Source organism: Saccharibacillus alkalitolerans, from assembly GCF_011090185.1.
In the GTDB taxonomy this organism is placed as follows: domain Bacteria; phylum Bacillota; class Bacilli; order Paenibacillales; family Paenibacillaceae; genus Saccharibacillus; species Saccharibacillus alkalitolerans.
This window is the reverse complement of sequence record NZ_JAAFGS010000001.1, coordinates 403,701-519,043: the sequence shown is the minus strand read 5'-3', so window position 1 is coordinate 519,043 and position 115,343 is coordinate 403,701. Positions and strand designations below refer to the sequence as shown.

Annotated in this window: 84 protein-coding genes and 3 CRISPR repeat arrays (2 of these 87 cut by a window edge); of the genes, 18 read left to right on the top strand and 66 right to left on the bottom strand. The window is 54.0% G+C overall.

The window, feature by feature from the left end:
- Positions 1-1,021: the 5' portion of a Wadjet anti-phage system protein JetD domain-containing protein gene (locus GYN08_RS02140; RefSeq protein ID WP_166272053.1), read on the bottom strand. Its footprint begins 38 nt before the window's first position; only the first 1,021 of its 1,059 coding nucleotides appear in the window; the start codon lies at positions 1,019-1,021; the stop codon falls past the left edge of the window.
- Positions 1,022-1,130: 109 nt separating this feature from the next.
- Here GYN08_RS02140 and GYN08_RS02135 point away from each other — a divergent pair, with 109 nt between their 5' ends.
- A complete protein-coding gene (locus GYN08_RS02135; protein ID WP_166272051.1) occupies positions 1,131-2,141 on the top strand; it encodes a TIR domain-containing protein in 1,011 nt (336 codons plus the stop codon).
- A complete protein-coding gene (locus GYN08_RS02130) occupies positions 2,138-2,338 on the top strand; it encodes a hypothetical protein (RefSeq protein WP_166272049.1) in 201 nt (66 codons plus the stop codon). The genes GYN08_RS02135 and GYN08_RS02130 overlap by 4 nt, the downstream gene beginning before the upstream one ends.
- Before the next feature lie 82 nt (positions 2,339-2,420).
- On the opposite strand, the gene GYN08_RS02125 is transcribed toward GYN08_RS02130, so the two are convergent.
- From GYN08_RS02125 to GYN08_RS02080, 10 genes are all read right to left on the bottom strand, one after another.
- Positions 2,421-3,281, bottom strand: coding sequence for a toll/interleukin-1 receptor domain-containing protein (locus GYN08_RS02125; RefSeq protein WP_166272047.1), 861 nt, complete (start codon positions 3,279-3,281; stop codon positions 2,421-2,423).
- Between the two features lie 310 nt (positions 3,282-3,591).
- A complete protein-coding gene (locus GYN08_RS02120) occupies positions 3,592-5,043 on the bottom strand; it encodes a restriction endonuclease subunit S (protein ID WP_166272045.1) in 1,452 nt (483 codons plus the stop codon).
- Positions 5,040-6,542, bottom strand: coding sequence for a class I SAM-dependent DNA methyltransferase (locus tag GYN08_RS02115; RefSeq protein WP_166272043.1), 1,503 nt, complete (start codon positions 6,540-6,542; stop codon positions 5,040-5,042). Before GYN08_RS02115 ends, GYN08_RS02120 begins: the two co-directional genes overlap by 4 nt.
- Positions 6,543-9,788: a type I restriction-modification system endonuclease gene (gene hsdR, locus GYN08_RS02110; protein WP_166272041.1), complete on the bottom strand. Its 3,246-nt coding sequence runs from the start codon at positions 9,786-9,788 to the stop codon at positions 6,543-6,545. It abuts the gene before it with no gap.
- 141 nt (positions 9,789-9,929) lie between these two features.
- Complete coding sequence (locus tag GYN08_RS02105) at positions 9,930-10,208, bottom strand: hypothetical protein (protein WP_166272039.1); 279 nt, start codon at positions 10,206-10,208, stop codon at positions 9,930-9,932.
- A gap of 34 nt (positions 10,209-10,242) precedes the next feature.
- Positions 10,243-16,092, bottom strand: coding sequence for a DUF4011 domain-containing protein (locus GYN08_RS02100; RefSeq protein WP_166272037.1), 5,850 nt, complete (start codon positions 16,090-16,092; stop codon positions 10,243-10,245).
- 265 nt (positions 16,093-16,357) lie between these two features.
- Complete coding sequence (locus tag GYN08_RS02095; RefSeq protein WP_166272035.1) at positions 16,358-17,425, bottom strand: ABC transporter ATP-binding protein; 1,068 nt, start codon at positions 17,423-17,425, stop codon at positions 16,358-16,360.
- Positions 17,422-19,101, bottom strand: a complete 1,680-nt coding sequence (locus tag GYN08_RS02090) for an ABC transporter permease (protein ID WP_166272033.1) — start codon at positions 19,099-19,101, stop codon at positions 17,422-17,424. The genes GYN08_RS02095 and GYN08_RS02090 overlap by 4 nt, the downstream gene beginning before the upstream one ends.
- Before the next feature lie 9 nt (positions 19,102-19,110).
- Positions 19,111-20,151, bottom strand: coding sequence for an ABC transporter substrate-binding protein (locus tag GYN08_RS02085; protein ID WP_166272031.1), 1,041 nt, complete (start codon positions 20,149-20,151; stop codon positions 19,111-19,113).
- Positions 20,152-20,181: 30 nt separating this feature from the next.
- A complete protein-coding gene (locus tag GYN08_RS02080; RefSeq protein WP_166272029.1) occupies positions 20,182-20,916 on the bottom strand; it encodes an MBL fold metallo-hydrolase in 735 nt (244 codons plus the stop codon).
- 236 nt (positions 20,917-21,152) lie between these two features.
- Between GYN08_RS02080 and GYN08_RS02075 the strand changes: the two genes are divergently transcribed.
- A complete protein-coding gene (locus GYN08_RS02075) occupies positions 21,153-22,100 on the top strand; it encodes a sugar-binding transcriptional regulator (RefSeq protein WP_166272027.1) in 948 nt (315 codons plus the stop codon).
- Positions 22,101-22,184: 84 nt separating this feature from the next.
- Here the strand turns inward: GYN08_RS02075 and GYN08_RS02070 are convergent, their stop codons facing one another.
- The 13 genes from GYN08_RS02070 to GYN08_RS02010 all read right to left on the bottom strand — a co-directional run bounded on the left by GYN08_RS02070 (position 22,185) and on the right by GYN08_RS02010 (position 44,166).
- A complete protein-coding gene (locus tag GYN08_RS02070; protein WP_166272025.1) occupies positions 22,185-22,841 on the bottom strand; it encodes a hypothetical protein in 657 nt (218 codons plus the stop codon).
- Positions 22,842-22,856: 15 nt separating this feature from the next.
- Entirely contained in the window at positions 22,857-23,927 is a 1,071-nt protein-coding gene (locus GYN08_RS02065) for a Kiwa anti-phage protein KwaB-like domain-containing protein (RefSeq protein ID WP_166272023.1), read from the bottom strand.
- A gap of 21 nt (positions 23,928-23,948) precedes the next feature.
- Positions 23,949-24,356, bottom strand: coding sequence for a DUF3592 domain-containing protein (locus tag GYN08_RS02060; RefSeq protein WP_166272021.1), 408 nt, complete (start codon positions 24,354-24,356; stop codon positions 23,949-23,951).
- 155 nt (positions 24,357-24,511) lie between these two features.
- Positions 24,512-25,072, bottom strand: a complete 561-nt coding sequence (locus GYN08_RS02055) for a hypothetical protein (RefSeq protein ID WP_166272019.1) — start codon at positions 25,070-25,072, stop codon at positions 24,512-24,514.
- A gap of 169 nt (positions 25,073-25,241) precedes the next feature.
- Positions 25,242-27,983, bottom strand: coding sequence for a DEAD/DEAH box helicase (locus tag GYN08_RS02050; protein ID WP_166272017.1), 2,742 nt, complete (start codon positions 27,981-27,983; stop codon positions 25,242-25,244).
- A gap of 15 nt (positions 27,984-27,998) precedes the next feature.
- On the bottom strand, positions 27,999-29,231 hold the full coding sequence (locus GYN08_RS02045; protein WP_166272015.1) for a hypothetical protein: 1,233 nt from the start codon (positions 29,229-29,231) through the stop codon (positions 27,999-28,001).
- Complete coding sequence (locus GYN08_RS02040; RefSeq protein WP_166272013.1) at positions 29,221-29,955, bottom strand: OmpA/MotB family protein; 735 nt, start codon at positions 29,953-29,955, stop codon at positions 29,221-29,223. The genes GYN08_RS02045 and GYN08_RS02040 overlap by 11 nt, the downstream gene beginning before the upstream one ends.
- Positions 29,956-29,968: 13 nt before the next feature.
- Positions 29,969-32,194, bottom strand: coding sequence for a hypothetical protein (locus tag GYN08_RS02035; RefSeq protein ID WP_166272011.1), 2,226 nt, complete (start codon positions 32,192-32,194; stop codon positions 29,969-29,971).
- Between the two features lie 32 nt (positions 32,195-32,226).
- Positions 32,227-36,537, bottom strand: coding sequence for a sigma factor-like helix-turn-helix DNA-binding protein (locus tag GYN08_RS23560; RefSeq protein WP_166272009.1), 4,311 nt, complete (start codon positions 36,535-36,537; stop codon positions 32,227-32,229).
- 31 nt (positions 36,538-36,568) lie between these two features.
- On the bottom strand, positions 36,569-39,697 hold the full coding sequence (locus tag GYN08_RS02025) for a type I restriction endonuclease subunit R (protein ID WP_328802895.1): 3,129 nt from the start codon (positions 39,695-39,697) through the stop codon (positions 36,569-36,571).
- A 60-nt stretch (positions 39,698-39,757) separates the two neighbouring features.
- Positions 39,758-41,029: a restriction endonuclease subunit S gene (locus GYN08_RS02020; protein ID WP_166272007.1), complete on the bottom strand. Its 1,272-nt coding sequence runs from the start codon at positions 41,027-41,029 to the stop codon at positions 39,758-39,760.
- Positions 41,019-42,542: a class I SAM-dependent DNA methyltransferase gene (locus GYN08_RS02015; protein ID WP_166272005.1), complete on the bottom strand. Its 1,524-nt coding sequence runs from the start codon at positions 42,540-42,542 to the stop codon at positions 41,019-41,021. Before GYN08_RS02015 ends, GYN08_RS02020 begins: the two co-directional genes overlap by 11 nt.
- Entirely contained in the window at positions 42,529-44,166 is a 1,638-nt protein-coding gene (locus GYN08_RS02010; protein WP_235945700.1) for an N-6 DNA methylase, read from the bottom strand. The genes GYN08_RS02015 and GYN08_RS02010 overlap by 14 nt, the downstream gene beginning before the upstream one ends.
- A 113-nt stretch (positions 44,167-44,279) precedes the next feature.
- On the opposite strand from GYN08_RS02010, the gene GYN08_RS02005 reads away from it, so the two are divergent.
- From GYN08_RS02005 to GYN08_RS01990, 4 genes are read left to right on the top strand one after another with little or no spacing between them, the layout of a single operon-like run.
- A complete protein-coding gene (locus tag GYN08_RS02005) occupies positions 44,280-44,885 on the top strand; it encodes an antibiotic resistance protein VanZ (protein ID WP_166272003.1) in 606 nt (201 codons plus the stop codon).
- Positions 44,886-44,894: 9 nt separating this feature from the next.
- A complete protein-coding gene (locus GYN08_RS02000; RefSeq protein WP_166272001.1) occupies positions 44,895-45,833 on the top strand; it encodes a hypothetical protein in 939 nt (312 codons plus the stop codon).
- 18 nt (positions 45,834-45,851) lie between these two features.
- Entirely contained in the window at positions 45,852-46,016 is a 165-nt protein-coding gene (locus GYN08_RS01995; RefSeq protein ID WP_166271999.1) for a hypothetical protein, read from the top strand.
- Between the two features lie 19 nt (positions 46,017-46,035).
- Positions 46,036-46,527 carry a hypothetical protein gene (locus tag GYN08_RS01990; protein WP_166271997.1) on the top strand — a complete coding sequence of 164 codons (492 nt, stop codon included), beginning with the start codon at positions 46,036-46,038 and terminating at the stop codon, positions 46,525-46,527.
- Between the two features lie 394 nt (positions 46,528-46,921).
- Here the strand turns inward: GYN08_RS01990 and GYN08_RS01985 are convergent, their stop codons facing one another.
- From GYN08_RS01985 to GYN08_RS01975, 3 genes are read right to left on the bottom strand one after another with little or no spacing between them, the layout of a single operon-like run.
- The gene (locus GYN08_RS01985; RefSeq protein WP_166271995.1) at positions 46,922-47,149 is read right to left on the bottom strand and encodes a hypothetical protein; all 228 of its coding nucleotides are present in this window, start codon (positions 47,147-47,149) and stop codon (positions 46,922-46,924) included.
- A gap of 29 nt (positions 47,150-47,178) precedes the next feature.
- Positions 47,179-48,783: a response regulator transcription factor gene (locus GYN08_RS01980; RefSeq protein WP_166271993.1), complete on the bottom strand. Its 1,605-nt coding sequence runs from the start codon at positions 48,781-48,783 to the stop codon at positions 47,179-47,181.
- Positions 48,784-48,804: 21 nt separating this feature from the next.
- On the bottom strand, positions 48,805-50,613 hold the full coding sequence (locus GYN08_RS01975) for a cache domain-containing sensor histidine kinase (protein WP_328802568.1): 1,809 nt from the start codon (positions 50,611-50,613) through the stop codon (positions 48,805-48,807).
- A gap of 947 nt (positions 50,614-51,560) precedes the next feature.
- Between GYN08_RS01975 and GYN08_RS01970 the strand changes: the two genes are divergently transcribed.
- From GYN08_RS01970 to GYN08_RS01960, 3 genes are all read left to right on the top strand, one after another.
- Positions 51,561-52,883: an ABC transporter substrate-binding protein gene (locus tag GYN08_RS01970; protein ID WP_166271989.1), complete on the top strand. Its 1,323-nt coding sequence runs from the start codon at positions 51,561-51,563 to the stop codon at positions 52,881-52,883.
- A gap of 168 nt (positions 52,884-53,051) precedes the next feature.
- Positions 53,052-53,924 (top strand): carbohydrate ABC transporter permease, encoded by an 873-nt coding sequence (locus GYN08_RS01965; RefSeq protein ID WP_166271987.1) that lies wholly within the window; start codon positions 53,052-53,054, stop codon positions 53,922-53,924.
- Positions 53,924-54,754, top strand: a complete 831-nt coding sequence (locus GYN08_RS01960) for a carbohydrate ABC transporter permease (protein WP_166271985.1) — start codon at positions 53,924-53,926, stop codon at positions 54,752-54,754. The genes GYN08_RS01965 and GYN08_RS01960 overlap by 1 nt, the downstream gene beginning before the upstream one ends.
- 144 nt (positions 54,755-54,898) lie before the next feature.
- Here GYN08_RS01960 and GYN08_RS01955 read toward each other — a convergent pair whose 3' ends face one another.
- From GYN08_RS01955 to GYN08_RS01830, 26 genes are all read right to left on the bottom strand, one after another.
- Positions 54,899-55,951, bottom strand: coding sequence for a hypothetical protein (locus GYN08_RS01955; protein ID WP_166271983.1), 1,053 nt, complete (start codon positions 55,949-55,951; stop codon positions 54,899-54,901).
- A gap of 687 nt (positions 55,952-56,638) precedes the next feature.
- A CRISPR array of direct repeats spans positions 56,639-57,400; the repeat unit is 32 nt; unit sequence GTCGCACCCCGTGCGGGTGCGTGGATTGAAAC.
- Positions 57,401-57,511: 111 nt separating this feature from the next.
- The gene (locus tag GYN08_RS01950; RefSeq protein WP_166271981.1) at positions 57,512-59,596 is read right to left on the bottom strand and encodes a TIGR03986 family type III CRISPR-associated RAMP protein; all 2,085 of its coding nucleotides are present in this window, start codon (positions 59,594-59,596) and stop codon (positions 57,512-57,514) included.
- On the bottom strand, positions 59,580-60,245 hold the full coding sequence (gene csx19, locus GYN08_RS01945) for a type III-D CRISPR-associated protein Csx19 (protein ID WP_166271979.1): 666 nt from the start codon (positions 60,243-60,245) through the stop codon (positions 59,580-59,582). The genes GYN08_RS01950 and csx19 overlap by 17 nt, the downstream gene beginning before the upstream one ends.
- The gene (locus GYN08_RS01940; protein ID WP_166271977.1) at positions 60,242-61,702 is read right to left on the bottom strand and encodes an RAMP superfamily CRISPR-associated protein; all 1,461 of its coding nucleotides are present in this window, start codon (positions 61,700-61,702) and stop codon (positions 60,242-60,244) included. The genes csx19 and GYN08_RS01940 overlap by 4 nt, the downstream gene beginning before the upstream one ends.
- Positions 61,695-63,830, bottom strand: coding sequence for an RAMP superfamily CRISPR-associated protein (locus GYN08_RS01935; protein WP_166271975.1), 2,136 nt, complete (start codon positions 63,828-63,830; stop codon positions 61,695-61,697). Before GYN08_RS01935 ends, GYN08_RS01940 begins: the two co-directional genes overlap by 8 nt.
- Positions 63,827-65,503, bottom strand: a complete 1,677-nt coding sequence (locus GYN08_RS01930; RefSeq protein ID WP_166271973.1) for a Cas10/Cmr2 second palm domain-containing protein — start codon at positions 65,501-65,503, stop codon at positions 63,827-63,829. Before GYN08_RS01930 ends, GYN08_RS01935 begins: the two co-directional genes overlap by 4 nt.
- Positions 65,500-66,537 (bottom strand): DUF6602 domain-containing protein, encoded by a 1,038-nt coding sequence (locus tag GYN08_RS01925; protein ID WP_166271971.1) that lies wholly within the window; start codon positions 66,535-66,537, stop codon positions 65,500-65,502. The genes GYN08_RS01930 and GYN08_RS01925 overlap by 4 nt, the downstream gene beginning before the upstream one ends.
- Before the next feature lie 16 nt (positions 66,538-66,553).
- A complete protein-coding gene (cas6, locus tag GYN08_RS24020; RefSeq protein WP_166271969.1) occupies positions 66,554-67,459 on the bottom strand; it encodes a CRISPR system precrRNA processing endoribonuclease RAMP protein Cas6 in 906 nt (301 codons plus the stop codon).
- A 298-nt stretch (positions 67,460-67,757) separates the two neighbouring features.
- Positions 67,758-70,859: direct repeats of the CRISPR family, unit length 32 nt; unit sequence GTCGCACCCTGCGCGGGTGCGTGGATTGAAAC.
- Positions 70,860-71,091: 232 nt separating this feature from the next.
- A complete protein-coding gene (gene cas2, locus GYN08_RS01915; RefSeq protein ID WP_166271967.1) occupies positions 71,092-71,382 on the bottom strand; it encodes a CRISPR-associated endonuclease Cas2 in 291 nt (96 codons plus the stop codon).
- A gap of 48 nt (positions 71,383-71,430) precedes the next feature.
- The gene (locus GYN08_RS01910) at positions 71,431-71,622 is read right to left on the bottom strand and encodes a hypothetical protein (protein ID WP_166271965.1); all 192 of its coding nucleotides are present in this window, start codon (positions 71,620-71,622) and stop codon (positions 71,431-71,433) included.
- Positions 71,623-71,690: 68 nt separating this feature from the next.
- Positions 71,691-72,728 (bottom strand): type I-C CRISPR-associated endonuclease Cas1c, encoded by a 1,038-nt coding sequence (gene cas1c, locus GYN08_RS01905; RefSeq protein WP_166271963.1) that lies wholly within the window; start codon positions 72,726-72,728, stop codon positions 71,691-71,693.
- Positions 72,725-73,450: a CRISPR-associated protein Cas4 gene (cas4, locus tag GYN08_RS01900; protein WP_166271961.1), complete on the bottom strand. Its 726-nt coding sequence runs from the start codon at positions 73,448-73,450 to the stop codon at positions 72,725-72,727. Before cas4 ends, cas1c begins: the two co-directional genes overlap by 4 nt.
- Positions 73,447-74,364: a type I-C CRISPR-associated protein Cas7/Csd2 gene (cas7c, locus tag GYN08_RS01895; protein ID WP_235945691.1), complete on the bottom strand. Its 918-nt coding sequence runs from the start codon at positions 74,362-74,364 to the stop codon at positions 73,447-73,449. Before cas7c ends, cas4 begins: the two co-directional genes overlap by 4 nt.
- A gap of 60 nt (positions 74,365-74,424) precedes the next feature.
- A complete protein-coding gene (gene cas8c, locus GYN08_RS01890; protein WP_166271959.1) occupies positions 74,425-76,428 on the bottom strand; it encodes a type I-C CRISPR-associated protein Cas8c/Csd1 in 2,004 nt (667 codons plus the stop codon).
- A complete protein-coding gene (gene cas5c, locus GYN08_RS01885; RefSeq protein WP_166271957.1) occupies positions 76,425-77,096 on the bottom strand; it encodes a type I-C CRISPR-associated protein Cas5c in 672 nt (223 codons plus the stop codon). Before cas5c ends, cas8c begins: the two co-directional genes overlap by 4 nt.
- Positions 77,097-77,122: 26 nt before the next feature.
- Complete coding sequence (cas3, locus tag GYN08_RS01880; RefSeq protein WP_166271955.1) at positions 77,123-79,483, bottom strand: CRISPR-associated helicase Cas3'; 2,361 nt, start codon at positions 79,481-79,483, stop codon at positions 77,123-77,125.
- Positions 79,484-79,790: 307 nt separating this feature from the next.
- Positions 79,791-81,428: direct repeats of the CRISPR family, unit length 32 nt; unit sequence GTCGCTCCCCACGCGGGAGCGTGGATTGAAAC.
- Positions 81,429-81,670: 242 nt separating this feature from the next.
- Positions 81,671-82,753 carry a serine hydrolase domain-containing protein gene (locus GYN08_RS01875; RefSeq protein ID WP_166271953.1) on the bottom strand — a complete coding sequence of 361 codons (1,083 nt, stop codon included), beginning with the start codon at positions 82,751-82,753 and terminating at the stop codon, positions 81,671-81,673.
- 107 nt (positions 82,754-82,860) lie between these two features.
- Positions 82,861-83,082 (bottom strand): hypothetical protein, encoded by a 222-nt coding sequence (locus GYN08_RS23550; RefSeq protein WP_166271271.1) that lies wholly within the window; start codon positions 83,080-83,082, stop codon positions 82,861-82,863.
- A complete protein-coding gene (locus GYN08_RS01865; protein WP_166271951.1) occupies positions 83,069-84,058 on the bottom strand; it encodes an ATP-grasp domain-containing protein in 990 nt (329 codons plus the stop codon). The genes GYN08_RS23550 and GYN08_RS01865 overlap by 14 nt, the downstream gene beginning before the upstream one ends.
- A gap of 278 nt (positions 84,059-84,336) precedes the next feature.
- A complete protein-coding gene (locus GYN08_RS01860; protein WP_166271949.1) occupies positions 84,337-85,227 on the bottom strand; it encodes a DUF4261 domain-containing protein in 891 nt (296 codons plus the stop codon).
- A gap of 58 nt (positions 85,228-85,285) precedes the next feature.
- A complete protein-coding gene (locus tag GYN08_RS01855) occupies positions 85,286-86,038 on the bottom strand; it encodes an esterase family protein (protein WP_166271947.1) in 753 nt (250 codons plus the stop codon).
- A gap of 96 nt (positions 86,039-86,134) precedes the next feature.
- Positions 86,135-87,301, bottom strand: coding sequence for an ATP-grasp domain-containing protein (locus GYN08_RS01850; RefSeq protein ID WP_166271945.1), 1,167 nt, complete (start codon positions 87,299-87,301; stop codon positions 86,135-86,137).
- 202 nt (positions 87,302-87,503) lie between these two features.
- On the bottom strand, positions 87,504-88,364 hold the full coding sequence (locus GYN08_RS01845) for a GNAT family N-acetyltransferase (protein ID WP_206023567.1): 861 nt from the start codon (positions 88,362-88,364) through the stop codon (positions 87,504-87,506).
- Between the two features lie 212 nt (positions 88,365-88,576).
- A complete protein-coding gene (locus GYN08_RS23545; RefSeq protein WP_166271943.1) occupies positions 88,577-88,711 on the bottom strand; it encodes a nuclear transport factor 2 family protein in 135 nt (44 codons plus the stop codon).
- A 19-nt stretch (positions 88,712-88,730) separates the two neighbouring features.
- Positions 88,731-90,368, bottom strand: a complete 1,638-nt coding sequence (locus GYN08_RS01835; protein ID WP_166271941.1) for a sensor histidine kinase — start codon at positions 90,366-90,368, stop codon at positions 88,731-88,733.
- Positions 90,365-91,051 carry a response regulator transcription factor gene (locus tag GYN08_RS01830; RefSeq protein WP_408015038.1) on the bottom strand — a complete coding sequence of 229 codons (687 nt, stop codon included), beginning with the start codon at positions 91,049-91,051 and terminating at the stop codon, positions 90,365-90,367. Before GYN08_RS01830 ends, GYN08_RS01835 begins: the two co-directional genes overlap by 4 nt.
- A 204-nt stretch (positions 91,052-91,255) precedes the next feature.
- On the opposite strand from GYN08_RS01830, the gene GYN08_RS01825 reads away from it, so the two are divergent.
- The 7 genes from GYN08_RS01825 to GYN08_RS01795 all read left to right on the top strand — a co-directional run bounded on the left by GYN08_RS01825 (position 91,256) and on the right by GYN08_RS01795 (position 99,643).
- A complete protein-coding gene (locus GYN08_RS01825; protein WP_166271937.1) occupies positions 91,256-93,472 on the top strand; it encodes a glycosyltransferase family 39 protein in 2,217 nt (738 codons plus the stop codon).
- 35 nt (positions 93,473-93,507) lie between these two features.
- On the top strand, positions 93,508-94,560 hold the full coding sequence (locus GYN08_RS01820) for a glycosyltransferase family 2 protein (RefSeq protein ID WP_166271935.1): 1,053 nt from the start codon (positions 93,508-93,510) through the stop codon (positions 94,558-94,560).
- Positions 94,561-94,654: 94 nt separating this feature from the next.
- Positions 94,655-95,110 (top strand): SdpI family protein, encoded by a 456-nt coding sequence (locus tag GYN08_RS01815; protein ID WP_166271933.1) that lies wholly within the window; start codon positions 94,655-94,657, stop codon positions 95,108-95,110.
- Positions 95,111-95,405: 295 nt separating this feature from the next.
- A complete protein-coding gene (locus tag GYN08_RS01810) occupies positions 95,406-96,599 on the top strand; it encodes an alanine--tRNA ligase-related protein (protein ID WP_166271931.1) in 1,194 nt (397 codons plus the stop codon).
- A 195-nt stretch (positions 96,600-96,794) separates the two neighbouring features.
- A complete protein-coding gene (locus GYN08_RS01805; RefSeq protein WP_166271929.1) occupies positions 96,795-98,510 on the top strand; it encodes an ABC transporter ATP-binding protein in 1,716 nt (571 codons plus the stop codon).
- A gap of 64 nt (positions 98,511-98,574) precedes the next feature.
- Complete coding sequence (locus GYN08_RS01800) at positions 98,575-98,937, top strand: YtxH domain-containing protein (protein ID WP_166271927.1); 363 nt, start codon at positions 98,575-98,577, stop codon at positions 98,935-98,937.
- A 124-nt stretch (positions 98,938-99,061) separates the two neighbouring features.
- Positions 99,062-99,643, top strand: a complete 582-nt coding sequence (locus GYN08_RS01795) for a YtxH domain-containing protein (RefSeq protein ID WP_166271925.1) — start codon at positions 99,062-99,064, stop codon at positions 99,641-99,643.
- A gap of 117 nt (positions 99,644-99,760) precedes the next feature.
- Here GYN08_RS01795 and GYN08_RS01790 read toward each other — a convergent pair whose 3' ends face one another.
- The 4 genes from GYN08_RS01790 to GYN08_RS01775 all read right to left on the bottom strand — a co-directional run bounded on the left by GYN08_RS01790 (position 99,761) and on the right by GYN08_RS01775 (position 104,782).
- Positions 99,761-100,837, bottom strand: coding sequence for a glycosyltransferase (locus GYN08_RS01790; protein WP_166271924.1), 1,077 nt, complete (start codon positions 100,835-100,837; stop codon positions 99,761-99,763).
- 213 nt (positions 100,838-101,050) lie between these two features.
- Positions 101,051-103,027, bottom strand: a complete 1,977-nt coding sequence (locus GYN08_RS01785) for a PTS fructose transporter subunit IIABC (protein ID WP_166273070.1) — start codon at positions 103,025-103,027, stop codon at positions 101,051-101,053.
- A gap of 93 nt (positions 103,028-103,120) precedes the next feature.
- On the bottom strand, positions 103,121-104,032 hold the full coding sequence (gene pfkB, locus GYN08_RS01780; RefSeq protein ID WP_166271922.1) for a 1-phosphofructokinase: 912 nt from the start codon (positions 104,030-104,032) through the stop codon (positions 103,121-103,123).
- A 3-nt stretch (positions 104,033-104,035) separates the two neighbouring features.
- Positions 104,036-104,782 (bottom strand): DeoR/GlpR family DNA-binding transcription regulator, encoded by a 747-nt coding sequence (locus GYN08_RS01775; RefSeq protein WP_166271920.1) that lies wholly within the window; start codon positions 104,780-104,782, stop codon positions 104,036-104,038.
- 385 nt (positions 104,783-105,167) lie between these two features.
- On the opposite strand from GYN08_RS01775, the gene GYN08_RS01770 reads away from it, so the two are divergent.
- Entirely contained in the window at positions 105,168-106,529 is a 1,362-nt protein-coding gene (locus GYN08_RS01770; RefSeq protein ID WP_166271918.1) for a sensor domain-containing diguanylate cyclase, read from the top strand.
- A gap of 102 nt (positions 106,530-106,631) precedes the next feature.
- Here GYN08_RS01770 and GYN08_RS01765 read toward each other — a convergent pair whose 3' ends face one another.
- The 9 genes from GYN08_RS01765 to GYN08_RS01725 all read right to left on the bottom strand — a co-directional run.
- On the bottom strand, positions 106,632-107,708 hold the full coding sequence (locus GYN08_RS01765; protein ID WP_166271916.1) for a suppressor of fused domain protein: 1,077 nt from the start codon (positions 107,706-107,708) through the stop codon (positions 106,632-106,634).
- A 191-nt stretch (positions 107,709-107,899) separates the two neighbouring features.
- Positions 107,900-109,876, bottom strand: a complete 1,977-nt coding sequence (locus GYN08_RS01760; protein ID WP_166271914.1) for a methyl-accepting chemotaxis protein — start codon at positions 109,874-109,876, stop codon at positions 107,900-107,902.
- 230 nt (positions 109,877-110,106) lie between these two features.
- Positions 110,107-110,580: a hypothetical protein gene (locus GYN08_RS01755; RefSeq protein WP_166271912.1), complete on the bottom strand. Its 474-nt coding sequence runs from the start codon at positions 110,578-110,580 to the stop codon at positions 110,107-110,109.
- Positions 110,581-110,667: 87 nt separating this feature from the next.
- Positions 110,668-111,441 (bottom strand): DUF4253 domain-containing protein, encoded by a 774-nt coding sequence (locus GYN08_RS23910; RefSeq protein WP_328802543.1) that lies wholly within the window; start codon positions 111,439-111,441, stop codon positions 110,668-110,670.
- Positions 111,442-111,561: 120 nt separating this feature from the next.
- Positions 111,562-112,767, bottom strand: a complete 1,206-nt coding sequence (locus GYN08_RS01745) for a hypothetical protein (RefSeq protein ID WP_166271910.1) — start codon at positions 112,765-112,767, stop codon at positions 111,562-111,564.
- Positions 112,764-113,699, bottom strand: a complete 936-nt coding sequence (locus tag GYN08_RS01740) for an ATP-binding cassette domain-containing protein (RefSeq protein WP_166271908.1) — start codon at positions 113,697-113,699, stop codon at positions 112,764-112,766. Before GYN08_RS01740 ends, GYN08_RS01745 begins: the two co-directional genes overlap by 4 nt.
- Before the next feature lie 31 nt (positions 113,700-113,730).
- The gene (locus GYN08_RS01735; RefSeq protein ID WP_166271906.1) at positions 113,731-114,516 is read right to left on the bottom strand and encodes a hypothetical protein; all 786 of its coding nucleotides are present in this window, start codon (positions 114,514-114,516) and stop codon (positions 113,731-113,733) included.
- On the bottom strand, positions 114,461-115,087 hold the full coding sequence (locus GYN08_RS01730) for an RNA polymerase sigma factor (protein ID WP_166271904.1): 627 nt from the start codon (positions 115,085-115,087) through the stop codon (positions 114,461-114,463). Before GYN08_RS01730 ends, GYN08_RS01735 begins: the two co-directional genes overlap by 56 nt.
- A 197-nt stretch (positions 115,088-115,284) precedes the next feature.
- Positions 115,285-115,343: the end of an L-lactate MFS transporter gene (locus GYN08_RS01725; protein ID WP_166271902.1), read on the bottom strand. The gene runs 1,219 nt beyond the window's last position; 59 of the gene's 1,278 nt are visible here — the last part of the coding sequence; its start codon lies beyond the right edge, outside the window; its stop codon occupies positions 115,285-115,287.

The following is a 115,343-nucleotide window of genomic DNA, read 5'->3' as shown; positions in this document are numbered from 1 at the left end:
GCAGTTCTTCCGCAGACAGTACTTCCTGCGGAATATAACGCCCTTCATTCAGCAGTTCGTTCAGCCGCTGGGCTGATTCATCAGGGAGATGCTGCGAGAAATCGCTCAGTGCGGCATGATCCTGCCTCTGATTGGACTTGCCTGGCACCGCATCATGCTGCAGAGCCGCTATGTAAAACGGTGCAGCCAGCCGGATATGATCGTACCGCCGATTCAGGCTGTGCCAGATCCGGATGCCTTCCCAGTCGAGATCGCCGAAATAATAAAAGGTATGATGAACATGCGGCAGCGGTACCTGCTTGGCAAACATCTGCAGATTGCCGACAATTTTGTTACCCGAACCGTAGATCACGGTGGCAAAAGGAAGATCGTTCAACCTGCCGAGCAGCGCGTGGAAGGTCGCTTTATTTTCCACAATGAGATGGGAAGCGCGGGAGCCGGAGATCGGAACGCTGCTGAACAGTTTCGGGTGGATGGCCAACATTAGAGGGTCGCTTGCCGGAAGAATGCGCATAGAAGCCCATAATCCAGTTTTCTCAAGCAGCTCCCGGCCGCCCTGCTCATCAATCCATTTCTCGTCTCCGGTCAGCGCGAAGCTGCGTTCGGGGGCTGTGATCTCGTCTTTCGGCAGTCCGTGCTGCGTCAGGTACTGATGGATTTGCCGGATGCGAGGCAGGTCGGCCTCCCATTCTTCCGATGTTCGTCTGTAATAAACGTCCAGCTTGATCGCTGGGTGAAGCTGCTGGGCAGCCATCTGAATGATCGACACCTGATCACGACGCAGCTTCTGTAGATGAATTCGGTAGCGGTAGGCTAGCGAAGGGGTTCGTCCGTTCCGGCCGTGCGATTTAACAGGAATCAGCACCCCGTCCTGTTCCAATTGGAGCAGGGCTTCGGCAAAGGCCGGATAGTCGACGACTTGACCTACAAAAGCGGACTGCAGCTCGGCTAGATCGATATTGGATTTACGGTGGGATTCAATGAAGGAGAGCATGAATGTGACAATATCGGTTTGTGGCATGAGACCTCCCAAAATAAATTGGAGCGTATGTTCGTAATCTTACTGCTATCTAACTAAAGATATTATATAATAAATCCAGTTAAGGAAATGTCGGGAGGAGGAAATTTTTGTGGAGAAACCGCGATTGTTTATCGGTTCAGCGCGCGAATCGATGAACTATGTAACCGCGATGCAGGAACAGCTCAGTTATGACTTTGAAGTAACGCCTTGGACAGCCGGTGCTTTCGGAGCAATGGAGTATACGATGGAATCTCTTCAGCGACAATTGGACGAGCACGATTACGGGGCTTTCATCTTTTCGCCAGACGATCTTGTGCAGCATCGCGGCCAGTTGGTATTGGCAGCTCGAGATAATACGTTATTCGAACTCGGTTTATTTTGGGGCAAATTGGGGAGAGAACGCGTTTTTTGTTTAATTCCTGATTCTGTTCCTAAGCAGATCGAAGGACAGGAAATCGACGGATTCCACTTGCCTTCGGATATGGAAGGACTCAATGTTCTTCGTTACGAAGTCCGACCGGATCGCAGAAACGATCAGGCTGCAGTAAACGTGGCATGCGGAAAAATCACAGCCATCGGAAAAGAGCTTGGAAAAGTTCAACGTGTCGAACAGCAGTTGGAAGAAGTCGCAGCACTCAGCGAAGTCAAAGATCAACTCATTTCCTTTTTAACCGATCTGATGGGTCCCGAGATTCTGCATGATCGTTATGAATCTCTCTACCTAGCGATCCGCAATGCTTATAGGCTCGATGTACTGCCGGGATTTTCAATCTCTCAAGGCGCCATCTGGAAAGTCAAGGACAATGAGATTTTTCAGGTAGCGGGAGATGCAGGCAAGGGAAGAACTTATTCGCTTCAATATAACGAGGGTAAAGATGAGCAAGAATGGGCGCGTGTGGTAGAATGTCATCATACAAAAGCGGTCCAGTTTAACTATCATGCACGAATCGCGTTGAAAAACGTCTATCTTCTATGTTACCCTTTATCTAACAGGATGGTGATTTCCTTGCATCTACGCGGCCGGGAAGACGTATCTCAAGCTGATTTCGCGCGTCTCACAGAACTGAACGAGGAGCTAATGGGTACCGTCGATTATTTATATGGAGGGGATGAAGCATGAGACAAAAATCGAATAATCATAACCTCACTAGATCGGGCAGTTGGTCTCCCACAAAAGCGAGAAAAGTTCATATGCATGCACGTCCGGGAAAAGCGAAATTCTCGCAGCCGGTTCAGCATAAATCCAAGTTGCTGTATCAGCAGCCGGCGGAATATAAAGTGCCTGGGTTTTTGAAGGATTTACTGGAAGCCAAGTAATGTACATGTTATTAATGATTGTTTATGTATGAACGCGTCTAAGAGGCCGATTGGGCTGCTAGGCGCGTTTTTGATTTCGACTTCAATCGTTCAAGACCTGCTGCAGTTCATCCGCAATCTCTTCGATCGTCATGGTTGTCGTGTTTGCTGCCCTTTTCCCAGCTAACATCGGGCTTTGCTTCATCACTTCATCTTTCGAGATTTTATGCCAGATCGGGAGAATGACTTTTGATCCTTCCATTTCGCGGCCGACCAATCCATCCAACTCAAACTGAGTCCAATTCTTTTTGAAAAACCATGGAGAGAGCACCACAATCCCGTATTTAGCATTGGCTAGTCCTCGATCAATCATCTGACGCAAACTGTCTCCAAGCTTTATCGTAAGTTCATCGTACCAGACTTCGAATCCTCGTTTTTTCAACTCATCAACCAAAGGTCTTACAAACTCTGTTTTGTCTTCGCTCGCATGAGAAATGAAGAAATCATACTGCTTCTCTACAAATGAATCTGTATCGCTTTGTGTTAACATCGCCTTCCTCTCTTCCTTCATAGCTTGAATCTCATCATGTAACCTTTCATGAAGCTGATCGTTCTCCTGATCTCTTCGCTCCTGTATTCGATCTAGCTTCTTGTTCTCGCGTTCTTTTTCTTTGTCCATGTCATTCTGGTATTTATAAAAAGCCGTCGTTTTTAGAGAAAGCTTCTTTTGCAGATCTGCTACACCTGCGCTCGCTTTAGCCACAGCCTCCTCTTGCTTGGCAATCTGCGAAAGTTTGCCTTTTAAAGAGCTATCACTAATATTCTTACCGATCGATTTGCGCAAGCTGACAATTTTAGAATGGGCATCTGCTTCTTTCTTTTTTTGCTCGCTTATCTTTTTATTTAAATCTGCGATATTGTCCTGGATACGTTTGATATTTAAGCTGATTGTACGAAGCGACATCGTCGTCCTCCCTTTAGAAGCCAAACTACTTAGACTGTGATAAAACTGATTCGGCTAAGGACTTTGCCTTTTTGCCGGAAGACTTGCTTTGCAGGACTTTGGGAGCCAATTTTGACATTTTCGGAGAAGAAGCTTTGCTGCTGCTTTTTTTCGCCATCTTTTTCACCTCCCAAACAAGTTATAACCACATATAGACGAAATAAAACATACGTTCCCTTTAAATTTCTATATGTAGTTTTCGCTTGCTATGATCCAAAAAAAGCGGAATAGAGAAATTTTTTCTCTTTCCGCTTCCTGTATGGATAAATATTTAGTTGAGCTGTTTTTTCAAGTTTTCTTTTAAAAGTTCGATTGCGGACTCTTCGGTAGGATCATTAGTGTCTAATTCTCCGCGGAAAGCTTTTTGGAGAATGGATTGTTTAAGGGCATTCATTCTTTCACTTGTTTGTTGAAGTAGGTCATTTTCTTGTTGCATAGACTCAAAGCTATTTCTAAGCAATTTTACAACCTCAAGTTGTTCTGAAATAGGAGGTAAGTAGATTTTCATCTTTTTGAAGGAATCCAAGCTAATTTTCTGTTGAGCTACACCTTTACTTTTCTCTCTTACTTGCTTTTGAAAGAAAGGCGACTGAATAGCATATAAGGCAAACTCATTAATAATCAATTCTTTATCAACCTTCAATTTAATACAATCTGATGTAATAATTGCTTTAGGTAAGCCTGCTGGGTATATGTCAGCATCTCCAGGAGGATCGCCCATCTTAGTTATCAATATATCGTTAGGTTCTATACTATGAGGAAGCAAAGTTTTCGCTTTTTCTGTCGACACAAACTTTTGCTCAAGATCATAGTTAAAACTCCGAATATTTCTAACGAATACAAGTGGCACCCCTGAGGATCTATAATCTGTAACTTTCAAGTTACTTCCAAATGGACCGATCGCCATAGAATACTTTTCCTTTTTTGCTATTGATTCAATATCAACCAGTTTCCATTGTAGCGGAGCAATATCGTTTAGTTTTTGTTGAGAATCAGATTCGAGATTGGCATGTTTTTGATGCCAATCTTGTGTCAATTCCCCCCGAAAAGCCTTATCCAAAATAGCCGCCCGCCGAAGTTCGAATGATTCTTTAGCTTCATCGATAAGCTGCTTAGCTTCGTCGATTTTGGCAAAGAGGGATTCAATTTTATTGGCTATCCTTTCTTGTTCAGCTAACGGCGGAAGCATGAAAGGGTAATTTTCAAGAAAACTTTTTGGCACTCTTTGCTGTCCAACGGCCCCCGACATTACTGATTTTGCTTTTTTCCTAAAATTCTCAGAGCGTAACAAATAATAAAGAAACTTTCGATTGATCTGTTCAGAACTTCGTAAAACGAAAAATTCCGTAGAGCCAAAACCAAAATCATTTAGTAGATTTTGAGCTATTGCTGTATTTCCATTCTCCATACAAGGAGTAATTTTCGCAAATAAAATATCTCCTTCTTCGAAATACGTATATCCTTTTTTAACTTTTCCAAACTCACGCTGCTCTATTGCAGTTATCTCACCTTTTTCAGGACTTACTGCACTCATAGAAACGAAACTTGTACTTTCATTATCTAAGTAATTAAGTTTTGGTTTTGAAGGACCAATAGTCACGATGTTTCCAAGCTTCACCCAAACCCAATTCCCCGGCACTTCATAGGGTTGCTCCTCCACAGGAATCAGTGCCTCTTCCAACAGCTCCTCCAAACTCTTGCCTTTGTTTTTCACTTTATTCATTTCAAATATCCCTCGCCACTCTCCGCTACTCTCAGAAGCTCCGGTTCTTGCTCGGTTTCATAAACAAGTTCTTCTTCCGCCTCGAGAACACCTTCCGCCGCTTTCAACTCTCCAATCACTTCATTCAGCAGCAGAATCGCCTGTTCCAGCTTCCCGACTGCCGCTTCCGCCGACTCGATCGGGTCCGGCAGATTATCATAGATCGACAGCGACTCGTCCGCGATCAGGCCGATATCCAGACTGTCGTTCTTCTTCAGGATCTCTTCACGCGTAAACACATTCCACCGCTCATCTTGAACAGCTTGTCGATCTTCCGCCTCATATGCCGTCATGAACCCATCGAAATGTGTTTCCGTGAGCGGTGTGCGCTTGCCGAAAGAAGGCATATTGGTTCGCATATCGTAGACCCAGACTTCTTTTGTATTTCCGATATCGCTCTGCTCACGAGTGAAGAACAGCACATTCGTCTTCACTCCCTGCGCGTAGAAAATCCCCGTAGGCAGCCGCAAAATGGTATGCAGGTTGCACTTGTCCATCAAGTCACGGCGGATTTGTGCCCCTACACCGCCTTCAAACAGCACGTTATCCGGCAGTACGACAGCTGCGCGTGCTTTGCCGTTGGCTTTGAGTGCACGGTAAATATGCTGAAGGAAGTTGAGCTGCTTATTGGAAGTTGTAAACGTGAAATCGGTACGCGTAATCCGCTCGCCGCCTTTTTTCGTGCCGAATGGAGGATTCGTGATAATCACATCGTAATCGCGCATATTCTCGCCCATCGTCGACAGCGTATCGCCTAACAGCAGCTCACCGTGAATATCGTGCAGCAGTGCATTCATGGTAGCCAGACGGTGCGTGTCTTTAACCAGTTCTACGCCCGAAAAAGCTTTGTACTTCTGGAAATTCACATCGACTTCGGCGAGATCGAAGTAATTGTCCGTCTGACCTCTAACATACTGGTCCGCCGCGATCATAAATCCGAACGTACCTGCAGCAGGGTCATGCACACGCTCTCCGACCTGAGGTTTGACCAACTTCACAATAATGTCGATCAGGACGCGAGGCGTGAAGTACTGCCCCGCTCCCGACTTCAGTTCGCTGGCATTTTTCTCTAAAAGCCCTTCATATAGATCACCGAGACCTTCCTGCTTGGCGCTGTACCAGTCGAGCGCATCAATCGACTTGACGATCTTCTCCAAGTTCTTCGGTTCACTGATATAAGTAGTCGCATCCGTATAGATTTCTTTAAGCAGTTCGTTTTCTGCTTGGCCCAGTTCGAGAAGCAGCAGCTTATAGAAGTTTTTCAGTTCGATACCGTCTTTCGCAACAAGCTGTTCCCAACGATATTTTTCCGGCACGATATAATCCGAACCTGTTTCCTTCATCATTTTCAGGAATAACAGGTAAGTCAGTTCCGTGACATACTGGTGATAAGTGATGCCGTCGTCCCGTAGGACATTGCAGAGGTTCCAAAGTTTCTGTACGATCTCGCGGTTATTCATTTAAGCCTGCTCCTTCTTCGTGTAGCTGTATAGATTGGTATTGATCTCTCTGACGATCTCCGGCAGTTGGCCGCTGAAGATCTTGTCCAACTGCTTGGCTCCGCCCTGACCGGCAAACGGTTCGTACTGGAAAGCCTGCTCGATATTCGGTCCGAGAACCGGTTCTTTGAGCAGCTGCTTTTCAATTCGCTCCAGCCATTTCTTCTGCATAGGCGGCCATACTTTCATCGCATAAACTTTCTGCATCGCGTGCTGCACCCGCTCCTGCTGACTAACCAGTGGATCACCCAGCGCCTGCTGACGGATAAACGCAATGATATCGGCTGCGATATCTTCGTTTTTTGTTTCTTTCCAAGCCGTCTGTAGACTTTTTTCTTTGTAACCTGCTTGATCCAATTCCAGCCTTAGCTTGCGCAATTCTTCCCGGGTTAAGTCGGACGGTCGTTCACAGATCAGCATCAGAGCCGGAATTTTATTTAAATTCTCCCGGATAAACGCACTGAACCCGTTCAGATAATCTTCGGGCTTCTCGGCATTCCCGTATCCACGGGTAACTCCCAGCATTTCATCGGGCGCATGGGAGATCATCAGCTTGTTCTCGCCATCCTTGTTTTCGTCCAGATACTTAAACAAAGAAGCATACGGCTTCAGCTCTCGAGCCAAGTCCTGAGGAGGAATGCTTTCCACCCATTCCGCAAACTGCTTGACATTTCGTCCATCCGACAGCGCTTCGAAATTCTGTTCGCGTGTCAGCGTAAAATGTCGTTTTTTTCGCTGCAGCTTGGCCAAAATCTGCTCTTTGTGTTTGTTCAAATGCTCCTCGGCAGTTAGGCGCTCCAGCTCGTCGACCAGCTGTGTTACCGTTGTCGAAGGGTTGGCCGCCACCGGCTTCATATCCGTGTAATCTTTCAACGCTTCATAAATGCCGACTGCATCGAAGATGTTGAAGTGATCTTTGCCAATTCGGTCGCACTGCCGGGTTGCCCGACCGAGCATCTGTTCGAATAGTATACGCGATTTCACCCGGCGCAGGAAGACCAGGTTCGTAATTTCCGGTACGTCGATCCCGGTGGTGAGCAAGTCAACCGTAACGGCAATCACCGGCAAACGCTCGTTTTTGAACCGCTTGATCGCGTCCATCGGATCATTGATTGATCCGGTAATTTTCATTATCGCATTGTCCTCGACGCTGCCGTACAACTCTTTGAATTTCTTTTTGAGCATATCGACGACTTTATCCGCATGGGGGTCGGTCGCGGCAAAGATCAGCGTCTTGCCGTCGTCGTCCGGCGAGATGTAGTTGGCCAGCTCATCGATAATGACCTGATTGAAGCTGTCGGTGACCACCTTCGTATTGAATTTCGCTACTTCGATATTCACTTCGTCTTCCATCATTTCGTGGGAAAGCGTACGGGACACCGTGTCGTAGACCTCGACTTCTTTTCCTTTTTCGAACTTAATCCCGTTCTGCTTGAGTTTGGTCTCAAATTGGTAAGGCGGCTCGTGGTCGATCAGATAACCTTCGATAACGGCTTCCGTATACGTATAGGTATAGACCGCGCGGCCGAAGATTTCTGTCGTATGAAGCGCTGGCGTCGCCGTAAGTCCGATCTTGACGGCATCGAAATATTCGATGACCTGGCGGTATTTGCTTACATAATCGTTCTGATCCCGGATCTCGAGTTCCAGGTCGCTCATTTCCTTGTCCAGCGTGTAACCGCGATGCGCTTCGTCGACAATGATGCAGTCGTACTGATCGACGGTCGGCCGATCGCCGTCTGCGCTTCCGAAGAAGAGCCGTTTCATCATGCCCTGCACCGTCGCGATGTGCACTTTGGTCTCGGGATTCGGAATCTTGTCTGTGAGCGACTTCAGTTCATAAATCTCCGTGAACGTATGCTGACTCTCAAGCTTGCTGTCTTTGAACGCAGCTTCGGCCTGCTCGCCCAGCGCTTCCCGGTCGACGAGGAACAGAATACGGTTGAAACGCTTCGACTTCACCAACCGGTAGATCAGACCAATTGCCATGCGAGTCTTGCCTGTTCCGGTGGCCATCGTAACCAGCACATTGCGCTGCTCCTCTGCGATCGCTTCTTCGACGCGCTGTATCGCGGTCTGCTGGTAAGGGCGAAGACGCAGATAGTCGAAATTTTCATCTTTTAATGCCTGCTGTGCCTGGTCGATATCTTGAGCCAGACGCTGCATGATGCCCTCTGGTTTGTACCACCCCTGGAGCGCCTGCGGATGGTTGGTCGGCTTGCGAGCGTCCAGGAACCAGATTCCCGACTTCTGCTCCAACTGCTTCAGATAAGGGCGGCCGTTGGTGGCAAACAGGAACGGAACGAAGTAATCGCCCCAAGGCTCCATAATCTGCTCGTCTCCATGCCGAACGACAAGCCTAGCATACTGCTTTGCCTGCTCGATATCCGACGGAATATCTTTGTTCGCCTTCTTCGCTTCGACTAATCCGACCAGTTTCAGCCCTACAAATAAGGCATAATCGGCATAACCCTTTTTCAACGGCCACTCGGCAATCGCCCGGTTTTTGCCTTTTTCCGGTCTGGCTCCATGCGCATAACGCAGCTGCTCCGTATCCGCTTCCCATCCGGCGTCCCGAAGCTGCTCATCAATGAGCACGCGGGTTTCCCGTTCGGTCAGCTGCAGATTGCTGCCGGTTCGCTGACCGACACGGCGGCGACGGTCCTTATCCGTACTGCTAACCTCGACTTGGGCGGCACGAACAAGTTCCAATTCACGTTCCATCTGCGAAAGCTTGTCTTCATAAATTTGCGTAATCTGCTCCAGTTCGGTTTCGGTAATTACGGTGTCTCGTGCCGGTTCCGTATAGGCCGGAGCTTTGAAGCTGTAGTCTCCGTAAACCTCCATGAACCAGACCGCAATCCGGAAAGACATCTGCAGCAGTGTCAGCGCTTCTCTTTCCGTACCGTAATCCGGATTATGTGCAGCACTATTGCCTTTGGATCTTATGGTATGAAACAGATTGATCATCTCAAACGGGACAATCTGTTCGTTTTTCAGTTTTCTAAGCCGCTCGTTCTGATTGACAACACCGACTTCTTGGATTTGTTCGAAAGCCGTGATGTACTTGGCAATCGTTTCGGCAAAGGTTCGTATTTTCATGATTGCTGTATTCGGATCTTGATAAACGTTGCGTTCCGCCGCTTCGGCGACCTTATCGAGTACTTCCCATTTCTCCGCAAGGAAATTAAAGTTCTGAGACGCCATTTTGCATCCGCTCCTATTTTGGGTGAGTTCTGCCAATCGTCCAGATTAAGTGTAGCAATGCTAATCAAGCAGTGTCCAGCTTCTATGAAGATTGAAAGAATAAAAGTAGGCCGCAATAGGCGGCCATACTTATTTCGGTACTTAAATCTTCAAGTCAATCGAGAAGACGTCACTGCGAATCGATCCAATATCGCTCTCCATCGAACTCACATTGGAATCAATTGTGCTTACATTGGAGTCGATCGTACTTACATTAGAATCAATCGTGCTCACGTCCATCTGGATCGAGTTCAACGTTCCGTCCATCGAAGACACATCAGTGCCTATACCTGACAGCTCCATTTCGATGCTTGCTACTCTTCCGTTTAGTTCGCGAAGTTCCGACAGAATTTCCGATAGCAGACTTACCATTTCATCCATACCGCTCACCTCCCTCCATCACGATAGCTCTATCTCAAATCCCCAAATAAACCTCCCGCTTCGTCTCTTCCTCCAAATACAACTTCAACCGCTCCACCTCATGCCGCCGGTTCTTGAACCACTCCTGTGACCAGATCCGATAGATCTTCCAGCCAAGCCCTTCCAGCACCTGCTGGCGCAGCCGATCCCGATCTCTTGCGACCTTGGAGCTGTGGTAATTGGCTCCGTCGCATTCGATGCCGATCAGATACTTGGTCTTATCGTCCGGATCAACGATCCCCAGATCGATCCGATAACCGGAGCAGCCGACCTGCGTATCGACGGAGTACCCCATATCGGTGAGCACCCGATACACGTCTTCTTCGAACGGAGAGTCGAATTCGGGAATCTGGCTTTCTCCGCGAACCATCGGCTGGTATCCGTACATCACGTTCTGCATGTACTGCTTCAGATGTTTCAAGCCCGAGTTGCCCTCCACCTTGGCTTCCGGCAGATCGTCCGGCGTGATGGAACTGACCAGCTTCATGTGATACTTCGCCCGGGTCACGGCTACGTTGAGTCTTCGTTCGCCTTTGGCTTTGGACAGCGGCCCGAAATTGTAATAGATCGATCCGTCGGCGGCCCGGCCGTATCCGACGCTTAGGAAGATAACGTCACGTTCGTCACCCTGCACATTCTCCAGACTTTTCACGAAGAACTCCTCACGCGATCCTTCCTGGAAGTACTGCTCGAATTCCGGCTGCTGACGGCGCATGATCTGCAGTTCTTCTTCGATCGCCGCGGCCTGCTTCTGGCTGAACGCGATAACGCCGAGCGATTGATGGCCGTGATCCCGGTAGTGTTCGAACACCAGCTCGGCGACTCTGCGCGCTTCCGGCCGGTTGGTGCTGCTGCCTCCTCGGTCATAGATGCCGTCTTTGACATGCACGAAATCGGTACCCAGGTAGTTCCCGTTATCCGCGCTTGGGAAAGTGATCAGATTGTTATAGTAGAAGGCTTCGTTCGAGAATGTGATCAGCGACTCGTGTTTGCTCCGATAATGCCAGCGCAGATCCAGCGGAGGCAGGATGTTCGCGCATTCGTCGAGAATGCTCTCATAATTCACTTCCTCTTCCTGCTCTTCGTCCGTATCGTAATCTTCTTCGATCCCGCTGCTCTGGAAAAAGTTTGTCGGCGGCAGCTGCTTGGTATCCCCTACGATAATGACCTGCTTGCCTCGAATCATCGCTCCGATCGCGTCTTCCGAGAAAATTTGGGAAGCTTCGTCGAAGATGACCAGGTCGAATTTGATTTTGTGCGCATCGATATATTGACTGACCGACAACGGACTCATCAGGAAGCAGGGCTTGAGAGACTGAACAAAATCCGCCGCTCCCTGCATCAATTGGCGAATTGGAATATGCCGCTTTTTCTTGCCGATCTCGTGCAGCACCAGCTGCTTTTCACGTAGGAACGCGGGGGCTGACAGCGCATGTTCTCTTTCGCTCTCCAGCTTCTCTTTGATTCGAATCACGTTCAGGTTCTGGCTGCCGCTGTCCAGCTTGCGGAACTGCTTCAGATCTTCGCCCGCTTGATGCGCATCGAACTCCGCCAGCAGGTCTTCCTGCTCGTATACGCGATCGAGCCACTGTTTGAACAGTCTTTTCTGGAACAGATCTTTCAGCGAGTATTCGCCGCTCTCGCTCATGGCCTGATCGACGAAATCTCCCAGCCCGCTCTCATACGCCTGCTTCTGCAGGTTCCGGTAGCGAATCCAGCTCTCCATCCGGTCCAAATGCGGCAGTCTTGAATCCGCATAACCGTTTAGCATTTCCCAAGTGAGTTCAGCTTCGGACCGCCCGGTGAAAGCAGCGGCAAGGTCGAACTGTGCGCCGAAACGGCTCGTCATATCCGTTAAAGCCATCTTCGATTGTTGAACATTTTCGATCAGCCCATGTAGAAGTGGTTTATTTTCTGTTCCTTCTGCGCAGACAAGCTGAAGCAGCGGATTCAAGGCAGCCTCTTCGCCCAGCAGCCCTTTCCATTCTTCCGTCCATGCGAGCGCGTCGAAGATCAACGGCCAGTCCGTCGAAAAACCCTGAATGCGCGAACCAAACATCTGCTGCAAACGCTCCATTTGATGTTCCAGCGCCGATTCCTGCTGCTGAGCCTGCGAAGCTAGTTCCAGCTTAGCCCGCAGCTCGGCAAAGTCAGCAAAGGGCCGCTTGGCCGTCGGGCGGATCGACAGGTACGCGGTGCGCCAACGCTGCATGCCGCCTACAAATTCGTTTAGACGTTCGCCTATCCGTGTCAGCGATCGATCGTTTGCATGGATTCCTTCTTCATCTTGAATGATGGTCGGGATCTCGACATCCAGCATTTGAATAGAACGTTCCAGACTATGAACATGCTGTTCAAGAGACTTTTGCCGCTCACGGTAATCTTCGGTATTATCGATGGCAAACTGCGCGATTTGGGCCGGAATCGTGATGTTTTCCGTATGAAGGCGTCCGATTTCTTCCAGCGTTTCCTGCAAATCTTCCCAAGACGTATCTTCGCCCTGGAATGCTTTGCCGAACGTATGACGATAGTACGCTTCTTTGTCTTTCAGCGAATTTTGCAGTTCACGCAAAGACTGCAGTTTGAACAGATCTTCCATCAGTTCGCGATATCGAGGCTCCCCATAACTGATACGGGAATCGACAATCGGCTTTATTCGCGAAATCAAAGATTGAATTTTGCCGCTATCTTCCAACAAATGCGCGATCATCTGATCCAAGTTCCAACTCTCCAAATCCGGAGCGAGCGAAGCATTCCAGATCTGTGGAAAAGCCGTTTTCAAACCCAGTAGGCAGCGAATCAACGCTTCCGAGTTCCGCTTAAGCTGCCGATAGCGGCTTAACAGTTCTTCTGTTCTTCCTGAAGGCGCCACGAGAAGTTCCTGCAGAGCCGAGGATACCGGTTTGCCCTGATGCCAATCCATGATTTTTTCGGTCATCGCGATCGAATCTTCGATGGCGCTCCAATCCGAGCGAAGTCCCAAATAATGACGTCCCATCAAGGCAGCCCAATGCGATTCCTGTTTCTTTAATTCCGAACGGTAATTCAATGTCCGCCTGATGACGCGAATGTCTTTTAAGAAAGCCTGGAAATCCAGTTTCTCTGCTTCTTTGCGCTGCGCGGAGAGCCAACGCACATCTTTGCGATATCCTCCGCCCAACGCTCGTTTGACTGGCGATTGATATTCGTTTAGACAGCGGTTGTGCATCTGCTCGATCCGTTCTTCCAGACCTGACTCGTCCAACAATTCATCCACATAGACAGCCTGCAGCTCCTGCCGATCTTTTTCGAACTTCCCGAGCAGCCCTTTGGCATTCTCCAGTTCCTGGCGTACCTTACGGCTGTGCGAAGAATCGAACCATCCGCGTTCCGGCTGCGGATTCACGGCCACAAGATCCATGATGCGGCTTAGTCGTTGGACGTCGGACGTCTGCGTCAGTTCAAGCTGGAACAATTCTTCAAACTCGACCTTAATCTCGCCCCACTGCTTGTACCATCCGAATAACTCTTCTAATACCGTTAGAATTTGCGTCGAGTTGTCGTACAGCGTTTCCTGCAGCAGGGGATGGTCAGGGCTTGCAAAAATCTGAACGCCTGCGGTGCTCTCGTTAATCTGCTTGATGAGCGTTCCCGCGTCTTGCCCAATAAAAGAAGTGTCGTACGCCGAAAGCAGCTGCTGCCGCATCTCCGACATTCGCTCATGATCACTTTTCGCCAAATGCGCCTGTTGGGTCGCGGTCTTCCAACTGCTTCTAATAAACCACGCAAATGCCGGCTGTACTTTTAGATTAAAAAGCTTCATATAACGCGATAACCGACGGTAATCGTTTAAGCTCGATACCTCCTGCTGCCCGGCCGCTTTGGCCGTCTCGTCAAACAGTCGGAGCTGCTCTCTTACGCGCCCGAAATCATCTGCCGCCTGTTGAATCTTTTCGCCCTGATCGTCCAGAACCTTTAAACGTTCCTTTTCCGGAACCTGATCGAGGAAGTCCGAATCGCCGAATAGGGTTTCTTGCAGATCCTGTACGGGCAGCTCCAGAATCTGGTCGTCGAAGCTTTGAAGCAGTTCGCCGCGCAGCGCAAAAAATTCTCCGACCTGTTCTTGATGCTCCCGCGCTTCACGGATCAGTTCCGAAACGTCCAGCGAAGTCAGCCATGCTTGCGGAGGACGAGGCGACACGGCCGCCAAATCCAGAACAGAAACGACCCGATCCAATTCCTCCGTGCGAGAAACTCGAAGTCCCGTCTCTGCAGAAAGGGTTTCCGCAAGAGCAAGAGCATTTCGGGTGATTTCGGCCATGTGCTGAAGCAGTTTTTGGACGTTGGCCTGCAGCTCGAACGAGAACCGGCCTGCCGACAAAGCTTCCCAAGGCCGCGAGTCTTCCTGCAAAGTTTGATTCCGGTAGCGATCCAGGTCGGCCAGCAGGCGATAAATTTCTTCCAGGTTCTGATCCGCGGAAAGATAGACGGCCGACAAGATCTCGGGAATATCTTTTAACGGGTTAAGCAGCCCTTGCACTTCGTAGACGCTTTTTCCGTAGGGTTGACGTACCTCGTGCAATTTTTCTGAATAAGTATTCAGACGGTCGCGCAAATAATTCATTTTTTGGTAGATTTCTTCCGGGACCTTTTTGGCTGCAGCCGGCTTGTTGATTGTATCTGCAAGCGAATCGAGCACCTGACGTTTGCCGGCTTTATGACTGTGCATTTCCAGACAGAATTCGCCCAGTCCCCGTTCTTCGAGACGGTCTTTAACGACGTTTAGAGCCGCCATTTTTTCGCTGACAAACAGCACTTTTTTGCCTGCCGCCAGGCATTCCGCTACAATGTTCGTGATCGTCTGGCTTTTCCCCGTTCCAGGCGGCCCTTGCAGAACGAAGTTCATCCCCTTCTTGGCTGCGATGATCGCGCGTTGCTGGCTTGAATCGGCATCGACCACATTGAAATTTTGTTCGGCGGGAACTTCTTTGTCCATCCGGCTTTCCGAAGGGATAAGCCCCGCATCGAAGTTCTGTCTGATCGTGTCTTCTCCGGCGGTACCGACAATTTCACGGATAAGAGGATGACTCTCAAGCAGGCCACGATATTGTTCAAGGTCTTTATACATGACCAATTTGTTGAAAGAAAATAACGACAAATAACAATCTTCCTCAACGGCCCAGTCTTGAAGATTTTCGATTTTGTCGTACACCTGCTCAAAAATATCCGTGAAATCCGGATTATCCGCCTCGAATGTCAGATCGCTCAATGTCAATCCGAACTGTTCTTCCAGCACATGGTTAATAAACGGATTCACGATGATTTCCTGTTCGTAAATATTCATGGTAAAAGGAGAGTTAGCGGAGGCCTTCTTGATCATTACCGGAAGCAGGAGCAGAGGTGCACTGCTCGTTTGAGTAGAGTGGGTCCCTGTGCCGGGTTTCCATTTCAACAGGCCGAAGGTAAGATAGGCGATGTTGATGCCCTGCTCGTTCATTGCGGTACGCGCACTGTTGCGGAGTTTGGTCAAAGCTTTCTTCAATTCGTTATATTGTTCATTGATCCGACTCTGGATGTTTCTCTCCCAATCTTCCTGGTGCTTTCTTCTTTGGGTAGGGCTCATCTTATCGCTTTCAGCCGAAGTGATCTCGTAAGACTTGCTTTGCAGCCGCCGAACTTCTTCAAGAAAAGGCGTTTCCAATTCTTCGAGATTCAAATACTGCTCGTCAAGAAGCTGCTCGGCCAGCCATGAAAGATTTTCCGACAATCTTAGGCTGTTTGTTTTTTTCGGTTTAAAATTGAGCAAAGGATTTCTTCCGCTGATATCGATTAAATCCGATTTCCATTTCTCGATTTTCTTATCCATTTTCTGTTTAGCTTCTGCTGTATTCATCTGCACAACACCTTCCATTAGACCCTGATAATTGCCATTATACCCCTCCTTTAGTCATTGGTCACTTGGTATTTTAGAACCTGTAAACCATCCATTCTTCTAAGGCTTTGCACATAAATTTTTCAACAGCATAAACCAAAGAAGGACCCAAGCGGACTTAAAATCCACACGGGTCCCTTTCTCGCATCGCCGGTACACCAATTCTTCGTACGCCGCTGCCCTATCGGCCTTCCCTTTCCTACTTCGCGTACCGCAGTTCCTGCCGCCGCTCGGCCGCGGGCAGATGCAGCGATACTTCGTCGCCCCGTTCGAAAGGCCGGGCGGAGACGACTTCCCACTGACCGTAAGACGTGCGGACGTCGTAATGGAATTCTTTGCCCTGGAACTGCACGTTGAGAATCGAGCCGCGCAGCGCGCCGTCCTGCACCGGGCCAAGTTCCAGCTGATCCGGCCGAACGGGGTACTGCCCGCTTCGGCGAAAGGTCTCGGCAACCTGCTGGCCCGCCCAGGCGATCTCGATCTGGTCGCCGGTCGGGAAGAAGGTTTCCTGCTCCCATCTGCCGGGGATCAGATTGGACTTGGAGACGAATTGCGCCACGAATTCGGTCTGTGGACGCAGGTAAATATCCTGCGGGGTACCGACCTGCTGGATCTCGCCGTCTTTCATGACGACGATGCGATCCGCCATCGCCAGCGCTTCGCCTTGGTCATGGGTCACGTAGACGATCGCGGTGCCGGTGCTTCGGTGGACGGACTGAATCTCCCGTCTCATATCCATGCGCAGCATCGCGTCCAGGCTGCTGAGCGGTTCGTCCATCAGCAGCAGCGACGGCCGGGCCGCGATCGCCCGGGCGATCGCGACCCGCTGCTTTTGCCCGCCGGACAGTTCATGCGGCATCCGGTTCGCCATCTGCTCCAGTCCGACCAGCTTCAGCACTTCTTCGATTCGCGCTTTTTCCTGCTTGCGAACTTCCGGCGGCGTCTGCTTGTGATGGCGGATCGGGAAACGGACGTGGTCGGCCACGTTCATATGCGGCCACAGCGCGAAGTTCTGGAATACCATCCCGATATGCCGCTTCTCCGGCGGCAGACTCATGGCGGAGGAAGCGGCGAGCCTGCCGCCTAGCACCACTTCCCCGCCGCTCGGACGCTCGAATCCCGCGAGAAGCCTGAGCAGCGTCGTTTTGCCGCAGCCCGAAGGACCGAGGATCGCCACGAATTCGCCGTCTTCGATCGACAGGTTCACCGACTTCAGCGCCCGGAACGTGCCGAACGTTTTCTCCACTTGTTTGATTTCGATGCTCAAGGTGTATGCGCTCCTCTCTTGCGGGTCAGCATTTTCTTCATCAGGGCCAGCAGGCCGGCTCCGACGAAGATCAAGACCACGATCAGACTCGACATGGCGGTCGAGTACAGCGTGCTGCCCGCCTGTTCGAAGCCGAAGATCGCAACCCCGATCGTCTGCGAGCCGGACGAGTACAGCAGCGCCGAGACGGTCAGCTCCGTCAGGGCCGTCAGGAATACGAGCAGCCCACCGCCGAGCAGCCCGGGCAGCAGCAGAGGCAGCAGCACCGCCAACCAGCGCCGCCGCGTTCCCGCTCCCGAAACGCTCGCCGCTTCTTCGAGCGCAGGATCGATCTGCGAGAAGGCCGTTACGCCCGAGCGGATCTGCAGCACGAGAAAGCGGCAGACGTAAGCGATCAGCAGCAGCGTCGTCGTGCCGTAAATGCCCGGATTCCAGCCCGGTACCGGCTCCATCCACGCCAGAATCATCGACAGGGCGAACACGATGCCCGGCAGCGTATAGGGCACCGAAATGATCAGTTCCGCGAGCCCGTTCCACCTGGAAGGGCGTCTCACCCGCAGGTAGGCGATCGCCGTTCCGATCACCAAGCAGATCGCGAGCGCCGAGACCGAAAGCTGCAGACTGTTCTGGATCGAACGCCACGTCCCCGCGTTTTCCAGCAAAATATACCGGTAATTGTCGAACGTGAGGTTCGAGAAAGACAGGCCGCCGCCGTAAGATCTGCGCAGAGACAGCGACACCATGGACAGCAGCGGCACGATGCTCATCAGCAGCAGGCTTCCCCAGACGAGCGGCATCGCCCAGAACCGGTGACGGCCCAGATGATACCGGGGCTGCTCGTCGGGCAGATACGTTTCGCCCTGCCTGCTTCGGCGAACGCTCATCCACTGCAGCAGCGTGCCCGCGACCGCGATCAATCCGAGAATCACCGACAGCGAAGCGCCTCTGGCAAACGCCGACGGGCCGAAGCCGATAATCTCTTCGTAGATCAGCGTACTGAGCACCCGAATATTGACCGGCGTGCCGAGAAATGCCGGAATGCCGAAATTGTCGAGCGAGGCAAGGAACACGAGCAGCCCGCCCGCCGTAAGCCCCGGCAGCGCCATCGGCAGCGTGATCTTGAGCAGCACCCTGCCTCTGCCGGCACCTCCCGTTCCGGCGGCCCACTCCAGATCGCGCGGAATTTTTTTCAAGACGTTCACCGTGAACAGATAGACAAGCGGAAAATGATGGATGCCCATCACGAAGACGATTCCGCCCATGCTGTATACGCTCCAGGGGGCCGCGCCCGGACGCAGCCATTCAAGCAGCTGCGCCACCGGGCCTTGAGAACCCATGAACGACGACCAAGACAGGGTAAGCACGTAAGAAGGCAGAATAAAACAAAGCAAAATCAGCAGATGCATCGTTTTTTTCCAGGCGATGTCCGTATAAGCCATCAGCCAGGCCGCCGCCGCGCCGAGCAGCGTCGAGAGCAGCGTCGAGCCGGCGACTATGATCGCCGTGTTCCGCAGCGAATCCCAGAACCTTTTCTGACGGAGCAGCTCTTCGTACACGCCGAACGACCAGCCTCCCTCGCCCTGCACGCTGAGCAGGACAAGCCTTGCGATCGGAAGCGCAAAGAAAAACAAAATGACGGCCGCGCCCAGCAGGATTCGGAGTTTGCGGGTTTTCATGGCCGACCCTTACCCGCCGAACAGATCCGTGAATTTCTTCTTGTCTTCTTCGCGCTCGGCGGTCAGCGTCTTCAGATCGGCGCTCATCAGCTTCATCTCGTCCAGGCTTTTCAGCCCTTCCGGAGCGTCGATCCCTTCGCGAACCGGCGTATAGCCGATATCCGCCGCCAGCTTCTGCCCTTCTTCGGACAGCACGAAATCGACAAAAGCTTCGGCGCCTTCGGCGTTTTTCGCGTCTTTCAGGATGCCGATCGGTTCGGTAATGACCGGCACGCCTTCTTCCGGATAGACCAGATCGATCGGCGACCCTTTTTCCTTCTCTCGCGCCACCATGTAATCGACGACCATTCCGTACGTTTTTTCGCCGGAAGCGACCGCTTTCAGCACCGCGCCGTTTCCTTTGATGACCGTCATGTCGTTGTTTTTCAGCGCCTGCATATAATCCCAGCCGAAAGCGTCGCTGCGCGTGAACACGCCTACGTTATAAGCGGCAGCGCCCGAGTACAGCGGACTCGGCATGATGGCCTGGCTTTTCGCGGATTGTTCGCCGAGCACCTTCCACGAAGCCGGAAGGCTCGCCGCTTTGTCCGTATTGGCGGCCAGAATCGTCGCGATGACTTTCGTTCCGGCGTACATGCCGTCCGGATCGATCAGTTCCGACGGAATCTTGCCGGCTTCGGGCGACTTGTAGGCCTTCAGCATGTCCTGCTCTTTGAGCGCCTCGAACGTGACCGAATCGGCAACGAGCAGAACGTCCGCCTGCACCTGCCCGGCCTGCTTTTCGGCCTGCAGCTTGGCGACCACTTCTTCCGTTCCGGAGCGGAACGTTTCGACCTGGATATCGGGATGTTTTTGGCGGAAAGCTTCGACCAGTTTGGCCGCGTCCTCTTCCGGCTGCGACGTGTAGAACGAAAGGGTTCCGCCGCTGCCGCCCGCTTCTCCTCCTCCCGCCGCGTTCTGCGCGCTTCCCGAGCCGCTCCCGCACCCGCTGAACAGGACGGCCGCGGAAACGGTAAGCAGGATCGTGGACCACATTCTTTTTTTCGCCATGATAATCTCTCCTTTATGTAGGCATTCGTTTTACACCACGTACGTTCTTAACAAATCCGGCAGTTCGACCTTCCCCGTAAAATGCGCGGAAGCTTCCTTCAGCATCCGTTCGAAATCCCCGTCTCCCGGCAGATGAACCAATACCATTTTTTTGACGCCCGCCTGCTGCGCGATCATGCCGGCCTGACGCGCATCCATGTGTCCGGCTCCCGTCGAATGCCCGCTGCCTTCGCAGATCGTCGCTTCGCACAAGAAAATATCCGCTTCGCGGGCCAATTCGATCAGCGGTTCGCAGTAGGCGGTATCCGCCGAATAAACCAGAACTTTGCCGCCGAACGCGATGCGCACGGCATAGCAGGGAACCGTGTGCCGCACCGGAATCCACTCGATTTTCGCGCCCGCGATCTCGAGCGCGCGGCCTTCGTCGATCTGATGGCGCTCCGTATAGGCTCCGTCCCAGTGAAGCAGCATGCCCGAAGGGTCGCCGGGCGCGTACAAGGCCAGCGGGCGGCGCATGCGTCCGTTTCGTCCCGCGCTTGCCGCCGCATACTGCAGAACGCCGAGATCCGCCATGTGGTCGTAATGAAGATGGGATAACAAAACGGCGTCAAGCTGTTCGACGGACGCGTATCCGGCGAGCCGGCTGGCGACCCTGCTGCCGCAGTCCAACAAAATTTTTCCTTGTCCCGTATCGATCAGATAACCCGCAGTCGCGCCGCCTTCCCGAGGGAACCCGCCCCAAAACCCCATAATCTGCATTCGCATCCGCATTCACCTCTTGTATCCATTCGGCTTCACATTTGTTCAGCGACCACACAATTGTAAAATGCCTGTGTTGGCTGCGCGTTACCCCGATGTAAGGAGATTGTAAAAGATCCCTGGCGCACCGAGCCTTCCGTCGTCAGAGTCGGCCGATCGTGTATACTGGGGAAGAAGCCTCGGCATGAAACCGGTTCGGCAGGATGCTCGATCCGATTCCAACAGACAAAGGTGGCCGATTCATGAAAGACGAAAGCCTGAAGTTGATGACCAAGATCTGCAAATTGTATTATTACGAAGCCTGGACGCAGGAAAAGCTCGCGGAAAAGTTCGGCATCTCCCGTCCGAATATTTCTAAAATCATCCAGAAGGCGCGCGAGATCGGGGTGGTGGAGATCATCGTGCACGACGATCCTTTTCAAACGTCCGAATTGGAAAAAGAATTGGAAAGCCGCTACGGGCTGAGACAGGTGCTTGTCGTTCCGACCCGCGATCTGAACAAAGAATCGGTGACCGAAGCCGTGGGCCGGGCAGCCGCGCAGTTCGTGCAGAAGCTGATCAAAAGCGGAATGAATATCGGGGTATCGTGGGGCAACACGCTGTATCATATGGTGCGCGAATTTCCTCTGGACAAAAAAGAGCAGGTTCGGATCATTCCGCTGATCGGCGGCAGCGGCAGCGAACGAACGGAAGTGCACGCCAATCAAATCGCCTATGAGCTCTCCAAAAAAATCGGGGCAGTCTGCGATTTGTTGTATGCGCCTTCCGTCGTGGAGACCGATTTCCTGTACAACGAAATTACGGCGATGCCCGGAATCTCCGGAGTGCTTCGCGAAGCCGAACAGGTGGATCTTGCGCTCGTCGGCATCGGCAATCCGTTTTCCATGTCGACCATGGAACGTTTCGGTTATTTGAGCGAAAGCACGCTGGACGAACTGAGACGTCTGGGCACGGTCGCGGACATCAACTCGCGCTTCATCGACCGCAGCGGACTCGGCATCGACCATCCGATCAACAAACGGATCGTCGGCGTCGATCTCGAGCAGCTTCGACGGATCGGCAGCGTGGTGGGATTCGCGTTCGGCCAGCACAAAGTGGAAGGCATCCTGGCTGCTCTTCGCGGAGGTTATCTGCATATGCTCGTCACGGACGAAACGACCGCTTCGCAGATTGCGGAAGCGGCCGAGTGAACGGGTTTCAAGATTCTTTTCAAAAACGGCGCAAAAAAAGGCCCGGAGAAGCGTCTCTCGGCCTGTTCGGTGCTTTGCAGCTTGTCAGTTCTCCGTATCGCCGCGGCTTATCATATACACTTTTCCTATCAGCTGTTCTGCCCGATACTTTTCTCCGAGATCCGGATCTTTGTCGCGTACCAGCAGTACGACTTCCCGGCGAAGCTCCTTCTCCGACTGCTCTTCTTCCCGCGTATATTCCGAGATCGTTCCTTTGTATACCTGGAAGCCCGACACGAAAAACAGCGGGCAGGTCGCGATCGTTTCCGTCTTAACAAACACGGCGATAATGAACACGATCATCAGCAGCGACACGGCGAAGTTGGTCATCGACGAATAATCGAGCGCAAGCCTCGGCAGGAGCAGCGTCATGAGAAAAAAAGTATAGTCGCCCGCCGGCAGTTTCTCGAAACGGCGCACCGAGTACAGACTGCCGCCGCTCCGCGAATCGACTTTTTGCCGAACGTCGCGCAGCAGCCACCGTACGACAACCCGGTACAGCAGCAGCGAACCTCCCAGCACCGCCAGCAGCCAAAGCGCTTCCGCGATCCAAAGCCGGCCGCCCAGCAGCTCCGACAAACGCTGTTCTCTCAGCCGCGCAGGCACGAGATCGTTCCTGTACAGAAATCCGCCGATCATCAGCATCAGCAGCGGCGCGTAGGCGGTCGTCCAGAGAATGATCGGTTCCTTTTTGCTCCACATGGGCCGGTCTCCTCTCTAGGCGTCGTCTTCTCCGCGCCGCCCGGCGCTCTCGATACTTTCGGTCAATCCGAACTCTTTGGTCAGGAACGACTGCACGATCCTGTCCGCGAAAAAATGCAGCAGCGCCGTCGGACGACTGCCTTTCGGATACTTCACTGTTTCGCGCTCCAGATCGAGAAAATCGTACAGCTCCCACAGCGGCGCGTACGTCCGTCGGTATTCCTCCGCCCGCTCCGCGCTCGCCGGCATCCGATTCCGGATCATCCTCAGCTCGCTGCAGCGCTCCTTGAAATTCTCCTCCAGCGCTTCCAACTGCTTCTCTCCCATCTGAGCCAGCGTGCGGGTATGGAAAAAAGCGGAACAATCGCGCACGAAACGATCTTTGTCTTCGGCGTCGATCGCGAAAAAAGGCATCTCCATAATCGTCTTCAAATTCCGGTCCCTGGCTTCAAGGATATGCTCGCGGTAATCGAACGCATTTTCGAAAGAAATCAGATTGGCGATATACAACTCGCTGCCCAGCATGAGAAATTCGATCCGGCCGCCCAATTCGATCAGTTCGTCGGAAGCGAAGCTCAGCTCGCCCGAGCGTCCGATCGCCCACTTTTTCCGGGATGCGGCCTGCTTCGGTTTGCGGTAAAAAAAGAAGTGCAGACGCCTCCCCCCGTAATCGGCCTGCACGACCTGGAAATCCGTTTTTCGCGCGTCCAGCAGGGCGTCCGGATTGGCCAGCGCGCCGAGCAGGGCCTGCTTGCGCTCATAAGGCAGTCCGGACTTCTCGTTCAGCGTTAGCTTCGCCAGCCGGTCGCGCTTTTGCGCCTCCAGATTGTATTCGCCGACGACGAAGCGGCGGCTTCCGTCTTCTTCCTCGACCTGCAGCGCCCGGATTTCCCGGACAAGCTGCCGTTTCAGCCAGTCGGTCAGCTCTTCGGACAGCGAGAAAGGTCTGGCGCGGTAATAGCGGTCCGACTCTTTCTGCTTGCGCATCAGGTAAAAAGCCAGCTCGATTTCCCGCATTTCGTCCGAAGCCGAAAGCCCGGCGAGCAGGGTAAGCGGATGCTTCGGATCGTTGATCGAAAGGGTCATGGGAAGGCTCCTTTGCGTGTTTTAGGACAAAGCCAGGCTCAGTACCGCGCCGATGGCCATGAAGCCTACGCCGATGAGGATCGGGACGACCCCCAGCAGCACGTTCGCGGCCGTTTTCAACTTGAAGCGGTCGGGTTCGTCCCGCAGGTAATAGATCTCGACCCGGCTGCCGACCTTCCCGACTCTCCACGAAGCGCCGACTTTGGACCGCCGCTCCAATATGCCTTCCGGCGTCCGAAAACGCACGACCGGATAACGGACGATCGTGCCGTCGGAGCCTCCGCCGTACTGTTCCACATAATCGACGATCTCTCCCTCCGTCACTTCCGCCCTCCGCATGAAGCTCGAATGGCGCAGCAGCACCAGCAGACCGGCGAACGCGACAACGATTCCGATTCCCAAAAAAAGAGGTCCGATCCATTCGTTCACGGCTGTTCCCCCCGCTTTCCGCTGCATATTCGGCGACGAACGCCGTCTCTCCTGCTTATTACCCGCTCCGACCGGCAAGCGCCGCAGCTGCGGATAAAGAAAAACGAAAAAAGTCCGGCCGGGTGCTTACCCCGCCGGACTTTTTTCAACGAATGTTATTTCAGCGTGTACAGCGCCCTGCCCGACGAATCCTTGCCGACCGCGAGCTTCATCCCCAGCGCTTTGGCGCTCAGGCGAAGCGGAACGTACAGGGTCGATCCGGAACGGAAAGGCCCGGTATCTTTCGCTTCGTTCAACCAGCAGTAATCCGTCTCTCCCTGGCAGATCCAAGGCGGGCTGAACAGCACCTGATCTTCTGACCCTCTCTCCTCGCCCTTTTTGCGTCCTTCGACGAAATAACCGATCCCGTCATAGCCGGTGTAGGTCGCAATGGCTTTGCCCGTACGGATTTCATACACGTGATACAGCTCCATTCCGTCTTCTTGGTAATACACGACGCTCGTCCCCAGAACCGACGCAAGCGATTTGATCGGGACGTACGCGATCCCGTGCGCGACCTTAACGTCGACGGACGTTTTCTTTTTCCCCGCCTGGATCACGGCTTTCCCGCTTTTGGCTGCCGGTTCCGCGATGGCGTGCCCCGGAACGGACGCGGCCGCGAGCATCATCAAGGCCAGCAGCAGAATGACCGAAGCTTTTCCCGTTCTTTTTTTCATCGTATTTCCCCCTCTTATGTAAGTACAGCTTTTCCATTATAGCACCGAGGGGGAAATTGTCATTCGAAAACATTTACAGCTGCAGCAGCCCGCGCGCGCTCTGCTAATGTTCAAAAGCCGTACCCTGCTCTTAAGCAATAAGTACGGCTTTCTTTTCAAGCATTAATCGTTAAAACGTATTCAGCACTTCGCTTTCGATATCCAACTTTCTACTCGATACGATCACGGAAGAAGCCATATCCTGTTTCTCGGTCAGCAGCCGGTGCACGATCTCTTCCACGGTACCGTTTTTCGTAATTCCCCGATCATCGGATACCACCGGATAATAGACATATACCGGTTTGTCTTGACCAATCCGGTAAGCACGGTCGGTCGCCTGATTCTCGACAGCAGGATTCCACCAACGCGTATAATGGATGACATGATTGGCTGATGTAATCGTCAAGCCTGTTCCCGCTGCTTTCGGAGAAAGGATCAATACGTCAAACCCTGGCTTGGCGTTAAACAAATCCACCTGCTGCTGCCTTCGATCGGTCATCCCGTTAATGACTCCCGGCATGATCTCGAAGCATTCGCGAATCGTGCTGCGCAGAATTTCTTGCATCTGCCTGTATTCCGTAAAAATAAGCACTTTCTCGCCCGTCTCCCGCGCTCTGCGAACGATATCGATCGTTTCTTTGAGTTTCGGTACACGGTTGTACGGAAGCGACAAATACTGTTCGGATACAAGTCCCGGGTGAGAACTTAACTGCTTTAAACGCTGAATAGCCTGCAGACCGTCCATCATCTTCTGCTGAACGAGCGTAATGACTTCTTTATACAGCTGCTCCTGCTCTTCCCCAAGCGGCACTTTCGTCATTACGGACGTCTTCGACGGCAGCTGATCGCCCAATTCCTCGGATTTCGTTCTGCGCTTATAAACGGTAGAAATTCTGGCCAGCAGCTGCTGCTCCGCTTCAGGTTCTTGAGCCTCTATTCGATTGATGAATTGATTCTTGAATTCGCTCAAGCTTCCCAATAATCCAGGCTGCACATAGTCCATAATCGACCAGAGCTCGCTCAACCCGTTTTCTACCGGAGTTCCCGTCATCGCTAATCGGAAACGCGATTTCATCGCTTTAAGTACTTTTGAAGAGGCCGTGGACGGGTTCTTGATCGCCTGCGCTTCATCGCAGATCACGGCCTGCCAATCGACCTGCCCGAAGATAAGCTGATCTCTGACCAACGTCTGATACGTCGTAACGGTAATCCCGATCCGTTTCAACTCTTCGGCATCTTTCAACCGCTGGGTTCCCCGATGAAGATAGAACGATCGCAGCAGGCCAGGCGCGAACTTGCTCAATTCTTTCTCCCAATTGTCCATCAGCGTCTTAGGCACGATTACCAGCGTAGGCGTTAACTTCCCGGCTTCATGAAGATGAGTCAGGAAAGAGATCACTTGAATCGTCTTGCCGAGTCCCATATCGTCCGCAAGCAGTCCGCCTAAATGGCGATAGTGCAAACTTTTCATCCATACAAAGCCTTCCGCTTGGAACGGCTTCAGCAAAGCGGTAAAGCTTGCCGGAGGAATCTGCTGCAGCACGCCGGAGTCCTGCATCTGCTGCTGCGCCTGCAGAATCGGCTGATTGAATTCAAGCTGCGCGATATTCTCGTAAATTTCCAGTACATAGGGGAGCTTGGTTACGTCCACAAGTCCTTCCGCGTTGAACTGAAGCTTGGCCTCCTTCGATTTCTCGACGATTTCCTCTGCATCCTGCGGCAGCCTCAACCAGTTTCCGTTCCACTCGATAAAAGATTCGCCCGATTCCTTGGCTTCGTTAATCAGACCCATAAGCTCCGAAGCTTCCCAGGTCTCGTGTATTTCTCCGTTCTCATCCTGAGCGTTAAATCCGAAATCGAGTTCGAACCAGCCTCTTTCCTGTTCGGAAGCATGCACGAAAGGCTGAGCACGATATACGCGTATGCCCAGAGACTTAACCCGTTCACCGAACTTTGACAGATCCAGGCCTTCCACATCGGGCAGGTACGCTTCCGGATTTTCTGCGAACTTGGGAATGTCAGCTCCGGCCAGGCTTGGGACACGCTTGATCCGGTCTGCATTATCGGCAATCGACGGCTTGACGAACACTTTCCGATTGCCGCTGTCGACCGCATATCGCTGAGCCGTCCGGCTCATTTCCGCTAACAAGTTTTCGGAGATATTGTCGTTCGAAGCATAAGAGGGGATGAACGTAATCGATTCTCCGTCGTAGTTCAGATCAACCTCTACCTGGTCTACGAAAAGGTATTCCTGCCGCTGCAAGTAATCGTCTATTTCATAGCCGTGTTGGAGAGCCAAACTGCGAGCTTCTGCTACATAAGCAAAAATGCTTTCACGGTCCATAGGATCGGGAGCCGATTCAATGAACTTTTGAAATTGATATTGGTTCTTCTCCATTAACAAAATCTGTTGATCCGGTAGAGTTAACCAGGGGCCCTCCATTTTAGCTGTACGTTCAAGATGCTTCCAAGAACCGTGACTTTTTTCAAGAAAAAGTTTGAAATGCGGAGTGCCTACTGCACTGCTATGAGCCAGTTTCAGCTTAAATGCGGTCGGTGCTGGAACACCGACTTTGCGCAAAGATTCTTCAAGCACCTTATCAAAATTACAGTAATCAAAAAAGTATCCTGCTGATGTTTGTTCCAGGTAACCGTCAAACCATAAATCTTCAAGCACTTCTACACATTCGATTTCTGCTAATTGAAGATATTCGGAAACTCGAAGATTAAGCGGAAAAGCTAATTCATTGCTATCTCGAAATAAGCGGTAATACACACCTTCAGCCGTGTACTGTTTGCTGATCGAAATTTGAGCAACACCCGTTACATCTTGTTTTTTTCGATTCCCTAGAAAACCAAACAACCGCCCCAATAGGATGCTCCTTTCTTATAACGTCCCACCCAAATACTGACGCATATAATGATCGAACTTCTCCTGCCATCGGCCTACATGGTTTAACTTATCGATAAAGAGCGGTATTCCTTTATAATCTGCCAGAGGTATTTTTAACATTGCTTCTTTGGATTGATGACTTCGGCTATTTACGAATTTGTAAGAGCGGGCAATCGATAAAATGACTTTATCAAAGCCTTCTCGATGATAGAAATAAGCAGCACCGATATTACCGTATTCGACAATCACAAAATTTTCGAAATAGATAAAAGCAATCATAGGATTCTGCATCAGTTGTACATCCTGCATGTAATCAATAAATCTTCTCCAGTAATTAAATCGTTTATTATCCAAATCGTTTTCGAATAATTTTTTCAACTTATCCTGAATCAACCAACGCTGTACTTCTTCCAGTGCCGATTTCCCAAGAAACTCCCAATCTGTCATTCGTTCGCGCGGATCTCTTAATCGCTCTATTGCCTGTTTCATCAAACCAAAATGAAATTGATCATATTTCCTATTTTCCAAGTAGCACTTCATTACTTCTTTATAAATATTCATGGGATAACCATTTAATACCTGAGTAATAAAGTCGACCCCTTCGCGTTTAATAAAAGAATCCGTCACCATCCCTTCGATAAACATCTGTCGCATTAATTCTGCTTCCAACTTGGATTTGGATTCTACTTTTAACAGCTCAAAAGCCTTTTGAATAAGCATTTCTGAACGAATAAGGGCCTGCGCCAACCCTCCTAACAAATCTCTTTTATTAGAAAGAAATAAGCGCATATGAACCTTTACATGTTCAGGTAAATTCAAAAAAGAGAATTGATCAAGCAAATAAATTCTTCTTAATAAGTCTTGCAGCGGAGGACTGGCATAAAGATGCTGAAACAGTCCCCATGCTGCTCTGCCTATAACTACGGAATAACGATTGGTTAAGATTTGATTAATCTTATTTACTGTTTCTGCCGTCTCTTTCGGAAACGGATATCCCTCATAGATTAATAGTAAAATCTCAACCTTTTTTAGGCTTTTACATAATTCTTCGATTTGCTCCTCCGGTGTCGACCTAATCTTTTCCAACAGCTTAGGCAGTAAAACCTTACCTCGACGTTTGATCAGTTCGGTTTCCTTCCCGCTGTACTTCTGCTCGATTTTTAATCGTTCATTGACTAACTTCTCTGGCTTGAAGGAAAGCATATAAAAATATTGGTTAATTTCCATCCGGCTCCCCCAAACCTTGAAGTTGATCCAGCAGCTGATCATCTTTCAAACGAAATTTGAACTCTACTCGTCTTGACTTGTCGGCATCAATTTTACCGTTAGCTTTAAGTATGGGGATGCTGAATGATCGGCCATTCGCTGTGATGACCGGTTTTAGCTCCTCTTTATACTTAAAGTTTGGGAAGGTGGGCTGGTAGATCTCCTGTACAACCGACAAAGCGCGGTCCTGCGACAATTTCAAGTTGTACAGATATCCTCCTTTTGTATCCGTATGTCCTTCTACGATAATTTGAGCAATCTCCCCTTTGAAACGATCCGATAACAAAATCTCGATGTATTGAGGAATAAACTGCTTCAAATACTTTCTCCCGGTAGCCGATACTTCGCTGCTGTTCGACTCAAAAAACACGCCTCCGGAGAAGCGAATAGAACCTGTCTGCGGATCGACTTCCATAGCAAGATCTGAATCCTGAAACGACTTGACCAGCGCCTCGATAATTTCGGATTTTACTCCGGCAGCTTCTTCGATGATTTGATTCTTTTCATTGATTGCTGCTGCTTTCGCTTCATAAGCGGATTGACTTTGAGCGAGAGTGATCATGATAACCAAGGCAAAGATGACAAGCAGAGCCGACATTAGGTCCGTATAAGAAACCCAGAAACTCTCTTTTTCACCTTCATGAGCCCGAGCGACGTGACGTTCATTACGAAATCCTCTAGCCATTTATACGCACACCCTATTCAGCGACAACCGGGCTCGCCAAAAACTTCGACTGCCGGTTGATCTCGTTAATCGTTTGCCGTAAAGCGTCCATAGCATCCGGAAGATCAATAAGACCATCTTGAATCGCATCTACCCCGCTTGCCAAAATGCTAACGGACTTGGTTAATTCTTCGTCGAACTGCGTAAACGTATTTTGCAAGCCGCGATGCATGTCGTCCGTGAATTGATTCATTGAGGTCTCCAGATGCTTGTTTGTTTTGGCCAAAGACTCGCTAGTCGACTCCCAGACGGCTTTAAGCTTTCCTACTCGTTGGTCGAGCTCGCTGACTTGAGTTTCCATGATTTTCTGAACGCGCATAGACACTTCATCAAGAGTCGTTCTTTCCTTTTGAATATCACGGATCAAAACTTTGAAGTCATCTTGAATATGAATGAATTCAGAATTGTTATGAGTGAATTTCTCAAAAATCACAGCCAGTTCTTGATTAGATTTCTGACTCCACTTATTCTGTTCAGCTAACGTTTCTGCCAGGTTACGCTGACTAAGCGTAATTCCTTCAATTTGTTTCAAACTTTCTTGAAATCTATGCTGGAAAGTTGCCTGCAAATCCGTTTGTTCGACAATGGTGCTCAAATTTTCTTTCAAAGCGCTCATATGACTATCGAAATGTTCATGGAATATAAATCTTTCTTCAGTCATTTTTTCAAGCAGCGTAGAGATGGAAGAACTAATATCGGAACCGGCTTGGCTGGCTGCGCCGAGCTTGTCCACAGACTCACCGAAGCGATCATGATAACCATCCATTTGTTCGCTATACTGATTCATCCGATCCGCCAAAATAGTCGTTCGATCTACCATGACAATTTGGCTGTTTGCGGACTCGTGTAAGGATTGGACCAATCCCTCAAGCTCCGATTGAACTTGAGCCTGCCATTCGACAGTCGCATGCAAGGCGTCTCCCAAGTTTTTCATATGATCTCCCGTCAATTCATTCAATTGCGAAACGAATTGATCTGCCATGGTCTGCATGGCTTCAGATTGATGCAGCGCTGTTTGCTCCACCAATTCAGCCATAATGTCCTGCGTTTGCTGCATTTGAGGAACGATCGCATTCTGCATCGAAACTGTGAATCCTTCAACCATCTCAGGCACGATGTGATTAGACATAAATTCTTGCAGTTCTTGCATCTGGTGACCTTGCACCATTTTCTCAAGCATTTCTTCGCCGAATTTCATCTGTACAGCAGAAGATTTCTCGATCAAGTCGGCAATTGCGGAAAGTTGAGCAGCTGCCTCATTACTTTTCTCAATCTGAAGCGCAGTCGACTTCTCGATAGAATCCTGAACAGCTGCCGTTAACTTAGGAAGTGCTTGATTAACCATCACGTCTTGAAGCTCCTGAATTTGATGCCCTTGCACCATTCGCTGCATCATCTGATTGCTCTGTTCAATCTGCTGATTCATAGAACGCTCGATCGAACCCGCTACACCGTTAATCATATTGGGAATGAGCACATCCGATAAGAAGCTTTGAAAATCACGCATCTGCTCTTCCTGCCGCTTGTCGATACTGTAAAGAAGCGTACTTTGATCCTGAGTCGGAAACGACTCGTCGACGGATTGACGAATTTTCCCGAAAGACTTAGACAGCATTGGATAGAAATATCCTTTATCGACCAACTGCCATATTAAGGACAACCCTATGCCTGCAATAGAAGACAAAAACTTGACTTTCATCCCTTGAAGCAGGCCGCCGATTCCGCTTTGCATCACTTCTGTACTGGCGCCAACCTGCAATCCGGATACACCTACAGCAATACCTATGAACGTTCCGATAATTCCGAGCGAAAGGAAAACGCCGGCAATCGTTTCGGCAAGCTTTCTTTTACCGTAAGTTTGGACGAAATTTTCTTCGAAAAAAAAGTCGTAAATATCGGGTGTGTAAGCTATTCCTTCCTGCTGATAAGAAACATAGGTTCTGTAATACTGCTCCCAAGCAGGTCGCATGACTTTCTGAATATAAGAATTGGAGCTGTTGCGGATCAGCTTATCGAATTGATGAAAACGCTCAGGAATGTCTTCGATTCCTTCGACTTTCTTTAAGTATTCTTTCACCTGTTCAGCGGCTTTTTTCGCTTCCAAGTATGGAAGAAGCACTTTAAACAATCCAATCAGAAAAATAACGACCATAAGCCCGATGTACAGCTGATAAAACAGAATCGAAGTAAAAAATTCCATGATGTCCCCCTGCCGCAGTATGATTGCTTTTTTTAATTGCCGGTAAAGTAGAAGTCCCCTTCTTTTCGAACCTTACCGATTCCCTGCTCGATCCCCAATACGCTATCCTGCAGCAGCTGCCCGTCTTTCGAGTATCTAAGCTGCGCCAAACGGCGATGCAGCTCTTTGATCGATGCTTGCCCTTTAAATTCGCTCTTCAAAATGTAAGCCACAAAATCGGATTCATTCTGGATTTGCGGGTGAAGCATGGATACGATGATTTCGTCATAGGAGCCCAGCAGCTTTACTTTTTTGCTCTTTTTAAGTGCATCCACCAGTAGGTCTTTACTCCACGGCAGGTCATTTCTCAAATGAGGCAGCTGTGCCTGGATGAGAACCTGCTCCGCCAATACGTAAGGCAGGCCTTGATTGGCTGCAGAATTCAAGGAATCTTCTACCCGTTGCAGAAGGCGGTCTTCCTGCTCCTGCGTCCAGCCGAGATTATCTCTATGGATGTATTCGCCGAACCGACCGCGGGTGTAATAAAAAATATCCCGGGAACTGGAAAGGACTAAATCAAGACTCGCTTCCCTAGCCCCTAATTCTTCGGTCAGCCACTGCCACACCTGCTCCCGAGGAACTTCCGCGCCCTGTTCCAATACGTATTGTTCCACTACCCCTTGTACACTAACGTTCTCCCACTCATGTCCTTCTAGCGCAATCCAAGGATATCGGACAAAACCGTATTTTTCATCCACAGAATCTTGAACGAGATCGTAAAGCAAATAAGACGTTCGGATATCCCGCATGTCGCAATCCGAGCGGATTGCTTCGAATAACTGGGCTGCATGAATAATCGTTTTCTCTGCCAACAGCTTCTTTAATTGTTCGTTTACAAGTCTCGGAAACTCCTCATCGACATGATAAAATTCGCGCAATGCCGCAACCCCAAAATCTACTTGTACGAAATCCGTATCGTTCGAGATGTTGTAATCTACGGTGAAATTTTTCCAGCCTCGCCGAACGACAAATTCTTGTTTTAATGCCTCCAGCGTAACCGGAGCATTTTTTTCGCGAATGTAATTCTTGAGCATCTCTCCATTACTCACTTTAAAATCGTCATCCTTATGCCATACATGAGGGAACTTACGCAGTTGAAGTCGATCAGCCGAGTGCCGTCGCAAAAGAGTGTAAAGCGCGTATTCGTTAGCAATGCCCGAGCTGTTCAGCTCCTCATCAAAACGCGTATACAGCCGGCCGATCGAAATCGGACTATGCTGCTCAAGCAAACTTTCAGCATAAAAAGAGATCTCTTCCAGCAAAGGCAATGGAGCATGCACAAAGGAAGAATGAATATAAATGCCTCTTCCCCACAAGTAAAAAACATCCGAACTCTCATCGCGGCTGAAAATTGAAGTAATGTCTCTTTCTTTTTCGAACTCGCCCGGTGTAATACGGTTGGCGGCTTCAACCAACTCGCTTGCTTTTTTATAAATTTCAACGCCCTGCGGGTATTGTCTCAAAACGGCTTCTGCAATGCTGGCTTTTGAACTGCCTACGGCAATCCAAGCATCCTTGTCTATTTGTTGAAGGAAAGAATGAACCAGTCCTTGCAGCAGAACGATCGGAATGTTCAATTCTTGGGCTTGAATGTTCGACCATGTATTCCTGTACGCTGCATCAATTACTCTACCCGTCAGTGACGAGCGGACTCTTTTCCGCAGTTCATTACGAATTTCTTCGATCTCTTTAAGCGTATGCTTGGTCCAAAGTCCGCAATCATGAAGGTAAGACCAACCCTTCTGCTGCATAATCTCAAGCATCGTGTACTGTTCAAAAGATTGATCAGGCGTCATCGGATAAAAGAAACTTCCCTCGTGCTCGCACGCTTCCGTGACGGCACGACGCAGCGGTTGAATATCTCTGGCCAGTTTGGCAAGCTGCGTTGCTTCGATCTGTCGAATACGCTCACGGGTTACGCCGAAATGTTGACCTGTTTCTTCCAGCGTTGCGCCTTTTCCTGCTCTTTTGGCTTCCCAGCGATAACGAAGGACTTCCAGCTGTCGTTCATTCCCCCGCTGTCTATCGCTGCCTTGAAGCCAGAGCTGCCAATTATCCTTAACCTGTCCGATCGCATACTCTATACGCTGTTCGTGAGTCATGACCGCCCAAGCCGATTCTACTGCTGCACGCTGCCTATGAGTTTTGAGGACCTCGCACAGCTGCATATGAAACTTCTGCACGGCAGTTTGTCCGATACGCGGGAGCTGCTGAAGCTCAGCCAAATCCACAGGAATTTGGCCGATCGTTGTCCAACCCGCATGCAGCATTTCGGTAATCAACTTGGGTATGTTAGCGAGCATCAGCGAGTCGATCCGAAGTTCGTACTCGTCAGCATTCACAGCGAACTCTTCACCCTGAAAAACAATCAAGCCGCTTTCGCTCACCTTTTTCCCAGCATAGGAAACGGAAACTGAGGGCTGTAACTCTGGGGAATGTTCCGATCTTTCAGTCAGCTGACTTAACTGCGCAAAAAACTTGGCTACCGCTCCGTTCCCTACGCCTTTGATTCGGCTGGGCAAAATGGATAGGGCTTCCGGCAGGTCGCCCAGAACGGTCATATGCCAATTCTCTTGAATGCCTCTGATCAGCGCAGCGCATCCCAGGATCGGCAGCTCTTCAATTCTTCGCTGCCGCAGATTGCCGGACATGCGAATCGTTTGGCCTTCAAAATAAAACTCCATGTCCGGTTCTCGCCGTTCGTCATGTTCCTCAGCTGGTTCGTTTCCCTGTTCATTCTCGATCTGGACTTCATGCGACTTGAGGCGCTCAACCGTACCTTCATGCCGTCCGCGCAGCAGCCACGCCAACGAAGAAACCGGAATATGACTCAACTGCTCCGAACGGGCAATCGACAACCGCTGCAGCATCCGGCAGGCATCCGGCTCAAGCCACTCACTCAGCAAAACACCTTCAGGAAGCTGGCCGATGCGGGAATCGTCTTCGCTCCGTTTCAAGTTGATGACGCGTTCCAATTTCCCTTCGAATTCGAAGCCGAAAAACCACAGTTGGATCATGGTATCGTGAAGCAGGCTGCGCTGCTTCTCGTACAATTCAAGCAGCTTTTCTTCCGTCCAATCGCCGAATACGGCAATGCCCATCTTCGCTGAAATTTCCGCCAGTCTGGGCGAAGCGTAACCGTCGATCGGCTGATTCAGCAGGTGATCCGGCACATGAACGGCCGGGTTCTCCTGCTCGGAAACGATAGCTGCTGGATCAACCTTTTCTTCTTCTGCCGCCTTCTGCACTTCCGGTGCATTCTTCGACGAAAGATTCGAATTGGACGCCGGGCGAGCCGATTCTATCTGCTCAGCCTGCTGCTGTTCATCCCTACTCATCTCTGGCTTCTCTTCCAGAGAATGCGAAGGCTGAATCGGAGACATGCTCTCGGATACCCAATGCTGCACGGCTCCGCTGCGGTCAAGCAGGAACCAGGCTGGTTTACGATTCGTCGAAGCGCTGCCGCCGCGGGCGAATCGGAAATAGAGTCCGTCCGATCTCAGCTTGCTCAGCAGCTCTTTTAATTCCCAGCCGCCGAGCACCCAGAGAGAACCCCGGTTATTTCTTTTATCGATGACCTCGCAGCCCTGGCTTTGCAGATAAACGGCCACTTCCATGCCTTCGCGCTCCTTATCGGAGTCGACTATTGGCGCGGGCGCAGCTGCTCGAGCAGCTGCGTTCGTAACGGCAGGAGGCGACGGCTGGTACGCGGGGCCAGCATGCTGCCGGCTCTCCGCGATCTGCCGCAAAGCTTCTTCCATGCCGCGGAACTTCTCGTCCAGCGTAGGGATCAGCTTCGTCTCCAATTGATCGGAGATGATCTTCTCCACGAAATCCGAACTGATAGCGGGCTGCACTTCGATCGGCGCAGGTTCCGGAACTGCCAGTTGAAGCGGCATCCGGTAAGCCGGAAGCTCCTGCTCCGGCGAACCGTACAGCTCGGTGTACCAGCAGGCCAATTCGAACATATGCCGATGCGCCGTCAGCGCCACGTCGGCGTGAATGATTTCGCTTCCGTGCACGGCCGCATTGCCGTTCATCCGCAGCCATTCGAACTTGCTGCGGATTTCTTCGCTCAAGAGCCCTTCTTTTCCCAGCTTGAACAACCGATCCACTTGTTTGATGCTGTATACGGGCTCCATCTTTTCGTTGACGGATACCGCTTTTGCCAGCAGTTCCCCGAACAATCTCCCCTGGCTCAGCGTTCCGCGCGGATGTTCCCAAATATCCCGTTCCGCCTGTACGGCGACGGAAGCGGCTTCCGCATGCAGCCCTTCCAGAAAAGCAAAACTCGACGTTTCCATCGCTCTCCTCCTTGCTTAAGCAGGTAACAGGTTAATAGCGGAATTCTTTCGATGCGTCAACGCTCATCAGCTCCGCTTGATTCAGTACCATATCGACCGCCAGCTTTTCCAGATCCGGCGGATATCCGTATTTCTTCAGCAACCGTTTGACCGTGACCCGCATCTGCGCGCGCACGTTCTCGCGCAGCGTCCAGTCGACGGTCAGATTGTTTTTAATCGAGACCATCAGCTCATGCGCGATCTGCTTCAGCATCAGGTCTCCCATCAGCATTTTCGCCGACTCATTGGATGCCAGCGCATCGTAGAACGCCAGCTCTTCCGCCACCATGCCGGACTGTTCGCCGCGCTGTACTTCTTCATTGATGTCTTTGGCCATCTGGATCAGCTCTTCGATGATCTGCGAAGTCTCTATGGTACGATTATTGTATTTGCGAATTGCTTCTTCGAGCATTTCCGAGAATTTGCGGGCCTGCACGATGCTGCGCCGCTCAAAAGCTTTGACCTTGCCCTGAAGCAGACGGCGAAGCAGCTCGACTGCCAAATTCTTCTGTTTCAGTCCTTTTACACTTTCAAGGAATTCATCCGAAAGAATCGCAATATTTGGCTTTTGAAGGCCTGCGGCTTCCAGAATATCGACCACTTCCTCGGAGATGATCGACTTCGAGATGAGCTGATTCAGTTCGGCGTCCAGTTCGGACGGCGTTTTTTTGCGGTTCTCGTCGGTGATCAGCTTCACGATACCCGCTTTGACCGCTTTGAGGAAAGCGACTTCCACGTTCACCTGCTCGGCTGCCGTTGTCGTCGCACATAACGCATAAGCTTTGGACAGTTCCGTCACCCAATTGATAAAATTCCGTTTGTTTTCCTCGCCGAGACCCAGTACATAATCGACCGTCTCCACCAGCGATTTCATCCGTTCGGAAGCGCGTTCCGAGTTAAAACGGCTGTAATCATGTCCATGCAGCAGATCGTGAAGCAGATCCAGCCGCTCCAGCATCGCTTCGACCGCCTGATCGGTGTCAATCCCCGCGTTCTGTCGATCATTCTCCGTATACTGCTGCAGCGCGTCTTTCAGCAGATCCGCGATGCCGATATAGTCCACGACCAGACCGCCCGGCTTGTCACGGAATACGCGGTTGACGCGGGCGATCGCCTGCATCAGGTTATGGCCCCGCATCGGCTTGTCGACGTACATCGTGCTCATGGACGGAACGTCGAAGCCGGTCAGCCACATATCGCGCACGATCACGATCTCCAGCGGATCGTTCAGATCTTTCATCCGTTTCGCAAAATATTCGCGGCGGCGCTTCGTTCCGATATAAGGCTGCCATTCCTGCGGATCGCTCGAAGTGCCTGTCATGACGATCTTGATCTTGCCTTTATCGTCGTCTTCGCTGTGCCAATCCGGCTCCAATTCAATGATCGCTTTGTACAGATCGATCGCGATCCGGCGGGACATGACGACGATCATCGCTTTGCCGGCCATGCCTTTCTGCCGCTCCTTGTAGTGGTTGACCATGTCGGCAGCCACTTTCTTGATCCGCTTCTCCGAACCGGCGAGCGCTTCAAGACGTGCCCATCGGGACTTGAGCTTCTCTTTCTCGGACATCTCCTGGTATTCGGTGATCTCTTCGTAGGCGCTGTCGATGACGGGACGCTCGTTCTCTGCCAGCTCCAGCCGCGCGATTCGGCTCTCGTAATAGATCTTGACCGTCGTGCCGTCTTCCACGGCGCGGGTCATATCGTAGATATCGATATAATCGCCGAATACGGCAGGCGTATTCTTGTCGGTCAGTTCGACCGGCGTGCCAGTGAAGCCGATATACGAAGCGTTCGGCAGCGCGTCGCGCATGTATTTGGCATAACCGTATTTGATATCTGCTTCGCCGGTCTGCTTGTTCGCGATCACTTCCGCCTGGAAGCCATATTGGCTGCGGTGCGCTTCATCCGCGATCACGATCACGTTCTTGCGGTCGGTCAGTTCCGGGAATCCCGACTCTTCTTCTGCCGGGCTGAATTTATGTACCGTCGTAAAGACGATGCCTCCCGACTCCACGGCCAGTATTTCGCGCAGATGTTCGCGGTCTTCCGCCTGCTTCGGCGTCTGCCGCAGCAGATCGCCGGATTTGCTGAACGTGGCAAACAGCTGGTCATCCAGATCGTTGCGGTCGGTGACGACGACGATCGTCGGATTGTTCATCGTCTGCACCAGCTTACCTGCGTAGAAGACCATCGTCAGACTTTTGCCCGACCCCTGGGTATGCCAGACGACACCGACCTTGCGGTCTCCTTCGTCTTGAGCAGCCCGCTCGGTGCTGAGGATCGCTTTGTTAACCGCATGGAATTGATGATACCCGGCCAGAATCTTGATGGACTTGTCTCCGTCGCTCTGGAACAGGATGAAATGCTTGATCAGATCCATCAACCGCTGTTTCTCGAACATGCCCTTAATCAGCACTTCCAGCTGCGGCAGCGTGGACGGCGCCACATCGCTGCCGTCGATCGTCCGCCACATCATAAAGCGTTCTTCGTCGGACGTCAGCGTGCCGGCGCGCGCGTTGATGCCGTCGCTGATGACCACAATAGAATTATAAGTAAAAAGCGAGGAGATGCTGCTCTTGTAGTTTTGCACTTGGTTGTACGCTTCACGGATGCCTACTTCTTCTTTGGAGGCGCTTTTGAGTTCGAAAACGGCAATCGGAATACCATTGACGAACACGACGATATCCGGCCGCCGTTCTTCGTTCTCCACGACCGTAAACTGATTGACGACGAGGAAATCGTTATCTTCGACCCGTTCCGGGTCTGTCTGGAACAGCCAGATCTTGGTCGTGCGGTTCTCGCCGCTCGGCGTACGGTATTCCACGTCGACGCCGTCCGTAATCATGCGCTGGAAAGCACGGTTGTTGACCAGCAGACTGGGGCTTTGCGGAATCTCGACGATCCGGATGGCTTCGTCAATCGCGCTCTGCGGCGCGCCCGGATTGATCCGGGTCAGCGCCTCGCGCAGCCGTTCGGTTAGGATAATATCGCTGTAGAGCATGCGCTCCGGATATTCGCCTTCCGGCGAAATCTCCGGGCCGTAGCTCCATGTATAATTCAACTCTTGAAACCATTCGACAGCCGCTTGTTCCAGATCGCTCTCGGCATAAGAAGTGATGTACACGGCGCACCTCCTTCGTTGTGTGCAGGGTGTAAGGCAGATGGTGAAGCGTTCCGATTAAGGCGTGACTTCGGCGTCTTCTTCGAGAGGGACGCGGATTTCTCCGGACATGAGTTTGGGGAGGAGCGTGTCGCGGAGTTTTTCCAAATTTCTTGACTCTATTTGTTTAGAAACAACTTGATCAACAATAGGATGAAAAATTTCGTTTGCTTTTTGATAAATGACCTCACTTGGAACGACAACCTTTGCATCCTTCAAATCCTGCCTTTTTATGTGTCCCATAGTGGTGGCCTTATCTTTCGCTATGCTACGAAATCTATCTACGTAGTGAAGAGTCCAATAGTAGTAAAACCATTTATGAAATTCTTCCGACGTTACTTTAAATAAATGCTGGTTCAAGCCACCAATACCACCACACCATGGTTTAACTTCGAGAGTTCCTGACCATGAGAATAGAACATCACCATCTTGGATAATATATTTATTATCAATTTCTGGGCTGGCTTTGTCACTGTCACTACTCGTTCTGCCTTGATTTAGTTCTCTGATTTTAATTACAGGTATATATGCTTCATCAGTTGGCCTATACTTTTGCATTGCAAGTCCATTTAGGTAAGTAGCAATTCCGTCCAAACTGGATACAGTCCAACCTTTAGGAATCAACCCCAACTCACTTTCCTCAAATTCTCCCCCGCTCGATTTATAAGGTTCGCCATTTTCATTAGGGAATTCAAAATCGATAAACCAACGTTTGAAAAGAGCTTGGGCCATTTCTTCGAGGTTTTTGTTGATGGCGTTGTTGAGTTCGATTTTTTGATCCAAAACCTTAAACACTTTAGCGATGTACTTTTGCTCTACAAGTTTTGGCAAAGGAATTTCAATATTTTTCACATTATATATTGGTAGTTTTCCTTGTGCTGATCCGACTGTCCTTGATAGTATTTGATGCTGACCAAAATCTGATTTGAGATAATAAAAAAGATAATTAGAATCCAATTCTTCATTACATTCGATTTTTACAGCATTTTCAGTTAAATTAGCTTTATCAAATTTTTTATCAATATAAAAAACTAATCCGATAGTATGACCCACTATAGCAAGACATACATCATTTGTTTTTACAATGTATCTAGCAATAGTTTTATGTGTCTCTTCATCAAGAAACATAATTTTCTGTTCATCAATTCTCCCATCATTAACATCTACCAATCGAAGATATGGATGATTGGTCATCTGGGACTGCAAAGTTCTTCCCTTAGGTAATCGCTTACCGCCTTTCACTGTACTCAATTCACCCAATTTAAATATTGGCCAAGTCTCAAAATTCAAACCCAATCCCCCCAAGCCGCTTCCGAATCTCTTCCTCCAGCTGTCCCGACTTCGCAAACTGCTCCGCCAATTCTGCCGTCAACCGCACCATTTTATCCTCAAAAGGTTCGCTGTCTTCTTCCGCATCTTCAATCCCGACATAACGTCCCGGCGTCAAAATATATTCATGCTCCTGCACTTCCGCCAGCTTGGCCGATTTGCAGAATCCTTTGACATCCTCGTACTCGCCGGCTTCTTCCTGTCCGCGCCACGCATGATACGTATCGGCGATCTTTTTCATATCTTCGGCGCCCAGTTCTTTATGCGTCCGATCGGCCATATGTCCCAATTTCCGAGCGTCGATAAACAGAATCTCGCCGCGGCGATCGCGCATGCCTTTGGCCGCTTTGTTCTTCGTCATAAACCACAGGCAGACCGGAATCTGCGTCGAATAGAACAACTGCCCCGGCAGCGTTACGATGCAGTCCACCAGATCAGCGTTGACCAGTTTGCTGCGAATCTCCAGTTCGGCCGTCGTGCTGGTCGACATCGAACCGTTCGCCAGCACGAATCCGGCTACGCCGCTCGGCGCGAGTTTGGATACGATATGCTGAATCCAACCGTAGTTGGCGTTACCGGCAGGCGGGATTCCGTAAGACCAGCGCGGATCGTCGACCAGACGCTGACCGCCCCAGTCGCTGATATTGAACGGCGGATTCGCCAGAATGTAATCGGCTTTGAGCGTCTTATGCAGATCGTTGTGGAACGTATCCGCGTTGAACTCCCCCAGATTGCTGTCCACGCCGCGAATCGCCAGGTTCATTTTGCACAGGCGCCATGTCGTCGGGTTGGACTCTTGGCCGTAAACGGCGATATCGCCCAGCTTACCCTGATGCTCCTCCACGAATTTCTCGCTCTGCACGAACATGCCGCCCGATCCGCAGCACGGGTCGTAGACACGGCCTTTGAACGGCTGCACCATCTCGACAAGCAGACGAACGACGCTCGACGGGGTGTAGAACTCTCCGCCGTTTTTGCCTTCGGCGCTCGCGAACTTACTGAGGAAATATTCGTATACCCGGCCCAGCACGTCTTTGGAACGGCTGTCTTTATCGCCGACCTTAAACGAGAAGACGTCGATCACTTCGCCCAGTCTCGTCTTATCCAGCGCAGGGCGGGAAAAGTCTTTCGGCAGCACCCCTTTAAGCGACGGGTTTTCTTTTTCGATCTGGATCATTGCATTGTCGATAATCTGTCCGATCTCCGGCTTTTTCGCATTGTCTTTGATATGAGCCCAGCGCGCTTCTTTGGGAACCCAGAAGACGTTATCCGCCATATATTCATCGCGGTCTTCTGGATCGGCGTAGGCCTCATTTTCCAGTTCCGCATATTTTTCCTCGAAAGCGTCGGACACGTACTTCAAGAACAGCAGACCCAGCGCGACGTGCTTGTACTCCGCCGAGTCCATGCTGCCCCGAAGTTTGTCCGCCATTGTCCATAATTTTTCTTCAAAACCGATATTAGCCGTTGCCATATAACCGTTTATCCTCCTTGTGCGGATCTATCAATACCGCTTCGTATAATTCGTTTTTTTGCTTTTCCCAACGGACAGTCGCTTCATCGACCGCCTCACGGTAACGCTGCTTCTCCAACCTGTATTGCTCGCCGATCTCCCGCTGACGCTTGATCGACAGGAGCGGGATCTCGATCTCGCCCACATCCGAAGGATTCAAGTTCATGACCGTGGTACCCCGCTGGAAGCTTTGAATCAAGGCGAGACCTACCGGGCTTTCCAAAAAGATCTTGGCGTAAAGGCTGTCGATCTGTTCGTTGAATCGGATCACGATAATATTGGCGGAAGCGATCACGAACGAATCGGAGGCCGGGAACAACGCCAGCTTGGTCTGCGTTCCCCGGCAGGTCAGCACAAGATCCCCTTCCTGCACCTGATATCTCTTGAGCTTGCGCTCTTCCTCGTCGATCGTCTCCAACTGGTCCAGCAGCACTTCGCCGTCGTCGAGATTGGAAATATTGAGGACCGATACGGTTCCCGGCCGCAGGTCCTGCTTAAGAATCGATTTGCCGCGGAAAATATCGGCTGCCGCCTTGAGCTTGATCTTGGGCACCGCCGACTGCTGGAATGCAGCCAATGTGCTCCCGTCCTGCTCCAGCACTAATTCGATACGCCAATCCTTCAGTTCGTGGAACGCCGCACTGCCCAGTCCGATTGTCTGCCGATCGACCAGTTTTTCATTATCTACCGCCAGCTGGCCGATTCGGACTTCCTTGCCGATCTCTCCGCCGCCCAGCAGCAGCAGATAAGTCTTGATCGCCGTATAAGGACGGAATAATCCTTCCGGCAGCGTGTAGATCGCTCTGACCGGCATTTCTTCTTCGATGGATCGCCGCCAGTTCTCCATCTCCCCCGATTGGAACATGATTCGGGCCGGCATTACGGCAGCCAGCGTTCCTCCCCGGCTCAACAAAGGCGAAAGATGATGAACCGCCGCCAGCTCGCTGTCCCGATACTGAAGCGAATCGTCTTCCAGCTTGGCGCCGAATGCCGGAACGGTCAAGATGGCCTGGAATTTTTCGTTCAGCGGAAGCGGATGGTACAAGGACCCCTGGATGACTTCGATTCCTTCGCTGCCGTCAAATACGATCTTGAGCAGGCGTCCGAGCAGGTAATTTTCCGTCAACAGCGTCAAATGGAAAGAAGACTCTCGTTGGTTGCGGTATGCCGACAGCCCTTCGAGAAACTTTTCCGCTTCGGCGACCAAGATCCGGCCTGTTCCGTCCCCTACCGCTTCGGACAGAAATCTGGCAAAGATGCCTCCATAGACCTGCATCGCTCCGATCGCCCGATCCTGACGCAGGGTCTGCAGGCCATACTCCAGCAGGTCCAGGTCTTTGCCCGCGTGGTATAATTGGAAGAACAGCTCCCGATCACCGGGGAAATGTCCGAGCTCGATCGAACCGATTACGTCCTGCATGCGGGTAAACAGAAGTTCCGGACTCTGCTCCAGAAATTCACGATCGGGATCGGATATCTTCGCCAGCGCCGACTTCAGCTTGACGACACGGATCGCTTCACGCAGCATCTGATCCCTTGATCTCAGCTCGTAGCGGGCGCATAACTCCCAGAATGTCTCAATCAATGCAACACCTCCTTTGTTCCTATTTTCTTATTAGGTAAACTATACCACTTTACAACTTGGTATTTCAATACTAGAATTAAGTTTAAGGGCGACACGTACTTAGAAAGCAGGAGGTGAACCACCTGTTTTACGGAACTCGGCTCTTTTATGATTGGCTTTATTTTGCAACGTCCATGTCCCCTGCTTATCTTCTCTTCCTGCTTCAGCTCAACAAGAAATTCAACAAACCGTTTGACTGCACGGTCTTCGGTTTCCATGTGACAATCTATCATTGGTGCATGCTCGCTCTGCTGGTTTTAGCCTGCTTGGCTGTATTGCTGCGGTCGCTGCTGTATTGGCAGTTCAATAAAGGCATAGGAGATCCGGTGCTTGCGCCGCAGCTGCCTCATTTCTCGAAAAATAACTTGGCAGAGAGAAACGGCAGCGTGATCGCATTCCTGCTCGGAACCATTCTTCCGGCGGTGCTCGTTATGGAGAATTCTCTCGTCGAGTCTCTGGCCGTATTTATCATCCTTCAATTCATCCTCTTTGTTCTGATCAAAAAGTCGTCGGACATCTTCCCCAACATCATGCTGCTCTTACTCGGAATCGATCTCTGCAAAACCAATCAAGGTAATTATCTATTCATTCTTGCCGGAACCGATCACGATGCTGCTCGCGTCTACAAGATCGGCGATCCCGCAAAATCCAAGACTTATATCACAGCATATAAGAAATGAGGGATGAACATGACTTTGCAAAAGATTTGGGTATGCACGTCGAAAAGCGCCAAGCTGCATCGCATCTGTCTGCTCCAAACGGATAACGACATCAGGGAAGACATCTTTAAAAGCTTCGAAGACGATCTGCAAACCCAGCAGCAGAATGAGTCTTCGATCGTTCGGTTCGCCGATTCGGCGTTGATTGATGATATCCCTTATTTCATTTCGTTAAGCGACATCGCGACAGATGATTATCTACAGCCTTTCAAAGAAAAAGTAACGGAAATCCTGGACAATCCCAGTACCGAAGTCATTCGTTTCTCGAACAATCCGACGAATGCTCAAGGAATCAGCAATCTAGAAGAAAACGAGGCTATCAAATTTATCATTGCACAGTCGAACGAGTCTCTATATTTTCTGGAGGTTCCCAAGTCATCCGTCATCAAGCATCGGCTTGTGCTTACACTCGGGATTACGCAAAATTCGACGGTACTAAAAGTGCCTAAAGGTATTCAAGTCCCTGCTGAAGTGACGGCTAGAGTAAGCTGCGCGGATCGAAAGCTATTCGTGTACGATGTTAATAAATTCGAGCGCATGCTGACTTTGAACGAAAATCAGAAAGCAAAATCGTTCACCATCTTGGACAAATTTGTGAGCGGGGAATTCAAGATTTCGAGCGAAGATTATACATTTACGGGGTTAGGTGCTCAAGACGTTCGCGACGAACTCAAAAAGAGCATAAGAGCCACGCGCAGACTTGCCAAGTACAAGCCTGATCCGAGTCCTTATTCGATCAACAAGATCAAGGATGCCGTCAACAAGCTGGACAGCAGCTTGCAAGTTTCTTTTGACGACAGCAGCAAGACGATACATGTGACGGCCGATACGGCCAAAACATTCGTCGCCATTATTTATAACAGCATTGTAGAACGCTTAATTACGGGAAAAGTCGAGCTTGCCATTTAATGTAGAGGAGGAGTAAATATGAAGGAGTCCAGAGAACGATTTGCCATCGCTATTGTCATGGCTGCATTGGCTTTGACTTTCTATGATCATCCTTGGCTATTTGGATGGATTGGCTTTGTGTCGGTTTATGCCTTGGTTAGCGGGTTCGTGTATCGAAAAAGAGTAAGAAAAGACGGAATTTAAAAGTAAGGGAGTTCCAAGTATGCCTCAATGGTATCTTATTGACCGTCATTTTCAAGTTCATCCTGCAAAGCTTGAAATCCTGAGCATGGATGAAGCCAATACTTTGCATGCGCTCGGTTGGGAACGCAACTTCAGTTGGCTCGAAATCATGCGCGACTCCAGTAAGGGTGCTGCAAAAAAGTTAATTACCTATTCAGATCCGCGCATTCAGGGAGCCATTTCTTACCGGCATGACGATAACTTTGTTTTTGTCGATCTTCTCGAGAGCGCGCCCAGCAACCGTTTTAAAAACTTAAATCGGATTTACACAAACGTATCTGATGTTCTTATCGGATATGCCTGTCTGCAAAGTCTTAGTTCACCCGCTGCAGAAGGATACGTCGCCTTCGACTCCAAAACTTCACTAATTGCTTACTATGAAAAGCGCTTCGGCGCGCAGCGAATCGGCGCTCAACGAATGATGATCTATCCTCGTGACTCTATGCGCATCGTCGGGTTATACTATAGATAAGGAGGTGTTGCTTCGTGAGGCCCAGAAATCGAACAGCAAAGCTGCCTGCAAGGACCATCAGCCGTGCCAATGCGCCGCTAAGCGGCGTCATGATCGTTCCGCCTACGGACAGCCAAGACGTGATCCGGGAACAGGTACAGGATCATATCCAACGTCACAAAGAAAGTATGAGTGCTGCGGAGCGCGCTCAACTCCAATCAGAAATCAACGCTTTCAGAAATAACCTTTTGCAGTCTGCCGCTCACTCTAAAAAGACTATGGAGTAACTCTAATATGTCCTTAGCATGATAAAATCCGCCGTTTCATTGCACGAATTCCAAGCGAGCTTTCGGAAAATCCTCCGAAAGCTCGCTTTTTTATACGTCTTAAAAGTTCATTGCCGGCAGTATCCTGTTTACAGCTGCAGCAGCCCGTTCACCAGCAGCACCAATCCGAATCCCGCGCACAGCGCGCCGCCCAGCGTCTTCGCCCGGCTGCGGGTGCGGTCATACCGCTTGGGCCAGATGATGTAGATCCCGAAAGCGAGCAGCAGAAGGCCCATGCCCAAACTAAAAAAATGCAGGCTGCCCGCCAGCGCTTCCGCGCCCCGGCGCACCGCTTCGTCTCTTCCGTCGTCCTGCATGTTCGATCCCCTTTCCGCCTGTCAGCCGCTTAGCCGGCCGAAGATTCTTTGTATTCGCTCGGGCTGCAGCCCGCGTATTCTTTGAACACTTTGGAAAAATAATGCGGATCGCCGAACCCCAGCACGTCGGCCACGTCCTTGACCCGAACTTCCGGCCCCGAAGCCAGCAGCCGGCGCGCTTCGCCGATCTTAAGCTCCATATAATAATGGACGAACGTGCTGCCGGTGTACCTTTTGACGATCCGGCTGATGTACGAAGGGCTTACGTGAAACTGCTGCCCCGCGTCGGTGACGGAGATCTGCGCGGACAGGTTCTGCCGCAGATAGCGGTCGAGCTGCCCGAACAGCTCTTCGCCGCCTCGCCTGCTTGGCTCCTGCAGGCCGTCGAACCCCGCGGCGCACCAGCTCTGCAGCGCTTCGGCAAAATCCTCGGTGCTGCCGGCCGCGAGCCATTCGCGCAGCACGGCGTCGAAGCCGCCGGCCGAATCTTCCCCGGCGGCGGACGCCTGCTCGGGTTCCGTCTTCGCGGCTTCCGCCGCTTCGGCGTGTCCGCCGGGAGGGGTGGCTTCGCTCGCGCCGCGCTCCGGCGCGGAAGCGGCGGTCCCGAATTCGTCCGCCAAAAAGCGGAGAAGCCGCTCCAGCTCGGCCAGCCGGGCGCCCCCGGCGAGCCACAGCGGCAGTCTCTGCCGCAGCAGAAGGAGGAATTTCTCCTTCTGCCGCTGGGCGAGCAGGTCGGCGAGCTGCGCCTGCGCCGCCAGCTTCTCGGCTTCGCCGCAGCGCGGCGCGCCGTCTTCCGGCTCGCCCGCGAAGGCCTCCAGGCTGCCGGATACCGTCAGCCGTTCGCGCATCGCGCGTTCCAGCCGGCCGTACGCGCCGGCAAGATCCCGCAGCTCCACCGGCTGCGGGCAGGCCAGCGCGGCCGCATGTAGGCCGCGCCGCTCAAGCGCGCCGCGCGCCGCGTCCGCCCACGCCTCCGGCGAACCGTGGGCGGCCGATTCCCTCGCGTCCGCGAGCGCGAGGAGCCCTTCCGGGTGCGCCGCCGGCAGCACCCGGCAGCCGAAGGCGCCGCAGGCCGGCGCCAACGCGGCCTGGACGGCGGACGGCGTCCAGCCGCCGGCTTCCGGCGGCGGCGAGAACGGCCGCCGGCGCAGCAGCAGGAGCGACTTCTCCCCGCTCAGCAGCTCCGCGTCCAGCGGCAGATCCGCCAGATGCTCCGGCGCGACGACGCCTTCCAGCATCCGGCGGTCGCTTCGCTCCTGCTCTTGCAGCTGCCGGAGCAGCCGCTTCAGCACGTCCGTCAGCTGAGACTGCTCCACCGGCTTGAGCAAATAGTCGAACGCCTGCAAATTCAGCGCGCGGCGCGCGTATTCGAAATCGCTGTAGCCGCTGATCAGCACGGCCTGCAGCCGGGGATTGATCCGCTTGCCCCGTTCGATCAGCTCCAGTCCGTCCAGCTTCGGCATGCGGATATCCGTCAGCAGAATATCCGCTTGCTCCGTCTTCAGCAGCTCCAGCGCTTCGAGCCCGTTCGAGGCGACCGCCGTCACCTTGACCGGCTGCCCCGAAGACTCGATCAGCATCCGGATATTGCGCAGAATCGGCTTGCTGTCTTCCGCGATGATGGCGTTGTACATCTCGCATCCTCCTTTGCCCGCTTAATAAAAGTCTTCCGTCAGCGACGCGATAATCTGGATGGCCGCCCCTCCGCCGCCGTCCGTATGATTGTACATGTTGAAAAAGAGCCGGTTTTTGTACATTAGCTGCAGGCGGCGCACCGTGTTGACGATACCCATGCCGCCGATGACCGTCCCTCCCGTTTTCCCGGCATTTTCTGCGCCCGCTTCCCGTTCCCATTCGCCCGACGCTTCCGCCGCCCGGATGCGTCCCAAAATATCTTGGATCGTATCCGGATCGAAGCCGTCGCCGTTATCCCGGATCTCCAGCGCCCACAGTCCGTTGTACAGCTTCACGCGCACCTCGATCATCCACGGCGTATCCGCCTCGCGGAACGCATGCTCGATGCAGTTTTCCACGAAAGGCTGAATCACGAGCCGCGGCAGCCGAATGCCGTCGAACGCGGGATCTTCGTCGACCGTCCATCGCAGATCGTCTTCGTAATGGTGCCGCAGCAGCGCCAAATAATCTTTCGCATGCTCCAACTCCTGCGTCAGGCTGACATGTTGATAAGGCGAAGAAACGATATAGCGCAGGCTGTCCGACAGGTTTTTGCACATTTCCGTAACGACCGCGTTTTTCCCTTCCTGCGCGGCGATGCTGATCAGGTACAGCGTATTGTGGATAAAATGCGGCGCGATCTGCGCCTGAAGCGCCGAATTCCGGGCCACCGCTTCCTCTTGCACGGCAAGCTTTTCCCGCTCGATCGACACCTGCAGCCGCTCCAGCAGCCCCTGGAACGCATCGTTCAGCTGCAGCAGCTCGTTGTTCGTCGAAGGCGTCTCCACCTTGGTGTCCATGTTGCTGTAGTTGATGCGCAGAATTTGGCTTCGCAGCCTGCGGATCGGCAGCAGGAAATTGCGGGCGGAGAAATAGATATACGCGGCGGAAAAAAGGAACAGCGAAGCGATCAGCAGCATCGAGATCGTCGTCACCGAATGGACGGGGCCGAGCACGACCCGCTTCGGCGTGACCGTGTAGGTCGTCCAGCCCGTCTCGTCCGAACGGGAATACGCGACATAGCTGCCTTCCCCGCTCAAATACACGCCGTCCGTCCGAGCGTCAGCCGGCATCAATTCCGGCATCTTCCTTTGCTCGGAGCCGCTTGACGCGTAGATGACCTGACGGTCGGCGTCCAGCACGTACACCTCGCCGCCCGAACCGCCGGACGCCGCCGAACGTTCGAGCATGCCCTGCTGCAGCTGGATGGCCATATAGCCGAACACTTTGCCGTTTTGATTGATGATCGCCCGGACGAAAAAGACGCGCTCCGCGGCGGGACGATACAGATCGTAACCGTTTTCATTCCAACTTGCACGGCGTCCGCTTGCTTCCAGGAAAGGCACCAGCGACGGCGGATTGCCGGCGGAGCCGATGAATGTCGTCAGCAGCGTGCCGCGCAGATCGTAAATCGCCACGTCCTCGATATTCATGCTCGGCCCGATCGATTGGAACATGATTTCTCTCAGCCTGCGGTTGCGCGACAGCCCTTCCACCGAGAGGTTCGCGTAATCGCCGGACGGCATTAACGCGAAGATGTCCTGGCTCGACAAAATGCGCTGAGACAGCTGATTCTGGCCGTCGACGTACAAATTCAGCTGATCGCCGATCTTCGCCGCGGTCTGCCTCATTTCGTTCTCCGTCGTCTCTCTGAGCGGACGGACGACGACCTGATTGACGTAGATCCCGAAGCTGCCCATGACGATCAGCAGCAGGACGGCAAAGGCCAGCAAAAACTTCGTCTGCAGACTGACCCGTCCGCCCGACCTTTTGAGTTTTCCGAAAAGCACCCTGCAACCTCCCATGGCCGTTGATGTTCATACTGTACAACCAAAGACAAAAATCGACAAGGGCACTCGGCACAAACGGGACGATGCGAAGACGCGGCCGAGACGGCAGCAGGCCAAGACGACGAGGCGGCAGGATCGGTGGCTCGTCGGGATCGGCGGATCGGCGGGGTAGGTAAACAAGTGCTTAGGAGCAGTTATTGCACACGGAACAAGTGTTCAAAACGAAATAACTGCATATGGGTTATTATTTTCGAGAAAAAGGGTCACAAAAAGCAAATAACTGCGTATAAGCAGCTATTTGGGCGTAATAGGGACAAATCGGGTGCTTTTACGGAAAATAAGTGCTCTTGCGCAGCTATTTTGCTCAAAACGCTGATTATCGAAAAAATAAGTGTCGAAATGCAGTTATTTGTTGGAACTACTCAGCTCGAACTGACGCCGAACGCTGCGAACAAGCTTGATTCGCTTGAAAGGCGCGGCGCCGCGGCCCCTGTCACCTTTCAAGTTTCGCTTGTTCTCGGCCGCTCAGCTCGAACCGGCGCCGAACGCTGCGAACAAGCTTAATTCGCTTGAAAGGCGCGGCGCCGCGGCCCCTGTAGCCTTTCAAGTTTCGCTTGTTCTCGGCGGCTCAGCTCGAACCGACGCCGACTCGAACAGCGAAACTTGTCGTTTCCTCTTGCGAGCCTTCGAGCTTTGTTCAGAATATTACACCCCAACAGTAAACGTGAGCCATGTACCCCCTCTTCGCGACCCTCTATAATTTAGACTTGTAAGCGGATTCAAAATGTAAATGCGGTCGTCATCGGCATCGGGCGGCGCGGGCGGCGGGCTTCCTTGGTCGCAAGACCTGCGGCCAAGCGCATCACGGGATCGATTTGCAGGCTGCATCGGAATTTTACCAAAAAGATCATCGTCAGACGGATCCATCATTCACAGGGGGCGAGATTATGAATCGAAAAACGAAAAAAATCGCGGCGGGATTGCTCGGAGGGTTAATGGCGATGTCGCTGGCGGCATGCGGAGGCAATGCGTCGCCGGGCGGTTCGACAGCGGCGGGCGGCAGCGGAAGCAGCGGAAGCGGCGGCGGCTCGACGATCGAGTTGGCCATTTCCAAAAGCTCGCAGGACTCCATCTTCGTGCAGCAGGATCTGCTGGACTCTTTCGAAAAAGAAACGGGAATCAAAGTCAATCTTCAACTTCTCCCGGCCGAACAAACGTCGACCGTCCTTCAAACGAAACTGGCGGTCGACGAGACGCCGGACATTATCCAGTACAACCTGGCGAGCGCTACGACAGACCTTAACTTGGAGCGCAACTTCGAAATTCTCGACAACGAACCTTGGGTGAGCCGATTGGAGAATAAAGAAGTCCTTTCCGCGTACGGGCATGTTTACAGTTTCCATCTCAGCCAAGATACCGGTATGCAGGGCGTCGTTTACAACAAGGACATGTTCAAAGAGCTGGGCTTGACCGTTCCGACCAACTTCGAAGAATTCCTCGCCGTATGCGAGAAGATCAAAGCCGCGGGCATCACGCCGGTATTCATGCCGTTCAAGGACAACTGGGCCGCCAACGTCTGGCCGGCCGCCGCTTTTGCGGATTACGCGGAGAAGAACGATCCGACGCTGTTCGAAGATATCAACGCCAACAAGAAGAAATGGTCCGATGTGCCGGCATTCGCGGACATTTTGCAGCAGCAGTATGAAGTTTACGAAAAAGGCTACACCAACGGCGATATTCTGAGCGACAGCTACGATATGGCCGTAGGCAAATTCCTGAACAAAGAAGTCGCGATGATGTTCATGGGGGACTGGCTCATTCAGAATGTGAACGATAACGATCCGAATATGAATCTGGGCGTATTCCCGATCCCTTATGCTCCCGACGCCAAACTGGGCGCCAGTCCGCTCGGCGGCCAGCTGTTCATTCCGAAAAAAGCCAAAAACATGCAAGGGGCCAAAAAGTTTTTCGAGTATGCGGCCCGCAAAGACGTAGCGCAAAAAATCATCGACGAACAGAAATTCGTCTCCAACTTCAGCGACGTGACGACGCCCGAGCTGCCGGAGTACAAGCAGGAGATCGTGGACAATTACATCACGCCGAAGAAAACGGTGCTGACCGTGGACGCGCATATGCTGGTCGACCGGAGCGAACTGTATCGTTTGCTTCAAGATGAATTTGCCGGCGGCATCGACGCCCAGGGCGTATTGAGCGGTTGGGACGAGAAATTCGCCCAGCTGATGAAAGACAAGGAAGTCGAAGGATTCTGACCGGAAAGTTTCGGCGAAACGGCGATATCCACTGTCTGACCGGGCCGGCGCGGCGGGGAATTTGCCTTACCGCACCGCTCGGCTCTCGCCGTCCAATTCACGCGTTCGGCATACGGGGGTCGCTTTTCCGGTCCCTCCTTTTCGCCGCGCGCATCGGAGTGTGAAAAAATGAAAATATCGAGAAAACTGTACTCGTATTATCTGGTATGGCCCGCCCTGTTGATCTACTGCGTCTTCTTCGTCGTCCCCGCGATCGCGGGATTGTATTATTCGTTCACGGACTGGCGGCTCGACCGGATCGGCATCAAATTTATCGGCTGGGACAACTTCGAACGCATTTTTACCGACAAAACGCTGCTTCTGGCGATCAAAAACACGCTGATCTTCGCCGTCGCCACCGTCATCGGCAAAAACCTGCTCGGCCTGGCGCTGGCGGTCGGCTTGAATATGAAGCTCAAGACGCGGAATCTGCTGCGGGCGATCTTTTACTCCCCGTCCATTCTGAGTATTCTGGTTATCAGCATCGTGTTCACGCCCATGCTGCGCTCGGAAGGCACCATCAACCGCATTTTCGAGTCGGTCGGTCTCGGCTTTCTGAGCCAGAACTGGCTGACCGATCCGCAGATCGTCATCTGGACGGTCGCCGCCGTATCGATCTGGCAGCACGCGGGCTTCCAAATGGCGATCTACCTGGCCGGCCTGCAGTCCATCCCGAAAGACTATTACGAAGCCGCGACCATCGACGGAGCCGGCGCCTGGAGAAGCTTCCGCAGCATTACGCTGCCCCTGCTGCTTCCCGCGCTGAACATCAACCTGATGCTGACGCTGATCGGCGGGCTTAAAGTCTTCTCCGAAGTGTTCGTGCTCACGGGCGGCGGCCCGGGCAACGCTTCGCAGGTCGTCGGCACGATCATCCTGCGTTCGTTCGGCGAAGGCAGCTGGGGCCTGGGCACGGCGGTCAATACGCTGCTGTTCGCGGCCGTGACGATTATCGCCATCCCGCTGCTCATCTTCATGCGCCGCAAGGAGGTATCCGAATAATGAGCTATACCCGCAAAATGGCCTGGCGCAATTATATGGTCGAAGGCTTTCTGCTTCTCGCTTCCCTCGTGATCATTCTGCCGATGCTGATCATGATCTTCGGCAGCTTCATGAACAATATCGAAGTGATGAAGTTTACGCTGCGTCTGCCGAGCGAATGGCATTTCTCGAACTACGCCACCGTATTCAAGGAAGGCGGTCTCGCCCGCGCGTTCTGGAACGGCATCCTGATCACCGGCATCTCCTGCGTCGTAAATATCGTGACCTCCTCGGCGGCGGCTTTTATTCTGACGCGCCGGGAGACGAAGCTGTCGAATTTCCTGTACATGTTCTTTTTCATGGGATTGATCGCGCCGATGTCCGTCATCACGACCATTCGCGTCGTGCAGTGGCTCGGCTTCTACGGCAGCATTTCCAGCGTAATCTTCATTTACGCTTCGCTGAACACGGCGTTCAGCGTCTTCCTGTACAGCGGATTTATCCGCTCCATCCCGAAAGCGCTGGACGAAGTGGCGTTTCTGGAAGGGGCGGGCACGCTGAGCGTGTTCTTCAAGATCGTCACCCCGCTGATTTTGCCGGTCAACGCGACGGTCGCGATTATGGTGTTCATGTCCGTCTGGAACGACATCACCATTCCGCTGTATTTTCTCACCGACAGCTCCGACTGGACGATGCCGCTCTCGGTTTACAATTTTTACGGGAAATTCAGCCGCGACTGGAATCTGATCTTCGCCGATCTCGTGCTGACTTCGCTGCCCGTGTTCATTCTGTATCTGTTCTGCCAGAAGTATATCGTCAGCGGTCTTACGGCCGGCGCGGTAAAAGGATAGCGATAAACGCAAAAACGAAACGGACCCCGATCCTGCATCGGAGTCCGTTTCTTCATTTTATGTTCGTTCCTCTTTCGTGTGTTCATTCTGCGTTTTTTCGTCCTGCGTGTGCTTATTTCATGCTGCTTCCTCCCTGCGTTCGCGTTACGGCTTCACGCTTTTTTTGAAATAATACTCCGCCCGTTCCAGCACGAATTGATACTGATAGTTCATCTCCTCCGCCGAGTCGGCCGTCTCGAGCACGTGCTTCGCTTCGTTGATCGCCCGGTTCAGCGTCCCGAAGGCCGAAGCCGGATATTCGCCGGAGCGGATTCCCCGCGGGGAGGTATCGGCCAATTTCTGAATGCGGACGATTTCTTGGGCCAGTTTGGCGGAGCTTTGGATCGCATACCGATCGTTCTCCACGTCGTTGAGCGCGGCGGAGTACACCGCTCTCTCGTAAGGGCCGTTACTCAGCAGCGCCTGCAGGAAAGCGACCGAGCGATTGAAATCGTCCACGCGCTCCTTCGCGTCTATCCCGAGCTGTTCCAGCACGACCATGGACTCCGCTGCCTTCTCCTGGCTGTAAGCCAAGGAAGAGCGATAGCGATCGAAGTCGGGCGTCACCAGATGAGACAGCTTGGACGTTTCCAATTCGTAATATTGATAGGCCTGAGCCGCTTCGCCGTTGCTGTCTCCCATCGTGTCCATCAGATCATACGTTTTGTCGATCATATCGATGACGCCTTTCTCGTACGGCGTCAAGTAAGACGGATCGGAAGACGGGTACTTCGAATAAATCGCGCTTCCGTCGCGTCCCATGATCCGACTCACGTCTTTTTTATCATGCACATAGCGATAAGCGTAGTCGCCCCATGCCTTCTCCATCTGCTGACGGGCGGAGAACAGCTGCGCGGAAGACGGAGCCGGATTCGCCACCACGGCGAGCGCCTGGTTCTGAGCGGCTTGGAGCGCCCAGTATTCCATATGGTCCGACGTTTGGGCAAAACGGTTCTGCGAATCCATCGAAGCGGTCACCAGATAAATCAATTCCATTTTGGCGGGATCGCTGACATTCGGAGCGGAGACAGCGGCATACTCTTCAGCGGATGCGGACGGCGCGAAAGGCAGTGAAGCTGCCCCTGCTCCCAACGCGAAAACGGATGCCAGCGCGGCGGCCGGCAGCTTTTTCCACAACTTGCGTCCTGCTTGATTCATGTTCGTTTCCTCCCTATGTATAAGATGAAGGCGATTATGTCCTATTCTTATTACACTTTTGAATGAATTTGGAAACTTTGTTTACAATAATCGTCATTTACGCCCTTTTATCTTATGGGCTTATTCAAGATCGTGCCGAAACGCACGTCAAAAAGCCCCGGCATTCGCCGAGGCCTGTTTCTTCGCTATGCTTTTGAAGTTCTTAAACCTTGAACAGCGCTTCGCCGACCAATCCGGCCGCGCGGTCGCTGCTCAGTTCGCCGAAATCGAACATCTTTTTGATCTGGCCCGAGAAGCTGACGCCCCGCGGCAAATTGGGACGCTCCCTTATGTAGACAAGCAGATGATTACAACGACTATTACACGTAGAGGTTGAGCACTAAAATAAAATCCATATTAAGATATTTATTGAAAAATCTTTTTCGACGTTGTAAGAATGTTTATCTATGGCAGATCATGAGGGTTCTTCACTTAAGTAAGTATTAGAAGAAATTCGAACAAGTAAAAAGAAGTTCGAAAGTGCGAACCCAAAGCTCTCATAAAATCCCCGGGAGGTTCGCACCCCACATCCTATAAGGGTTTGATCAATTCTTATTGTGTTTTTGTCTGGTTTTGAGTAGGCTGGATTTGAGGTTCGCACTTTTCGGCCTGGGAAGCCTTGCTAGGCAAGAGCTGGGAAGGAGAACAGTCGCACCCCGTGCGGGTGCGTGGATTGAAACCGGTTTGGTCACCGTCTTCGTCGTAAACCGGGACGTGTCGCACCCCGTGCGGGTGCGTGGATTGAAACTTTAAAGCTGAATTGAGCCATACCTTAAACCTCCGTCGCACCCCGTGCGGGTGCGTGGATTGAAACCGGCGACACGGCGGTCATACGCGCGTAGTCCTCCGTCGCACCCCGTGCGGGTGCGTGGATTGAAACCTCCATCCCCTTTCGCCGCAACGATTGGCGGCGGTCGCACCCCGTGCGGGTGCGTGGATTGAAACCGTCTGGCGATTAAGAACGGCGATCGCAACAAAGTCGCACCCCGTGCGGGTGCGTGGATTGAAACTTGTTCGCAATCCTGGCGATAGTAACCGGCGTCGCGTCGCACCCCGTGCGGGTGCGTGGATTGAAACACGCATAAATTCGGATTGTTTGGCGCCGGAACGATGTCGCACCCCGTGCGGGTGCGTGGATTGAAACTCGCCTCTGAAAACGTGCGCAGCCAGGGCTTCTAAGTCGCACCCCGTGCGGGTGCGTGGATTGAAACCCGAGTTTAATTCGGGCGCATCCGTTAAACTGTAGTCGCACCCCGTGCGGGTGCGTGGATTGAAACAACTCCAACGGTGCCGCGATTGCCAAAGCCATCCAGTCGCACCCCGTGCGGGTGCGTGGATTGAAACGCATGCTCATCTCCGACGCCCGGCTCCTTGATCGGTCGCACCCCGTGCGGGTGCGTGGATTGAAACTCGCTCGGTGATGTGTCGTATGACTTCATAGACGACGCACCCTGCGAGCACAGAAAATTGAGAATATTAGAAAAAGCGAACAAGGAGCTGTTCTCCAAGTTCGCTTTTTTATCACTTTCTTTTTTTATACAGCCATTTAGATTCAGTATTCAATTCTTCTTCGACCGTCGGAAGGGTCTTATCAAATTTCCCTTGTGCTTTGCGATTTGCGGTAAACCACTTATGTGATGCTGCGTCGTTGACCTTTGATCCATTGTTAGCTTCATCTATTTGCGGATAAGAAACCTGTTGAGCAAAATCGAGAGGTTTCCAAGTTGCAATCCTCTTCATGGTCTGCCTAGAAGAGCTCAAGACTTCTAGTTTGCAATGTTCTCTGGAAATTGGCGTTAGCTCCCACTCTCCATTAGACTTGTTAATGCGACGCTGATAAACCTGATCGACTTGGATCTGAATACTTCCCAATCCCAGCGGCTTCGCGCGTCCAATCTTATGAGCACATTTTGGATCTTCAAAGTCTAGTGTCCACAATAAGTTTGTTAATTCTTGCTGTGTAATCTGCTCAAAGTACACATTGAATTTAAATGTCAATGGTTGCTGTGAATCACGAAGTTTTTGACGTAAGGGACGAATGATTTGGATCATTTTCTTGTTCCCTTTTTCTGCTTCAGGAGCATTCGCAGATTGAGACTTTGATGTAGAGTCATATTGGTATACCTTACGGATGACTGACTTCCAGCCCTCATGATGCCAATAAAATTTACGTCCCCGAATCTTGATCTCAGAAGCAGTCAGCGGAGTTCGCAGCTTGTCTTTCTCAATCTTTTTGTCTGGCAATTGAACGTAATCATAAGTCCAGTGATCCGACTTATTAATATGCTCTGTTTCTAAAGGACGCGAAACATAAAACTCAGCGCTCCCCGGCTTAGGCTCTCCCATCTCCGGCAACTCAATTTCCGGATAATAATATAGAGCAGTGTCATCTTGACGCAGCGAATCCAACACACACGCATCTTCAATTCGCAACCTTGAGCCTAGCGAATTCCCCTTTTCTTTGGAAACCATACCAAATAATTGGCATGTCTTACATACGCAATTCCGATCTACACAAGGTTGATAGCCGCCATTACTTTTTAGCAAATGCTCGATGTCATTCAGAAAAACTTCTTGGGACAACATCGACGGAGAAAGATATTGCGCTACAATTTGTGTGTCCTGTTCAGATATAGAGTAGTAAACGAGAACATCTTTTTTTTCAGCTATTTTTCGAGAAAAATTCTTTTCGTAAGTCGCATATCCACGATGCGGCCGGAATTTTTCTTTGAGATGTCTATTTTCTTCCGAATTATATTTTGAGAGCACTTTTTTTAATCGCTGTAATTCTTCCAAAGAAACTGGAAGGCAGGATTCTTCAGTGCTTTCTACGAAAATCGATTCATGGTGTTTTTTCTTTCCAAAGGGTTCGCCTTTATGCAAATATCCGATTTTCCAACGATCGCCTTTTTTTTCGACCAGGCTATATTCTTCAACAACATAGTTCATATAACTTCTATTTTTATATCTACGCTTTGAGCTTTTCACATATATTTTTAAACCTTCAGCTAAACTATAATAGTCCTTTCTCGGCATCAACTGTCCATGTCCTTCTTGCTCACAAGTTACGTTCAGCATCAACCGCTCACACGGCTGAATCTCCCATTCGTTCTTCTCCTGATTCCATCTCAAAATACCCGGCTTTTTCTGCTCCACAGATCTCCGAGACAGCTGTCTATTCTCTTGAACCGAAGACATGCACCCATTGAAGGCCGCTTCATGCACACTTCTCAATACTCCGCGAATTTCCGATCCGGGGATGACGGGTTCGCTGTGCTTTTCTTTTCTGGAAATAGGTTGAGAACCACTCAGATTTTCATAGGAGAAAAAATCATAGCTCTTAGGTTTATCCTCTCGATCCTCTGTAAAAGCCCGATCATAACTGGTATTAGGAATGAAAATCGGGGTCTTCAACTGAATGAAACATTCAATATAACCGGTGAGCTTCTCTGTTTGGCTATCGCCCTCTTCGCTGATCCACTCTCTATAGCAAACCGTTTCGAGTGGAACGAAATTATAAGGATTCACGAAACGGTCCTCTTTTGGCGGAACTTTTTTGGAACTGTCATTATGCTTATTTTGCTGACTTTTATAGTGATCGCTCAACACGCTCGCCCTCCTGACTCGACCAATCGACAAAACCAACCATTCGCTCGTCTACAAAGCGGTAACCGGAACGCGGCTTCCACACCTCATCCATACCGATCCTCTTTTGATCTTCAAATTCGATATAATTGCGCACAATAAGACCTTTCTCCGCTCCCTTAGGAAGGGAATCTGGGAAGTATAATTGCGTGCCTCGTTCCGAAGACAGCAGCGTCCAGTCGGATTCCTTATCGCTCGTTTGCCGTCCTTTGCTATGTCCCCATAGCTTATGTGTTTCTGACAAACAGCTAAACTTCGGTTGTCCAGAAACGGAATCTGACCCTTCATCTTCTAATACTCGGATGCTAAATCTGTTTTCCATACGAATAGCTCTCAGTTCCTGTCTACGGTTGAAGACCCTGATTTCTTGAAGGTATCTCACCTGATCTTGATCTAAGGCCTGCACCCGGCATGGGCGAGTGTGTCCCAGCAGCAGCTTTCCGTTTCGCCAAGCTCCGATCACCACTTCATTCACAAACATCGCGTAGACCCATTTTTCCTCTCCTGCGCTTTGTTCAGTCCACGCGACCAACATAGAGAGCAGTTCCGCCTCGCTGACAGCTTGATAATCGAATCTACAGGATATCTCTAGTATGTTCAAATCGCTCAACGTACAACCGCTCCTTTTTCCGTTTGCTGACACCATCTGACCGCTGCAAGATAATAGGCTTTCTTCATGTCTTCCGATAACACGCTGCCATTCAGGTAAACCTTATGATCCCCTATGTCCTTGAATGTTCCCCGACCGACAGCCGTCTCACCGCCTACAGCAAGAAGGCCTTCTTGCAGATCCCGAATCACCCAGAGCAGAAGCCCGCATAGAACCGCTTGCTCTTCTTCTGTTTTAGGTCTCAACCAACGAATCCCTAGCTCCGTTTCTCCGCCGATCCAAGGCGTCATCGTGTACAAAGCTCCTTTTACCGTTCCGCCTGTAAAACGATCAATCTTATTTCGAGTCAACGTTAGCGCATGTCCGCCTTTGACTGAAGCCTCTTCGATTCGAATCCGCGAAGCTTTTAAGCATTGAGAACGCTGCTTCCTGTCATGCAGCGTGCCGAATAGAGCTTCCATCTGCTTCGTTCTCCGTTCCTGATCGACTCCCATTTCTTGCAAAATCATATTCAACCGTTCTCGTATCGCGCCTGTCCAGCTTGTGCCCGGAATAACCGCCGCTCCATTCATTTGCAGTTGTTCATAATCCGGCTCATTCGGCTGCCCTAAGCCCTTACCCGTGTAGCGTCGGATCATTAAGGTGTGACGTATGGCAAGCGGAACCTGCATTCTGCAATAACCAAAGGAACGTCCTTCGATTCGAGCCAATACACCTGGAATAAAGCTTACATGCGGACTCCACTTTGCGTTCTGCTCAGGGACACCTGTCATCTCCCCTTGCCAATCCCATTCAAGCCAATCCAAGACCTCTTTCGGATTCGAATAGTCGAAGCTGCGAGCTTCGATCCGTTTAACCTTTAACTGACCGAATCCCCGTCTGCTTTTGGCTCCAATTGTGAGATCGCCCGTGTATAGCCCGTCGATTAGCTCAAGAATAAGCTGTTCCAGTTCAGCTTGTGCTACGGTACGGTTCGTGTCGTGGCGCAAGTTCCATTCCAATCGAATCGTAAATGGAGTTCCGGTCTCTACGACCTGCACTTCGTATTTCGTCTGATCCAGAGCCGTCTTATACGAATCTAATCGCACGCCATCCCGCGTCGTAATGTTCGCTCGTCCATCCGAATCCGCCCCTAATGACAGATCGTAGACGATGAGTGAACTTTGTTTCCCCAAATGCGGCTCTGACTGTTCGTTGAACAGGCTCGTTTTTCCGCCAAACAAGGCTTCAATCGCTGCTGCTCGTGAGCAAGTAGAGCCTTCATTCAGAAAATGCCGAAACGCTCCAGCGAGAGAGCTCCCCGGTACGAACGCTCTACCACTGCGATCCATGATCACATCATTGTCCGTTTGTTCATTCTCTCCCGATCCTGCCAATAGTGGAGAAGCCAAGGCTCCCTTTAATCGTATGCAAACCTTTTTGAGGAGATTGCCGTTTTTCATTTCGGTTCTATTCATTTCGGTTCCTCGCTTCCCAAATCAACGTCTGGAAATATCCATTTATAAACGCTGGAGACTTCTCTTGCACTTTTAACAGAATGGCTAGCAGCTTCGTAAGCTCCGGTTTTTCTTTTACTTTTGATTCTTTGTCAGATGGGGCTTTAAACTGCTTGTGCTTCGCTAAATTCCAATATTGTCTAAGCTTCGTCGAACCTGTACGTGCTTGTTCATATTTATTTTTGTCATTCTTCGCTGCTTCGCGACCTTCTGTATACTCTTTCCTACGTTTCGATCTTTCTTCAATTAACTTCTCCATGTTTTCCAAGAAGCCGGATGTAACCGCCTCTACCAAAGCGTTCGTAAAAGTCTCAAGCTTCATACCTTTTGCAGAAATTGCCTTGTCGACGAGTGACAGCACTCTGAGCGCGCCACAGCCTTCACCTGTTCGACTTCCCCATCTTGTGGACTCGATCATGGTGATTTGTTCCGCGCTGAATGTACCCTTCTCCAGTTGGAGTACAATTGTCGTTCCTGCCTCCAATACCGGAGTCTGCGGCTTGGGCATACGCCACTGTGCATTGTATCCAGCTAATACTCCAAATTTCAGCCGACTCTCGCCAAGTTGGACTTGACTGCCTAGAGCTTCACTAAGCTGCTCAATTAATAGATCCGGGTTTGCTTCTGCACGACCGTTGCGATCGACTAACACCATAGGCGTATACAGACAAATCGTAATCTGACGAGCAGATTGGACAGATGCTGGCGATTCATAGAGTACCGGACTAGCCGACTCCATACGCTCAAAACGCACTTTCCCATACTCGGCAGTACGGGAACGCCCAAGCCGTAGCTGATTATTTTCTGCTCCCAGACAACCAAGCAATTGATTTAAATCATCCGACGAACCACGCAAAGTTCCTTCGAAGAGTTGCCCTTCACTTAAAGAGGTATATTGGAAAAATTGTCCTTCGTTCACTCCACGATCCGGTCCTTTCGGATGAGCATAGTTCCGATCTTGAGGACGCGAATGGTGCATACGCACCTCTTTCTCCAGTTCATACTTATAGAGCATGTTACTTTGCAGATATACATAATAAGACAGACTACGCAGCTCCAACTGGCCGCCTTCCTGATCTTCCAGCTCTCCAGCCCCCGGTACGTCATATACCTGATCCTCATTCTTCACACGCTGCCAGTTTGCCGGACAAGGCGCGAAGACCTGATCACGACTGACAGGCAAGGCATAGCCGAACTTGACTCCTCCTCGAAGGAAAATCCGTGCGAAGTCCGGATCGGTATGGGCCTGAGCACCGAGTCCCTTCTGACGAATAAAAGTTCCTGCTAAGGCTCCCAAGAGTACCGAGCCGGGAATCGAACTCGCACTGCTATGATACAAACCTCCGTTGCCCGGAATAAGCACAGGTTGTTCAAGCTTCAGACGGAAAGGCACTTCAATTTCTTCCGTTCCTTTTAGGTCACACTTCTGCTGAACAAAATCCTGCAACTGTTCACCCACCTTTAATGAACAGCGAACCTCTCCCATCCCCCGTGTACGTCCAAGTCCTATGCTGCGAAGTCCTTTTACACAGCGTTCAAGCAAGAGCTGCGCCTGAGCGATCGTAGAGGGATCTGTCTGAGCGGCGAAGATCAATTCGATTCGACTTCTCAGCTTGATCCCCGCTTGCAGTACACGCATCGTCCGCAGCGAGCCATCCGCAGCCGAACCATGATCCTCGTCGATAGCCGTACGCGTACGGAGCATCGTCAATTCATCCAACAGATGCTGTTGAAACTTCTTCCCTTTGGCCTTCGTCTCCTCACGTACCGATTCATATTCTTGCGGCTCCAGCTTGAAATGTTTGGACGCACTTGGAATCTCGAATAGATGAGCATCTTCAAGATGTAGAGCGCCCGAATACTGCTCTCCAGGAACTCCAAATAAGACGTCAAGCGACTCACCCAAACCGCAAGCTTGCAGTTCTAGCGCAACTTCGCGCAAGCAGCCCTTGATTCGCTTGGCCGGAATAACAGGTAATCCGTATTCGCTGGCGATCTCAATGTCTACGACCCCCGATGTGCCGTCGCCGTTGGCTGCACACAACTCACTATGTAATTCAATCTCCAGCCATAGAGTGCTCATGCTCATTGTCGTCCCTCCTCTTGAACAGCCCCAGCCTCGATCGACCGGTGCATCTCTACAATCTCCAGAGCATCACGGATGAGGCGATGCGGAATCTCTCCTGTTCGTAATGCAGGCGGGCACAAATCCTCGATGTTATAACCTCTGGAAGCCATCTCGTCCACTAACGAATTCAACTCACCGGACACTCCTCCCTCGGCATAAGTCTCATAGAGACGGTTCAACCAAGTTCGCGGCCATATTCCTTGCTCAACCCCCTGCTGAATTCGACCTACCGTATCTTCCAGAGCAGAGTAGGAATCCACGGTCATCGCGGCTTCTCCTCGTTTCTGCATCAGGTAAGACGTCTTACTGATAGGGTCATCGGGTGAATTCTTAAACGCATTGCGAATATCTTCGAGTTGTCGAACGTAACTTCCGCGAACCAGATGGAAATCGAGGCAGCTCTCACTATGCGCTTTTTTATTGTTTTTGAGGTCTTTATACCTTTTCGACTTGGCAATTTTGCAGCATTCTTCAGCAATCTCATAGGCGAGACTAAACGGGAAATGACTATGAACCAATGCAATCCCCGCGCACGCGGATAACGAAATCGACGGCTTGAGTTCTTCCGACTCTTCTGCTGCTTCCAGTTCACGCAAAAATGCCGCTGCAAGCGGAATTCCGATCTCGGCTTCACAGATTAAAGTTACATCATCCCCGTCCATGATAAGCGGTCGGATCTTTAACGTTTGCTTTTCAGTCTCAGAACTTTTAGCGTCACTTAGTGACTTGGAAGCGATCTGTTCAATGATCTTAGCGAACTTGGCTTGATAACCGTCGGCAATCTCTAGGGATAACTTTCGCATCTCATATACAGCGCCTGCATAATCGAGCTGCTGCTTCTCCCATTCCGACATCTTGCGATACAACTGCTTGCCCATGCCGTTTCCGTCGATATGAATAACCGCTACATAGCCGTCTTCACCGCGTTCTCGAACCAGATCCGACATCTCGAAGGCCCATTGATAACGGTTGCCGAGATTAGCGGGAAGCGGAAAGGTTTGCTCGGCTTCCGCACGCCTTCTACTCCCTACGGATGTTTTTTCATCTTCAGAAGCTTTTTGCTTCAAGTATTGAAGAGTTGACCGTTGACCCGACGCCGTAACCGGAAGACCGCCAAATCCTTCTTGCTCGGAGATCGGAAATGCACCAAACGGACGCTGCCGAAGCATAGCCGACTTGACTTGCTGAAGCCGCTTCTCCAGTTCCTTCCGATCCGTGACAAAACATTCGAAATTCGTGGCCACTTCTGCGACGGCAAGCGATAACGTATACGTTGTTTTGATGATTCGTTCAGCGAACCTGCGATTGACCTTCATGTAGAAGTCCCAATCTCGAAAAGCCACAATCGCACTTCCTCCACCTATGTATACGATCTGAGCAACTAGACTGACATCTTCAACAATGTCGAAGGTTGAAGATGCGACTTGCGAGGAATCACACCATTGCGTCTCGATCCGTGCATTTTCATAAGAGTCCGCGACTTCACGAAGAACATCAGGAAGGTCATCTTTGAGAATACGCCCGACAATCCGCGAGGCCCCCACGTTCTCACTGAGTCGGTTGGATGCAAAGATATATTCTTGAATGCCGCTGACGTCGTAGATAGCGAGCCAAGCTGTTTGAGAATCCTTCATTTCTTCGACTCCTTTGGTTCTTCGGCTTGTGTGTTTAAATTGGAAAATTTCTTATAGTTTTCGCGGAACATGTCTGCATATGCTTGGTGAGGGAAAGGCATTGGGTTGTTGATGAGCATGAGAAGCTGGTTGAGCTGGAAGGTTAGGGAGAGTAGGACGTTTTCTTCGTTTTCATCAAAAGTTTGAACAGCTAGACTTTTCAAGGTTCTTCCTGTGTCTTCCACTTCAGGAATTAATGCTTTGAACATAGCGGCTTCTTCTGTATACCGTTCATGTCCGTAATGGTTCAACTGCTTGTACCACCAGCTATAATCTTCTTTTTCATTTAAGATCGTCTTCTTTAATCGCTGTCCTTCATTTACATCAAGAATAATATCGAAAGAACTTTCAATAGATGCCGAAATTCTCGCACCTTCTAATGATGTACATAAAATTAATAATGGACGTGTTGAGGTTTGCGACTGAGAATAAGGTGCGCGAAGCTGAATTTTCTCTCGTTTTTCTTTTGAAGATTGCAAATAGTTGAAGGTGTCTTTAAAGTTCTTTTGACTATCCACAACACCGGCTATGACTCGAAAATAGGAATTATAAAAAGTCTTTAATCTCTTGATCGAAGATGCCCATTTATTAACGCCTGAAACACTTCCGCTTTTACATTGGATTGCAACGGCAACTGCTTCGATCGGAATGAACTTCATATTTTCAAAACTAAAAATATAAGGCGTATAGCTCTCGTCAAAAATGGCAATATCCACCTCTGCCGAAATCTCTCCGTAAGAATCAATGATAAATACACCCTGATCGATACAAAACTTTTTGGGAGTAATCGATTCAAAGAGTTTCAGCCAGATTCTTTCTCTAGTCGTGCCGCTTGTTAGATGATGACTTGGCGTTTCAAAAGTTAATTGATTGATTATTGAGTGCTGTGTTCCCATATAATTTTTAGCAATTGCACGAATCGTTTGTTCGGGAGGTACTGATCCTTTGGATTTTCCCCTGTTTGACTTTGTTAATTTTCCTTTTTTTGAAGTCATCCTTTATTCCCTCTTTTCAGTAGTCATAGCTCACTCGATAATGCCCAAATCCAATCGTGGCGTTCTTCCCTACGTGCAGCTTCTCCCCGGCTTCCAGCAAAGGAGTAAACGGCGTTAAATCTCCTTCATACCTCGCCCACCCAGTGATTGCAGGAAGCGCAAGCTTTCCTCCGCGAGTCATCGAGTAGCGTTCAAAATCAATAGCTCTCCAAGACTCGGCGGTTGTTTGGACTTGCGAAGCTGCTCCTAACATCGACTCTTCGTCCCAATCTAAGCGCTGGTCTGTATAAGCATGAGACAACAAAGTAATTCTGCGGCTTAAAGACTGGATAAGGTCGACAAAGCCTATACGACGCTGCAAGTTTCGACTGACCAAGATTCGCACCGGGCTATCGAAACGAATTACAACCGAGTTGGCCCGGCGTTGATCGCACACTAGAGGTCTAGGCTTGCAATTACGCATCCACACTTTTCCCGAATTCCAGATCAAAGTCTGACTCAACGGATCGACAATTTGTTCGAGTTGAAACGGAATTCTTGCAGATCCCCAGCCTTTACGTTCCATCTCCTTAAGGGCATCAACAAATAAGCCAACGTGACGAGAAGCTTCTCCGATCAGCGTGATCTCGAATTGACACTCATCTGCGGGATTCCACTGAACTTTATCTCGCGTTAAAGAATGAATCACAAACGGATTGACCGCTCCAGCTTCATTACCAGGAGAAGCAAAGTTCTGCGCATACGCGCAATCGTGAGAAATATGGCACTGATGGCACTTCACTGTCGGATAGCTGCATACAAAATCACGAATACAGTGACCTAACAACCCACGGAGCGTCGAACCTAGATAAGGAGGCAAAGGACCTGTTCCTTTAGCTGAAAATATCGCTCTTAACGTTAGTGTCTCAATGTGTTCAAACACTCATTTTCCTCCATCATAGAGTTACTTGATTAGATCAAAATAGCATATTCCCATTATATAGGCATTTGGGATATAAGTCTCTCTCTGTCACTTGCTTTGAATCTTTTGGATCAGAACGTCTTTCCAAAAAGTGCGAACCCCAAGCTCCCATAAAATCCCCAGGAGGTTCGCACCCCGCGCACCGTAAGGGATTTACCGTTTTTAGTTGCGTTTTTGTCCAGTTTTCGGTACGGTAAATTTGAGGTTCGCACTTTTGAGGCCGCCGAGCCTTGTCCTGCAAGGGCTGACAGTGGGAACAGTCGCACCCTGCGCGGGTGCGTGGATTGAAACGATGTCATTCACCCGGTTAAAGCTTGGAGCAGCGTGTCGCACCCTGCGCGGGTGCGTGGATTGAAACCTGCACTTCCTCGATGCGCTGTCTCACAAACATCTGGTCGCACCCTGCGCGGGTGCGTGGATTGAAACCGGCCGGTCCGGCGCGGGCTGACGGCGGCGATCAGTCGCACCCTGCGCGGGTGCGTGGATTGAAACCCGGGGCGCCCTGTTTGCCGCGCAGGTATGCCGCGTCGCACCCTGCGCGGGTGCGTGGATTGAAACTTCCTTCGTTCGGCTATCCCGTAAGCTATTGGTTGTCGCACCCTGCGCGGGTGCGTGGATTGAAACAGCAGATGGTCGAAATGCACAAAGCGGAAATCGACCGTCGCACCCTGCGCGGGTGCGTGGATTGAAACAGGTGGTGCTCCTGCTCCATCAGCTTCTGAAAAACGTCGCACCCTGCGCGGGTGCGTGGATTGAAACGCAGCAGCCCGCGCTCCCGCCATTTGTCATACGGGGTCGCACCCTGCGCGGGTGCGTGGATTGAAACCGCCATGCGAACGTATTCTGCGAATTCTTCGTCTGGTCGCACCCTGCGCGGGTGCGTGGATTGAAACCTGCTCCTTTGCCGGTAGATTGAAGCGATACGCCGCGTCGCACCCTGCGCGGGTGCGTGGATTGAAACACGGCAAACGCTGCGCTGGGGGTCAACACGACCGGGTCGCACCCTGCGCGGGTGCGTGGATTGAAACAGGTCACTTTTCCAAATGCACATGATGTACAGCAAAGTCGCACCCTGCGCGGGTGCGTGGATTGAAACAGGTCGATATTGATCGTAACCGTTGTCTCCCGGGTCGCACCCTGCGCGGGTGCGTGGATTGAAACGTTCAAAGGAGATATATATTTGATAGTCGATACAACGTCGCACCCTGCGCGGGTGCGTGGATTGAAACCCGTCTGCGATTCCCATGCCATCCGGACGCGATGTCGCACCCTGCGCGGGTGCGTGGATTGAAACCTGCTGCTGAATCTGACGTGGTCCCAGCTGGAGGAGTCGCACCCTGCGCGGGTGCGTGGATTGAAACTTTGACCTCCTCGGTCAGCCGGAAGGACTCGACCGTCGCACCCTGCGCGGGTGCGTGGATTGAAACTGTACAGCCGCTTGGCGATCGACCGGATGTCCTCGTCGCACCCTGCGCGGGTGCGTGGATTGAAACATCACGGCACGCGCCATCAAATCCGATCGGAACGGTCGCACCCTGCGCGGGTGCGTGGATTGAAACGCGGTTCGCCACTCGAAAAACGCCTTTGCGACGCGTCGCACCCTGCGCGGGTGCGTGGATTGAAACGACCGGTGGCCGTTACCGTCTCCTCCAACGCCGAGTCGCACCCTGCGCGGGTGCGTGGATTGAAACATTGTATTTAAATGACAGCTCATAATACTCACTGTGTCGCACCCTGCGCGGGTGCGTGGATTGAAACAATATCTCCCTTTTTCAAATCCGCGTTCAGAAAATGTCGCACCCTGCGCGGGTGCGTGGATTGAAACCGATTCGGCGGGAGGGCGCATGAGAGTCATCGACATGTCGCACCCTGCGCGGGTGCGTGGATTGAAACAAGATGGATTTAATGAACACAATGAAATTGTAGAAGTCGCACCCTGCGCGGGTGCGTGGATTGAAACTGGGCTACCGATTGGGTTTGGATGCCGACCGCATTCGTCGCACCCTGCGCGGGTGCGTGGATTGAAACATCGAATCGAACGTTCCGGTAACCGACGATGTATCGGTCGCACCCTGCGCGGGTGCGTGGATTGAAACAGTTTGTAAATGATCGTCAGCATGTTTATTCGCGTCGCACCCTGCGCGGGTGCGTGGATTGAAACGACTTATTCACCGGCACTGATAACTGGAACCCGAGTCGCACCCTGCGCGGGTGCGTGGATTGAAACTATATAAAGTCGCACCTTTAAAGCGAACTTCTCGGTCGCACCCTGCGCGGGTGCGTGGATTGAAACCCACTCCCGTTTGATCTGCCGGTTGAGTTCGGATGGTCGCACCCTGCGCGGGTGCGTGGATTGAAACCCCCTCCTTGTCGTTTCCATGAGTATGCGGTGAATCGTCGCACCCTGCGCGGGTGCGTGGATTGAAACTTCGAAAGGGTCTGGACCGTGGCGACGATCAGCTGTCGCACCCTGCGCGGGTGCGTGGATTGAAACTGATAAGAGATGTTAACCCCGGCCGTGGAGTCATAGTCGCACCCTGCGCGGTTGCGTGGATTGAAACTTGTCTTTTGATCCATGATAAAATCCTCCTCGTGTCGCACCCTGCGCGGGTGCGTGGATTGAAACGGGTAGAGGTTGAGATCAAAACGCGTAAGCTGCGTTAGTCGCACCCTGCGCGGGTGCGTGGATTGAAACAGCTCCATGAACACCGATTCCCGCAGTGTCTTGGCGTCGCACCCTGCGCGGGTGCGTGGATTGAAACCAATACTTCGTCAGCACGGTCACCTTGCCGCCCGCGTCGCACCCTGCGCGGGTGCGTGGATTGAAACCTGGCCGTAGTGATTGGATTGCTTATCGGCCTCGGTCGCACCCTGCGCGGGTGCGTGGATTGAAACTTACTACACGCGACAGGCGGCGGTCGAGTCGCCGGTCGCACCCTGCGCGGGTGCGTGGATTGAAACTGCACAACCTCGAATAGCCCGGTCGCCATCAGCCGTCGCACCCTGCGCGGGTGCGTGGATTGAAACGCGAAGTCATGATCGATGACGGATTGGGGCCGGCTGGTCGCACCCTGCGCGGGTGCGTGGATTGAAACAATTCGGCCGTTTCTCTCGTTTGGTCGGCTGTTCCGTCGCACCCCGTACGGGTGCGTGGATTGAAACGGGAGCGGACGGGTGGAAAACTGGTACGAGTACGGTCGCACCCCGTACGGGTGCGTGGATTGAAACAAAACGTGGGGGCCGCTGCTCGAGAACGGATATCGTCGCACCCCGTACTGGTGCGTGGATTGAAACTCAGACCTTCGAGCAGCGTCGGGCCCACGTAGATAATCGCTCCCCACGCGGGAGCGTGGATTAAAACATTATATCTTGCACCGTGTGCACCGCCCTGGTGCGTTGCACTCCGCGTGGGTCCGTGTGTTGAAACTATCCGTCCCACGCTCCTTATATGCCCTGTGGTATGGTCGCCCCCCCATGCAGGTGCCTAATTGAACCAAACGCAGAACCTGCCTTCTCTGAAACGCTTGGACGCACAAAAAAGCCACAGAAAAAATCTCCTGCAGCTCTTTTCCGAGTATCTCCTTGCACCTTCTTCACAACAACAGCAATCCCTCCGGGTCATACCCTTCCTTCGCCCCGACATGTTCGACCTTCCTTTTCCAATTCGCTCCGAGCATATAGTAACGCAGGCTGTCCGTTTTCGGGTCTATAACGTCTTCCAACTGCGTCTTGAGCTGCTTGAACTGAACCGGATCGACGAGGCACTCGAATACGGAATTCTGTACCCGCTGGCCGTAGTTCTGGCAGATCTTCGAGATGGAACGCAGGCGCTTCGCCCCTTCGGGGGAAGTCGTCTGCACATCGTAAGTAATCAGTACCATCATGGCACGATTCCTCTTTTCTTGGATCAACTATAAGTTTCATGTTTAGCTTTACGATTCTGAAGAACTTTGTTTTTTGCTCTTGGATTGATAGTGACTGTTGAAAGCCACTCCAAACAAAATTGCGTAAACGACGCTTAATCCTAAGCCCATTGCTGTGTTTTGCAGAGTCACTCCACTGGCAATCCCCAAACTAAGTCCAAGCGCAATGCCTGCTCCCGCCATTTCTTTGGATTTTGTCATTGCAACAGCTCTCCTTTCCTTTTTTTGGAATTACGAAAAGGATCGAAAAGGGTTCCACAATATTTTAACTATTTCCACAAAAATGGCGGATAATCGGCAATATCTCCGCGAATATGCCTTGCCAGCAGCAGCGCCTGCGCATACGGCAGCAATCCGATCGGGATCTTCTCGCCGAGGTAAGGATGCACAATCTCTTCCTGCTTCCGCTTTTGCCAGGCGGCCAGCACGTCTTTTCGCGTATCGTCCTTGAGCAGCACGGCTCCATTCTCTTTAATCACAAAAGACTTCGCCGACAATTGACGTCGATTGATCAGAGACAACACCAGCCGGTCGGCGAGATACGGACGCAGTTCTTCCATGAGGTCAAGAGCCAGGCTCGCGCGACCTGGACGATCCCGATGCAGGAAACCTACGGCCGGATCGAGTCCTACCGTCTCGAGCGCAGATTGCACGTCGCTTCGCAGCAGCGTATAAATCAGCGACAGCAGCGCGTTCATCGGATCAAGCGGCGGACGACGGTTTCGCGTCTGCATCTGGAACAGCTCACGGTCGCCCAGTACCAACTCGTTCATCGCGCCGAAATAAATTCGTGCCGCTTCGCCTTCCGCGCCGCGAATCGTATCGCCGGTCGGCATCTTGAGCACCGACAGCGACAAACGCTTGAGCGCGTTCGACGCTCCGGTAACTTTCACCGCGTCGATCTCTGCCGCATGATCGCGCAGCGCGCGCCGCAGCACGCTGCGCGAGTTGATAATCTTCGCCTGAATGAACCTTCCCGCGATCTTCGCCGCTTCTTCGCCGTCGGCCATTCGATACTGCTTGCGCCGCAGCAGCACGTTGCCGTTTATTTTGCCTTGAATTCGTGCTTGGAAATTGCCGTATTCGTTAAGAAACGTCAGACCTATGCCGCGCTCCGCGCACAGCTGGAACACGGCCGGACTCGCGCCGGTATACCCAAAGGTCACGATCTGCTCCAGATTGTGCACGGGCACGCGGAATTTCTCCCGCTGCTCTTTTTCGCCCATCAGCACCAGCACATTTTCTCCGTCCCGCGCCAGATAACTGTCCGCTGCCGTCACATAGAGCGTATTCAGCAACTTTCTCATGATCCGCCCGCCTCCTCTTGAGCCGCGTCTCCGTCATCGTCCAGATCCAGATACTCTTCCATATAACGCTCTACGCTGCTCGTGCGCATTCTCGGCATACAGATATTGATCAGCGAGCAGGACTTGCAGCCGGACTTATACCGTGCCGGCGGCGTCTCGCCGCGGTCGAATAACTCCCGCATTCCGCTTAGATATTCGTTCACCCGCCCGCGCAAACTTTCCGTGAATTCGACATCCACCCGACGTTCCCGTTCTCCGTAAAAAAGAGCGCCTTCCGCCACCGTTACGCCGAGCATTTCTTCCAGACAGAGCGCCTGCGCGCAGAGCTGCACTTCGTCCCAATCATCCGGCTTGGGCTTGCCCCGCTTGTATTCGACGGGGAAAGGCACCCATCTTCCGCGCCGCCCGGCCAGCTTCGCACCGAATCCCGGCGGCATGTCGTCATCCGCGGCATGGAATTCGATCACGTCCGCTTTGCCGCTGATCCCGAGCCGCCGCGAAACGAGAGGCATGGCGCGCGAGATTAGCAGATTCCCTCTTTTCTCCGTCAACTGCGGATTGTCCGCACGCTTATGCATCAGCTGGCCTTCGTACGTCTTGATATTCTCTTCCCACTGCTGCTCGATATGAATCAAAGCCCATTGACGCCGGCAGAACGAATAATGCTGAAGTCCGGAGAGCATCAGCAGTTCGTCATCTTCATATGCAGCGGGCTTGCTCATCTCTCGATGACCGTTACGCCGTTCGGCAGATCTTCCGAATTCACACTAATTTCGTAGTCGGCATAAGAGCGGGACGGTGCATCCGTAATCTTCCGCGCGGAGATCCGTTCGAACAGCTTGTGGGCAGGTGCATTGCCGAGTTTCGTTTCGTGTTGGAACACGATCAGCTTACGGAGCGCCATTTGTCCGCGCGATGCGGAACGATCGTGCTCGAACATATTCTCCAGCGACTCCCACAGCAGTTCCAGGTCTTCCGGCCCAAAATGCGTTTTCTCCGCCAAATGTCCGGATACGTAGCCGTCCATCCGGTACAGCCCGTACGGCACGATATGCTTGCGGCCCATCTCGCGATCTTTGTCCGCACCCTCTTGAGTCACGGCTTGGCGCGTGATCGTCGTCTCCTGGGAAAAGATCGGATCGATGCTGCGGGCAAACGTAAATTGGACAGGTCCGCGCACCTGACCGCAGTTGACTTTGGTCGTCATGACGGCACCGAAGGTGCGTACGTCATAGAAGTTATCGCACATCCAGTGAGTCAGCAGAGAAGCTTCGGCGCGATCTTTGGGCTTCAACTCCTTGAACTTGTCCACGTCTTCCTCACGCAAGCTCCGGTAAGCTTTGCGATGCTGCTCGTTGAGCACGGCGCCTTCCGTCACATAGATCCGATGTCCTTCGCCCTGCTCGCGCGTGATTTCCACATAATTGCGGACTTTGCGTTTCAGACAGACATCCGTTACGATGCCGTGACCGGTCTCCGGGTCGATCCGCGGCATGTTGCCCATATCCGGATCGCCGTTCGGATTGCCGTTCGTCACGTCGAAAAAGATCGTAAATTCATGCCGATTGATCGTTGGAATCACAGTGCTTCCCTCTTCCTGCTCCATAACGTTGTCCCGTACTTCCATATCCGTCATCTTTTCAACCTCCGTTTGTTCTGATGAATTGGGTCCAGCCTGAAATTCGTCAATACCGAATCAGCCGAGCGTGGTTCCGTTCGGCACAGCATCCTCATTCTCCGACATCATCTCTGTACCGGCGCCTTCTCCATTCTCCGACTGCTTTTCGCCTTTTTTCTCTGCGGAAGCAGCGCGATACGACACCTGATGGTAATACCCGAGCATAAACAGTCCCTGCTGCTTCAGATCCAGATGATTCGGGAAACCGTCGACTCCCTTCAGAATCGCCGCGATGTCGCGGTCGCGGAAGCTGCCGTATTCGGCTTTGGACATGTGGTGCTGCGACAAGCGAAGCAGGATCGGGAATACGGCCGCCGGCGTCGCGGAAGCAGAGCCGAAATACCGATCTTTGATCGTCGCATTAAGCCTCCCCGGTCCTCCTGCCGCATCGGTCTGCGCACGTTCCAATACCGCGAACAATCGTCCGAGCCGGTAAGCGACCGGCTGCGCGTCTTCGTTTAACATAGGGGTTAACGCCTCCTTCATCTTTTCTTGATGATGCACGCGTGCATATCTGGTGAGATAGGCTTTAATCACGGACGCCCGAATCCAGGCATTGCGCCCGCTGTCGCCGTACGGCGACATTTGCCCGTCGACTCGCGTTCGATTGACCACGGCCGCGTAGACCGAATACGGCAGCGCGCCGCCGCTCAGCATCGCGCGGAACCATTCGCTCTCCATCGCGCCGGAGATGCTGTCGCGCATGCCGGACATGTCGCCGGTCTGCCGAACCGTTTGAAGCATGATATTAAACAGCGAAGGCAGTTCCGGATGGCTGCGGCCCGGCCGTTCCATCGCCATATCCGAAGCGTACAGACTCAATTTGCGGAACAGCTGCTCGAACGAATCACGCCAGAAGAAACGCACGGCCAAACGGGCATTGTTGCCGGACATTCCGAGCACATAAAACATCGCGTCTTTGGCCGGCAGCATGTTCGCTTCGACCGTCTCCGCTTGTTTGACCCGCTTCAACAGATCTTCGATCTGCCTTGTAAGTTCGACGTTTTCTTCGCCGACCGCCTCTTCAGGAGCAGCGGCCTTGCCAGCCGCACCTTCGTCCGACTCCTTGTCGGCTTGGCCCGCCTTCCCCCACGCCCCTTCGAAAAATTCGCCGAATATCCCTTCCTGCAGTTCCCACTCCTCTTCCTTCTCGCCCGGCAGACGCTGCGCCCAGAACACGACCGTCATATCGCCCATGCGGCGGAGTCGGTTGTGTTCCGACAGCAGCAGGTGGTTCAGCGCTTTGGCATAGCCGGCTGCGGCTTCCTCGCTGAATGGGGCGTTGAGGCTTTGAATTTTGCCGTACGATACGACGGCCGGGAAGTTAAACGACACCATACTTGCCCCGGCTTGCTGGGCATTCCGTACGCCCTTGATATTGATTCTGTGTACTTGAGCGATCGGTTGCTGCTCGCGCCCTGTCACCAAGCAATCTCCGAGAACCACGTCGTCGTTCGCCTCGGTCGACTCATTCTCTCGACTCCACAAGGTCTGGATATCCGAGTTTTGATGCACGTAATTTTCGACGCCTTCAAGTTGAAATACAATATTGTTGTCCGTCGTTCCTATGATTTTCAGCAGATCGCCATATAACGTATGCTCCTCTGTAAGTTCCGCAGGATTCCAACGCTCGTAGAAACGCAGCACCGCCCGAGCTTCCGGCCGCTCGCAATCTTTCAGCAGCCGTTTATGCAGCTCCGCGCTGCTGGCGAACTTGGCGAGCGAGATTTTGAATCCGGCAGGCTTGTCCAATACGATACCGAGGATATATTCTGCTTTGTCCGACAAAAAATACGGTTTGGGCTTGCTTGTTCGTGTTGTGTGTTCCGGCACCGTCATCCGAATCGGCACCTGCTTTTTCCTCTGCTGCACGCGCATATCCACGATATTCCGCATCTCTCCGTCTTCGCTCAATACAAGCACGAACGATACTTTATCCGAGCTGTACCCCGGCGGGGACATGTTGGATTTGGGGTCCTGAAGCAGCTGACGATAACGTTCGTAAAGCGACTGCACGATCATAAGCGCGCCTCCCGTTTATACAGATCCGGCACGTCGATGATGCCCTGACGCATCGTTGCACGGAAGAATTTGGGCGAAATTTCCTCTCCGTATTCCAGATCCCACAGCATCCACTGCAAATCAAGCCCCACATTTCCTCTATAATAAGAAAGCGGAATTTCGTCTCCGTCCTCCAACAGACTAAAGTTTACGGGAAACTCGCGGCAGCCGAAATACGGCTGATGATACGACTGGCCGCCGCGCGCCCGCCGCGAGAAGATGCTGTAATGCTTCTCTGGATTGTCGCTTTCTCCCGCGCTGCTCGTCATTTCGAAATGGGCTTCGATTACGTATGCCACGTCGCGCAGCATGACCGTCATGCGCTGCTGCCGTTCTGCCGGTGCGATTTGGTTTAGTATGGCATCACGTCCGTTCATCGCGGATTTGATCTGCGCCGCCGAAACTTTGCTCTCCACCTCATTGCGTCTGACCGAATCGAAAGAGATCTCATTCAGCACATGAATCCGATCCACGACCCAGCGAATCGCCGGTTTCCAATGGATCGCTTCCAGAATGCCCCGCGCCGCCGAAGGCGTCATCACGTCGTAACTCACCCGCTCCGCCTTCATCTCCGGCCGTGTAAAGCAGGCGCGGTCGCCCCATACATGCAGCTTGATTCCGTATCCCATCCTGATTCTTTCCTCCTTCCCTCTTCTTAACTGATCCACAGTTCCTGCGCCGCGCTTTGCTGCGAGTACGGCTTGAGTCCTTTTTTGCGATCGTACCAAGCATTCGGGCGGCTGAGCGCGTACACGTCTTCGCGTACTTCCGTCAGCTCTCCCGCACGCTGGAAATCGTTAAATTCGTTCGGATACACCTGCACGGTATAAGGCTGCAGCGCGCGCATCGTCTCTCGAGTGGAAAAAGGATCTTTCCGCAGCTTATCGAGCAGTCTTCTCGCTTTTCCTTCATAATAAGGATCGTCCGGGTTCTCCCCGCCGCATTCGGCCGATGCCCGCTCTTCGTCGTCGACGTAAGGCACCAGCAGCGTTTTCATCTGCGAATCGATCAAACGAAACCGCTCGGCCACCGTGGCAAAAGGAAACTCCATTTCTTTCGCGCGTTCTTCCAGCATCGGCAGAATGCCCGCCTCGTCCGTCTGATCGCGATCTTCGCTTTGCCCGTAGAAAAAGAGCTGCGCAAAATATTCTCGTACCGCCTCGATAGATAACGGACTGACACCGCTTTCTCCGTATTTTTGCAGCAGATCGCGGGCGATCGAGCCGGTGCGGCTCATCCAGCCGTCGGGTAATCCGCGTTCCGTCTCGAACACTGTCACTTCGCCCAGGCAGGGTAGCCCTTCGCGAATCAATCTGCCGTTGCGGTTGCAGCGTCCCGCAGCCTGGGCGACCGAGTCGATGCCGGCCAGCTCCCGGTATACCGCGGGGAAATCGACGTCGACGCCCGCTTCAATCAGCTGCGTGCTGACCAGGATGCAGGGAAGGCCTTCCTGCAGACGCTTTTTGATGACAGCCAAAATGTCGCGCCGGTTCTCCGGACACATTCGGGCGCTTAAATGATACAGCCATTCTTCTCGTTCTTCACCGTATCTTTCTTCCAGCGTGGCATACAGCTCTCTCGCATTCCCTCGCGTATTGACGATGCAGAGCGCCTGCGATCCGCCGTTCGCGATTCGCTGCGCAAGGTCATCCCAGGACATTTTTCCGCCAAAAGAAACGTTCACCCGTTCGAACTGTTCATAGCGAGACTGCGGATCGGCTACCGTCTCGACGATCTGCGCATGAGGCAGAAGCTTGGCAGCCGGCGGCTGGGTAGCGGTGCAGAATACGACCGAGCAGCCGTAGTTGCGCACCAGCTCATCCAGCGCATGCAGGCACGGCCGGAAAAAGCCGCCGTTCATCATCTGAGCTTCGTCAAGAACGATTACGCTGCCGGCGATATTGTGCAGTTTGCGGGTCGAAGAACGTCGGGCGGCAAACAGCGATTCGAAAAACTGTACGTTCGTCGTGACTACGAGCGGGAGCTCCCAATTTTCTTCAGCCAACTTCTGACGCTCTGTCGTTTCGAACGCAGGCGTACTCTTGTCATGCTGTTCATGCTGGAAGTTCGAATGATGTTCCAGTACATGCTCCTCGCCCAGAATGTCCCGAAATTCCTGCGCGTTCTGCTCGATAATCGAGGTATAGGGGATGACGTAAATGATTCGCCGTATATCGTGCTTGATCGCATGTTCTAACGCGAATCCGAGCGAAACCTGCGTTTTGCCGCTTCCGGTGGGCAGCGTCAGACTGAACAACCCGCGAGGATCTTGCGCCCGCTGCATCACTTCTTGAAAAATTTCCGTTCGCCAGTGATCGATATCGCTTCTCGGCGCGTTGAATTTTTTTCGACGGTATTCATAGAAGCGCTGCCTGAATCGATCGAACAGCTGACGCGTACGTTCAAGCTCCTGCTGACGATCTTGACGCTGGCGAAGCTTATGCCTCGAAGGGTCAGTGAAGGATTCAGTATTGAGCGAGTCGGCATCGACGAGACAAGAGAAGAGCATCCGTGTGAAAAAGGAGAGTTGGAAGCCGGGCGCAGGTCCAGGTTTTAACGGAAAGCGATTGGGCGGTTTCGGTATGGCGATTTCTCGATACCCGGCGCTATAGTCTTCGATATGTTCGGTTCGGGAGAGACGCTTGCGAAGAGTGGCATGATGATCCGCGTCGGACGAGCCATAATCCGGCAGGCCGGAATGGTGACCGGCGATGATATAAGACAGCAGCCGGGCGGCCAGACGTTGGGAAGGGGTATTGGACCAGTCCTTTGTTAAAGCCAATGCTCCGGCCGTCGCATGGTCCACCTTTTTCGTCGATCCGTCGAGTCTTTTCTGAAACGGCAATGAGTATTTCCCTAGATCATGAAGCCTTCCGGCTGCCGCGGTCCAGTCCGCAGCTCCGAAGATTCCGGCCATTTCGGCAGCCAATTCCTCGACTTCCGTAAGGTGGACTTTGAGCAGCTGCCAGGTCGATTTGTCGTCGGAGTCCGTGGAATGCGCGTAGTAATCGACCAATGATTCGCCTCCTTGGTGTAAATTGCGAGTCGATTCTGATGTTGTGACTAAGCAATTCTCGCCTGCATGCTCAAATTCCTTTTTATTGATTTATAGTAAAATAAATATTTTTTGTGAATGGAGTGGACTGTGCTAAAAAGTGCGAACCTAAAGCTCTCATAAAATCTCGGGGAGGTTCGCACCCCGCACTGCATAAGGGTTTAAACGATTTAAGTTGTATTTTTGTCCGGTTTTCGATAGGCTGATTTTGAGGTTCGCACTTTTGCGCTCTTGAAGCCTTTAGGGGTAAGGGCTGCAAGGTGGAACAGTCGCTCCCCACGCGGGAGCGTGGATTGAAACCTTCGTGCGAATCCAGGAGTCATTCCAGACTTCCGGTCGCTCCCCACGCGGGAGCGTGGATTGAAACGTTCGGACAGCGTTGACGCTGTGCCTGGGTATACGTCGCTCCCCACGCGGGAGCGTGGATTGAAACTCTCTTGGCTCATTCCCCCAACTCCCCTTCGAATGGTCGCTCCCCACGCGGGAGCGTGGATTGAAACTTGCAGACGTGCGACAGCAAATGCACACTTCCACGGTCGCTCCCCACGCGGGAGCGTGGATTGAAACTTCGACGATGAATTGATTCGCCGCGCCTATACAAAGTCGCTCCCCACGCGGGAGCGTGGATTGAAACGAGCGAAATCGTGATGTCGTCGGCCGTTCCCGGAGGTCGCTCCCCACGCGGGAGCGTGGATTGAAACCTGGAGGACCGGCCGGCGACGCAAACGGCGAGTCCGTCGCTCCCCACGCGGGAGCGTGGATTGAAACAGCTGGCTGATCAAGATCACTGTCGCTCCCAGCTCGTCGCTCCCCACGCGGGAGCGTGGATTGAAACTGCTCCTCGATGCTCACACCATCACCCCCACGCGGTCGCTCCCCACGCGGTCGCTCCCCACGCGGGAGCGTGGATTGAAACTACGCAGGCATTATTCGTATGGGGACAAAGACCGCGTCGCTCCCCACGCGGGAGCGTGGATTGAAACAATCCAGCGGGGTGCAATCTCCATTCCCTCCGGGTCGCTCCCCACGCGGGAGCGTGGATTGAAACGTCGTTGAGATCCATATATGCACCGACAGCTGCTGTCGCTCCCCACGCGGGAGCGTGGATTGAAACTGACGATCATTGTTGTCATGGTGTGTTCCCCTCGTCGCTCCCCACGCGGGAGCGTGGATTGAAACCGGTTAATTTTGGGTTTGTGCCTAAAATGATTGTAGTCGCTCCCCACGCGGGAGCGTGGATTGAAACATGAGCCGAATCGCCGTATCGGGCGCGACGCAAGAAGTCGCTCCCCACGCGGGAGCGTGGATTGAAACCAAATCACGGTACTACGATGCAAATCCATCTGAGTCGCTCCCCACGCGGGAGCGTGGATTGAAACATCCCACAGATCGCCGCTGGGTTCGCAGCCCTTGGTCGCTCCCCACGCGGGAGCGTGGATTGAAACAGCATTACGCCGACCATAGTAAGCGTTCCGCATCGTCGCTCCCCACGCGGGAGCGTGGATTGAAACAACTCCACTTCAACCCGAAGAATGCCGGTCGCGAGTCGCTCCCCACGCGGGAGCGTGGATTGAAACCAAGTTGCTTTTGGCGGAACGACCACAAAGGTTGTCGCTCCCCACGCGGGAGCGTGGATTGAAACTTTGACCGTGGCGTTGATCTTGACTACGTCCAGGGTCGCTCCCCACGCGGGAGCGTGGATTGAAACAATCCAATCAAAAATGTCGTTTAGAGTGATCTTGGTCGCTCCCCACGCGGGAACGTGGATTGAAACTCGACCTGCACTTTGTCGATGTTTTTGGAGCGAAGTCGCTCCCCACGCGGGAGCATGGATTGAAACCTTACGCTTGACTACGATACTGATCCGCGAATCAGTCGCTCCCCACACGGGAGCGTGGATTGAAACTCGTAGCCGGAACGATAAGCTTGCCCGAGAGCACGGTCGCTCCCCACGCGGTTACGTCGATTTCCCCTCCATATTTCTGTATCGCTCTAAGACCTGCCTTTTTCCGAAACGCAAAAACCCCTCCGGTCTCCAGCGTCGATCTCTTTTTAACGCGAGATCTTTTTCCGCTGTCTGCCTTGAGGGGTCATTCTTTTTCGCCGGAGCTTTTTTCCTCCATCCTCCGCCGCTGCTTCGTTTCTGCGTTAAACCTTGAACAGCTCTTCGCCGACCAATCCGGCCGCGCGGTCGCTGCTCAGTTCGCCGAGTCCGATCATCTGTTTAAGATGACCCGCGAAGCTGACGCCTCGGTTCGACAGGACGACGAAGCCCGACTGCAAATCGCGGTTGAATGCGGCAAAGCTGCTGAAGCCGTAGGTCGCACCGTTATGCCAGTGCGTGACGGTGCCGTCTTGGCGCATCGATCTCATCCAGGCGTAGCCGATGCCGACGCCTTTGGACGGCGCGACGGAAGCCTGCTCGTTCTGGCAGTCCAGGAACACCGGCTCGAGCTCCGCCGCGGCGGGATGCTGGCCGAGCTGCGCTTCCACATAAGTCAGCATGTCCGGAAGCGTCGAACGAACCGCTCCCGCGCCCGCCGACGCGGAAGTGAAATCCCAATGCGGTACCGGCCGGCCGCCGGGCGCGAAGCCGGGCAGGAGAGGAAAAGCTTCGTCCTCGTCCGGGTCCGTTTCGCCCAGCACCGCCATCACGCTGCCGTTCATGCCGAGCGGATCGAACAGCTCCCGGCGCATCGCTTCCGAAGCGGGCACGCCGGAAGCCCGGCTCAGCGCCCAACCCAGCAGACCGTACCCGTAATTGGAATACTCATGCTTCGCCTCGGTTCGCGGCTTCTCGCTTCGCACCGCTTCCAGCAGATGCTCTTCGAGGTAAGCCGCATAAGGATTGGCTTTGTCCTTTTTCATGGACATCAGCACCTGATTTTTCGCCAGCCGGGTCAAGCCCGACGTGTGCGTGGCCAGCTGCCGCAGCGTGACGCTGCGCGCAAATTCGCTGTCTTCCAGCTCGGGAACCAGCTTCGCCAGCGTGTCGGAAGCCTGCCACAAGCCATCCTGCTCTCCCTTGGCCAGACGAAAAGCGGTCATCGTCTTCGTGATCGAACCGATCTCGTATCGGTTGACGGACTTAACGCTGCCTGCCGTCTCGTTCGGCGTCCAGAAAAACTTCTCGCCGCGTACGATCCAGCCGATTGCGGGCGAATGATTTTTCAATTGTGCCCATTGGGCGATTTTTTTGTTCCGGTCGAGCATCTCTTTAACGGCATCCATGAAAAGCCCTCCTGTTCTCCGTACTCTTGCGCTTACGGAGCACCTTGATTGCGCGCCGAGGCTCGGTCGGGGACAATCTCAAGCTTCCCGTCCGCTTCGTGCGGCATTTACTGCGGCATTTCTTTTTCTTTCTTTTTTTGCAGAGCCATTCCGAATGCGGCGCCCAGCGCGATCCCGATCGGCACCCCGAACGCCATGTTTTTCATGGCAAGGCCGAAGAGCATGCCGATCAGCAGTCCGATGCTGATGCCGAATCCTACCCACTTTTTGTTCCCCTCGGGGGTAGGTTGTCCTTGTTCGTTTACATTCGTTCCTTTATCTTCGCTCATCTTCGAACCTCCTTTGCTGTTCGCCGGGATCGTCGGAAGGATGCGCGTTATCGCTTCGTTCCAGAGCCTTTCTCAAAGCTGCGTAAAACTGCGGGGGCTCGGTCTCGTCGGGCAGTCCGGCCGTTTGTCCGTCCCCCAACTCCAGCACGATCCAAGGCCCGTTTTCCTTTTTGGCGAAATCCATCGTATAAAAACGGCTGTCGATTCCCTTCATCGTCTCGCGGAACCCGTCCAGCGCCTTGTCGAAATCTTCATCCCCGCCGGCTTCCCAGTAATTCGAAACGAACGCCGGCTCTCCGTCCAGCACGAATACCCGGACTTCCCGCGACAGCGGCATCCCGCTTTGCGGGTGTCGGGATACGTATTCCAGCTTTTCGAAAGCGCGGAATACCAATCCTTCGTTCAATTCGTCGCCCTGCAGTTCCAAAAAACGGCGGACGGTCCGCTTCACCCGCTCGCTGTCCGAAGCATCCGGCACGTAGCAGGCCTCTTCCCATTCGTGTTTGCGGGATTTGACGTAATCTTTGACAATGATCGGCCCGCCGCCGAAGACCCGTACCGCCTCGACGGCCAGTCTTTCGGCTTCCTCGCTGTCCGGCGGATACCGCAGCGGTATCCATACCGAACGGGGGGTATCTCCTTCGATCCGCGAGTACGATTCCGGCAGGTAATGCGCGTGACGATACTGCTCCGGCGCGTTGATCAGCCGCAGATTGCGCTCCAGCAGCGCTTTGTATAACCGCGCATACTGACCCGGACGCAGCATCCAGCCCCGATACAGCGCGGCAGTCGGTTCGGAACGCTCCCGGATCCGCTTGACCGCCCGCGCCGGACTGCCGCCGTGCAGCAGCTCTTCGTAATGAATCAAGCCGACGTCGAACCCGGCTTCCCGGGCGCTGCGGTATTCGTCGGCATACAGTTCGTCGGCCGCTCCGGGATCGAGCGGCGAAGACACGAACAAAATCGTGAAATTCATCGATAACGCTCCTTTCGATCCGATCAAACTGCCGGGAAGACCGCCCTTCCCGGTAAAGGTTCTATTGTTCATGGTAAAGTAACGGGCGCGGGTTTGCAATTTTGCAAAAGCGGAGGCGAACGCGGACCGCACTTCCGAACGGCCGAACGCGGCGCCTGTCGAATCTTGAAAAACCAAAAAGACACGCCCGTACTTCGCCGGGTCGTGCCTTTTGGCCTGCTCTGCTCATCTCTCCGATTCCGCGCGGAGCGCCTTTCGCTTCTCCGCTCCCACGCTGCTCAGAACCCTTCCACCTTCATCGTCATTCCTTGAAGCGCGACGCCCGGCGAACGGGTGAGCGTCAGCGCCTCGCCTTCCTTGAAAGCGATATTCTCGCCGCCCTGGAATCGGATGCGCCGCTCGATGGAATACGCGGCCACCGAAAACATCAGCTCGAACGTCTCCGCCGCCGAGCGCTGCGTGTTCAGCAGCTCCAGCTCGTCGCCGCCGAAGTCCTGCATGCCGTGCGTGTAAGACGAACCCTTGCCTTCGCCGCCGTACAAGCCGACGAACACCCACAGATTGACCGGCAGCATGTTCTCCGCCAGCATATCCGCGCTGGCGATATAAGCCGCGCGGCTGACAAGCATCGGCGCGGAATAGACGGCCAGCGCGCTCGGCATATGCTCGAGCAGCGAAGCGATCAGCTTCGTCATCAGCTTGTGCCCTTCCACGCTGTCTTCGACGTTCATTGCCGTCACCCGCATATGGGCCGTGTAGCCTTCGATCGCGGCTTCGGCGTCCGGCCACATGGCGTTGTATTTGCCGTTCTCTTCCGCTTCGCGGTTCGGCAGCGGCGCATCCTCAAGCTCCGCCGTTACCGTCATGTCCCGGTAGTGGACAATGACGCGGCCTTCGTGGATTCCTCCGCGCACGTCCGGTTCCCGCTCGCGCAGCGATTTGGCGAATCCGCTCGGCGCAAGCTCCGGCGAACGCAGCAGAATATGACGGCTGAACGTTTTCGTGCCCGGCCGGTTCTCCGGTATCCGGGTCCAATCCCTGGAGGCGCTTTCGCTCAGCGGCCGGCGTGGAGGGTCGGACTGTTCCTCGGTCGTTCTTCCCGCCGCGTCGGCGCGCGCCGCCTCCTCTTCCTCCTTGCCTTTTTTAAACCATTTCGTAAAAAAACTCATCGTTGTCGGCTCCTTTCCGTCATGCGGCTTTCTCGGTTCTTTCAGTCCCGCAGTCCTGTTACAGCAGTTCGCTCATATAATATCGAATCTGTTTTCTCCACCAGTGCCAATCGTGATTCGCGTCGTATCCCCAGAACTCCACGCGCGCCGGAACTCCTTTATTGTACAGGATTTCGCCCAAGCGGGCCGTCTCTTCGCGCATCTCGTCTTCCCAGGCGCCCTGCCCGCAGCAGATGACGATCCGGCACCGCCGGTACTGCTCCAGCAGACCCTCGTCGCTCAGTCCCGGCAGATAATCGAGCGGCGAATTGAAATAGATGTCTCCGTCGCGGTAACCGCCAAAGAAATGATTGACCGAGTACACGCCGCTCAGCGCAAGCAGCGTATCGAAAAACTCCGGATGCCGGAAAAAGAAATTGCCGCTGTAATAAGCGCCCATCGAGCAGCCGCTGACCAGAATCTTCTGCTCGTCGCCTCCGTTGTTGTCCCGGCTTTCCCGCAGAATGCTCGGAATCAGCTCATGCACGACGTAGGCGTCATACTGCTCGTGCCGGCGAATCCGTTCCTGCATGTCCCAGTGCTCGGAGAAAAACGTCTCCCCGTCGAGCGTGTCGCAGGTCCAGACCTGCAGTTTGCCGGCGTCGATCCACTCCGCCAGCTCGCCGATCATGCCGGAATCTTCATATTGGTAAAAGCGTCCGAGCGACGTCGGAAACACGAGCATCGGCTTGCCCCGGTCGCCGTAAACTTTGTATTCCATGTCTCGGCCGAGCGCCGGACTGTATTCTTTCCGATAGTGTACCGTGACCATATTCGCGAGTCCCGCCCTTCCCGTCATCTGCGGGCGGAAGGCCGTCTCGGGCGCTGCGCCCGTTCTGCCGTCCGCTCCCCGAACTTTTTGTCGAACTTAGCGTTCCGCCTGAATATAATCCGCGATTTCGCGTACACGCTCCAGCGACTCCGCCCGGAACTGATAAGCGCGGTTGCCGCTGGCCCGGCTGAAAATCTCGTCGATCGCATCATAGCGCACGATTTCCCCGCCCAGTTGCCGCATGATCTCTTCATGGCCGCGCACGTACGTTTTGCGGTCTTTGCGGCTGGCGTAGCCTGTATAATACCTGCCCCGAGGCGGCTCGCCGCTTCCGCCGTGCACGACCATTTTCGCCCAAAGCGAATAGACGTCGACGTCGTACGAATAATTGATCGCGTCCGTCATCCAGGCGCCCGGAGGACGCATATTGACCTCCAGCGCGATCAGTCGGCCGTCTTTATTCGATCGGAACAGCTCGATATGGAAGAATCGCTCCCGGATGCCGAACGCCGCCAAAATGCTGCGTCCCGCCCGCTCCACTTCCGGATCGACGTCCTTCAGGCAGAAATAGCGCAGATGGTCGTCGTCGCTCACCACTTTCATGATGCTCTGCTCGAACCGGTGGCTGGCGTGAAAGCGCACGATGCCGTCCCGGTCGATCAATCCGTCGTAAGTAAGAATGATTCCGTCGATGAACTCTTCCATAATAAACTCGGTGTCCCGCGGACGGGTATGCAGGAAGTAATCCAGCTCGTCTTGGTCGCTCAGTTTGTAAGTATGGCTGGCGCCCGACCCCAGATCAGGCTTGACCACGACCGGGAAGCCGTTTTGTTCGATAAACGCCGCCGCGCTTTCGCGATCGGGATTTTTGAGAAACCGGACCGTATCGACGCCGCTTTGGCGGAAAAAGGCCTTCATTTTCGATTTATGTTTGAGATTGTCCACGAAATCCGCTTTGGTGCCTTCCACATTGAAGTTCGTGCGCATGCGCGCGTCGCTCTCCAGCCAGTGCTCGTTCATGGACTCGAAGCGGTCGATTTTGCCGTATTTATGAGTGAAATATCCTGCCGCGCGCAGCGTCTCATCCTCATTTTCCATGTCGCCGACGCGGTAATATTCCGTCAGCGCCGCGCGGAGCCGGGGGGAGAGACCGTCGTAAGCCGCGTCCCCGATGCCCAGCACCGTCGCGCCTTCTTCGTGCAGCCGGACGGCGAACTCGCCGCTGCTGCTCGGGAAGTGGGGAGAGAAAAACACAAAATTCATAACCGGACCGCCTCCATCGCAAGATTGTACCTAATTTATCAGTCTGCGGGGGGGTTCGTCAATTTGCCGACCTTTTTCTTTCTTATAAAAACGCCGCCGGACAGAAGTCCGGCGGCGAACGCATCGGCAGATCAGCCGATCTGTGACGGGGATGCCCGAACACGTCGGCGGCAGGCGCCTCCGTATCCGATCGAGCCCGATGTTACAGTCTTTTCTCCAATCGCATGATCGTTTTCACGCTTGAGGCATGCGGCGCGAGCTTGCGGTCGGCCAAGCGCAGCATGGCGCCGTTTTCCCCGCTCACGGTCAGCATATGGTGCGCGAAGCGCTCCAGCAGCCGGTGACGCCGGTTCATTTCCGCGAACAGCGCCATGCCGTTTACGCGAATGCCCAAATCCGGCCGCACGTACATGCAACGCAGCAGCAGCAAATTCGAAGTCAGCTTCTGTACGCCGATCCAGCCGGCGATCCTGCCCTCGATCTTGAGAAACGTACTGAATTCCGCATGCAGCAGCCGTTCTTCCTGAAAAAGATTCAAATCCGGCGGAAGCTCCGCCGCGGCCGCGGCCAGTTCCGCCCGTTCCTGCGCCGAAGCGGACAGCAGCGATTTGAGCTCCGCGCCGTCCGGGAGCCGCAGCCGAGTCAGCAGCGGGTCCTTCCGGACGGAATCCGAACGCAGCGTGTAGCTTCGATGGACCAGCGTTTCTCTGTCGTAGCCGTGCCCGCGAAAAAAACAAAGCCCTTCCGCAGGCTTGCCGGAGCGCAGCGTCAGGGTGATCCGGCTGCTGCCGCATCCCGCTTCGAGCATTTGGCGTTCGGCTTCCTGCAGCAGCAGGCTGCCCACGCCCATCCGGCGGAACGGCTCAAGCGTATGCAGCACGCTTATGCTTCCGGTGCGGGAACGCGGATGTTCGATAAACAGCGCCGTTCCCGCGAATATCCCGTCGATCTCGGCATCCAGCCGGAGCGCCCCCGGCGGGAGCGGGTCTTCGATTCCGGGCAAATAAGTTCTGAAGTGTTCGGCTTGAGCCGGAAGTACCCGAATCGAGACGATGACTTTCACCTTCCGTTTCTTTAAAATGGCATTTCGCCACGGGGTTTCGCACAGCGGACAAAATGACAAGCCTTCAAATATTCAGCAGCTTCTGGAACTGCCAAAATTAGACTCGAATAATTAATATCCATTTTGCTTCAAAGCGACTCGCTCGTTTGGCGCAAAAGACAAAAAAAGACCGCCGGCTTCCGAGAGTCGAAAGTACCGGCGATCCCCGCGCGTCATTCCGCCGCTCTGCTGCAGTGCCCCGCCGCAATCTGCCACCGTCCGCCCCGCAGCTGCCATACCCGGCTGTACCACAGTTCGTCCTCGGCGATCCCGCCTTCGATTTCGGCGGCAATGCTTGCTCTCGCCACTTCGGCGCCCGGCGCGCGCTTATCCGAGCGGCAGCACGAGCCGGAACGTGCTGCCCCGTCCCGGCACGCTGTCCAATTCCAGCGTGCCCCCGTGCGCTTCGGCGATCGACAGCGAGATCGCCAGGCCGAGTCCCGCGCCGCCGCTGCGGCGGGAACGCGATTCGTCCCCGCGGTAGAAGCGCTCGAACACTTTCCGCCGCAGCTCCGGCGGGATGCCCGGTCCGTTGTCGCGGACCTCGATCCGCGCCGCATCGCCGCGCACGGACAGCGCGAGGACGATTTCGCCCTCGACGGGATCGGTATGCTGCACCGCGTTAGCGAACAAATTGAGCATGACCTGCTTCAATTTGTCCGGATCGCCGGACACTTCGGCCGATTCCGCGTCCTCGGTGTCCAGAATAACCCGTCGCTCGCCGGCCAGCATCCGCAGATGCGACTCCAGCTCGCGCAGCAGCGCCGCAGGCTTCAGCGGAACGCGTTCCAGTTCCGGCTTGCGGTCCAGCTTGACCAGCAGGAGCAGGTCTTCGACCAGCTTGGTCATCCGCTCCGATTCGCCGTGCATGCTGCGCAGCGCGGCGCGAAGCTGTTCCTCGCTGATCCGGCTGCCCCGCAGCAGCACTTCCAGGAAACCGCGTATCGACGTCAGCGGCGTCCGAAGTTCGTGCGAAGCGTCCGCGATAAAGCGCCGCATCCGCTCCTGCGATTCCCGCTCGGCGGCAAAAGCTTCTTCCAGCCGCTCCAGCATTCCGTTGAACGACGACGCCAGCCGGTCGATCTCCGCCTGTCCCTGCTCGGCCGGGAACCGCTCGCCGAGCCGACCCGCGTCGATCTCCTTGACCGTCTCCCCCATGCGGGACAGCGGCGAGAGCGACCGGCGCAGCACGGGCCGGTACAGCGCGAAGCCGCCGGCCAGCGCCAGCGCGGACAAGGCGGCGAAGATCGCCAGCTGCCGCCATAATATGGCGGTCAGCGGCCCGGTCGGGATGCCGATCTGAAGCAGCGGGGTTCCGCCGCCGCCGAATCCGCCGGCCGGACGGACCACCAACAGCTGCTCCGATCCGTTCCCGTCCGCGGCCAGCGTGTAGCGAACACGCCCGCCTGGCTGCGCAGTCCGGGCGCGCAGCGCTGTATATTGAACGGGAGTCAGCACCGGTGCGGGAACGCCGTATTCGGCGTTCAGATCGGTCGTCCTCCCTTGGGCGTCGACCGCGGCCAGCGACAAACCGTTCAGCAGAAACGCCCGGTGATCCGGTCCGTCCCCGTCCGAATCCGACCCGCCGCCGTATTCGCCTTCGTCCGAAAACGGCGGCGCGCCTTCGCCGTTTTCAAGCGTTCCGTACATATAGCCCCGCTGCAGCGGCCCCTTCGTTTCAACGTCCGGCTCTTCTCCCGGATTCGCGCCGAAAGCCGGACTCGGCGCACCTTGTCCGCCGACAGTCCCCGAGCGCCATTCCTCGATCAGAAAAGGCGGGATCGAACGGAACTGCGCTTCCAGCGTCTCCGCCTGATTTTGATATAGGAAGCCCCGCATCAGAAAATACTGAAATCCGCCGATCAGCAGCAGCAGTGCCGCCAGGACGAAGAGCGAACGGGCCAGCAGCTGCGCGTAGAGCGTTTTTTGCGCCGGCTTTTTTCCTTCCCGCGCAGCCGGCTTCATGGCAGATCCATCCGGTACCCGGCTCCGCGCAGAGTGCGGATCAGCCGATGTTCTTTGTCGCCGAGCTTTTCGCGCAGGGAGCGGATATACACCTCGACGATATTTTCCTCCCCGCCGAACTGATACCCCCAGACGCTGTCGAGAATTTTCGTTTTGCTGAGCACGATGCCGTGATTGAGCACGAGGAACTTGAGCAGGCCGTATTCCGTAGGCGACAGCGACAGCGCCTCGGAGCGGTACAGAATTTCTCCACGCCGCTCGTCGATCCGGAAAGGCCCGATCTCCACGCCGCCGATCAGATTGGGAAACTGATTGCGCAGTCTTGCCTGAATCCGCGCCAACAGTTCTTCGAAGCTGAACGGCTTGACCACGTAATCGTCCGCCCCCAGCGTCAGTCCCGCTACCCGGTCGTCGACCGCGTCTTTCGCGCTCAGCATGATGACCGCTACGTTTTCGCCGCCGCCTTTTAATTGTCGGCAGACCTCGAACCCGTTCATCTCGGGCATCATAATATCCAGAATCACGATATGCGGACGGAATTGTGCCGCTTCCCGCAGCGCCTCCGCTCCGTTTTCCGCCGTTCGCACCTCGTAGCCTTCCCCCGTCAGTCCCAGCTCCAAAAACTGCAAAATATGCGGCTCGTCGTCCGCCAACAGGATTTTCACGCCCTTTTCACCCGTCAATGGGAACTCCTCCATTCTTTCCGGACCGGTGCCGGAACTCTTTCAACGCCCCATTATGCCTTATTGCACGACCTTTCAGCAAACATTCAGTTGGCTCTCAGGATCGTTTCAGGTACAAGCTTCACAATGAGAACCAACAAAGCCCCACACCGGAAAGCGCGTGCCGCAGCGGCTTTAACCCTTCCTAAGGAGTGAATGAATCGAATGAAACCCCAAGCGAAGCTTCGGCTGGACTTCTGGCTGCTCGCCGCGGCATGTACCGCCTTATTTTTGAACGGCTGGAACATCTGGAGCGAAAAATACGCCAATACGTACTACACCGTCGCAGTGGCGAGCATGATGGAGAACTTCCATAACTTCTTCTATGCTTCGCTCGATTCCGCCGGCTCGGTGACCGTCGACAAACCGCCGGTCGCCTTCTGGATTCAAACGATCAGCGCATGGATTTTCGGCCTGCACGGTTGGAGCGTGATCCTGCCTCAGACGCTGGCCGGCATCGGCTCCGTGCTGCTGATCTATCTGCTGGTCAAGCCTTCCTTCGGAGCCTGGGCCGCACGCCTCGCCGCATTCGCAATGGCTACTACTCCCGTCGCCGTCGCGGTCAGCCGCACGAACAACATCGACAGCCTGCTGGTATTCACGCTGCTGCTCGCAAGCTGGCTGCTGTTCCGGGCGGTGAGGCGCGGCAGCTTACGGAATCTGCTCGGCGCGTTCGTCGTGGTCGGCATCGCCTTCAACATGAAAATGCTTCAGGCGTATATGGTGCTGCCGGCTTTCTATCTCTTTTATCTGCTGGCGTCCAAATACGGCTGGAAAAAGAAGCTCTTATCGCTGACTGCCGCTACAGCCGTAGTCGCCGCCGTGTCCGTCTCTTGGGCAGTTGTCGTGGATTCCGTTCCCGCGAGCCAGCGGCCGTTCATCGGCAGCAGCGGCACGAACTCCGTGTTGAATCTGGCTTTCGGCTATAACGGCGTATCCCGGCTGACGGGCGAACGCAGCACCGGAACCCCGGGCGGTCCGGCTCAGACCCCGAATAACGGTTCGGGACAAGCCCGACCGGAAAGCGGAACCACGGACGGGCAGTCCGCCGACCGCAGCGGGAATTTCGGCGGATTCGGAGGAGAAGGCATGTCCCGCGGTCCGAACAGCGGATTTCCGGGCGGCGGGGGAGGCGGCATGTTCAATACCGGCGATGCGGGCCCGCTGCGCCTGTTCCAATCCGAACTCTCCGGTCAGGCAAGCTGGCTGATTCCGCTCGGTCTGATCGGCGCGGCCGCGGTTCTGGCGAGCTGGCGCAGACGAAACTTCACGGACAAGCACAAGGAGATCATTTTCTGGCTGGCTTGGCTCGTACCGGTCTCGGGATTTTTCAGCATCGCCGGATTTTTCCACCAGTATTATTTGATCATGCTTGCTCCGCCGGTATCGGCGCTAGCCGGGACGGCCGTTACGGAACTGTGGAACGCTTACCGCAATCGCGACATATGGTCGTCCCGGCTGCTGCCGGCGGCGGTACTCGTCACGGCCGGCTTCTCCTGGTCCATTCTTCGGCCGTATGACGGGACGATCGGAAGCTTCTGGTCGATCGCGGTCCTCTCGCTGGGCATTCTCTCGTCCGCTCTGCTCGCCGCATTCAGGCGCGTCGGACATGCCGGACTTCGCCGGGCTTCGTTGGTCGCGTCGCTGGCGGCCGTGTTCGTCGGCCCGGTCTACTGGGCTTTGACTCCCATCGTATACGGACAAAACTCGCAGCTCCCGGCAGCCGGACCGGACGGCGGAAGCGCGGCGTTCGGCGGAGCACGGGGAGGCAAAGGTCCTGCCGGAGGGTTCCCGGATTATGCCGACACCGAAAGCGGATTCCTTAGAGGCGGAATGCCAGGCGGCCGCACAGCCGGCTCGCTTCCGGTAGTCGGCAGTTCCGCGGCAGCGGGCGGTGCGGATAACGACGGCTCGATTTCGGGCAGCGCATCCCGGGGCAGCTTCGGCGGCATGAACGAATCGCAGTCAGCCGATCAAGGTCTGCTGACGTATCTGCGCGAACACAATACCGGCGAAGAATACCTGATGGCCGTCACCAACTATACAACGGCGGCGCCTTACATGATCGACGAAGGCGAAAAGCTGGTGATCCTGAACGGCTTCAACGCTTCCGACCAGGTCTATACGCCGGAAACGCTCGAAGCGCTCGTGCGCAGCGGCAAAGTCAAGTATTTCCTGCTCGGCGGCGGCATGGGCGGAGGAGGACGAGACGGCAGTTCCGACGTCACGAACTGGATTGCCGAAAAGGGCACCGAAATCCCGGCTGCCGAATGGCAAGGTCATGGTTCTTCCGCCGCGGACCTTCCCGCTTCGGGCACGCCGAGCGGCTTGGACACAGGCAGCAGCCTGACGCTGTATGAAATTACGCTGCCGAAGCAGTAATCCGGCGCGTTCCACTTTTCTAGGAGGCGAATACGATGAACCACCAGACACGAATTTCCGTCATTATCCCGATGTACAACGAAGCCGAGGTCATCGCCGAGACGTACCGCCGGCTGACGGACGTCATGCGGAGTACGAATGAAAGCTACGAGCTGCTGTTCGTCAACGACGGCGGCGTCGATCGCTCTCCCGAAATCATCCGCGATCTTGCTCTTCGGGACAAGTCGGTGAAGCTGATCGATTTCTCTCGCAATTTCGGCCATCAGGTCGCCGTAACGGCCGGCATGGACTATGCCGAAGGCGATGCGGTCGTCATTATCGACGCCGACTTGCAGGACCCGCCGGAGCTGATTCCGGATATGCTGGACAAATGGCGCGAAGGTTACGACGTAGTCTACGCGCAGCGCGTCAAACGCAAAGGAGAAACGCTGTTCAAAAAGTGGTCCGCCGCCCTCTTCTACCGCGTCCTTCGCGCTTCGACCGAAGTGCCGATTCCCGTGGACACCGGCGATTTCCGTCTTATCGACCGCAAAGTCTGCGACGAGATGAACCGGCTCGGCGAACGCAATCCGTTCGTGCGCGGCCTGGTCAGCTGGACGGGATTCCGGCAGACCGCGATCGAATACGAACGCGACGAACGCCTTGCCGGCGAAACCAAATATCTGCTCAAGAAAATGATCAAGCTCTGCCTCGACGGCCTGACTTCCTTCTCGCACAAACCGCTGAAGCTGGCCGGCTACGCGGGCGGCATCATGTCTGCGGCCGGATTCGCGTACATGCTCTACGCCGTCGCGATGGCTCTGTTTACCGACAATACGATTCGCGGCTGGACGTCCACCGTCTGCCTCATGCTGATCTTCAACGGCTTCACCCTCATCATGCTGGGCGTCATCGGCGAATATATCGGCCGCATCTACGACGAAGTCAAAGGCCGCCCGCTTTACATCGTCCGCGAGACGCTCAACACGCGGCGCGTTCCGGCGCGCCAAACGAATGTCCGCGATCGCACCCATTATCCGACCGGGGGCGGCGTATCCGTCGGCACGGTCGTTCGTCCTCAAGCGGGAAAAGGTCGCGACCGCAACTGAAGCTCCGAAAGGCGCCGTGAATGATCCCGTCCATCCCCGGTAACGTCGAGGGACGGACATATAGTCTTCGGACCAATCTCAGCTGGCCGACGCTATGCATACATGCTGCGCCGTCGGAGGCTCTCGGCCAGGGGATGTCTTCAAAAAGTTCCACAAAATAAAGCGGAGGTCAGGAATCAGTCTTGCCGTTCAGTTCCTTCTCACTGCCGCACAGTTCTCCCTTCTGCTCTACAACTACGGGCAAGGCCTACTGCAGGAATTTCTTCCTTTCGCTGCCGGAGCTCTGCTGATTTTCATAGGCAACTTGCTGTTCCGCGCCCGTCCGAACGTCGCGTTCGGCATCCGCAACAAATGGACATTATCCGATCCGAAAGTCTGGCGGTCCACTCATCGTTGCGCTGGATTGACATTTATGTCGAACGGAATGCTGCTGCTCTTTTTTTCGCTGTTTCGATCCGGTTCCGACGATACTTTTCCTGTCATTATCGTCTTGTTCGTCGTTAATTATGCCGCTTCCTATCTGTTTTACCGCCGTTCGGTTCCGCATTGACCGGCCGAACCTCCTTCTTTTCCGCATTAAAAAGACCGTTCGTCGACCGAGACGAACGGTCTTTTCTCTTTTTCACCCGCAGGAGCGTAATCAAATGTACCGCCGATCAGCCTTTCTTCTGCACGTCGTGGTCCACGTAGCGTTCTCCGTTCAGCTCGCTGACGACGTTCACCTCCCTCTCGCAAAACCCGTTTGCCTGATTTCCCGATATGGGATACCATTCAAGCAGACTCTTCCGGCGCGCGAAGGGCCGACGCTTCGCCCGCGGTCCGCCGGACATGAAAAGGAGAACGTCATGACGCACAAAAAATACTACGATTCCGCTTATATCCGCGATTGGAATGCCCGGATCGAAGACAAGGTTCAGCGCGAAAACGGCCTGTACCTAAAGCTCGACGCCACGGCTTTTTACCCCGAAGGCGGCGGACAGCCGGGCGATACCGGAACGATCGGCACGGCCCGGGTGCTGGACACGTTCTCCGAAAACGGCGAAGTGCTGCATCTCGTGGACGGATCGCCCGGCGCGGCGGGCAGCGAAGTGCCGTGCTCGCTCGATTGGGAACGCCGCTTCGACCATATGCAGCAGCATACCGGCCAGCATCTGCTGTCGGCGACCTGCTTGGATCTGCTTAACGCGCCGACGCTCAGCTTCCATCTGGGCGAGGAGTACGCGACGATCGACGTCGATCGCACCGAGTGGACGGAAGACGAGCTGGATGCGGTCGAGCGCGAAGTGAATGCGAGAATCATGCGCAGCCTGCCGATCCGCAGCTACTTCGTCAGTGCCGAAGAAGCGGCCGAGCTTCCGCTGGTGAAGGCTCCTTCCGTCGAAGGCAAGGTGCGGATCGTCGAGATCGAAGGCATCGAATACAACGCCTGCGGCGGGACTCACGTCGACGCGACCGGCGAGCTGGGCCTGCTCAAGCTGCTGCGCGCGGACAAGCAGAAAGGCCGCCTGCGCCTGACTTTCAAGACCGGCTTCCGTGCCCTGAACGAGTTTGCCGCTCAAAATAAAGTTCTGGCCTCCCTATCCGCCAAGCTCAGCGTCCCTAAGGAAGAATTGGCCGAGCGGCTGGATAAGTGGAGCGAAGACGATCGCGCGAAGCAGGCCGAGCTGAACGCGCTGCGGCAGCGGCTGGACGAATACGCCGCTCGGGAACTGCTCGAAGAAGCGGAACGCTCCGACGGCGCCGTCTCCGGGCTGTTCGAAGACCGAACGATGAAGGAGCTTCAAAGTCTGGCCGCCTCGCTGACGGCACGCACGCGTCTGCCCGTGCTGCTCGGCTCCCTGCCGGAAGCCAAGCTGCTTCTCGCCCACGGCGGAGAAGCCGGATTCTCCTGCGGCGCCCTGTTCAAGGAGACGCTGCCCGCCTTCGGCGGACGCGGAGGAGGCGGCGACAAATCCGCTCAGGCCGGCTTCGGTTCGGAATCGGAACTGACTGCCTGCTACGAGGCGCTGATCGGGAAGCTGGGGGCGGGCCGGGTTTAGCGGATCGTTGAAGGTATGGCGGGATTGGTTCCAGCGCCATGCCTGCGAAAAAACAGCGGCCGGCGCGCCGTTCGCCCGGCTGCTGTTTTTTGATTGCTTGTTCGGCTAATTTTATCTTGCCCATCCCTTCTCCGGCGGGCTATGATAGAGAATGATTCTCACCGATTAAGAAAGAAAAGAGGGATTGGCATCGACATGTTGAAACGTTTCTTCGCCTTTTACCGGCCTTACAAAGGGCTGTTCCTGCTTGATTTTTGCTGCGCCGTATTTGCCGGCCTGCTCGAGCTGACCTTCCCGCTCGCCGTTAACGTGTTTATCGACGATCTGCTGCCGGGCGGCAACTGGAGCCTGATTCTGGCCGCCTGCATCGGGCTGCTGGCGATTTATGCGCTGAATACGGCGATGCAGTATGTCGTGACGTATTGGGGACATATGCTCGGCATCAACATCGAGACCGACATGCGCAAAACTCTGTTCGCCAAGCTGCAGAAGCTGTCGTTCCGGTTCTACGACAATCATAAGACCGGGCATCTGATCGGGCGGGTCACCAACGACTTGAACGATATCGGCGAGCTGGCCCACCACGGGCCGGAAGACGTCTTTATCGCCGTCATGACGCTGCTCGGTTCGTTCGCCCTGATGTACAATATCAGCCCGGAACTCGCGATCATCACCTTTATCATCATTCCGGTCATGGCCTGGCTGATCATTTTCTTCGGCCGCCGCATGACCCGCACCTACGGGCAGCTGTTCGGCAACGTCGGCAATTTCAACTCCCGTATCGAAGACAATATCGGCGGCATCCGCGTCGTGCAGTCGTTCGCCAACGAAGAGCACGAACGCAAGCTGTTCGACGTGGACAATCAGGCTTTTCGCAAAACGAAGCTGCTCGCCTACAAAACGATGGCCGGCAGCATGTCCGTCAACTATATGATGATGAGACTGATCAGCGTGCTCGTCCTGATCTTCGGCGCCTGGTTCTTTATCCGCGGCGAGATTCTGATCGGCGAATTCGTCGCTTTCCAACTGCTCGCCAACGTCTTCTTCCGCCCGATCGAAAAAATCAACGCGGTCATCGAGAGCTATCCGAAAGGCATTGCCGGCTTCCGCCGCTACCTGGAGATCATGGACACCGAACCGGATATCCAGGATGCGCCGAACGCCAAGTCCGTCGATTCGCTCAGCGGCGAAATCCGTTTCGACCGTGTCTCGTTCGGCTATGAACGGGAGCGTCCGATTCTCGACGATATCAGCCTGGAGATTCATCCCGGCGAGACCGTGGCCTTCGTTGGGCCGTCCGGCGCGGGCAAAACGACCATCTGCAGCCTGCTGCCCCGATTCTACGAGGTGGACGCCGGCTCGATCACGGTCGACGGCATGGACATCCGCGACTTGAAGCTGGAATCGCTGCGCAAGCAGATCGGCATCGTGCAGCAGGACGTCTTCCTGTTTTCCGGCACGATTCAAGAAAATATCGCTTACGGCAGGCTCGATGCCACCCTTGAAGAAATATGGGACGCCGCGGAACGCGCGCATCTGGCCGACGTCATCCGCTCCATGCCCGCAGGCATGAATACGGTAATCGGCGAACGCGGCGTGAAGCTGTCGGGCGGTCAGAAGCAGCGCATGGCGATCGCTCGCATGTTCCTGAAAAACCCGCCGATCCTTATTCTCGACGAAGCGACTTCGGCGCTCGACACCGAGACGGAAATGGCGATCCAAAAATCGTTGGCCGAGCTTGCCGTGGGACGTACCACGCTCGTGATCGCGCACCGTCTGGCCACGATCCGGAATGCGGACCGCATCATTGTCGTGAACCGGGACGGTATCGCGGAGCAGGGCAAGCATCAGGAGCTCGTCGAGGCGGGGGGCATTTACAGCCGCCTGCATCAAGCGCAGTTTGGCAGCTGACCGAATCGGGTTAATATACAGATGAAGGTCAATCGCTTGATTCGATGAGGAGACGTGATAATCGATGGATGAAGCGGCAAAACGGCGCACGGCCCGGATCGTGATCGGCACGCTGGCGGGAGCCGGAGCCGTGTGGTTCCTGACCTCCCGCAAAGGGGCCGGAACCCGGCAGCAGATCAGGAAACTGGCAGGCCAAACGAAGGATTTCGGAATGGAGCTGGGCCACGAGACCGCCGAGAAAACGCGCGACCTGATCGCGCTCGGCAGGGAGATCACCCATGACGAAGACTGGATCGAAGCCATCGAGACACTTGAACTCAAGCCGTCGCCGGGCGGCGATTCCGAAGATGAAGAATCTCCGGACCTCGCTCCCCCTCTGCGGGTCGTCCCGCAGCCCGATACGAAGCGGGAAGGGAACGAAGAATAAACGAAAAAAAGCCGTTCCCGCCCGGGGAACGGCTTTTTTTCGGCCGATTGCCCGCTGGCTCTGTTCAGAAACGCGCGTCTGGGTAATACTAAAGGAGAACCTTTTTAGACAGGAGGCTTTACATATGTCGAACCAAACATTGAAATTTATCGCCGGATTGGCGGCAGGCGCCGCGGTGGGCGGCGCAGCCGCACTGCTGTTCGCGCCGCAGCGGGGAACGGACACGCGCCAGCTCCTCGCGGAGAAGGCCGTCGATCTGAAGGACAAGAGCCTTGAGCTGAAGGACAAAGGAGTCGTGGCCGCGATCGACTTGAAGGACAAGAGCGTCGTCACCGCGATCGACCTCAAAGACAAAAGCTTGACGACGGCCGCTTCCCTGCGCGATAAGGGTCAGGCTTCGCTTTATACCGCCAAGGACAAAGGACAAAGCGCGATCGCCGCGCTTCGCGTCAAAGGCCAGATCGCCGCGGACAAAAGCCGCGAGCTGATCGCGTTCGGCAAAGAAGTCGGCGAAGTCGCCATGGAATGGAAAACCGAGATCGAAGCGGCCGTCCGCGACCTCAAAGTCGAGCTGGACCGTTTCCAGCGCGAGCAGGAGAACGATACGCAGCTGCAGGACGACATCGCCAAGCTGAAAAAGCAGACCCAGGAAACGGCCGCCGTCGTCAAAAACGCGCAGGCGCGCATCAGCAGCGCGGGCAGTTAAGCGCGGAACGACAGTCGCCCAATCAAAAAAAAGAGCTTCCCCGGAGGGAGGCTCTTTTTTTTCGGTTATTTCCGTTCCGGAAGCCGCTCGGCCGCGAAACTCGCCGGCGGAGTATCGTTATGTGGTTTGGACCGGAGGCGTCTCGGACGGCTTGAACGTTTTTTTCGCTTTAAGGCTCTTCTTCACTCGGGAAGCGGCGCCGAACGCATGCATATAGCAGGCCGCCGGCAGCAGCAGTCCTTGTCCCGACAAGCGCGCAAATATTCGCATCGGCAGCCAAATTTCTTTTTCCGAAGCCGCGGTTCGCATGCTCCGGCCGAACAGCTCGTGCCGTCTGGCTTCGCCGAGTTCTTTCCAGGTGTTTCCGACCCGGCCTCGGCGTTCCAGATTATACATGCAGCTGTTCTGCACGCGCTCGAAAAACAGACGAAGCATCATTCGGTCGCGGATATCCGCGTCGGGATAAGTGGCATAATATTCGGCAAAGCGATCCACCAGGAACAGCTCCCGCTTCAAGTGGTCCGGCTTGATGCTGTTCATCAGCGAACCCGGACGCTGCTGGAAGTAGTTGTAATACGAACCTTCGACCGAAGAGGCTTTGTCGGCGTGCCGCAGGAAAAACAAATTAAACAGCACGTCTTCGCTGAACACGTTGCGGGTCGATTCGAATCTCAGTCCGTGTTCTTCGATGATCGCCCTGCGGAAAACTTTGTTCCAAATGACAGCGGCGAACTTTTTCTCGTTCCACATCCGGTCCAGTCCGTATTCCGCGATGCTCATGGAACTTTCGCGCAGCTCCAGTACGTTCGATACGCTTCGGTCCTCGTAAACGAGACGGTAATCGCAAGCGCAAAAGTCCGCGCCGTCCTTTTTCGCTTTTTTGTAAAGGGCTTCGAACATGCCCGGCTCCGCCCAGTCGTCCGGGTCGGCAAATCCTATGTATTCTCCCGAAGCGGCGTCCAGTCCGGCATTGCGCGCTCCGCTTACCCCCCGGTTCTCCTGACGGATAACCCGGATTCGGTCGTCCCGCTCCGCGCATTCGGAAGCGACCCGGAACGAATCGTCCGTCGAACCGTCGTCCACGACGATAATCTCGATTTCGCGCAGCGTCTGTGCGGTCAAGCTGTCCAAGCACTTGCGCAGATACTCTTCCACATTAAAAACGGGCACGACGATACTTACGCTGGGCTTCACCCGCTGACCCCTCCTATTTTCCGGAATCCGATTTTCAAAATGCTTGATAAACGCAAGGCATACAGAATACCCGTTATTAACCGGGATTTCTGAAAATCGAACCAGTCCGGCGATCGGATTTTCATATTTTCTTTCATTTGGATTTTGCAGTAAAAAAGACCTTCCCTAAGGGAAGGTCTTCGTGAAAGTTATCGAAGGGTTAAGCGAATCGGATTAAGCCGCTTTTTTCGCCGCGATTTCGGCGCGCTCGGCCAGCGTCTTTTTCCAGAAGCCGAGGATCAGAGCCGAGATGACCGAACCGATAACGACGGTCAGCAGGAACAGCAGCGCGTGGTTCGCCAGCGCGGCGACGAAGATGCCGCCGTGCGGAGCCGGAACGTTGATGGCCCAGAGCTGAGTCAGGCCGCCCGCTGCCGCGGAACCGATGATGCAGGAAGTCAGAACTCTCAGCGGGTCGGCGGCCGCGAACGGAATCGCGCCTTCCGTGATGAAGCTCAGACCCAGCACGTAGTTGGTGATACCGGATTTGCGTTCTTGCTCGTCGAACTTGTTTTTGAAGAACGTCGTCGCCAGGGCGATCGCCAGCGGAGGAACCATGCCGCCCGCCATAACGGCCGCCATCCATGCGCCGTCGCCTGTCGAAGTGAAGATGCCGATCGCGAACGTGTAAGCCGCTTTGTTGAACGGACCGCCCATATCGATGGACATCATGCCGCCGAGGATCAAGCCCAGCAGAACCGCGTTGCCCGTACCGAGGTTTTCCAGCACGCCCGTAATCCAAGTGTTCAGGCCGCCGAAGACCGGATCGATGATGTAGTACATGATCAGACCGACTGCGAGCAGGCCGAGTACCGGATAGATCAGGATCGGTTTCAGGCCGTCAATGCTCTTCGGCAGGCCTTTGAACAGCTTGCGCAGACCGATGACGATGTAACCGGCGAGGAAACCTGCAGCCAGGCCGCCCAGGAAGCCGGCGCCGGACGTGGAGGCCATGTAACCGGCCACGACACCCGGCATGAGAGCCGGACGGTCGCCGATGCTCATTGCGATAAAGCCTGCGAGAATCGGAATCAGGAAGTGGAACGCGCCGTCGCCTCCGCCGATGCTCATCAGCAGCTTGAAGATCGGGTTGTTCTCTCCGCCGCCGCCGTACTGTTCGAACAGGAACGAGATGGCGATCAGGATACCGCCGCCCACGACGAACGGAAGCATGTGCGAGATGCCGTTCATGAGGTCTTTGTAGATCTTGCCCCCTACGCTGACTTTACCGCCCGCATCGGAACCTCCGGACGCCGCTCCGCCTTCGTGGCGGTAGATCGGCGCGTCGCCGGTGACCGCTTTGCGGATCAGTTCTTCCGGTTTGCGGATGCCGTCGCTGACTTTGCGCTGCAGAACGGGCTTGCCGTCGAAGCGCGCCATTTCGACGTTCTTATCCGCCGCGATGATGACGCCGCTTGCGCGCGCGATCTCGGCCGCCGTCAATTCGTTGCCGACGCCTTCGGAACCGTTCGTCTCGACGCGGATATTGATGCCGAGCTCTTTCGCTTTCTTTTTCAGCGCGTCTTCCGCCATGAACGTGTGCGCGATACCTGTCGGGCAGGCCGTGACGGCCACGACGAACTGGTCGGAATCCGGATTGCCGACGATGACGTCGGCCATGCCGGAAGCGCTTCCGCCTACGGACGAATCGGACTGTCTGGCTGCTTCGGCCTGCTTGCCGGATGCGCCTTCGGAATCCGCCTGCGCGGCGTTGAACAGCGCCGTTACTTCGGCCGGAGTCTTGACTTCGCGCAGACGTCCCAGGAAGTCCGCGTCGAGCAGCATGCGGGACAGCTGCTTCAGCGCCTGCAGGTGCAAGTTGGACTCGCCTTCCGGCACGGCGATCATGAAGAAGAAGTGGGCCGGCTGTTCGTCGAGCGATTCGTATTCGACGCCCGGCGAGCTTTTGCCGAACACGATTGTCGGCTCGTTGACCGCGCTCGTTTTGGCGTGCGGCATTGCGATACCTTCGCCGATTCCGGTGCTCGACTGGGCTTCGCGGGCCAAAATGGCCTGTTTGAAGGCTGCGGCATCGTTGATTCTTCCGCTTTTATTCAGGGATGCGATCAGTTCGTCGATCACGGCTTCTTTCGTAATGGACTTCAAGTCCAAGATCATGACCGGCTCGATCATCAGATCCGTAATTCTCATCATGTTCCACTCCTCTGGAGGTGATGTCGGCGCGCGGTCGGCGCGCCGTTGATTCGCCCTTCCGGGCGCTGCTGCTCATTTATGGGCGATGCGTTATACGGGATTCACTTGAACCTGTTCGAGCAGCGAATCGATCTTCGCGCGTTCGGCCAGGTCGTCCGAGAAGGCGGTGGCGCTGCCGGAAGCCGTTCCGGTGCGAAGCGCAGCCAGCGGGTCCCCCGTCTTCGACAGCGTGCCGACGAAACCGGCGATCATGGAGTCGCCCGATCCGACGGAGTTTTTCACTTCGCCTTTCGGTACGTTTGCGTGGTAGACCTGCTCTTCGGTAACAAGAAGCGCGCCGTCGCCTGCCATCGAAATCAGCACGTTTTTCGCGCCCATTTCGCGCAGCTTGCGGCCGTACTTGATCAAGTCTTCGCGGCCTTCGATTTCGACGCCGAACAGCTCGGCCAATTCGTGATGGTTGGGCTTGACGAGCAGCGGGCCGTGAGGCAGAGCCTTCAGCAGCGCTTCTCCCGTCGTATCGATCACGAAGCGGGCTTCGCGTTCCTTAATGACGGCAATCAACCGATCGTAGAACGCGCCTCCGAGCGAAGGCGGCACGCTGCCCGATAGAACGACGATGTCGTCTTCGGTAAGCGCTCGCAGTTTCTCCACCAGCGCCTCGGCCTCTCCGCTTCCTATTCGCGGTCCCAGCCCGTTGATCTCCGTTTCTCCGCCGTGCTTGAGCTTAATGTTGATGCGGGTATCGTCCTGCACTTGAACGAAGTCGGTGACGATCGATTCCGCTTTCAGCACGTCTTCGATAAATCGGCCGGTAAATCCGCCCAGAAATCCGAGCGCCGTATTTTCGATGCCGAGCCGGCTTAAGATTCGCGATACGTTGATTCCCTTTCCCCCCGGGAGCTTCAAATCGCGTTTCATGCGGTTCAGCGCGTCCAGCTTCAGATCTTCCACTTCCACGATGTAGTCGATTGAAGGGTTGAGCGTTACGGTGTAGATCATGGTTCATCCCTCGATTATTTTGGTTTTCTCAAGAATCGGCTTTCTCCACCGCTCCGGAATCGAATCCGTAATGATGGTCGCTTCCTTGAGATCGAACAGTTTCGCAAAGGCGACTTCCCCGAACTTGCTGGCGTCCGCCAAAACGTACGAACGTTCCGACAGCTGCCGGGCTCTGCGCTTGATCAGCGCTTCTTCCGGGTCCGGCGTCGTGAATCCGAATTCCGCATTCACGCCGTTGGTTCCGATAAAGGCTTTGTCGAATCTGAAATTATCCATGTTTTGAAGCGCGATGCTTCCGATGACGGCTTTCGTATGGCTCTTCATCATGCCGCCGAGCAGGTAAGCGCGAATATTTTTGCTGACCAGCGCTTCGACGTGCGAGAGGCCGTTGGTGACAACGGTAATATCCTGCGCTTCAATGAAAGGAATCATCGCCAGCGTCGTCGTTCCCGCATCGATATAGATACATTCTCCGTCCCGAAGCTGCCGGGCCGCGGCGCGACCGACTGCGTTCTTCTGTTGAACGTTTTTGAACGTTTTCTCTTCCATGCCGGGCTCCTCGCTCCGACGGTGCAGCAGGGAAGCCCCGCCGTGAACCCGTTTGAGCAAATGCTGCGATTCCAGGTCGATCAGATCCCGCCGTACCGTCGATTCGGAAGTACCGAGCAGTTCGACCAGCTCCTGCAGCTTCACGATCCCCGACGCTTGTAAGCGCTGTAATATGATTCGGTATCTTTCTTCTGTCAGCATTTTGATTCCTCCATCTGTCATTCATTGTACGCTACGTTCCGCAAAAAAACAATCATTTGTCTTCAAAAACATTCAAAAAAATTCAATTTCGTTTTTTGTCGATAAAACCCTTTCATCCTTGACACGGCAAGCATGTTTGCGCTTCCCCGCATTTGGATGATTCTTTCTTTTTCCGTTAATCCTTCACGGGCGATCCCGAGCTTGATTTTAATATCGGGCCTCCATATCCGGAAATTGAGCGCTTGAAGGACTATTTCGTTTCCTATTCTTCAAGCTTTTTTCTAAAAAGCCCGGGAAGTCTCTCCCTCCTGCCGTCTTGCTTTTTTGCCGATAAAAAAAGAAAAGAACAGACGCGGCCGCTCTTTGCGCCGGAAAGGAGTCACTTATGGATTTCTCGGACATTCGCCGAAGCCTCGAAGAACAGCTGCACAGCATGCGAACAGACGAAGACGGCGGCTCTCTGCTTCGTGCGACCCTCGATCTTGTCCCCGATCTGATTGTTCTTAAAGACCGGGCAGGGCGTTGGTTGTTTGCCAATAAGCTGGTGCTTGAAACGCACGGACTCACCGAAGAACAATGCCTGAATCGGACGGATCTCGAACTCATCTTGCTCAGACCCGAACACAGGGAAGTATTCGAGAAAAATACGCAATCCGATCTTGCCGCGTGGGAAGCGGGACGGCCGCTGCGGATCGAGAAAACGCTGCCCGGAACGGACGGAAGTCTCCAGTACTGGGAAGTCGTCAAGACTCCGATCTTCGACGAACGCCGACGGCCGAAATGCCTGATCGTCGTCAGCCGCAATATTACCGAACGCATAATAAGCGAAAAAGCGCTCTTGGACCGGGAACTTCAGTACCGCCTGATCGCCAACCATATGACGGATATCGTTTCCATGCTGAAGCCGGACGGCGAAATCGTGTATGTGTCCCCTTCGCTTGAGCGCGTGCTCGGCCATTCTCCCGAACGTTTTTATGGCATCCGGGAGTTCCCTATCACCCATCCGGAAGATCTCGACAATCTCTATTCCGCTCTGCAGAACGCTTCCGAGCACAGACGCCGCACATTCCGGGACGACATTCGCCTGCTTCATCGCTGCGGCATCTATATGTGGTTCGAAATCGCGGTTTCCTTTGTCGAGCAGGGAGAAGGACAGGACGATTATCTGCTGGTCACGGCCCGTGATATCAGCGTCAAAAAAGACTACGAGCTTCAGCTGCAGTCCATGGCTTTCCGGGACTCGCTGACCGGAATTTCGAACCGGCGCCACCTGATGGACAGGCTGGAAGCGGAATTGGAAAAGGCGGACAGCACGGGAATTCCTTTCGCTCTGCTCTATCTGGACGTCGACAAATTCAAGGAAATCAACGATACGCTCGGTCACGCCGCCGGGGACGAGCTGCTGCTGCACATTGCCGAACGAATCGGCAAAAATTTGCGGGAAAGCGATCTGGTGGCCCGCCTCGGCGGCGACGAATTCGTCGTCCTGCTGCCGGAGACGGGCTGCTCGGAACAAATCGCCGCGATCGCGGATCGGATCTGCAGCGTGCTGGGCGAGCCTTGGCACATCGGCGGACACGAATTCACGACAACGTCTTCCTTGGGCATCGCCCTGTATCCGCAGCACGGCAGAAGCTCTTCGGAACTGCTGCACTGCGCCGATCGCGCGCTGTATGCAGCCAAACGCGAAGGACGCGCCCGGACGCAGTTTTACCGAAAAAGCGACGAATCCGGCGCAGCCACTTGAACTTGAACGTCCTTTCCGCTCCAAATCAAAAGCCTTCGGGAATTCCCGAAGGCTTTTTCCGTCGGCGGTCCGACGCTTGGTCCGACGGATCCCGCAGGCGATTCAGCCGATCGTCTCCACTACGTTCCCGTCGGGATCGCGCAGCAGCGTTTTGACGATGCGGATCGTCAGCGTCTTCATCGTCTCGAGGCGGAACTCGCCTTCTTTCGGCAGCAGCCGGCGGGACAGCTCGGCGGCGGCGTCGGCATTCAAATACAAATGCAGATCGCTCTCCGTCTCGACGACCCGGTTCTGCAGATCGGGAATCATCATGACCTGCGCGTCCGGGCCGATCAGCGTCAAATCGCGATTGTGCATCAACCGTCCCATCAAGATCCGCGCCAACGACTCGGCCTGTTTGGCCCCAAGCTCCAGCACGTACGAATTGCCTTTCAGCAGGCTGCGGCGTTCCTCCCAGACCAGACTTTCGAAATATAACGATCCTGTGTTCGACCCTTCCGCCCTTACGCCCAGTTCGGCGGCGCTGCGCAGGTCTGGTTCTTCCAACAGCGAATGCCGGTTCAGGTCCGTCAAGTACAAAGGAAGCCGAGGCTTCGCCAATTCGAGAAAGCTCCGCGTGTTCCACACTTTGATAAGATCCAGCTCGTCTCCCGTGATCCCGACCGCCTGCACGAATCGGAATCGGCCAAACGGAGAGACGGCGCTGCCCAGTTCGGGATCTTCGACGAAGGCGACCGCCGTAATCGGGGTGTCGCGATCGGCCTCGATCGGACCGTTCGCATCCAGGTGATGTCCCGGCTGAAAGCCGTTGCCGCTGTTGAACACGTAGCGGGCCAGATTTTGAAGGAAATTGATCGCCCACACCGGAGGCTGCTCTTCCCCTTCCCGGGCCAGACGCAGCGTCAGTTCAAAGCCGAATCCGCTGTATTCCGCGTTCCGCGATTCCTTTTCGTGCAGTTCCGTGAACCCGTAAGTCACGTAATGCCAGTGCGGCACGGGCTCTTCCCTCGCATAGACGCTTACTCCCTCCAGCGGATCTGGCCCGCCCAGGCGGTAGGAAATCATCGTTCCGTAGTGAAAAGGTTCGACTCCCGCATACAGCCTGTTCAGCGAAGCGTCGACGGCGTCCCAACCGGGCGACGTGTCTCCTGCTCCATGAAGCTCTTCGTCTTCTCTCATGCTTGCTCACGCCCTTTCTTGTCGTCCGATGCGGCACGGCCCGGCCGGCCGTTACCCATCCGAATTCAGTTTACCCGAAGCGGGGCTTTTTTGAAAATCCGGACGGCAAAAAGCCGGTCTCCGGGGCTTTTCGCCTTCGGAAACCGGCTTTTCGTCTCAGGGGCCCGCGCAGCGTGCCGCGGCTTTTCCCACTATTCCGTTTTGAACTTGGCGATTCTTGCGCGCAGCTCGTCGGCGCTGACGGACACTTCGCCCGACAGGTCGGAGATGCTCGAGATCGCCTGAGCCTGCTCCTGCGTCGAGGAGGCGGCCTCCTCCGTGCTGGCCGCGCTCTGCTCCGCGACCGCGGCGATATCCGTCATGATCGCCGACACATGGTCCGCGCTGTGCTTCAGCTCGTCCGAGGCGATCGATACTTCGCGAATCCGGCTCGTGATGCCGTCGACCGAGACGCGGATCACGTCGAACGCACCGCGCGTGGAAGAAGCGGCTTCGATCTGCTTGTCTACCATGGTCTGGAACTCCTGAATTTCGTCGATGCTTTGACGGCCCGCTTCCTGTACGCCTTCGAGCAGCGTGTCGATATCGGCCGCCGAAGCCCGGGTCTGCTCCGCAAGCTTGCGGACTTCGTCCGCCACGACGCTGAAGCCTTTGCCGTGCTCGCCGGCGCGCGCCGCCTCGATTGCCGCGTTCAAAGCCAACAGATTCGTCTGCTTGGCTACCGTATGAATCAGGCTGACGGCTTCCCCGATCTTCACGGTCTGTTCGCCGAGACGGCGGTTCGCTTCTTCGACGCGGCCCGCGGAACTGCGGCTCGCTTCCGTCAGTTCGCCCTGCGCGGCGACGGCTTGAAGTCCGCCTTTCATCGCGTCGGTGACCTCGTCTGCGCTCGACGAGGCGAGCCCTGCGCTGCTGGCGATCGCTTCGATCGAAGCGTTCATGTCGCCGAGCTGTTCGACGCCCGACTGGATGGAAGACGCTTGATCCGTGGCGCCTTTTGCGAGCTCTTCGATCACGACGGCGATCTGGTCGGAGATATGCTTGGCTCCTTCGGCCTGACCGTGCATATACTTGGCCGAATTTTCTACGCCTTCCGCCGAGCCGGCCGCGGCGTGAATCAATTCGCGCAGGCTGGCGGACATATCGTTGAACGCCGCGCCCAGCTTGCCGATTTCGTCCCGCCCTTTGACGTCGACTTTGACGGTCAAGTCTCCTTCGGCCATTTGCTGCGCGCTCTTCTGCAGCAAAATCAGCGGTTTGATCAGTCTTGCGGCGGCCACTACGGCCAGCACGGTCAGCAGCAGGGCAAGTCCGACAATGCCTCCGACAAAGAAGTTGCGCATCTGCACGTAATCGGCAAAAGCATGATTTTTGGACACGGAAGCCGCCACGATCCAGCCCGTTCCTTCCACTTTCTCATAGTGCAGCAGCTGCGGCTCGCCCTTGTACGTGTATTCCACGCTGCCCGATTCGTTTTCCAGCATCTGGTCCGCAATCTTGGCATAATCCGCCGATTCTTTAAGCGGCTTATTCACGCTGTCGGCATCCGGATGGGCCAGCACGACACCGGTCTTATCCGTCATGAAAGCAAATCCGCCGTCGATTTTGATATTATTGACCGTATCGGTAAGCGTCGTCAGACGCATATCTCCAGCCAGTACTCCTGCAAATTTTCCCGAAGCGTCTTGAAGCGGATACCCGATCGAGACCGCGTATTGATTGCTGGCCGGATCAAGATACGGGTTGCTGAAATTGAGCGCGTTGGCCGCTTTGGCTTCGATGTACCAAGGCCGCGCTTTTACATCGTAACCCTCACCCGGCACCCAGCCTACTCCGTCAACGAGCGTGCCGTCTTCAAGTCCGACATACATGTCGCCGATCTTATCTTTGTTCGATTCGGCTCTGAAAGCCTGAAGATGTTTTTCTTCGATTCGGTTCAGCGGCACGGTGGCCTTGAGGTTCAATGCTGTCGTTTCTACGACTTTGACGTTTCCGTTGATCCAGCCTCCGATTTCCTGAGACGTGTTTGTGGCTGTCGCACGCAAATTGTCGCCGATCGACTGTTCCGCTTCCTTTTTCATATTGCTCAACGCCGCCATACTAATGCTTCCCGTGCCGATAAGAGTAACCACAACTAGCAAAACAGCTAACTTCATTTTCAAGTTCATTGCAAACCCTCCTCTTTATGCTTGAAAGACTTTTATTGAATAGACAAGCGGCACCGTGGTGGGAAGAAAAAGAGCGGAGAAACGGAACCTTTGTTAGTTTCGATATTTATCGACATAAAGCGCGGAAAAATTAACATAAATTTCAATTTGCAAAAACAAAAATGCTGCGCAGCTTATTCGCTGTGCAGCATTCATCGGCTTGAGGTCGCTTAGCGCTTCGCGCCGTCCAATCAAGCGCCGTCGTTAAACGATTCGTGATGCAGATCGAGCATTTTTTTCAATACCCAGTCGTCCCGCTCGATCTTTGAATAATCGCCCGCTTCCCAGCGGACCATAATGTCTTCGAGCATTTCCGCGTTGTTGTAAATCCCCCGCTTTTGACCGCCGTCGATCATTTGATGAAGCAGGTTCAGACGCCATTTGGACGATAAAAAAATCGGGTACGAATCGGGCTTCAGCCTCTGTCCCGACAGCGTCTGCATCATGGCCACAATCACGAATTCGTCGGGCCATTCCCCTTTTTTGAGGCTCTCAATCAGTTCGGTCTCCGGCGTGCTGTCGATTACCCGAATATTCGGCGCGTCCGCGATAGGATTCGGCGCGACCGGATACCGATGCGTTCCGGACGAGGCCGCCCCGGCATGCGAAGTTCCGGCTCCGAGCAGCAGCGCGGCCGCAGCAGCGGCCATTATAGTCTTTTTCAAGTTTACGTCCCTCCTTGTTCGAGTTCTTTATAAAGACGCGCCGAAGACCGAAAACGTTGGCTTAAAATTTCGACCCGCCGGCCGCAATCAATCCCACCAAAAGCTCCATACCCGGCTGCTCTTCAAATGCGCCGCATACCGCCCGATCGAATCGAACGCTTCCAGCACGTAAGAACAGAAGATGAAATGCTCCCGGGCCAGATTCAGCGCTTCCTCGTCCGTTTCCGGCAGACGCGAAACTTGCAGCAGCCACGTATCTTCCGCGACGGCCGTCGGCACGGCGCCGAAGCGCTTCTGCCAATCGCGGAACAGGACGGCCTGCTCGATCGGCTGCGGGCATTCGTTGTAGCCGCCCATCGGCACGATCAGCGGTGCGGTCCAGGCTTCCGCTTCCGGCAGGTCGAGCAGCAGCAGTCCGTCTTCCCCATGACGCCCGACCCACGCCGAATCGGGCAGCTCGCCCGGTTCGTCCGGCCGACCGTCTTCGCCCGCGGCGGGCACGATCCGCTCGTCCAGCAGTTCGCCCTGCTCGTCCCATAGAGCGGCATAGGCGCCGTAGACATCGCGAATGCCGCCGTCGGCCGACGTCGGCAGCCCGCTGTCCGTCAGGGCCGAATCGACCAGACTTCGCAGCACATCGGCGGCGGAAGCGGCTTCGGCCGCCGCCCGCTGCCGTTCGGCATACAGGCGAATCGAGTCCTCGCCGTCCGCCGCTTCTTCCAGCATTTCCCCGATATTGTCTCCGGTTACGATCAGCACCCGCCGCATGCCTGCCGAAGCCCTAATCGGGAATTTGATCTCCTCCGCCTCGGCGGCCTTCACCCGATACTCCCGCAAAAAATTCAGCACATTTTCGCTCACGACCGACTTCCTCCTTGTTCCTGTTCTTCCTGTTCTGTTTCTAATATAGGCCAAGCCGGCGAGGAAGCCAAGCCCGGCGCATGGCCCTGCCTGCCGCGCGGCGCTCCGAATCCGTTCGCGTCACCAGCGCACCCGCTTCGTTTCCCTTTTCCACGCGATATACGCCAATGCCGCGGAAGCCAGCAGCAGAATACCCAAAGCGATCGGCGTCCGCAGCGGCGAGCGGCCCAAGCCTACTCCCAGCATATGATTGAGCAGGGGATTGAGCAGATAGTCGCTTTCGTAGAACAAGATCAACGTCAAGGCGACGGCTCCGGCAAGCACAACATAGTTGGGAGCGACCGAGGAAAAAAATACCGTCAGCAGCGCCGTCATCCAGCAGAGCACGAACACGGCCGCATACGTCGCCAGCACATACTGCAGGAAGCTGAGATCGTACCAGAACAGACCGCCCGCTTTCCCGTTAATGTCCGCCCCCATCAAAGTCCATGCGCCGCTGAAGCGGTAAGCGAGCAGCAAGACGACCAGCAGCGTCCCCGCAGCCAGAGTTCCCGCCCATAGGGCGGCAGCCGTTTTCATGCGGAACAAGCCGGTTATGCCCGCTTTCGACGATGCCTGCAGCTCGCCAAGCCCCGCGCGCCGGTCGCCGATCTGAATAGGCATGACGAGCATGGCGGTGATGAGCATGGCGGTCACGGCGAGTCGATTCAAAAGGTTCCAGGAACTATACATGCCTACGAAATTCGGCGGCAGCACCGATACCCAATCCCGGCTTTCCACTTCCGACGCCCTTTTTTTCTCCGCCTCGTTCATGCCCAGCGTATTCGCCGTCCCCATTTCGTAATATTCGATCCAATTCCGCGACGCCTGAAGCTCCGCGAACAGATCGGCTGCCGGCCCGGCCTCGACGATCCGATTCAACGGAAGCGTTCCGCCGTTTATCATGCGATCCCTCTTGACATATCTTTCGTAACTGTCCAGACCGGCTCGGGCAAAAGCCGGCGTCGAACGGATATAAGCGTCCGCTTCCGCAATCTTCGGCGCCAGCGACTGCTTGAACCGGTTGAACTCGGCTTCGTCGATTCGCAGTCCGTAGTCCGCTTCCATCTGCACGGCGACTGCGGTGTCCCAATCTTTGAAGGCTGCGCCGGGGTACATCGCTCGGAAAGGGTACAGCCACATCCCGACGAGCAGCAGCACCAGCAGCGCAAGCCCTACCCTTTTCGGCATAAACAATTTTCGGAACTCCAGCCAGACCGGCCGGATTTTTAAGCGCTCATAGCCGCTCGCGGATCGATTCGCAGGCGTATGCACAGCCGTTTTCATACCGATTCTCCCCTTTTCCCGCTCCCGGCCGGTTCGCGCGGAAACAGCATCCGCTCCGGCGCCCGACCTTCGGCATCCCGGTACACGTACAGAAACACATCCTCCAACGTCGGCTGCACGGCCTGCCACTGCGGCAGCGCCGATTCGGCTTCCGAGACGAAGCGCATCCGCCATCCGTCCGGCTCGCCGCGTTCGGCCAGGATCGCATAGCGTTCGCGAAAAGCGTCCGCTTCCGCGTCGCCAATTTTCGTTTCGTAGACACGCCCGGCCAGCATCAAGCAGATCCCCTCGGGCTTGTCTTTCGCGAACACGCGCCCGTCCTTCAGCAGAATAATTTCGTTCGCCGCCGACTCCACATCCGAGACGACATGCGTGGACAGGATCACGATGCGATCCCGGCCGAGCTGCGTCAGCAGGCTGCGGAATCTTCCGCGTTCCTTCGGATCGAGCCCGGCTGTCGGTTCATCCAGAATCAGCACGCGCGGATCGTTGAGCAGCGCCTGCGCGATGCCGACCCGCTGGATCATGCCGCCGGAGAACGTCTTCATTTTCCGCCGTTTCGCTTCGCCCAACGCTACCGCGTCCAGCAGAAGCTCGGAGCGCTCCGACGCTTCTTTGCGGTTCATTCCTTTGATCGCGGCGAGGTACTGCATATATTTCAAAGGGGTGTCTCCCGGATAATAGCCGAACCTTTGCGGGAGGTAGCCCAATTTCATGCGATATTTTTCGTCGAGGTCCGCAAGAGGTTCCCCGTCGTATAAAATTTCGCCTTCCGACGGGGGAAGCAGTCCGGCCAACATTTTCAGCAGCGTCGTTTTTCCCGCTCCGTTGGGCGCGAGCAGGCCGTACACTCCGTTTTGGAATTCCAGATCAAGTCTTTCCAGCGCCGGATCGTCCCCGTATCGCCGGCTTGCGGCACGCACAATCAGCATCCTTGTTCAGCTCCTTTTCGTTTGGGCATATTCAAGACAGTTTCGGCCGAAAATGGATCAGCTCCCGGGCCTGTCCGACGTAGATGGCGGCTCCCAGCAGAAGGAGTCCCAGATAGGCATAGATCGGAACGCCGGACAGCAGAACCCGGTAGCCGTGCGGCTCCGCGATCCACAGACCGGCATTGAGCAGCGGCCACAGGCCGACTGTCGCATAGCGGCCCGCCGCGGTTCTTCCGCGCAGCATTCCGTACAGGAACGCAGCCGCGAACGCGAACAGCGACGAAGCCGACAGCAGCAGCCCGCGCAGCAGATCCACCTGTCCGGAAGTCAGCGCAATCCAGCAGACAAATCCGGCATTCAGCACGAGACATACGGCGGAAAAAGTCAACATGCGGAGCGACGCGAGCTGATAGACGTTATAGCGGCAGGCCATTTCGACCTGATACGTGTCGCGCCTGCGCAGATCGGCGAAGAAAATCAGGGAGACGGCCAGGTACAGCAGAGGCGAGACGATAAAAATAAAGGCATAAAGGCTGTCCGCATTCGCGTTTTCCAGCATGAACAGCGCCATAAAAACAAGGATGCCCAACCCCAGCAGCAGCACGAACACGATCTCCGTCAAATCCCGGAACAAATGCCGGAAGCCGAGCTGACGGTACATGCCGCCGATATAAGCCGGAAACGAGGGGCGAACCGGCAGCGCCTTTTCCACGATGGAAGCGACATGCAGACGGATCTCCCGCTCGTCCGGATAATCGATGTCATCGAACGTCGACGGCGCGCTGCTTCGAATCCGATTGTTGCGATGGCTCTTCATTCCGCTCCTCCTCGAATGTTTGTTTGATCCTGCGGATCGCCGCATAATAATGGGTCTTGACCGTCGAATCGGGCAGGCTCATACTCTGCGCGATTTCGGCGAAAGTCTGCTCCGCGAACAGCTTCACCCGCACGATCTCCTGCGTGCGCCATTCGAACGTCCGCAGCAGCTCCAGCACCCGGCCCGCTTCTTCCCGCTGTTCGAATTCCAGGGTAAAATCTTCATCCGCCGCGAATTCGAAATCTTCGATCGGATCGGTCAGTTTGGTGTCCCGGTGCGCTCTTGAGCGAAAATGATCGATGACCCGATTCGTCGCGATGCGGTACAGCCAGGTACGCAGCGACGAACGCTTTCCTTCGAACGAGCCGATGCTGCGCAGCATGCTGACAAAAATGTCCTGTGTGAGATCGAGCGAATTTTCCCGATGCTGGAGCTGCCTGTACACGAAAGCGTAAATCTCCCGGTAATGGCGCGAAACCAGCTCGTCGGCGGCGGCACGGTCGCCTTTTCGCTGAATGCGTTTGATTAACTTGGCTTCGTTGACGTCTGTAAGCATGTCCCGTTTCGGCATATTCGCGCTTCCGCCGACCTCCTTTCGTTCGATCCGGTGGGACCGACTTCTCCGTCTAATCATATATGCGTCGACTCGGAGGAAAAAGTCGGGCTCGGCGCAAAAGAAATTAAATTTCTTTTCAAACGCACGAAAAAAGCTCCGGCGGAATTCCGCCGGAGCTTTGTCTGTAATCCCACGTACCGCAGGCGTCTAGCTCAGATGCCTTTCGTCTGCGGGTTAAGCCGCATGCCTTTGCTTTCTTTGCCTTCTTTCC

Excerpts from the sequence above, each read along its gene's own strand:
- GYN08_RS02090 (WP_166272033.1), bottom strand. The coding sequence starts at position 19,101 with ATGAAAACCCGCAAACTCCGAATCCTGCTGGGCGCGGCCGTCATTTTG.
- GYN08_RS02130 (WP_166272049.1), top strand. The coding sequence starts at position 2,138 with ATGAGACAAAAATCGAATAATCATAACCTCACTAGATCGGGCAGTTGG.
- GYN08_RS02035 (WP_166272011.1), bottom strand. The coding sequence starts at position 32,194 with ATGGAATTTTTTACTTCGATTCTGTTTTATCAGCTGTACATCGGGCTT.
- GYN08_RS02070 (WP_166272025.1), bottom strand. The coding sequence starts at position 22,841 with ATGTGGAGCAAAAAGGAACCGATCATTCTCTGGACGACCGCCTACGCG.
- cas1c (WP_166271963.1), bottom strand. The coding sequence starts at position 72,728 with ATGAGAAAGTTGCTGAATACGCTCTATGTGACGGCAGCGGACAGTTAT.
- GYN08_RS23560 (WP_166272009.1), bottom strand. The coding sequence starts at position 36,537 with ATGGAAACGTCGAGTTTTGCTTTTCTGGAAGGGCTGCATGCGGAAGCC.
- GYN08_RS01805 (WP_166271929.1), top strand. The coding sequence starts at position 96,795 with ATGTTGAAACGTTTCTTCGCCTTTTACCGGCCTTACAAAGGGCTGTTC.
- GYN08_RS01850 (WP_166271945.1), bottom strand. The coding sequence starts at position 87,301 with ATGAATTTTGTGTTTTTCTCTCCCCACTTCCCGAGCAGCAGCGGCGAG.
- GYN08_RS01980 (WP_166271993.1), bottom strand. The coding sequence starts at position 48,783 with ATGTACAACGCCATCATCGCGGAAGACAGCAAGCCGATTCTGCGCAAT.
- GYN08_RS01930 (WP_166271973.1), bottom strand. The coding sequence starts at position 65,503 with ATGAAGGATTCTCAAACAGCTTGGCTCGCTATCTACGACGTCAGCGGC.
- GYN08_RS01860 (WP_166271949.1), bottom strand. The coding sequence starts at position 85,227 with ATGAGTTTTTTTACGAAATGGTTTAAAAAAGGCAAGGAGGAAGAGGAG.
- GYN08_RS02075 (WP_166272027.1), top strand. The coding sequence starts at position 21,153 with ATGAAAGACGAAAGCCTGAAGTTGATGACCAAGATCTGCAAATTGTAT.
- pfkB (WP_166271922.1), bottom strand. The coding sequence starts at position 104,032 with ATGATCTACACCGTAACGCTCAACCCTTCAATCGACTACATCGTGGAA.
- GYN08_RS01735 (WP_166271906.1), bottom strand. The coding sequence starts at position 114,516 with ATGAAGAGCCATCGCAACAATCGGATTCGAAGCAGCGCGCCGTCGACG.
- GYN08_RS01760 (WP_166271914.1), bottom strand. The coding sequence starts at position 109,876 with ATGAACTTGAAAATGAAGTTAGCTGTTTTGCTAGTTGTGGTTACTCTT.
- GYN08_RS02105 (WP_166272039.1), bottom strand. The coding sequence starts at position 10,208 with ATGGATGAAATGGTAAGTCTGCTATCGGAAATTCTGTCGGAACTTCGC.
- hsdR (WP_166272041.1), bottom strand. The coding sequence starts at position 9,788 with ATGGCGTCTCAGAACTTTAATTTCCTTGCGGAGAAATGGGAAGTACTC.
- GYN08_RS01985 (WP_166271995.1), bottom strand. The coding sequence starts at position 47,149 with ATGCAGGACGACGGAAGAGACGAAGCGGTGCGCCGGGGCGCGGAAGCG.
- GYN08_RS01940 (WP_166271977.1), bottom strand. The coding sequence starts at position 61,702 with ATGAATAGAACCGAAATGAAAAACGGCAATCTCCTCAAAAAGGTTTGC.
- GYN08_RS01820 (WP_166271935.1), top strand. The coding sequence starts at position 93,508 with ATGAACCACCAGACACGAATTTCCGTCATTATCCCGATGTACAACGAA.
- cas4 (WP_166271961.1), bottom strand. The coding sequence starts at position 73,450 with ATGAGCAAGCCCGCTGCATATGAAGATGACGAACTGCTGATGCTCTCC.
- GYN08_RS01815 (WP_166271933.1), top strand. The coding sequence starts at position 94,655 with ATGCATACATGCTGCGCCGTCGGAGGCTCTCGGCCAGGGGATGTCTTC.
- GYN08_RS02100 (WP_166272037.1), bottom strand. The coding sequence starts at position 16,092 with ATGGATAAGAAAATCGAGAAATGGAAATCGGATTTAATCGATATCAGC.
- GYN08_RS01810 (WP_166271931.1), top strand. The coding sequence starts at position 95,406 with ATGACGCACAAAAAATACTACGATTCCGCTTATATCCGCGATTGGAAT.
- GYN08_RS01960 (WP_166271985.1), top strand. The coding sequence starts at position 53,924 with ATGAGCTATACCCGCAAAATGGCCTGGCGCAATTATATGGTCGAAGGC.
- GYN08_RS01740 (WP_166271908.1), bottom strand. The coding sequence starts at position 113,699 with ATGCTGATTGTGCGTGCCGCAAGCCGGCGATACGGGGACGATCCGGCG.
- GYN08_RS01995 (WP_166271999.1), top strand. The coding sequence starts at position 45,852 with ATGAAGGAGTCCAGAGAACGATTTGCCATCGCTATTGTCATGGCTGCA.
- GYN08_RS02125 (WP_166272047.1), bottom strand. The coding sequence starts at position 3,281 with ATGTCGCTTCGTACAATCAGCTTAAATATCAAACGTATCCAGGACAAT.
- GYN08_RS02000 (WP_166272001.1), top strand. The coding sequence starts at position 44,895 with ATGACTTTGCAAAAGATTTGGGTATGCACGTCGAAAAGCGCCAAGCTG.
- GYN08_RS23550 (WP_166271271.1), bottom strand. The coding sequence starts at position 83,082 with ATGAGCGAAGATAAAGGAACGAATGTAAACGAACAAGGACAACCTACC.
- GYN08_RS01955 (WP_166271983.1), bottom strand. The coding sequence starts at position 55,951 with ATGAATCAAGCAGGACGCAAGTTGTGGAAAAAGCTGCCGGCCGCCGCG.
- GYN08_RS02040 (WP_166272013.1), bottom strand. The coding sequence starts at position 29,955 with ATGGCTAGAGGATTTCGTAATGAACGTCACGTCGCTCGGGCTCATGAA.
- GYN08_RS01730 (WP_166271904.1), bottom strand. The coding sequence starts at position 115,087 with ATGCCGAAACGGGACATGCTTACAGACGTCAACGAAGCCAAGTTAATC.
- GYN08_RS02015 (WP_166272005.1), bottom strand. The coding sequence starts at position 42,542 with ATGGCAACGGCTAATATCGGTTTTGAAGAAAAATTATGGACAATGGCG.
- GYN08_RS02065 (WP_166272023.1), bottom strand. The coding sequence starts at position 23,927 with ATGACCCTTTCGATCAACGATCCGAAGCATCCGCTTACCCTGCTCGCC.
- GYN08_RS01935 (WP_166271975.1), bottom strand. The coding sequence starts at position 63,830 with ATGAGCATGAGCACTCTATGGCTGGAGATTGAATTACATAGTGAGTTG.
- GYN08_RS02085 (WP_166272031.1), bottom strand. The coding sequence starts at position 20,151 with ATGGCGAAAAAAAGAATGTGGTCCACGATCCTGCTTACCGTTTCCGCG.
- GYN08_RS01910 (WP_166271965.1), bottom strand. The coding sequence starts at position 71,622 with ATGACAAAATCCAAAGAAATGGCGGGAGCAGGCATTGCGCTTGGACTT.
- GYN08_RS01825 (WP_166271937.1), top strand. The coding sequence starts at position 91,256 with ATGAAACCCCAAGCGAAGCTTCGGCTGGACTTCTGGCTGCTCGCCGCG.
- GYN08_RS01775 (WP_166271920.1), bottom strand. The coding sequence starts at position 104,782 with ATGCTGACAGAAGAAAGATACCGAATCATATTACAGCGCTTACAAGCG.
- GYN08_RS01765 (WP_166271916.1), bottom strand. The coding sequence starts at position 107,708 with ATGAGAGAAGACGAAGAGCTTCATGGAGCAGGAGACACGTCGCCCGGT.
- GYN08_RS01865 (WP_166271951.1), bottom strand. The coding sequence starts at position 84,058 with ATGAATTTCACGATTTTGTTCGTGTCTTCGCCGCTCGATCCCGGAGCG.
- cas2 (WP_166271967.1), bottom strand. The coding sequence starts at position 71,382 with ATGATGGTACTGATTACTTACGATGTGCAGACGACTTCCCCCGAAGGG.
- GYN08_RS01745 (WP_166271910.1), bottom strand. The coding sequence starts at position 112,767 with ATGAAAACGGCTGTGCATACGCCTGCGAATCGATCCGCGAGCGGCTAT.
- GYN08_RS02115 (WP_166272043.1), bottom strand. The coding sequence starts at position 6,542 with ATGAATAACCGCGAGATCGTACAGAAACTTTGGAACCTCTGCAATGTC.
- GYN08_RS01785 (WP_166273070.1), bottom strand. The coding sequence starts at position 103,027 with ATGAGAATTACGGATCTGATGATCGAGCCGGTCATGATCTTGGACTTG.
- cas5c (WP_166271957.1), bottom strand. The coding sequence starts at position 77,096 with ATGGGATACGGAATCAAGCTGCATGTATGGGGCGACCGCGCCTGCTTT.
- cas8c (WP_166271959.1), bottom strand. The coding sequence starts at position 76,428 with ATGATCGTGCAGTCGCTTTACGAACGTTATCGTCAGCTGCTTCAGGAC.
- GYN08_RS01800 (WP_166271927.1), top strand. The coding sequence starts at position 98,575 with ATGGATGAAGCGGCAAAACGGCGCACGGCCCGGATCGTGATCGGCACG.
- GYN08_RS01965 (WP_166271987.1), top strand. The coding sequence starts at position 53,052 with ATGAAAATATCGAGAAAACTGTACTCGTATTATCTGGTATGGCCCGCC.
- GYN08_RS02120 (WP_166272045.1), bottom strand. The coding sequence starts at position 5,043 with ATGAATAAAGTGAAAAACAAAGGCAAGAGTTTGGAGGAGCTGTTGGAA.
- GYN08_RS01795 (WP_166271925.1), top strand. The coding sequence starts at position 99,062 with ATGTCGAACCAAACATTGAAATTTATCGCCGGATTGGCGGCAGGCGCC.
- GYN08_RS01990 (WP_166271997.1), top strand. The coding sequence starts at position 46,036 with ATGCCTCAATGGTATCTTATTGACCGTCATTTTCAAGTTCATCCTGCA.
- GYN08_RS02045 (WP_166272015.1), bottom strand. The coding sequence starts at position 29,231 with ATGGAAATTAACCAATATTTTTATATGCTTTCCTTCAAGCCAGAGAAG.
- GYN08_RS01835 (WP_166271941.1), bottom strand. The coding sequence starts at position 90,368 with ATGAAGCCGGCTGCGCGGGAAGGAAAAAAGCCGGCGCAAAAAACGCTC.
- GYN08_RS02055 (WP_166272019.1), bottom strand. The coding sequence starts at position 25,072 with ATGAAAAAAAGAACGGGAAAAGCTTCGGTCATTCTGCTGCTGGCCTTG.
- GYN08_RS01970 (WP_166271989.1), top strand. The coding sequence starts at position 51,561 with ATGAATCGAAAAACGAAAAAAATCGCGGCGGGATTGCTCGGAGGGTTA.
- GYN08_RS01770 (WP_166271918.1), top strand. The coding sequence starts at position 105,168 with ATGGATTTCTCGGACATTCGCCGAAGCCTCGAAGAACAGCTGCACAGC.
- GYN08_RS02080 (WP_166272029.1), bottom strand. The coding sequence starts at position 20,916 with ATGCGAATGCAGATTATGGGGTTTTGGGGCGGGTTCCCTCGGGAAGGC.
- GYN08_RS01925 (WP_166271971.1), bottom strand. The coding sequence starts at position 66,537 with ATGACTTCAAAAAAAGGAAAATTAACAAAGTCAAACAGGGGAAAATCC.
- cas7c (WP_235945691.1), bottom strand. The coding sequence starts at position 74,364 with ATGACGGATATGGAAGTACGGGACAACGTTATGGAGCAGGAAGAGGGA.
- GYN08_RS01855 (WP_166271947.1), bottom strand. The coding sequence starts at position 86,038 with ATGGTCACGGTACACTATCGGAAAGAATACAGTCCGGCGCTCGGCCGA.
- GYN08_RS01875 (WP_166271953.1), bottom strand. The coding sequence starts at position 82,753 with ATGGATGCCGTTAAAGAGATGCTCGACCGGAACAAAAAAATCGCCCAA.